This window comes from Herbaspirillum sp. GW822-FHT03A08, assembly GCF_058801885.1.
Map to the genome: position 1 here is coordinate 398,527 of NZ_JBXANR010000002.1, position 112,750 is coordinate 511,276.

Consider the following 112,750-nt stretch of genomic DNA (forward strand, 5'->3'; position numbering starts at 1 on the left):
CCGGGACAACGGTATAGGTTTCGATTTTCCGATGCAGGAAAGCAAAGCCGGTACAGGAATGAAAAGCATGCAACTGAGAACTAGCCGTCTTGGCGGCACGTTCGAAGTGCGACGCATTGACGGCGAGACAGTGTTGAACATCACGCTTCTGCACCGATATGCCTGATTCGAGAGATATGCCTGCCGTAGCGACGGTTGCCAAATGGTTTCGCTGGTATTTAAACCGTGCCGTAACCGGTTATTGACAGTGGTGCGTTTCGCTAGCTTGCAACTGCAGACCGTAGATTCGTTTTGATATTATTCGATGTCCCCAACCGGCCAGAAGTCGACATTCAATGATCATTTTGTAGACTTACTTTTCAGATTGCCTCATTTTTGCATCTAACGATGATCTCGTTCCGTGGCAAAAAATATAGGCGCTACTTAGGCCTTCTTTTCAGCCTGGAGGATATTGCGAATGGCCGTTGGACCGACTCATATTATCGCGATGAAAAAAATACTTCTAATTCTTCCTCTGGTGATGTTGACAGCTTGCGTGAGCACAGATCCTACATCGTCGTCCGCATTAAGCACTGAGGGGGAGAGAAAACTCAACGCTTTGTTCAAAGAAGGATTCAACTACATTCAAAATCAGGGTGGGCCATACTTAAAAAGTGAAGATATTCAAAGAAAAACAGAGCTTCTCTTTTGGTGGGTAGATCGTCCTTATTGCCCACATTGCCTACCGAAGCCTCCAATGACAGCGGATCAAGAAATTGCGTATGTGAAAACCATTCAAGCTAAAGCTGAAAGCGGCGACTCGGTTAGCCAGTATCTACTAGCTGTTCGTTATTTAGAAGGTAAAGGTATTGGCCAAAATACAAAGCAGGGTATTTTTTGGATTGAAAAGGCCGCTTTGAATGGAAATAGCGACGCTGCGTATAGCCTTGCCCAAATGTATGACGGGGGACTACACGTAGATGTTGACAAACAAAATGCAGTGAAATTTTATAGAATTAGCGCAAGAAAAATTAGAGTAGCCGCGTACAGGCTCGGAGAAATGTATGAGTACGGGCTTGGTGTTTCTAAAAACTATACTCAAGCAATGAAATGGTACAAAGAATCGGGCGAACTCAATGGACCTATTTTAAAAAATCGATTTCAACGAGCAGAATTCAGCGTTGGTCGATTATATGCTCAGGGAAAAGGTGTTCCGAAAAGCTATGCCGAAGCCGCGGAGTGGTTCCTAATGGCGTCAGATTATGGCAAGGGATATGGTGGAATGGTTGGTGAAGCGCAATGCGCTCTAGCTATAATGTATTCAACGGGGTTAGGCGTAAAACTAGACAACGAACAAGCAGAATTCTGGCTTCAGCGACCGAACACCCAATCATATTGTCATTCACTGATGACGAGCCACACCTAGTTGTTCCCTAATTGCGCACGTGAAGGACCACCATGCCGCCGTACCACAAAGCCGTCAAGTAGCGAGCAAGTCGTGAGGAGGGATGGCCTGCAGGGATCAATATTTAAGACATGCGATTTGATTTTGTTTGATGCCTGCAATCGGCCAGAAGCCGCCATCTGACGTAGCACCCACCGCCAGCGCACACTAACTCTCCATTCATCTGAAGGAGAGTTAAATGAAAACGCCACGTATGCCGATGACTCCTTGGAATAAGGGAAAGCTTGTCGGACAAAAGTCACCCTTGAAACTGAGCGAAATTTGGTCGATCCGGATCAGGCTCCAGCTTTTTCAACGAAATCGAGAGTTAGCTTTGTTTAATTTGGCGATCGATAGCAAGCTGCGGGCATGTGATCTAGTAAAAATCCGAATTCAAGACCTTTGTCACGGTGATCATGTAGCGAACAGGGCAGCAGTATTGCAGCAAAAAACGAAGCGACCAGTTCAATTTGAAATAACTTCGGCGACTCGAGAAAGCATCGCTAAATGGATGGCCGTCGCGGCACTCAGAGCTGGTGATTTCTTATTTCCAAGCCGGCGACATGACTCTCTTCACATATCCACCAGGCAGTACGCTCGGATCGTTAAGAAATGGATAGCTGATATCGGCCTTGATCCGTCTGCGTACGGAACACACAGCATGCGCCGTACAAAACCAACCCTCATTTACCGACGGACTAAGAATTTACGAGCCGTCCAATTGCTCCTAGGTCACACAAAACTAGAAAGCACTGTTCGGTATCTTGGAATAGAGGTGGACGATGCTCTCGAGCTTGCAGAGCAAACAGACGTCTGAGGATCTACCGTGACCACCGGCCATCGCTCGATGGCCGCTGCTGGCCGATTGCGGACCGCGACCCTATGTTTGTCGTGCAACTTTCTCAGGAACAGCCCCGTATTCGCATTAAGAACTAGAAATTCCGCTTCGCAACTCGCACTTGAGCCGCATGTATAAGCGGCTCGCTTTCTAGGCGACCTCAGATTCTGACGGCAATTTCTCAAACGAGCGGCCGAGGCACTCTAAAAGATTTCCCGGGCCGGCCAAATGAAGTGCGCCGACAGCGATCAGTGTTTTGTTAGGGGTCGTCAGGATTCCGTCGATCTGATCGGCCCAGCCTTGGTTTCTTCCCACGACAAGCGCCTCTCGCACACGCGGGTTAGAAAACCCCGGTGACAGCATTGCGCAACGCAACACCTCATCAACGTCGCCAGAGCGCCAACTCAGGTACAGGGCATCGAAATACCGCTGGTGTGCAGACAAGTCTGCCAATGCCTCGCGAAGCATGGCGATGACGTCATCCCTTGAGATCGTTCGGAAGCGTCTAGCCAGGTCTTCGGCGGTCTCCAAAGGGGCGATCCGCTTGCCGGACTTCGCCGCGCACATCTGCAGGAATCCGTCCACGCCAGGCACGCTCTGAATATGAAGCTGCGTCGCCATGATCGCGGCGGCCCACAAATTTAACTCCTGCAGCGGGGCGGCCGGCCCGGTCTCTGGCCAAAATTTGACCAACTGATCCCAGAGGTCGCGCGGAACTTCGCTTTGCAGAGCTCCAAGTCCTGGGGACTTAAAATGCTGCTGTATCGAGCCTGGCTTTCCCTCAATAACAAGCGCCTCAGCCCAGTGTTCCGCCTCCATCACCCACGCCGGCATAATGGGATGGGCAACCGGGAAGGCATGCATGACGCCTAGAATCCGAACATTCGTTCCGGTGATGCTGTAATACATGACGCGCCTCTGTTCTTTTTTGATGGTCTGCCTTGGGACTGACGCCGGTGCAAGACCACTCGACATCAGCGAAATGAATTGCGTGTATTGTAATCCGCACAGCAAGCAATTGCGGCTCGGAAGGCAAAAGGCCGCCTTGATGGCGGCCCTTATCGGAACTCACTTCGTTGGAGTTACCTTTTTGCCCCGCGCCGCTTCCTGACGTAGTGCTCGGTCATCGTCACGCTGGCGTGTCCAAGCTGCTGTTGCGCAGCTCGGATATCCTTGCGTCATGAATATCTATATCGACGAATCAGGATTGTTTGTTCCCAGCCCGGCACCGGATTCCTGGAACGTCGTTGGCGCATATGTAGCCTCGGAGCGTTCCCGAAAGGGAATGGAACTCGCGCTCACAAATCTCAAGACGGCAATTGGGGTCTCCGCGCATTCTGAAATTAAATTAAAAAATCTGGACGGCGATCTGAGTTTGTATCTTCAATTTCTCAAAACGCTTGCGCGGCTTGATGGAGTTTTATACGTAGCAATTGCCGATGCGTATCTCGATACAACTGAGATAGTAGAAGGACATCAGGTCGAGTTCGTGAAAGTCATGCGGAAGGATGCTGCCAGAATGAAGGGAGAAGGTACGCGCCAGATGATAAGCATTCTTGCCGATCAACTAGCAGCGCTCCGGCCGCAATTGTATGCACAGCTTTTCCATCAGACGGGGTTGGTCGAGCTTGTCGCGCGCAGCGCCATTCTTTTCTTTGCGCAACGCTACCCCGCAACATTACAGGCGTTCCGCTGGCGCATTGATCGAAAGGATACAAGCCTGACGGAATACGAGGACGCGTTTAGAAAGATTGTTCCGCCGTTGCTTCAGACCAGAATGATGCGTCGGCCATTGATTTCGATTCGCGGACTCGACTACAGCTATATGGATCGGTTTCTCATTCCAACGCCGCAATATTTACGTGACGACTATGGGATCGACATTGAACAATCTGAAGGTTGGGACATCACGAAAGTATTTCGCACCGATCTAAAATTCGCGGATTCGGCAACGCTCATGGGATTGCAGATTGCCGACCTGCTGGCCTCGGGTGTCCGGCGATGCCTTCGCGGAGGCTTTGGCCCGCTCAATGAAACAGCCGCAACATTGCTGGGCCGTCTTATGGTGCAAGCAGAGAAAGGGGACACGCCGCTCACCGTAGGCACTTTCTCACCGGAACCGACGTTAAGTACAGTGACAAGGGAGACAATATTGATTATGCAGCGAAACGTTCAGCGAATGATTTTGCGTTAAGTCTATCAACGATAAAGGACCTCTCCTGGCCGAAATCAGTCAAAACTCGCTACTCGTACGCGGCGCGTGCCAATGATTCAACTGTTGGAAAATCGCGCAGCGCAACGTTGAAGCTATAGTCCATGTCGATGGCATGTAGGTCGACTGTTACTACCTTTTGAAGCTCAACCGCAAAAGATAGCGAGCATGCACCCAGTCCCTCAGCGGTAATAGTTTCAGCCTCAGGGCTTATACGGATGACCGTACTTTCTCCTGCATACCTGTATTCACATTCGAAAATCGCACCTATAAAGTTGCCTCGGTTAGCGTTCGTCGTGCCAGCCATTGATACGATGGCGCCGATTGTCGTAGCGACATCGAACTTCTGGCCTTCCCCGATGAAAATCAACAGTTTTTTCATGTTTCTCAGCTGTTTGTATGTCTGCTCCTGCGGGCTTTTTCTAAAGTCGGCTTTTGGCCGATTGCGGACTTTTCGAGTCCTTATCTTTTTTGCGGTGAAGTGACGGAATCCGGATTTAATTTTTTGAAGCGGATTGTATAGAAATACTCCGCCGTTCCTGTGGGTATTCCCAAAAGTGCGTTCATATGTACTTGGGATATTTGCTCACGGATTAAATTTCCATCTTCGTCTTTGTATATCTGATACATCCCGCTGGAATCGTTTTTTCCCCATTCTGAACTACCCGAATTTTGACTGCGTCCTCCGCCAATCAGACGATTGTTCATGCAAACAAATTTAGACTTGTCCGTCAGGTCAGTATGATATTCGCCAGCAAGGCCGTCGTCGTAGAACACACTCAATAAATAGACTCGCTCACTTATTTGCGTAATTTTCCCATAGCGCGGACGTTCTTGAAAACGAGTACCTTCCTTCGTCCGATAGCCCCGAATCATTTTTGTCCACTCGGTCGCGTATCCAGAAATTGGGAGTACAGAGTCAAGTCCATGGGTTCTACCATATATTTTTTCGTTCTGGTCGCCTTTTAGAAGCGAGGCAATGAACTCATACTCACCACTTAAATCCGGGCACGGAGAATTCGAATTAGCTAGAGGGTCAACTCCGGAGGCCGGAGAGCCAGGATAAATCTCCCGGTCGTGCACACAACCTGTCAATCCAACCGCCACCAATATTAGAAACAATAAATTCTTCATTTTGTATTTATGCGCTAAATGAATACTAAGGAAGGAACGGGCAATGTGGAATCAAATTAGGGTCGTCAACATCAGCTTCTGGCCGATAGGAGACGATCACGTTCCAGCAGGTAGCGTGAATTGGAATTCATAAGTGTGCTTTCCGTCGACGACACTGATTTGCATGCTGCCGCTGAGGCCCATCAACTCCTCAGTTCCAGAGTCTGGCACCACGGTGATATTCAGGTACGGTGTTCCACGTGTCATGGTTGCATTATGTTGAAACGTGAAACTGCCGCTTCGACCGAGCAGCGAACCGCTAACGCGCTCGATCGCAACGTAACCGGCAGACCCTTTGAAATCGGTGCCTGCGCTCAGCATCTCGCCCTTGCTCGTTGCATCGAGGTCGCCATGAAACTGCTTATCGATGGACATTCGCGCAAGCTTCGCCTCTTCGGATGTGTTGTATTGGAGAAGAGGATTCAATTTCACATTGAACATCCCCACTGCCTGTCTGGTCATCATTTCACCTCTGTTGTTCGAAATCGGTTCGAGTTTTGTGCGTTTCCCCCTGCCGTCCGCTGTCCGCTGTCCGCAATACATTTTAAATTGGTTGAGAACTTTCGTGGCCTGTTGCGAACGTCGGCATACGGTTTCATGCTTACAAAGTAAGATGAAATTTCTTCTGAAAACTTCCCCTGTGACTTTTTCTGATCTCAACATGCAGGACGCCTGGCGTGTTTGCCGAATTATGTTGAGAGACCTGTGCCCCTTTTATTTCACGCCGCCAAAGGGGTATGGGATAAATTTATATCCGGTGCGTACGCGCAGAAGATGGCCGAGTCCAGGAAATGGTTGATGAGCGGCGGCGACAATGACACGATCCGCAGCGGCTTCGGAAAAGATCTTCGCTCTGGCCTTGGCGGCCATTGGAGAGTCGGTGTCGAAGACAATCGTGACCTGCGGTTGCGCGAATTGAATAGCACCCACATGCATCACATCCCCCCACACCAGCATGCGTTGTCCCTCTGACTCAACTTTGTAGACGGTATGGCCAAGCGTATGTCCAGCGGCTGAAACGGCTTGGATGCCCGGCATCAGCTCAACGTTGCCGTCGAAGGGCTTGATGCGCCCTGTCTCCTTGTAGGGTCTGAGCGCAGATTCAGCGAATGGGAAAAATGGCCGGTGTCCTTCTGGCGCCGTCTTCGCTTGTTCGGCATCCGTCCAATAAGCAAACTCACGGCGATCGAGGCGTATGACGGCATTCGGAAATGCTTCACCAGATGGTGTCAACAATCCTCCGACATGATCCGGATGAAGATGGGTAAGGTATACCTCATCGATTTGTTCGGGGCGGTAACCCGAGGCCGTCAGATTCTTTAGCAGTTGTCCTAGGTTCGGTCCAAATATGCCGCTGGGGCCGGTGCCGCTATCGATCAGGACAAGCTTGTCGCCGGTGTTGATCAAAAAACCGTTCACTGAAGCGGGAACCACCGGCCCTTGAAACGATGCGTCCAGCGCCTTTTCCACTTTCTTTGGGGTTGTATTCGTCAGCAGCTTGCCCGGTTCAAGATCAATTGTCCCATCGTGAAGGGCAGTGACCTCGAATCGGCCCAGCATCATTCGATAGAAGCCAGGTGCTTGAAATTTCTGCATGGGTGCCGCGGCCCAGCAAGCTCCAGCGAGCAGAGCCGTGGCCACCAGTGAAGCACTACGCAGTGCAATTCTTGTCGTCATATTCATTTTTGGTCTCTTAGGTAATAGGAAGATCGATCACGCATGCGCCGGTCTGGATGTTCCTGGCATGGCGATCTTGAAAAATAGTTTAAATGGAATAATTTTCTCCATTGGCGAATATAAGGAAGCACATTGGATAGTTAATTGATCCAATTGTTGAGTCGTCATAAAATCGCTGAAAGAGCACGCGCCGCCCGGTCGCGAGCCGGATGACATCAAGTGGGTCCGGGACACAACTCACGGCATCGCAAAGAAACCATGTTTGAAGACAACCTCAACAGCATTGCGACCTTTCTGACGGTGGTCGAGGCCGGCAGCTTCGCCGCTGCAGCGACCCGCATCAACGTCACTCGTTCCGCCGTAGCCAAATCGATCGCAAAGCTGGAGGCTCGCCTCGGTGTCCGCTTGTTTCATCGCACCACCCGACAGCAGACGCTTACCGACGAGGGCGGCCGATACTACGAACACTGTAGTCGGCTGATGACGAATTTGCGAGATATGGAATCGGTTTTGCAGGATGGGCGGCAAGGACTGGAGGGGCGTATTCGCGTCAGCGCGCCCATTCTTTTCGGTCGTCGCTGCGTCGCACCCGTACTGCGATCGCTGATTCGCGAGCATCCCCGGCTTGAACTGGAAGCGGAATTTTCAGACACGATTGTGGATGTGTTGGCGGATGGATTCGACTTGGCAATCCGAATCGGGTCCATTGCGGATTCAACAAGTCTGGTTGCGCGCAAGATCGGAAGACAACATATGGCAATCTTTGCCTCGCCGGACTATTTGGCGACAAATGGCTGGCCGTCCAGTGTGGCTGACTTGAAGCAGCACACGGGTATTCTTTACGGTCGTACAGTCCAGGCGCGCACCTGGCGTGTTCGTGATGTGGACGGTTCCAGCCGGGAGGTGCTTCTGAATAGCCGGGAACGTTACGACGATCTCCAGGCCGTTGCCGATTCTGCAATCCACAGCGGCGGATTAGCCTGGTTGCCGCGCTGGCTGGGCGCTCCCTACGTGGCTTCCGGAGAATTGGCACTTGTCATGGATATGGACCGCGTGCTGTCGGTCGATATTTACGCAGTATGGCCTCAGAATAGATATCTGCCACTCAGGACCCGGACATTGATTGATGCCCTGGCGGCTCAGGTTCCCGTCCTCATGGGAGAGTAAGTTAATAACCGGCGCGAGTTTTATGCCGTGCAGGCGCCTCGTATCGCCGGTGAAATCTGCTGTTCCAGTCGACGCCTGATACATATCCAAGGCAGCCAGCCGGACATGATGCCTGCACCGGCTCGCACCCGACGCTCCTGTCATCCCACGATCGGCCGGCGTTTTCGCCGTCCCGACGCGATCACGTGCTCCCGTGTCTAACGGACAAGTGCGACTTCGGTTAATGCCATTTCACCGTCTTGATGGCCGACATCCTTCCTTGGCGTGACTCTTTTTGTCGGCCTCAAACGTCCTGACTACGAATGCATGGCAGACGTGTTCCATCGCCTCTCTCCCGTGTTTTTCCGGTGAATGCCGGTTCTCGTCATGTCGCGCCTGCGGCGATGACGTGTCCATCAATATAAGGAAAGGAAGTAATCGTGCAACTTAAAGACAAGTACGCAATTGTTTATGGTGCAGCAGGAGCCGTCGGAAGCTCCGTCGCCCGCGCTTTTGCGCAAGCGGGAGCCACGGTGTTCCTGACGGGCCGGACTCTTGCCAAGGTGCAAGCGGTCGCAACTGAAATCGGCGGTGCAGCCGAAGCGGCCGAAGTCGATGCGCTCGATGAGCACGCAATCGAAAGACATTTGAAATCGGTGATCGACAAGGTCGGAAGGGTCGACATTTCCTTCAATGCCGTCGGCATTCGCAACACGACGTTGCAGGGCACCGCCTTAAGCAATCTTGATGTCGAGCAGTTTTCGTTGCCGATCGTTACTTATACCAAGTCTTATTTTTTGACGTCCCGGCTTGCCGCCCGACAAATGACCCAGCAAAAATCAGGTGTCATCATGACTGTGACATCGACTCCTTCGCGAATAGGCATCCCGTTGATGGGTGGCGTGGGGCCGGCGATGAGCGCAGTCGAGTCCTTGACGCGCGGCCTGTCTGCGGAACTTGCACCTTACGGCATTCGTGTGGTCGGCCTTCGCCCTCACGGAATGCCGGAGTCGGACACGATCAAGGAAGTCTTTGGGCTTCATGCCAAGGCATGGGGGATGACCTGGGAACAATTTCAAGGTGTGATCGCCGGAAGAACTCACACCCAGCGCCTGTCGTCGCTTTCGGAAATGGCCCACATGGCAGTCTTTGCCGCCTCCGATCAGGCGAGCGGGCTGACGGGGACGACTCTCAACTTAAGCTTGGGCAGCCTCGACGATTAATCCTGATGCATTGCCTTCTGTCTGTCTATCTGTCAGGCAGGCAGAAATCGACACTTGAAAACGCCGCGCATCGTTTCTGATGCGCGGTACCTCCGCAGCGTAAAGCCCGATATCACAAGGATCTTCATGAGACTCACCAATCGTACTATCCTCATCACAGGCGGTTCCGCAGGTATCGGCCTTGCGTTCGCCCTGAAGTTCGTCGAACTCGGCAATACCGTTATTGTGACCGGCCGACGTCAAGCTGCGCTTGACCGTATTAACGCGCAATATCCAGAACTCCATACCATTCGCAGCGACGTCGCCAATCCCGTGGAGATCGCTTCCCTTGCGGCGAGGATGAAGGCGGATTTTCCCAAACTCGATGTGCTGGTCAACAATGCAGGGATCAGTCGCTACAGAAACCTCACTACGTCTGCGGCAGGCCTGGACGAGCTGATGGAAGAGGTGAACATCAACGTAGGCGGCGTAGTTCGCATGACCTCCGCGTTTATGGACATCCTCGCAACCAATAAAGGCAGCCTGATCAATGTATCTTCAGGTCTCGCCTTCGTACCGCTACCGTGCCTGCCCATTTACTGCGCGACCAAGGCGGCGATTCACTCCTACACTCAGTCGCTGCGATTCCAGCTGGAAGATGCTGACCTGGAAATCATCGAAATCATGCCGCCTGCGGTCAAGACCGACATGACGAAAGATGTGTCCGACGACGACGGCATCACGTTGATCACAACTGACAAATTGATAGCGCTTTCCATTGACGCTCTCAGAAAAGGGCGGCTCGAAATTCATCCTGGCCAATCCCGGCAACTTGCCTTCATGCGTCGCTTCGCTCCCGATTTCATTAATCGTCAACTCTGGAAGGCCGCCAGAAAATTTGTACCTGTCATTTAGGCATGTCTGACATCGCGCCGGGGAGAACCCGGTCCTCGGAATCACTGTCCGTATCCGGAAAAGAATTTATCATGCAAAAACGCAAGCTCTCGTTGAAAGAAACGAGGAAGCATCGCAGTTACTCTACCGGTTTCGTGGTAAGCCAGTCACCCGAAGCGGCTTTCGCTGCCATCAACAATGTGCGCGAATGGTGGTCCGAAGGCATAGAAGGCAGCTCCGATAAAATCGGCGCGCATTTCAGACATCGTCTCCTGGATGTGCACCGATGTGACATTGAGATCACTGATCTCGTCCCCGGAGAAAAAGTCGTATGGACCGTCGTCGACAACTACTTTAGTTTTACGCAAGACAAGACCGAGTGGAAAGGCACCTACATTGTTTTCGACATTATCAGGATAGGTGGAAAGACGGAAGTCCGTTTCACTCACGTGGGCCTTGTTCCCGAGTATGAATGCTTTGGAATTTGCACAAATGCATGGGATGGCCTGATCAACGGCAGTTTGCGTGATCTGATTCAGCGGGGAAAAGGGCAGCCTGATTCCAGCACAGATCATGAACCCTTGCCTGCTTACTGAAGGAGGCATTAATGAAATTGGTCAGACTGCGAGCGCCCGGAGGATTGAAAAATCTCAGCTTGCTCGAGGAGGATCCTCCTCAGCCCAAATCAGGTGAAGTGCTGGTCAGAATACACGCCTCTTCGCTGAACTACCGCGATCTCTTCATCGTGCGCGGGGAAGCGCCATGCGATGACGGTCGTGTTCCTTTGTCAGACGGTGCGGGAGAAGTTGTCGCGATAGGCGACGACGTCGATGAATTGAAAGTCGGAGACGCCGTTGTCAGTACATTTTATCCCTATTGGCAGGGAGGAGCCATGACGCCCGCAACCCGGCGGGATATCCCGGGCGAAAGTTTTGACGGGTTTGCTCGCGAGTACGTATGCATGCCGGCGAGCGCTTTCACGAAGGCGCCTGACGGGTATACGCATGTCGAGGCGGCCACGCTGACTTGCACCGGAGTAACTGCCTGGAGAGGCCTGGTGGTATCCGGTCAGGTGAAACCCGGCGATACGGTATTGATCCTCGGTACAGGGAGCGTATCGTTATTCGCGCTGCAGTTTGCGAAAGCCGCGGGAGCGCGGGTCATCGCGACTTCTTCTTCCGATGAAAAGCTGGAGAAGCTCAAGCTTCTCGGAGCGGATGCTGTCATTAACTACAAGACCGATCCGGATTGGGGTAGAACGGCCAAAGCTCTCACGGGCGGACATGGCGTCGACCATGTCATCGAGGTCGGCGGACCCGACACGCTGGCGCAATCGATCGCGGCGTGCAGGACAGGCGGCCACATTGCTGTAATTGGCGTATTGACTGGTTTTGCGGGGCAGGTATCCGTCCCCGCCTTGTTCTCAAATCAGATTCGGCTGAGCGGGATCTCGATTGGCAGCAGGGCAGACCAGGAAGATATGATCCGAGCCATCAACGTCAATCGTTTGAGACCCGTTGTCGACCGCTGTTTCCCGCTGCAAGAAATCGCCGCTGCTTTTGAGCACTATCAATCCCAAGTACACTTCGGAAAAGTCTGCCTCGAACTCTGAGATTCCCACGATCGCCAGACCGCTATTTCAGATGATGAGGTTTGGTCTTGCAGATTGACTCTTTTTTCAAGGTTCATTCGTCTTAGCTATACCTAGACAATGGAGTGCAAATCATGAATCTCAACAGCAAGAATGTCGTCGTCACCGGAGGAAGCCGTGGTCTTGGACTCGGACTGGTCGAAGCTCTGGTCGCACAGGGCGCCAAGGTGACGGTCGTCGCCCGTGGCGTCGAAGCGCTCGCGTCCGTCCAGGCTCGTCTGGGCGTCGCTACGATTGCGGCCGATGTGACTGACGAAACCGCTGCCCATCGCATCCTCGGTGAGATTCGCCCGGATATTCTCATTCTTAACGCGGGTGCGAAGCCCCGGATGGAGCGACTGGATCTGGTAAGCTGGGAGGATTTCACGGCGACCTGGGATACCGACGTCAAGGCCGGGCTTTATTGGTTGCAAGCGGCCCTCAACCTGCCGCTCAAGTCGGGAAGCCGTGTCCTCACAGTTTCAAGCGGCGCTGCCGTGAACGGTTCGCCGTTATCGGGAGGCTATGCCGGCGCTAAACGCATGCTCTGGACCATGGCCAAGTACGCCAACGGCGTCGCGGAAAAAAAGAATCTGGGAATCAGCTTCCAGACGATTGTGCCGCAACAAATGGTTCTCGGCACCGGGGTCGGAGATGCGGGAGCCAATGCCTACGCGCATGTCGCAGGCGTCACGCCGGAAGAATTCGTCGTTCGTTTCGGCGCTCCGATGCCGCCTCGCCAGTTCGGTGAAATGGTCGTTTCCCTGCTGGACGATCCGAAATTTACCGATGCCATCGCGTTCGGAGTCAAAGGCGCGGGGATCTCGGTACTGGAAGGAGTTGGGGCGTGAGCGCCAAGCTGCCTTCCGGGAACGGCGACCGCAAAGCGGAGATCCTTGCCGTTGCCGGCGAGCTGCGGCCCGAGTTGCACCGCTACTGCGCGCGTCTCATGGGATCGGTTATCGATGGAGAGGACGTTGTGCAGGACTCGCTTATCCGGGCCTTGGAGGCATTGCCGGATCTGGATGAGGCAACACCGCTGCGGCCGTGGCTATTCCGAATCGCACATAACCGCGCTCTCGACCTGCTGCGCAGCCGGGCGGTGCGAAAGGCTGAGCCAATGGTTGCGGCCTCGGATGTCGTCGATTTGGCCAACCCTGATCCCGTGGAGACGTTGATGCGCCAGGAAGCTGTTAAAACCGCGGTATCCCGCTTTGCGGAATTACCCCTCGTTCAACGCAGCGTAGTTATTCTGAAGGATGTGCTCGACGAATCTCTGGTAGAGATCGCAGTCCTGCTCGATCTTACCGTCGATGCCGTGAAAGGTCACCTTGCGAGGGGACGAGCGCGTCTTCGCGAAATAAACGCCCAGACCAGCCAGCGCCCAGAGCCGGGGCCGACATCGGAGGCGGTGGCGCGCTATGTGACTCTCTTCAATCAGCGAGACTGGGATGGCTTGCGGGCGCTCCTGGCCGACGACGTCAAACTCAATCAATCCACGTATCCGCTGCGCGTCGGCGCGGCAGACGTCGGCTTGTTCTTTACCATCTATGCCAAGATTGACGGTGTGTGGCTTGTGCCCGCCTGGCTTGAGGGGCGGGAGGTCATTGCGGTCTTCGAAGATCGCAATAATCCGAAGCCGAGCTACGTCATGTGGCTGGAATGGAAGAACGGAAGAATCAGTTTCATCCGTGACTATCGCTATTCCCGCTACGTCGCCGCCGATGCGGAACTGGTGCTGGCGACACCTATAAAGCCAGCTAGCGACAACGCTACGCATTGAGCATTTTCGGCGCGGCAGATTCCGGATTTCGTCTGAAATTGAACTGAGCGCCGCCGAACTGCTGAGTCGGCAAGCGATGCATCTGATCGCGCATTTCTTCGTTCTGAAAAAAGCGCCCGACCGTGTCTGGCCGGGCGCTCTGTTTTTGATCAGCCGGGAGGCATCTTGTCGAATGCAAGTAAAGCGGGGTCGAGGTAATCCCACGTCTGAGCGCGCATACGGTAAGTGACGGCCTGTGGCTTATAACGACTCGGATCGTCCAGGCTCGCCGCATGAACTGTGAAGATTTGCGGCATGGCTGCAAAACGCATATAGACCGGTGAACCGCAGCGTGGGCAGAACGCGCGCGTCTTCACATTCCCGCTGTCGGCGACCATGTCCCATTGCGTCGCTTCGCCGGTAAGCTTTACTCCGTCGGCGGCGAAGGTCAGATAGGAACCATGGCCGGTGCCGCTCTTGCGCTGGCAGTCGCGGCACTGGCAGTGATTCATGAAGAACGGCTCGCCTGGAATTTCGTAGCGAATCGCGCCGCAGGCGCATCCGCCGGTGTAGGTATCGCTCATGCATTTCTCCTGTCTTGAGGCGCAGTTTGTCGATGCTTCTCAGTGCAGCCCGTCGGTAAAGTTGCCCAGATTGGGCACGACCTTGCGCCAACCCTCGCGCATGTTGTTGAAGGCAGTGTCATTTGCTGGCGTGACAAAGCCGGAATGCACCAGCCGCAATCGCGTGCCTTCCGGCACTCTGGTCAGGGTGAATGCGACGACCGTATCCAGTCGCGAACCATATCCCTTGTTGCTCTCATGGCCGCCTTTCCAGGCATAGACGAAGCGCTCGTTCGGCACGACTTCCAGCACTTCACAATGAATGGTGCCGTCCCATTCCCCGGCCGGCTTGGTTTGGTAGGTGAAGCGTGTGCCCTGAACAGGGGAGAAGCCGTGCGGCTCCATGAGCCAGCGAGCCATCAATGCTCCCGAGGTAAGCGTCTTCCAGATTGTCTCGGGGGCGTGAGGGAAGACTTCATCCACCACGATTTCTTGCGTGGGCGATTTCAAATTGATGTCATTCATGGATCAATTTCTTTCAAGAGGGTTCGGAGATCGGCAAAGCGCTTGCTCCAGAACACGCCGTAATGGCTCATCCAATCGGCAAGCGGCGCCAGGCCTTTCGGCTCGGCGCGATAGAACACGTTGCGGCCTTGCGCACGGTCAGTGACCAGACCTGCTCGTTTGAGGGACCCCAGATGCTGTGAAATGGCAGACTGGGTGACACCGCTGCCCTCGGTCAGTTCAGCCACGCTGATTTCCTGAGCCTGCACAATCCGTTCAAAAACGGCACGCCGCGTGGGATCGGCGAGTGTGCGCATAACAGTATCAAGAGAAGTGGTGTGCATAATGAGATATATTAGTGATTGCTAATATATAAGTCAATGCTAATTTATTGAGAAGGCCGCAAAAAATTTATTTAATCAGGGATATGGACGGTGTGTTGACGCTGGCGGCATAGCCCGGGGCTAAGCGATGGCGGCAATCACAACGCCACCCGGATGATGAAGTTCGACGTGATTTTTCAGCATATGCGTTCGTTAGTACCGCAGGTCATTCAATGTGAGCGTCCGCTTCTGGCCGTTAGCCGCCGTTGGTGAATCAATTTATTAGCTACTTTGCTGCGATAATATTGACTGGAGTTCCCACTGGCAAGCCTCGCGTTTGACGAATCAATTGGGATGAAATATGCCAATAGACATCGATGTCACACAATTCCAAATTTTCGATATCGTCTTGTCCACTCAGAAAAAGCGGCTTTTTATAGCCGATACATTCACTGGAGGCTGGTGGTTTTCCGCCTTTCCTCAGCCATTGTTGGAAGAAGCTGATGGCCAATGCTGCCTCTCCAAACTGAAGTAGTTCCTCATCGTGGAACGTCAAAATATTTGACGGTATCTCAAGAGCTTCTCCGGTTCCCGGTTCAAACATAACAACACCAGGCAGTCCTTCAACAAGTCGTGCCGTGTCTTCGGCAAAAACTCTGCCCAGCCAGTCACAGCCGAAACACGCAATACGTCCCGAGAAAATTGGGAATGCCAGAGTCACTCGCTGAGCCCAGACATCCAAGTCGGAGGCTTGTATGACTCGATATACTCCGCCACCAAAAGAGCCTCCACCTAACGAATGCAGAACTTGGGAAAGGGCCTTTTCATCTGATGCGGGCAATTTGCTCATCCCCGTTGAGATGCCCAATTGGTCTTGAGGGAAAGCCTGTATAAATTTTTCAAACATGTCGTATTTTTGGTTGGATTGGAAATGTCTGTTTCTGGCGGCGGATTGCGGGCATTCGGCTATGTTCCGTGACGTGAATAGTCTAAAGCTACAGCCGCCACCCAAAGAATGATGATGAAAATCCATACTGGCCAATAGAAATATGGCTGACCTCGCCGCCAGCGATAAATCAGTGCCCATGACAATGCAATGAAGTTCGATAAAACCGATAGTAAAAAAACTGGGACTGCCAATAAGAACCACACGAAGGGCGCACCGCCAGACGCACCTGGAACATCAGCCAGTTCGGGCTCAACCCAGGACAGAGATGCGGCAATTAAATAACATAAGACGGCGACTACGTTTGTGATGGCCAACGCCTTAGTACGCGTTTTATATGAACCAGCAATTTTTGTGTCTGACGACATCACAATTAACCCCTTTTTCTTTGCGTCGCGGAAGTCCGCAAATGGCCGATTGCCGACATCGTTCAGCCGTTATTCAACGCCTGTGGTAATCGAGGGTCGTTCATCCAAACGGAGTCAGAAACAGCAAAGGCTTCTTTCGCACGGCCGGAATGCAGTGCATCCTCGCGCGATAGCATGCGCCCTAACAGTTCCTCGTTTGCCCAGCGTGATACTAGCGCGTCGACAACTCTACATCCTGGGCCGCCATCAATTACTTTCCATTCAAGAGCCACACATTCCTTGGCTTTCTTGTCAGCGCCATCACCCCAGCCTCGCATGCTTATCGCCATGGCAACGCCGCTCTCAGGATGCGCCACGGTGAAGGTACAGGCATACACCGCAAATGCTCCATCGCCGTCATAAACAAATCCGCGAAAGGTTTTTGTTTCGTGCCCACATGAGTTGCAATGACCGATTACGGCTTCACTTCCTTGCTCTATTCGAAATATTTTATTCATCCTGATTCATTTCATATGCTCAGTGGCTGCTCCTGGCCGATTGCGGACCTCTCTAAGTAGCTTTGCGGAAGAAATACCACGCCACGAGCAGTAGAAGAATTGCCACTACTGAACACTGAATCATGAATACAGCATCGGGGCCAAGCAGCGGCTTATCCAAGGAAACGCTGGCAGGGTCTCTATACTCTAAAAAGCTAGATGTGCCCGGTCCGAAGGTGAGTGCCACGAAGGCATAGATGATATTAAGGACCACGGTCGAGAGAATGACAAACAACCATGGTCGATTGAGGCTGTTCCAAGTGACGCACGAGAAGCCTATTGCAAGCACGGATGGCAAGGCGATGAACAGAAAGAACATGAATCCCCTTTTTTTATTTAGGTATTTGGCTGCTTCTGGCCGCGAAACGACGCTTGAACGGAGGGACGCATCCGCCGAACTCATTGTCTGTAGACCACGTTGTCGTCCACGCTGTAGAGAACACAGGTTTGCCTGGCCCGCTCTTCGCATCGTTTCAGCGCTTCGTCGTTAACATCCTTTTGGGAACCGGCATTCCAGCCCCAGTGCAGGCGTGTCGGTGCCACCGCAAACGCTTTGGGCGACGAAGCCGCCAGATAACGCCGGTACTGTTCAACGCCCTCAGCAGCATCGAGAGGGACTTTTTTCACGTCCTCAACTTCGGCAAAACCGCTTGCAGAAAATTGCCGCGCACGGATCCTCCCTGGCAGCGCCCCCTGGTCCGGGCTGGAAATATATCGGGTATCGGTGATTACTCCACGCTGCATCGCATCTGTCGGTACTGGCTCGCAATTGGTAATCTTCTGACGCTGCAATCCATCGCAGAAAAAAACACTATTGCCCAGCGTGGCAGCAAGATCTGGATGAAAGAAACTTGCCGCGCCCTTGTTTTTTTTAATCGCAATCCAGCGTTTGACCAGCTCGGGATCTGCTTTACCATCCGAATAGCGGATGATCCAGTCATACAAGCCGCCCCTGATTACTGAAGCACCATTCAGATTGCCCTGGGCATCGTAGTGTCCATGAAAACCGACATGCGTCTGATCCAAAGGATAGTCATCGGTAAATACCCTGTTTTTACCGCCAAGAAACATACGTGAGCAAGAGGAAACGCAATATCCCGAAACGGCCGTAGTAACACCTCGTTCGCGGAAGAACGCTCCAATTTCGTAACCGGTGCCTGCATCGCCTCCATGCGAATTGCGCAGTACAACCAGATCGATGCGAGGATTTTCGACGAAGGCATCTTTGATCATTGCCCATTCAGAGCCGTTGACTGGTCCCGATAAAATGATGGTGTTGCCAAACTTCGCCAATTCCATTGCGGATGCTGTCGCGCCGGAAACCACCATGATGCAGATTGCAGCTGCTTTGAACGCAATGTGCAATGACGAAATGAGGGTCTTTTGAGGCGTCATCTTTTTCACGGCTATTCCCTTGTCTTCCATTTTTTAGGGATACAACTTGGCTCTATCGCTATCGGATGAATATCTTCTTGAGGAGCACCGGTTTGTTCGTCCGTGACGCGAACGTCACATGTGTTGCCATCACCCAGAAGTTCTGCTCGATATACCTTGCCAGCTACTGGCGTAACCTCAAGTTCGACCATGCATCTGTTTGTCTTAAAGCAGAATGTACGCGGTCCGCCTTCACATTCACCTACCGGCACCGATCCGGCCGCTGTACCAGCACTTACTCGGAGGTAGCGCGTCTCGCCAGCACGCAATTGCACGCGTTTTTCTCCGTCATAGAGCTTACTAAATGCACCTAGCATTGTCTGGTCTTGCTGACACTGTGCATCGCTGTAGTACATCCACGAAGATGATGAAAAATGTGGAAGATTGTTAACGATATGAAGAGTCGCTTGTGGCTCCCCCTTGGCAGGTTCTTGATATGCGCATCCGCCTAATACAGCTAGCGACATCAAAACAGCCATGCCCCCGATTATTCTTTTCATGTTTGAAGCTTCCCCTGAAAACATGCATGTATTTGCGCGGCCAGTTTGGGGGAAATGGTTGCACAGAACCCTGACGAATTCCTGACCGACGAGCAAATCTGGAGTCAGTAACTCGTTAGCATGTGACGTCTGAATATAAGCCGTTTTGAGCGGCAGCTTCTGGCCGATTGCGGACGAAGTTGTTCTTCGTTTTATATCTCAGCCAAGTCACGCCATTTAATAAAGTCTGGTAATGGCTTGTTCAGCAGAAACGCTACGAACGCCTCTGCCACGACAGTATTAGTAAACCATTCGTTTGCAAACAGTGCTATTTGGCCTCCGCCAAAAACCAGCAATGTGCCATCAGGATAGTTTTTATTTTCGGTTTCTTGAAATGCTCGATACTGCCGGCCTGTTAGCGCATCTCGCCGTTCCAGCATGCATGTAATTCCTCCACCAGCAATCTGTAGGTAGCTCCCTGTTTCGTCGGTTAACGAAGCGAATGACGATGGCCCATAACTTCGGAGTTTTAAAATTCCAGTTCGGACTTGAGATTCAGAAGGGCTATCTACAGGCTGCTTTTTTTCTATTTCTAAGCGCATATGTTCACGGAAATACCGTTTCTAATAGTAACGTTTGGGATTACATATTTTTCAAGTTGCTCTTGCGACTATCGATGTCGGCTCCTGGCCGGAAGCAGGCATAAATTATTGATGTTTCAATAGTAGTTCTCGCACGATTTTGTATTCTTCAATTCGCGCATAGTCCCGTTCTGTCGGCTGCTGTATACGACTCAAATCCATATTTTCAGTGTTATCAGCTAATTTAACTCGACGTGCTATGGGATTGGAGGCAGCACGTTCAGCGGCTTGTATTCGAGATTCTCCAGGGCGTTTCGTTAGCGCATCTATTGCTGAAATAATTTCGGAAGAAAAACCTTCAGACACTAGAGTTTGCAAAGAAACGTGTGTGTCTTCGACCACATCATGGAGTATCGCTGCGATTCGTTCTTGTTGAGAGCTGACACGCAACATCACTCGAACCGGATGCAGAATATAAGGTTCTCCTGCTTTATCGACTTGCCCCGCGTGGGCGCTTGCCGCAATCTCTATTGCACGTTCTAGCGTTGGCATAGATCCTCGTACCTGTTAGTAAATTTTTATGTCCGCCAATCTATTATTGGCTCTGAAAGACGTTTTAACGCCTTGTACTTCTAGTAGGGGCCAGATCGCTCGAACTTCCGCTTCTGGCCGTTAGTAAGCGTTCGATTTTTCTCAGATATAGGGAAACATCAAGCAAGCAATCAATCGCAAGCAACCCCACTAGCAACAATCTGCCAGGATGCAGGCGCTTCTTTCTTGATATCGAAATTCCAGGCGCAAACGCCGCCATCGGTAAATAGCACTCTTATCAGTCCATCGACTTCTACAACACTGGCATCCCATGCTTGCATTCGAACAAGCTGAATAGAGTTTCTGGAAATTTCTTTCTTCAGCTCACTTCCATCGATGTCATAACCTTCCGTGAGAATCGTCGGGGCAGTATGAGCAATTACATAGTTATAAGACTGCAATGTATCTCCGCACAACATCTCATCTATAAGACGCCACGCAAAGTCGGGGTCATTTTTTGAGGTTATTTTGACGACCGTATTTTTTAGTTTTCGAAGCTCGGACGGTTTGCACGCGTTCGGAAAAATAACACTAGGTTGTTGGAAACTACGGACATCAGGAGGAAGTTTTCCTGCAATGGCTATCGCGCAGAGAAAACTTAGAAACACTGGAATTAAGTTTTTTATTTTCATTTTTCAACCATGTCTCAATTTGCAATTTTCGTGCTAAGAAGTTTGCTTCTGGCCGATTGCGGACGTCCAAGGAATAATATTTTGTACGTTCAAAAGCGTGCCAGCTCACAAAGGACGCTACCAAGATTTTTTCTCGGTTACGACATTCTCCATGAAGACCGGCTCAGAACGCATGTATGCCGTCCAGACATCCTCACCCATCAATTCACTAAGCTGGTCTATAACTTTAACCGAGCGCTCCATAACTTGTCGCACCTGCATTACAAGTTCGCTCCTAGGAACTCGGATGCAAACGTGTGTCTCGTCATAATCGGGGTCTCGCTGCCGAAGATAGATATCGTCTTCATAGGCGTCAACTTCCATTTCCCAGCATTGGTCAACGTCGTAATAAATTTCCCCGGATTCGACTGACAATAGCGCGTTCAGGAATCCTGACACCTCTGAGTAATTGTCATACCAAGGAAAAGAAATATGAACGTCGTCTTCGCTATTCCATAGCCAAAGCCGCACCCAGAAGTGATGACGAATTGACCTAAATGAAAGTCGATGATGAACTGCAAATCTAACAACCTGTTTATAGTAAGCAGCCAATTCGCCCTCACGCCCAATAAGCTCGCTCGTACAAACCATTGAGGACTGTCGCCTTGGAATTGAGGGCAGGTCAAGACTCTGTGTGAATTTTGAGCGGTCTGCGTCTATGTGCCTGTCCGGACCGAAATCGAGTTCGTCCTTTAGAAGAAAACACAATTCCGCATTCAGCATCGATACTGATTGCGCTTCAGAGAACCAAGGTTTCATATTTTGCGTTCAAGTCTGGTAGCAAGCATTCTGTCGGAGTGTCCGTTTCTGGCCGGTTAGAGACGCTCGACTTAAAAACTCATGATCGTAACGGCTTCTATAAATCAATCTGATGGGATAACGAATTCATTATTACCAATCACTATTGGTCCCGCACACCTCAAGACAAAGCCGCTTCCGATGTCACGAATCTCAAATCCAACATTACCATCTACAAAATCAAAAAGCTGACATTTAAGATCGCATTTCGACCATCGGGTCGGCCCCGATATAAATAGGCACTGAAGGAAACATATTCCAATATATTCTCGTGCGTTTTCTGGGCGCTCAAAGACAATAATCAAACGATCGTCAGTATCGACATAACTGCCAAAAAAAGCATTAGCTCCTTGCCACTGTACCAAACGAGCATTCAGCTTATCTAAATCTCTTTGTTTAATCTTCATTGTAATTTTTCTCGCTTTCTTTCAAGGAGGAATTCCGATTTATTGCATGCTCCTCGCTATCCTCGTAACAACCGTTCTTGGCCGTACTGAGACTACTATTTCGGTGGAGGTTCTTTTCCAACGGCGATTCTGTCGAAAACAAGCGCAGGGTCTTTCTGGCCCAAGTATTCAAACGTAACGCTTAGCCGTCCGCGCCCAAGCACTCGAGCTATAGATGTTTCCAATGGTACTCGCCGGCGAGGATCCTGCCATTGCTGCGCGAGTACGCCAACTGGGTTCGGGCCGTTACCTGAGCATGAGACAATCCACGAAGCGTCTCCTCCTGCAATACCTGGCAAATAATGAGACTTCAAATCCCTCAACAGGCTGCCGATATCCGATTCCGAGTCAACTTCGACTTTAGCAGCATGAGACTCCAAATCATCACCGGCGTGAACACTATCGCGATTTACGTGAACAATAACGAGCATCTGGTTCCTATATCAATCGGTCTGCTCCTGGCCGATAGACGACGTTGACGCGAGACGATTTTCATATTTCTATAAGATGAAACTCAGCCTGGCCAGGAAGAGTATTCACCATCGCAGCCCCCGTATTCAATAGAGATTGGGCCTCTGGTCCTATGTAGTAGCCACCATGGGGAAGCAATTTCCAGTTACTTTGAATCCATTTTGAGATTTTCTTGTAGTACGGTCGAGTCTGCGTAGCGAGCCCGGGAACATCATTTGACCAATAAATATGTCCGGCGACCAAATACGGATTTAGAAAATAGCCACGCATAAATCTCATGATTGGGTCTTTAGCGTCCGTAAGTCGGACCGCAGGATTGCCATATGGGTGCAATTCTGTTTTTGGAACGAGAGAAAGAAAACAAAAAGGTCCCGTTGTCACATCCTGATTGATGTCTTTATCGATAGTGGGAGCGATAGCAATTAGCCCAATACTTTCCCCGAACCCCTGAAGAGCTCGATGGTCTTCGTTTCCACAAAAAAAACCGATAGAACTACCCATCACCGTACCTCTCCGTATTAATGAACATCACTGGAATTCGAACTTTAGACGTCTTCTTCTGGCCGTTAGCGGACCTCTGCTTCCGACCCAAGCAGATACTAAGCCGTTTGAAAATGCATCCGGACTAGGTCAGTTTCTCCCGCACCGAGTTGCTCCCACAATAGAAAAGCCTTTTCTTGAGAAAGCGACTTAATCTCTCTAGTCGGGCACAACTCTTTTTGAAAATCTGCGTCGGCCCACTCGGACCAGCGTGCAGTTCCCAAACGTGTAATTTCAAGCACGTACATTGGCCCGTCGTCAAAGCCATATCGTAGCGACGCAGCACCGTGCTCATCGTAGTCATCTTCAGTCATGTCCGGCAGGTTTTCTTCATATAGCTCTTTCACTGCGACCATAATTTCATCGCGTGTCGGCGCTCCTAATGAATTGCCATATCTGTATTGCAGATGGCACCATGCATTGCTCATAAAGTCCTTCTACTTTTACAGTGATAGTAAAATCATTTCGCTGCAACCTGGCGCCTACTTCTGGCCGGTTGCAGTCATCCGATATTAAGGCGGAATTGATACCTCCGTCGCTTACTGTTCAGGAATATAAAAGCGTCACTATCAAAAAATAGGTGACCAAGACGATCCCTGGGACGTGGAGCCATGAAAATTTGTACCTGAATAGCGCTCTGCGCTTTTGAACGGCCGGTATTGGCGATTTTGGCAGTTCAATTGTTCGAGGCCACTGAAATGCGCTGGTGCTATCGACCGGTGGCCAGGACTCAAAACGATGAACGTCAGCATCAAAATACACTCGATCAAAGCGTGCTAGTTCCAGAACTGCTTGTTGAACGGCGAGATCACCTGTACGTGCCGCGTCATCTCCATCGACATAGAAGTGTCCTCCCGTTTCTTTGGCCAATATGGCCATCGAGACTATTTGCATGGCGCCAGCTGCATCGCTCCGTCCGGCGGAAGTCCTGGAGCTGGCTTCATAGCTATAAATTCCCACCCCTTTGGGAGGCCACTGCCTGCTACGAGGCTCTTTTTTTTGCCTCTTGTGCACGCTATATCCAAATACGATCAACAGAGGAAGTTCCGGAGCTAGGCGAAGAAAATCCGGGGGAGTCTTTGTGACACGTAAGTACAGGCAACCGCTAGCACAAGACTCGATCAAGGTAAGTTCCGGGTGCAATTGCACATCAAAGCCGAGATCGGTGTAAGCGCGAACGAATCGAGCATCCAGCTCTGCTATTTCTTTGCCGAAAAAAACTGAGATGCTAATACTCATTTTCGAGATTGAATATAGTCATACATTCTTCTTTTTTGAGGGCAGGGAAAAGAAATCGAAGTGTTGCTTGAAGATGAACGGCCGTAACTGGCCGATCACTGACTTCAAATAGCAATAAACTGTAGTTCGCAACACTCTTCGTCAATTGTCAAAAATGGCGTATTTTCGATAGTTGACAATCACTGGTGTGAATTACGATTTGTTGTTGTCCAAGGTACATAGTCAGTCAGAAATTAAGTTACTGACTATCAACTACCGCGATGCAGTCGATCTCAATGTCAAAATGACCAGGCCACGCCGGAACATTAATGAATATTCGCGCCGGCGGATCGACTGGAAAGAAACGCCTGTAGACGTCGTTGACCGCTACGAACTTCTCCACCGACGTGCAGTAGACATTGCATTTGAGGACGTTCGGCAGCGACGAACCTGCTGCCTCCAGACAAAGCTTCATTTGCTGTAGGACCAGCTCAGTCTGGCGCTCAATTGGTGCGTTGACCACCTCACCGGTTGTCGGATCAAAGGGCGGGAAGCCGGAGACGTAGACCATATCGTTGTGCCGCGTCACTGCTGAGGTCGGTGCCTTCCATTGTTCTAACCAACTGGACAAGGGTTCCACGCGAATGATTTCACGAGCCATGAATATATTCCTTAATGTTGGATAAGTGGGTCGGCCAGAAGTGGATGTAACTACTCCATTATGCATAGAGAAGACATTTAACGGACGCCTTCAACTACGGCATAACGGTGTAACTCTTTACTGCGAGTTTGTGCCGAGACTGAAGCCGGTTGTGCATGGCATAAACCCGGTTTTTCACTGAAGCAGGCGTGCACAGATGAAGTCAACGAATACCCGCAACTTGGGCGACAGATGGCGGCTCGATGGCCATAAAACTGAGAATACGCCCCCATGCTTCACGTAACGATCCAGCACCGTACAAATCCTTCCCGTCGCCAATGCGTCACGTACCAGAAAATCTGGCAAATAGGCCAGGCCAAGCCCCTGATCCGCGGCGCAAATCAACGCTTCGATGTTATTGCACGTCATGGCAGCTGGCGAGTCGATAGTGTATTCCGGCTGCTGCGGGTCCAGTACCCATTCTTGAAGCTTGCCGGTACTGGGAAAGCGGTAACACAGGCGCGCGTAATTGCGCAGATCGACGGGAGTAAGCGGCTCGCCGTGTTGCGCAATGTATGCGGCCGAGCCGACCACCAGGAAATGGAATGGGCCAAGCGGCCGAGCCGTCAGGCGTGAATCAGACAATGGGCCGCTGCGAATCGCGACATCCACGCCTTCCTCGATTACGTCAACCAAACGGTCGTTGAAGTCCAGCTCCAACTCCACTTCTGGATAACGCTGTACAAACGCCGGCAGTACCGGCAATAGCATACGATAGCCGATCACCGGCATGCTGACGCGAAGCTTGCCACGCGGCCGGTCCAAAGTCCGTGTAATTTCCAGCTCAGCATCCTGCACATCGTTGAGAATGCGACGGCAACGCTCATAGAACAAGGCGCCTTCTGCCGTGAGGCTGATGTGGCGCGTACTGCGTTGAAGCAGGCGCACGCCGAGGCGCTGCTCTAATCGCGCCACCGCTTTTCCCACTGCGGAAGCCGATAGGCCGAGTTGACGGCCCGCTTCCACAAAACTCAGCGTTTCCGCCGCGCGCGAAAACACATCCAAGCCATTTAATTGATCCATTAAGGAATTCTATTCCGTATTGACCGGATTTTCAGCTTGTTTATCGATGATTGAAGCGATTTTATCATCTATGACTCACCATCCTTTAAGGAGTCATGATGATTACAACGCAACGCAATCGCCTCCCAACGCTGCTGGCGGTATGTCTGGCGGCGCTGGCCATGCCGCTTAGTTTCACTGGTCCGGCCGTCGCGCTGTCTGCCATCAGCCGCGAATTAGGCAGCGATACGGTGGCCCTCAACTGGGTCGTGAATGCTTTCATGCTCACCTTCGGCAGCGGGTTGATGGCGGCGGGCACGCTGGCAGATCGCTATGGGCGCAAGCGATTGTTCCTATCCGGGGTATCGCTGTTTGCATTGTCATCGCTGGCCATGGCGGCCGCACCGACGCTGACTGTACTGGACTGGTTGCGGGCTTCACAAGGCTTGGGTGCTGCGTTCGCGCTAGCATCCGGCTTGGCGGCGTTGGCGCAGGTATTCGAAGGTGAGGCGCGGCTACGCGTATTCAGTATGATCGGTACAGCGTTCGGTATTGGCCTGGCATTTGGTCCGCTGCTGAGCGGACTATTGATACGCCAGTTTGGCTGGCGCTCCTTCTTCATGGCCGCCACGCTGCTCATGCTGGTGGCGTTAGGGACCGGCGCAAAATACATGCAAGAGTCGCGAGATCCTGCGGCCGCACGATTGGACTGGCGCGGCGCGTTAGTCTTTACCGCCGCGCTGAGCAGTCTGACCTGGGCCATGCTGCGCGTACCTGAGCTGGGCTGGCACCACCCTGTGGTGCTGACGTTACTGGCGGCAGCGGTACTGTTGCTGGTTGCTTTTGTCGTCATCGAATTGCGCAGCAGACGGCCAATGTTGGACCTTTCTTTATTTCGCTATCCACGTTTTATCGGCGTACAGTTTCTTGCAGCGGCACCCGCGTATGGCTTTGTCGTGCTGCTAGTGCTGCTTCCGGTACGCTTGATCGGCATCGAAGGTCATAGCGAGCTCGACACGGGACGCCTGATGCTGGGATTGTCCGCGCCCATCGTGGTAGTCCCGACGTTGGCCGCATGGCTGGCGCGTTGGTGGTCCGCTGGCGCCTTGTCTGGATTGGGACTGTTGATTGTCGCGGCGGGACTGTGCTGGTTGGCACAACTGCCGCTGGGCGTCTCAGGCGCTGCATTGCTGTGGCCCTTGCTGACAGTCGGTATCGGTATTGGCCTGCCCTGGGGGTTGATGGATGGATTGGCTGTCAGTGTGGTGCCCAAGGAACGCGCCGGCATGGCAGCAGGCATCTTCAACACCACGCGAGTGGCCGGGGAAGGTATCGCATTGGCATTGGTCGGTGTGGTGCTGTCGATGCTGATTCAATCCGGTCTGAGACCTGAGCATGCAGAATCATCGTCAGCAGCCAGTCGCCTCGCATTAGGGCAACTGACTGCTGTAACCGCCCAACTTGAAATAGCGCCACAGCAATTGGCGAATATTTACGTATCTGCCTTCCAAAGCCTGATGCTGATGTTGTCCGGTGTCACTGTATTAACGGCGTTGATGGTCTTTGCGTTCTTACGTTCGCCTAGCCAACAGGCTGCTCAATCAAAACACCGCGCAGCATAACCGTAGTCCGGGGGAGCGTTGGAAGGGCCGCCGGCACAAGGGTAACTCCTCTAAATGAAAATCCACCGCACAATAGGACGACATTTGACGGCGAAGACGGTAGTGACTTGCGCTTTGGTATTATTTATTTGACGTCAGCAGTCGGCCAGAAGCGGACGGAGTGTTTGCAGGAAACAGGGGGGAAAATAGTGAGAATTGTTGGGAAACTCTCTTTGCGTGACCGTATATTCCAAATAGTGTCGGCACGCGTGTGGAAAGGACGAGATTTATGGAACTTGGAATTTGAAACACAGCAGGAAGAATATGATGGAGAGTCATGGAGCCCTGTTCTCTACCATCAAGGACTTAGTATTAACGCAGAGAGTGTAGAAGAACTCAGTGGAACCACTATTCAGTGGAAAACAAAGAATGATGGGGATTACTCCCATCCTGAAATAGCGATGATGTACGTTTTCGGCCATCATGATGTGCGTAATTGTGTACTCAGCTTTGGCCCAATTTCAGACGGACGTATCGAAGTAACGTGGTTAGGAGAATGTGATGTCTTTTGGGATGACGAGTATAAAGACAACGTTCCTTTTTCGCTCGTCTGCCATGCAGCCGCTGACTTGTAATTGTTTCCTCTCAAAGGCCGTTTCCGGCCAGAAGCGGATGTTGTAACCTAAAAATAATTTGGAGAGAAACGCGATGCGGTACACCGGTCATCTTCAAGGAAACGAAGCCGTTCTTGCTATTTGCATCCTTCTCACAGTTTTCATTATTTTATTTTGGTTTGTTCCAACGTTGCCCAGGGCTGCAGAAAAAGAAAAATCTCCAAAACTCTCGCTTAGAGCATCTATCGCATTTGGGCCCGCTTGGTTTAGGCTCGTCGGTCCCTTCTATCGAATCTCGACCTATGACGATTTCTTCCTATGTGTATTTTTCGGTACGCAAAAAATCTACTATACCGATGTGAAGAACCTTCATTTCCAAGCAAGCAACATCCTCTCGATGACAGTACACGGTGTGACGATAAAAATTGTTAGTACAAACAATAAGATGAAATTGCTGTACGCAAAGTTGCAAACTAACGCTCTTGCCTGACCGTCCGTAATCGGACAGTCGCTGCCATCCCTCAGTTTGATGCTCTAAGCATCATTTATCGAGCTACAATTTAACCAGGCTGTTGCAAGAGCATTTTGGTGAGGGCATAGTCGGCGGCAGGAGTCTTCACCTTATTGGGCAACGGATTCAACCGATGAATTCGGGATAGAGGCAGCGGGAAACCGCTGGTGCTCGGAACCGGTCGAAAGACTAGCTAACGAGAGGTTGCGGCTAACCCGGCCCTTTTTCTCCACCAACGACCCGTCAGCCATATTCCTAACGTGCCGCTCTACCTCGGAGTTAGTGGTTGAAGAACCGGCGTCTCGGAGCAGATAACAAGTTGCCGAGCGCCGCGGGTCATTGCTACATAGAGATGCTGGGCATTCATTTTTTCAGGCCACAAGATTACGGCCAAATCGGCTTCAAGCCCTTTTACCAATAAGGTGCTGCCCACTGAACGCCTTGAGAGCGGTCGGCCTGCATGCCGGTATTTTTCACGCTCTGAGAGAACTGCTTCATGCAACGTGTGTGCGCCCGCGGCCGCTAGAGTCATGGCACGCCGCAAAAAGCGGTACATCTCAGGTCGATATATTTGTGCTCTATGTTGGCGTGAAAGTGTGTCAAGCAAGTGAATCGCGTCAGCCCATGTCCTCGACCTAAAGAGTCCCACTGCGGCCTCTTCGGCTGCTGTCGGGTCGGAATTACTTCGGTTCCTCAGAATGGTTCTAATCCGCCGGCATAGTTGAGCCGCACTGACTTGTGTCATGAGTTTGCCCGCAAAATTAATAAAACGGTCAATAGCATCCTCACTGGCAATATCGAAGCCACGAGAGAGCTCGACTAGGTCGGGAAGGTCGACACGCTCAATCACGCTGGAGCCGAAGACCCGGCGAGAGATTGTTGTTCGCGACACCGCAATCTCGGAATCGCAGATAATGATTACTGTACCATCTCGATTGGCGGGCCTTTTTGAGGCTGCAGTGATGCGCTGTTCTAGGTGTGTGCGGGAATGCCCTTCAAGTCTTATCCATTGGACGTTTCCACGTGCTTCTCGAAGGTCAATGTCTTGGCCAGACTCAAGCTTCTCCCTAACTTCCAGTAGCCAGCTCCCCAGCTCATGCATCCCGAGTCGTTCCCAGCGTCGAGGGACGGCCAGTCTTCCAATTTCCGGGAAGAGCGGCAATACATCCCATTCCCAGTCCACCAGATTGTTGCCCCCTAGGTCGAAGATTGCTTGCATCTGGTCACCCAGAACACAGGTGGGAATTACTTCTGAGAGGGCGGCAATCATGTCGTGCTGCTGGAGATTGCAGTCTTGATATTCGTCTACCAATAGACGTGCATAGGTGGCGGCCAGCACATCCTTCAGATGCCCCGATTGGGTCAGCGTAACGGCCGCATTTCGGATGGCGATATAGTCATTGTCCCGGTCCTGTAATTCAAAGATTTGCGGATTATGACCACTTCTAAGCGGGAATTTCTGTATCAGTCTTATCGCGAATCCATCAAGCGTCATGACGCGATAGGAGCTCGATGGCACTTTTTGGGCGATGAGTCTGGCCCGAAGTGATGCGACGCCGGCGTTAGTGTGTGTCAGAATCAGGATTGGCTTAGGGCCCTTATGTTCGAAGACGGTGTCCGTTATTAGCTGTGTCTTTCCACACCCCGCTGGCGCAGTGACTGAACCCCTGGCTGCCGCAAAGAGGTCAAGCTCCGGCGGCATTGATGTAGCCTTTCAATTGATTGACGACGTCGCGGAACTCTTGCTTGGCTTGGTCGAAATTTGGGAAAACGGCTTCTCTAGCTACCTTCTGATAGGTGCCTAGGGTTTTGAACCAGCTGTTGGTATCGTTTTTCGATGCTAGAGCCAATAGAGCACGGACTTCATCTGAATATGGGGTTCCTGCTGCTCGGGAAGCCTCGATATCTCCTAGCGAGTGCTCGTTGTTCGACATCGATTGGATATGCTGGGCAACTAGGCTATTTTGTAATCGTTCCTTAGCGATGGAAAGCATCTGGTCAATGGCGGCATCACTGAGGGTCGCAAACAGTTCGTCTTCAAGAGCATGTCCTGCTTGCCAGGTTACGTACTGGCCACCTCGTCTTAAGAACGTATTTATATTGCCTTGGTTGGCCTGTTTGTCAGCGTCTACAACGACAATGGCGTGATATCCCAGCTTTAGCAGCGCCGTCCCTCGTATGAAACAGTTGTCAGGACTGCCTCCACCGACATTAATGAACGCGCCACCAGCCGCATAGACAGACACCTCGTCTCGGTTTTCGACGCCATATATGTCCATGCCGCGAACGAATCCAACTTCGCTTGCACCCTCGCACACAAGTACAAACTTGCTCAAGAACGCGTCTGGAGCGGCTCGGAGTGTTCCTTGAAGATCGTTTGACGTCCCGGCACTATGAACAGTGTGCTGGCCTTGTGCCGACCGGACGATGCATATCTGGTCACCATCCAGCTCTCGGAGCGCCACGGGAGAATGCGTCGTGATAAATGCTTGTACCGGTGGCTCTTCCTTTTCTTTGGCGCCAAGGGAATCAAGGAATCGAATCAACCGATGCGGTTCAAGGCCGTACTCCACCTCGTCGACCAATGCAATCGAGGCCTTCTTTGCCGCTGCACGCTGCAGGCCGGCGACCAGCAGCCTGGACGAACCTGTACCCAGTGAGCGAAGTGGCACTCCGTTCTCGTTGTGCAGCGCTATAGCTCCGTCCCCAATAGAAACCGTGTGAGCATCGAGAAGCGCTTTTACCTTAGCTCCCACAGGAACACCGAGCGGCGTGGCGGTCTCGCTCACCACGCGAAGCGTCTCCGCGAGAGGGGCTGCCGCCTCCTGGCCGAAGCTATTTCGTGCTTGTCGGGCGGCCTTAGCTAGCTCTTCGCCTAGGTTGGGCTTATCTTCGGTCAGCCGGTTGAGGACAGAATTGCGAGACCATGAGAGATTCGAGTGTGCATAGGTCCCAATTCGTGCGGGTGCCAATGACGCACGGTCCTTCCACTTGAGATTGCGACTATGCCCTTGTTCTTCTGCTCGCCCGGAATGTAAGGACCATTCTGGCTCAAGGTCGCTTTCAACCCGAAGCCGCAAGGTCAATACAGTTTCGAGGTTGTTACCCGGTTCATCCTCAATACTGCCTGTTTGAAGGTTGAACCCTTGAAGGTGGTCTCCGTAAACCTCGATGTTCATGAGGTCATCACTGAGCTCGCCCAGAGTGATGGAAATCTCAATAGGAACGGCGACATTGAGATTGTGGAAATCGGTGTCGCCAAATGGAGCGTTGCGCCGGGCGCCGAGGCAAAGGTCAATAGCATCAAGGATGCTGGATTTGCCGCTGTCACCCGGGCCGATTAGGCAGTTGATTCCCGGCGATGGGAACCAGTCGAGTGCCTGGATAGAACGGAAATTGCTAATCTTCAGCCTGCGAATGCGCGCCATAGAACGGCCCCCGAAATATTCTTGTTCTGCTTATTGTAGCGCTGTCACCGGATGAGAATCCTCTCATGCTATTCTTACCACGGGTCTACGGATAGATTTGTTGCCGTGTTTCGCGGTAGATGGAATTCATTTCGGGGAGGATTGCCCTGAACGACTTGCAGCACATGTCGATATGGCCATGCCAGAGAGTATCCGTAGGGCCCATCTACCTATTCAAAAAATAAGAAGGCAGTCGGGGTGAATCGAAAATTCTTGTTGCTGAAGGCAGCTACGTCCGTGCAAGGAATCGCACCAGCATTGGGTTACACCCCGCGGGGGCTATCCTATGTCCTTTACAAAATTCCGGATGAAGTTAAGTATCTGGAGTTCCAAATTCCCAAGCGTTCAGGGGGAATGCGGACCATTAGTGCGCCGCATCAGGAGTTGAGGCGGCTACAAAAGAATCTCGCAAGCCTGCTAGAAAGCTGTAACGACGACCTAGACGCATTGGCAGGTGTGGTGAACACTCTGTCCCATGGTTTCAGGAAAAAACATTCAATTTTGACGAACGCCGCGCGTCATCGACGAAGCCGGTATGTGTTCAACATCGACCTGAAAGACTTCTTCGGTACTATCAACTTCGGCCGAGTAAGCGGCTTTTTTCAGAAAAACCGGGGTTTCGCGTTAGACCCGACCGCTGCTCGAATCATCGCTCAGATTGCGTGTCAGCGACAAAAACTGCCGGATGGGACGACACGGACGGTGCTGCCCCAGGGGAGCCCTTGCTCCCCCATTATTTCCAATCTGATTGCGCACATCCTCGATGTTCGCATGGTGAAGCTGGCGGCGCGTTTCGGTTGCCACTACTCGCGCTACGCTGATGACCTAACGTTTTCGTCGAACCACAAGAGCTTTCCAAGCGAAATTGCCCAGAGAGTCGGCGATACAACTCAATGGGTCGCTTCGAAAGCCCTAATCAAGGAGATTCGGAGATGCGGTTTCGAGCTGAATGAGCAAAAGACGCGCATGCAGTACCGCGAGTTCAGGCAGGATGTGACGGGAATCATTGTTAATTCAAAACTCAACGTCCGTACCGAATACGCGAAAGAAGCCCGTGCAATGGTGCATTCCCTTGTTACCAAAGGAATGTTTCATGTAACAAAAAAGACGCGCGACGATAAAGGGCAGTGGGTGACGCGTGTAGAGCCAGGCAATGTGTCCAAGCTGAGAGGGATGTTGAGCTTTATCGATACGGTAAGGTACTTCGAGAAAGTCCGCGTGGAGCAATTGGAAGACCTCGATGCGAAGACGAGGCTAGCCAGGCACGAAGCACCACCGATGGATTCTCATCTGCGCACATATCGGAAATTCCTCAATTTCACGCTTTTCTATCGACCCGTACGTCCGCTAATCATCTGCGAAGGGAAGACGGATAACGTTTATCTGCTATGCGCACTTCAGGCGTTGGCCGCAACTTTTCCAAAGCTGGTGACTGTAAATGAGAAGGGAATAATCAAGCCGCGTATTGGCTTTTTTAACTATTCGAAGACAACTCATCGCGTACTGGCTCTCAACGGAGGGGCGGATGACCTTCGGCCATTTGTCACGGATTATGGGAAGGAGTTCTCGTCCTTTAGGCACGCTGGGACGCGTCATCCGGTCATAGTTCTTGTTGATAATGATGGTGCATCGAAGAAGATATTCTCCGCAATTAAGACTATTACCAGTTCAAAAACTGATATCGACGGCAAAGAACCCTTTTACTACCTACACGACAATCTCTACGTTGTGGCGCTGCCTGAAGTGAAAGCCGGCAACACGGAAATTGAAGATTTTTTTGAAACGAGGGTACTTGAAACGAAGTTAGGTAAAAAGGTCTTTAGCCGCAAAGATACGTTTGAAGAAAATCAGTACGGGAAACATGTCTTTGCTGAGCGAGTGGTGAAGAAGAATCGGCAGACCATAAACTTCTCTGCATTTGGCCGGGTTCTTGAAAGAATCACTGCGGCTCTCGACCACTACGACGGGCTGGCGGCCGCTGCCTCTAAAAAGGCACCGGCTTCAACTGCGGTTTCAGCCGTAGCAACGACGGCTCGAGGAAAAAAGGCGCTACCACCAACTCCGCCTCCTACGGCTAAGAAAGTGACGACACTTTTGTAAGTCGCGCTCACGACCGCATCACGATATACGGATGCCTCTTCTCATAGCTCTCAAACAGTGTTTCCGCGATAGGGAGCATTTCCTCGAGCGTAACTACTCTAAATTACGCTCGGCTAACTAGATTGTTTTGCAGTGGCACGTGTGCCAATGAAGCCCAGCCCGAGGGGTTCACTCCAATCTACAGTCAAACTATCAGATGCAAGGGAAAATTAGTAACTATCATCCTAAATAGAGGCTAAAACTATCCTACTTAATAGTTACTTAGGGTGCGCCTTGAATGCATATTGTAATTTTAAGCCTTAATACATTGAAAATAGTTATAAGGTGTTTTTTTACGGCTAAAAAAGCCGTATATTTAGTCACAACATGGTAGTCACCGCCAGTTCAATTGCTTATTCCACTGTTACGGATTTCGCGAGGTTCCGAGGCTTGTCGACGTCGGTACCACGTGCCAACGCCGTGTGATATGCCAGCAATTGCAGCGGCACCACGTGCAGGATTGGCGACAGCAAGCCGTAATGCTCAGGCAGACGGATGACATGCAAGCCTTCGCTGGAGACGATGCTGGAGCCTGCGTCGGCGAAGACGTATAACTGGCCGCCACGGGCGCGGACTTCCTGCATGTTCGACTTCAGTTTTTCAATCAGTGCATCGTTCGGTGCAATCGTGACGACCGGCATTTCTTCCGTGACCAAGGCCAGCGGGCCGTGCTTGAGTTCGCCGGCGGCGTAGGCTTCGGCGTGGATGTAGGTGATCTCTTTGAGCTTCAGTGCACCTTCGAGTGCGATCGGGTAGTGCAGGCCGCGGCCGAGGAAGAGGGCGTTTTCTTTGCGTGCAAACGCTTCGGCCCAGGCGACGATGCTTGGCTCCAGTGCGAGCACGCTTTGCAGCGCCGCAGGCAGGTGGCGCATGGCCTTGAGATGTTTCGCTTCTTGTTCGTCGCTGAGCAGGCCACGGGTTTGCGCCAATGCCAGCGTCAGGAGGAACAATGCCGCCAGCTGCGTGGTGAATGCTTTGGTGGAGGCGACGCCGACTTCAACGCCGGCACGGGTGATGTAGGCCAGTTGCGATTCGCGCACCATGGCGCTGGTAGCGACGTTGCAGATGGTGAGGGTATTGGTCATGCCTTGCGCGCGCGCGTGTTTGAGTGCGGCAAGCGTGTCGGCGGTTTCGCCGCTTTGAGAGATGGTGACGACCAGTGTTTTCGGATTGGCGACGCTGTCGCGGTAGCGGTATTCGCTGGCGATTTCGACGTTGACCGGGATCTTGGCGATCGACTCGATCCAGTACTTGGCAGTCAGGCCGGAATAGTAGCTGGTGCCGCAGGCGAGGATGAGCACCGAGTCGATGTGCTTGAAAACCTTGTGGGCGCCGTCGCCGAACAGTTCCGGCATGATGCCGTCGACGCCTTCGAGCGTGTCGGCGATGGCGCGCGGTTGTTCGAAGATTTCCTTTTGCATGAAGTGCTGATACGGGCCGAGCTCCACCGCGCTGGTGAAGGCGTGCACGGTTTTGACTTCGCGATCGGCCGGTTTGCCGTTGACGTCGACGATCCAGTAGCGCTGCAGTTGCAGGTCGACGACGTCGCCTTCTTCCAGATAGACGATCTGATCCGTGGTGCCGGCCAGCGCCATGGCGTCGGAGGCGACGAAGTTCTGGCCTTCGCCGACGCCGAGGATCAGCGGCGAGCCATGGCGCGCAGCGACGACGCGGTGCGGTTCGTCGACGCAGAAGACGGCGATGGCGTAAGCACCGGTCAGCCGGCGTACCGCTTGTTGCACGGTGTCGAACAGATCGCCGGTATACATATGGTCGACCAGGTGGGCGATGACTTCGGTGTCAGTCTGGCTTTCAAAGACGTAGCCCGCGCCTTGCAATTCTTTGCGCAGTTCTTCGTAGTTCTCGATGATGCCGTTGTGGACCAGCGCGATGCGGTCGCGCGAAAAGTGCGGGTGGGCGTTGTGAGTCGCGGGAGCACCGTGCGTGGCCCAGCGGGTGTGGGCGATGCCGGTGAAGCCTGCGAGGTGCGTCTCTGCAACTTGCTTTTGCAATTCGGCAACACGCGAAGTGCTGCGCGAGCGCTGCAGTTTGCCGTCCATGTGCACGGCTACGCCGCAGGAATCATAGCCGCGGTATTCCAGGCGTTTCAATCCCTCCAGCAAAATTGGAGTGACATCCTTTTGCGCCACGGCGCCGACGATTCCGCACATATGCTGCCTTTCGTATTTGAGTGAATGGACTCATGTTAGGGCAGGCGATGTGAAATAAGATTTCTAAATTTGTTTATATTTGTACTATTATTCCAATAGATATGTATGTTGAAATAATATTTCAAATATTGAATATAAATGGAAAAAATAGAGATCGATGATCTGGATAAACGGATCCTGAACGCCTTGCAGGACGATGCTTCGCAAACCAATCATCAGTTGGCCGAGCGCGTGCACGCTTCGGCGCCGACTTGTCTGCGCCGGGTCAAGCGCCTGGTGGACGCGGGTGTAATTGCACGGCAGGTCGCTTTGCTGGCGCCGGAGAAGCTCGGCCCGTCATTGACGGCCATCGTCGAGATCACGCTGGATCAGCAGGGTGACGAACGGCAGGTGGAGTTTGAGTCGTTGGTCGCGGGCGAGGCCGCGGTGCTGCAGTGCTACCGCGTCTCGCCGGGGCCGGATTTCGTATTGATGGTGCAGGTGGCGGACATGCCGGACTATCACGCGCTGGCGCACCGCCTGTTTGCCACGCACAAGAATGTGCGCAACGTGCGCAGCTATTTCTCCATTCATCGCAGCAAGTTCGAAACGCGGATCGCCGTCTGAGGCGGGTGCCAGGCTTTTCGCGCTTTATTTCTTGATTTTGACCGGACGGGTCCAGCCGGGCAGCGACATCTGCTTGGCGCGTGACAGCGTCAACTGGTCTGCCGGCGCATCCTTTGTCAGCGTCGTGCCGGCGCCGATGGTGGCGCCTCTGCCGATGCGTACCGGTGCAATCAACTGGCTGTCGCTGCCGACAAAGACGTCGTCCTCGATAATGGTCTCGAACTTGTTGACGCCATCGTAGTTGCAGGTGATGACGCCCGCGCCGACATTGACGCCGGAGCCGATAGTTGCATCGCCGATATAGGCAAGATGATTGGCTTTGCTGCGCGCGGCGATCTTGCTCTTTTTAACTTCCACAAAGTTGCCGATATGCACTTCTTCGCCCAGTTCTGTGCCGGGGCGCAGGCGCGCGTAGGGGCCGACTTGCGCGGCCGCGCCGACAATGGCGTCGTCGATGTGCGAAAACGCTTTGATCTGTGCGCCTTTGCCGATGCGCGCATTCCTGATGATGCAATTGGCGCCGATGGTGGCGCCGTCTTCGATTTCAACCTCGCCTTCGAAGATGCAGTTGACGTCGATGCTGACGTCGCGGCCGCAGGCCAGCGTGCCGCGTACGTCCAGGCGCGCGGGATCGAGCAGCGTGACGCCTTGCTCCAGCAGGGCGTTGGCGATGCGGCGTTGATAGGCGCGTTCCAGTTCCGCCAGCTGCACTTTACTGTTGACGCCGAGTGTCTCGGCGATGTCCGCCGGCTGGGCCGACACGACTTCGACGCCGTCGGCGACTGCCGCAGCGACGACGTCGGTCAGGTAATACTCGCCCTGAGCGTTGTCGTTGGACAGTGCTGCCAGCCAGTCGCGCAGCCTGGCGGTCGGGGCGGCAATGATGCCGGTATTGACCTCTTGAATCGCACGTTCGGCATCGTTAGCATCTTTTTGCTCGACGATGCGCGTGATCTTATCGTGTTCGCGCACGATGCGTCCGTAGCCGGTGGGATCTGCGACGGTGACGGTCAACACGGCCAGCTTGTCGCTGCCGGCCGCAGCCAGCAAGCGTTGCAGCGTCGCCGGGGTAGTCAGCGGCACGTCGCCGTACAGCACCAGTGTGGGCGCGTTATCGTCGATGAAAGGCAGCGCCTGCGCGACGGCATGGCCGGTGCCGAGCTGCGGTTCTTGCAGGGCGAATGACAACGCGGGGTCGGTAAAGCTGGACGGGACGGCGTCGCCGCCATGGCCGTAGACCACGCACAATTTCGCGGGCGCCAGTGTTCTGGCGGTGTCAACGACGTGGCTCAGCAAGGATTTGCCGGCGAGGGGGTGGAGGACTTTTGGCAGTGCGGATTGCATGCGCTTGCCCATGCCGGCAGCGAGGATAACGACGTTCATACGTTCTGGATTGGCGACGGAAGATAAGCCGAAAGTGTAGCACGCGCCTGCCCCGGCGGCGGGTGAGAAAGCTTGCTCAAATACAAAGTTGAGGGTTAATTCTGCGCTTTCTCGGTGCTTTGAGTAGCCGATCTGCCATTAAGATGCTATCTGGTCCATGATGTCCTTCGTGTGTTCGCGGCAGGACGGCAGCACGCTGGAAAGTCCGATGGCATCAAATCGGGACAAAGACAATTGTTGAAGGTATGCATGAAAATTCTGCTTTTGAATGACGAGTTCTATACCACTGGCGCCAGTACGGCCATGTTGCGATTGGCCGAACGCCTGGTACAGAACCATGAAGTGTTCGTCATGCCGCGCATCGATGGGGATGGCGACATCAAAAAGAAATTTGAGGCATTGGGCATTCCGATTGTCAAAAATATCGGAGCGGTTGATTTGCTCATCGCCAATACCTTGATGGCTGGCGCGCATGTCGCCGAGGCGGCGCCAAAGTGTCCGGTGATCTGGTGGATTCACGAGGCGGAAGTGGGGCGCGACATGATCCTGCGTTTCCCGCAGCTGGCGCAAGGATTCAAGCATGCTTCGCACATCGTGTTTCAGACCGAATATCAGCGCAAGGTGTACGGCAGCTTCCTGTTTGACAGCCCCGCCACCGTACACGTGATGCCGTTCTGGAACGACGCCATCTACAAATATGCAGATCTTCAGCCGATGCCTAAGGCCAAGAAGCGCATTGTTTGCATCGGCACCATTGAACCTCGCAAGCGCATGGAAGATACTGTCATGGCGGTCGATGCCATGCCGGCGGAATTGCGCAATCAGATCGAGGTGGTGTTCATCGGCAAATACCTGCAAATGAGCGAAGGCGCCAAAAAGCTTGCGGACGCTTTTCCTGATCGCTATCGCATGCTGGGTGAATTGCCGAACGAGGATGCCTTGTCCTACCTGGCATCGGCTGATGCTTTCGTATTGGCCAGCACCAGCGAATCGCAGCCCTTGACGATCTGGGAGGCATTTGAGCTGGAAGTGCCGGTTTTCCTCTCCGATCTGGAGACATATTCCCATATCGGCCTGCGCCACGCGCGCAATGTCATGATGCACCCGACCGGCAACGTCGAAATGCTGTCGACCAATCTGCAATTGCTGCTGACCAGTGATGGCTTGCGCAAGAGCGTGACGAAAGCCGGAAAAAGTCTATTGCTGAAAAATCTCACCAATGACTGGAAAGATGAATTTGAACGCATCACCTATCGTACGTACTCAGAATCGGAAATCAAGAAGCATGGTTATTGAGCCACGCTGCTGATGAATCGCCACGTTTGATCTCTTCGCACTATCTGGACTGGACACTACAATGACTTTCAACCAACGCGCCACAACCTTGCTGCAGTTGCCGGTTTCTCCGATCACATGGGACAGCATTCTGAAAGAATGCGACCGGCTTGAGGGGGATTTTTTGCATATACCTTCCGGCTACAAGTGGGCGCTGGACTACAAACGTTTTCAGGTGGAGCGCGAGCGTGGCAACAACGGCATGGCGTTGCTTTATCTGAAATCCGCCATCGCGACGATGCCCTATAACAACGACATCCTGGGCGACTACCAAAGCCTGGTGAAAAAGGTCTCCGGCATCAAAAATCTCGTCATAATTATTACGAGCAAGCGAAGCGAGAACAAGGCGCTGAGATTAGCGGCGCAGTTTGACCAGGCCAATATCGAATACATGATCGTCAGCGGTGCCGATACGCAGTCGATCGAGCACGTCCGGGCGCTGCAGGTTGATGTGTCGGACCGCTATGAATCGACACCGCAAAAAGTCGCTGCGGCGTTCACCTGGGTGTATGAAAACATCGGCACCAATGTCGGTGTCATGAAGGTGGACGACGAGATGATCCTGCAGGACGGCGCAAAACTGCGCCAGGTCCTCAATCAGCTTTGTGCTGAGAACGTCTATGCCGGCGTACCGGCGGCAAGCCTGGATCACGACCGTTGCCAGCACTGGGGACTGTGCACAAGCCAGGATCTGAACCAGCGCGTGTACGGACGTCCGGTGTTGCGCCCATGGGCATCCGGCGGCGCCTACTACCTTGGTCCGAAGCCGCTTGAAAAAGTCGTGTTGTCGCTCCTGAGGTTCCCTGGCTTGTTCGAAGGGGAATACTACGAAGACAAGCTCATCGGCGACGTTCTGGTGTTTGAAGGCGAAAGCCTGACTGAGCGCAAGAACTACGCTGAATTCGGACTCTTCCTGCCTGGCGCGCTCGCTGCACAATCAGCCCCGGTTAAACAGGCGAATACGGCTACTGCCGCCGCTGCAGCTCCGACGCTGACGATTCCGGCAGCGATGCCCGCAGCGGCTCCCGCAAAAACCACCGCACCGGCCGCTGCCGCCGCCCCGAAAGCAGCGGCACCCGCACAGAAACATGCCAATCCGCTGAAGCTCTCGGAGTGGAACAGCCGATAAAGACGGTCGCCTGGCGCATACCGGAAACGGAGGCGCGCAAGTCGATTTGATACGCAACAGCACGGCTTTTTGAATAGGTATTTAGGTATGAATACTTTTAACGTATGTATCGGGCATTTGCCATTTCCTGAGAAGCACGCACATTTCATCGATCTGGCCATTTCGCCGAATGTGGTGGTGGGCGGAGCAAAACGAAAGGCGATCGTCCCGGACGACATCTATGGCGAAAACGGTCATTCTCTGTCCGAATATGCGCAGTTGATCTGGCTCTATAAAAAGATCGACGCACTCGCGCCGAATGCGCAGTATGTCAACATCTCGCACTATCGCAGATTTGTCTCTCCTGAACCGGTTGACGGCAACAAGGCGTCCAACGGTTCCTGGATTACCACGATCCAGGAAGACGAACTGGACGCCTATGCAGCGTGTTTTGACCGCACTCAGAACATCACCTGCTTCAACACGCCGGTCAAGTTTTCCGATGGCGTGTTGACACAATATGCGGCCCAGCATGTGCTTGAAGACATGCTCAATTTTGTAAAGTATCTGGTTGAGATCGAAATGTTCTCGGCCGTCGATGCAGCCAAGTTTTTGCGCTACGACACCATCATTCCCGCCTGCAGCGTTGGCATCTATCAGATAGAGATTTTCAAGAAGCTCTATTCATATCTTGAGCGCGCTGCGGAATTTTTACACTCGCCGTACTTCATCGCCCGCGAAGGCTACCAGCGCCGTTCAATGGGATTTTTGCTGGAACGCTTGCAAAGTTTCATGATTCTGGAACTGCTTGGGCAGATGGGAAAATTCGGACAGAATATGATGATTTCCGAATCGCAGGCGGTGACGTCGACGGTAGGTCGGGTTAACTAACTCATGCATTGAAGAAGCCGTGAAGAATTTGGTACAGATTCTTCATAACGACGGATTCCATCAGGCGCAACAGCCGTCGCCGATGGGGGAGATGAAAAGAGGAATGGAAAATGGAAAATAAGGTCGCGTTGATTACCGGTGTTACCGGCCAGGATGGCGCCTATCTGGCAGAGCTGCTGTTGAGCAAGGGATATATTGTCCACGGTCTCAAACGCCGCGCATCGCAATTCAATACCGCACGGGTCGATCATCTGTACAACGATCCGCATGAAGATGGCGTTCGCTTCTTCCTGCATCATGGCGACCTGAGCGATTCTTCGAATCTGACGCGCATCATTCAGCAAACACAACCTGACGAAATTTATAACCTGGCGGCGATGAGCCACGTCGCAGTGAGTTTCGAATCGCCCGAATATGCGGCCGATATCGACGGCGTCGGTGCATTGCGCTTGCTGGAATCGATTCGCTTGCTGGGCATGACTAAGAAGACGCGTTTCTATCAGGCATCCACGTCAGAAATGTACGGCCTGGTTCAGGAAGTCCCGCAAAAGGAAACCACACCATTTTATCCGCGCAGTCCGTATGCCGTCGCCAAGTTGTACGCGTACTGGATCACCGTCAATTATCGCGAGGCATATGGCCTCTATGCGTGCAACGGCATTCTGTTCAATCACGAATCGCCATTGCGCGGCGAGAATTTCGTTACCCGCAAAATTACGCGCGCACTCACACGCATCAAGCTGGGCTTGCAGGATCATCTGTATCTGGGCAACCTGAATGCGCTGCGCGACTGGGGCCATGCGAAGGATTACGTAGAAATGCAATGGCTCATGCTGCAGCAGGAAAAGCCGGAAGATTTCGTCATTGCCACCGGCGTCCAGCATAGCGTGCGCGACTTCGTCAATATCGCTGCGCAGGAGCTGGGCATCACCATGCGCTGGGAGGGGACGGGCGTCGACGAAAAGGGTTACGACGACAAAGGCAACTGCATCGTCTCGGTTGACCCGCGGTACTTCCGTCCGACCGAAGTTGAAACCTTGCTGGGCGACTCCACCAAGGCCAAGACGGTACTGGGCTGGGAACCGAAAATCACCTTCCGCGAGCTGGTCACGGAGATGGTGCGCGAGGACCTGAAGACCACCGAGCGGGATGAATTGACGAAGCGTCACGGTTACTACACCAACGTGTATCACGAATAAGCGTGCTTGCACGAATGGCTGAATGTGCAGCGGTAAACACTGCTGCTTGAACAAATGGACGATTTGAGGACGAAGTGCTCGGTCAAAAGACTGCCTTAATCACCGGAATCGCTGGGCAGGACGGCAGTTATCTGGCCGAACTGCTGTGCGGCAAAGGTTACCGCGTTCTGGGAACCACTCACCGGGACGCCGGGACGGCGAGTTTCGGCGGCGCCACTGTCGATGTAGTCAGACTTGATCTTGCCGACACACAGGCCGTCGCGGATCTGGTTGCAGCAACGCGCCCGGACGAAATCTACAACGTGGCGGCCAGAGCCTCCAGTTCTCAATTGTTTGATGAACCGATCGAGACCGCAGAAATCAACGGCGTAGCGACGGTCCGGTTTCTGGAGGCGATCAAACAGTTCTGCCCGGAGACACGCTTTTGCCAGGCGGCCAGCAGTGAAGTGTTTGCGGGGGCGAGAACAACGCCTCAGGATGAGGCCACTGAGATAGCGCCGATCAATAGTTATGGCGCTGCCAAAGCTTATGGGTTGCACATGGTGCGCATGTATCGAAGCCGTTATGCGCTGCATGCCTCCACGGCGATCTTGTTCAATCACGAGAGCCCGCGTCGCGGGGAGCAATATGTGACGCGCAAGATCAGCAAGGCGGTCGCCATGATTGCCGCCGGCAAGGCGCAGGTGCTTGAGCTGGGAAATCTGGACAGCCGGCGCGACTGGGGATATGCCGGCGATGTGGCCGACGCAATGTGGCGGATGTTGCAGCATCATGCCGGCGACGATTATGTTGTGGCTACCGGACAGAGCCATAGTGTTCGTGATTTTTGCCAGATTGCGTTTGAGCATGTCGGCTTGAATTATCTCGATCATGTCAAAGTGAACGAGGCATTCAACGGCAGAGTCGATACGGTGGAACTCAGAGGCAATCCGCAGCGCGCCAGGCAACAGTTGGGATGGCGTCCCGGGATCGAATTTTCCGAGATGGTAAAAATGATGGTTGATGCGGATCGTGAGCGTCTCAATGACACCAAGCGAGACTAAGTAAAACTGAAGACAGGAAGAATTTCTATGTATAGCGAACTGAAAGCATGCCGGATCTGCGGCAACACGCATCTTGAGCAAGTGTTGGATCTGGGCGAACAGACCTTGACCGGCGTTTTCCCGAAGAGCCGGGATCAGGTCATCACGCGCGGTCCTTTGCGTCTGGTCAAATGCACCGGCAAGGACGACTGCTGCGGTTTGCTACAGCTTGCGCACTCCTATGACCTGGGCGAAATGTACGGCGACAATTACGGTTATCGTTCCGGACTCAATGCCAGCATGGTCAAGCATCTCAATGCCAAGGTCGAACGAATTCTCGGACTGGTGGATGCAAGCGGCGAGCCAATTATTCTCGATATCGGCAGCAACGACGGCACCACCTTGCGTGCGTACGGCGACAAGATCGGCACGCGCGTCGGGATCGATCCTACTGCGGAAAAATTCAGCCAGTACTATCCGGAAGGCGTAAAGATCATTCCTGATTTCTTTACCGCGAAAGTATTTCGCGCGGCCTTTCCGAATCGCAAAGCGCGTGTCGTCACATCGTTTTCAATGTTCTACGATCTCGAGCGTCCGCTGGATTTCGTGACGGAAGTCGCCGAGATTCTCGACGATCAGGGCATCTGGGTCTTTGAACAGAGTTACATGCCTTTGATGCTGGAGCGCAATTCCTATGACACCGCGTGCCATGAACATCTTGAGTACTACGCACTGAAACAGATTCATTGGATGACGGAAAAAGCAGGATTGAAAATCGTCGATGTCGAATTCAATGACGTCAATGGCGGCAGCTTCTCGATCACCGCCGCGAAGAAAGCTTCGTCCTATCCGGAATACGACAAGCTGAAGGCCTTGCTGGAGCAGGAAAGAGCATCGGGTCTGGATACGCTGACGCCGTACCAGGAATTCGCCGTTCGCGTAAAAGACAGCAAAGATGAATTGCGCCGCTTCGTGACCGATGCGGTCGCTGCGGGCAAGCGCGTTGTGTGTCTTGGTGCATCGACGAAAGGCAACGTCTTGCTGCAATACTGCGGCTTTACGACCGATGAAATTTCTGCCGTCGGCGAAGTGAATCCTGAAAAATACGGCAGCTTCACTCCCGGAACATTACTGCCGATCGTTCCTGAGACCGACTTTCACGCTGACGAGCCGGACTATCTGATCGTGCTGCCGTGGCACTTCAAGGAATTTTTCCTGAAGAACAATAAACTGAAAAAAGGGAAGCTGGTTTTTCCGCTGCCGAATCTGGAAGTCGTCGGCTAAGGGACTTGAACCATCGCTGCATCACGTTCATGCATGAACGTGATGCAACTATGGTGATATCTCCGTCAACGCAGTCTGCTCATGCCGGTGCTGAAGAAATTCAGCACCGGCATGTTCATTTCAGGGCAGGAGCTGGAAGTCAGATGAACCATTCATATTTATGAACGTGTCTGTTTTCGACAAACAGGTACATGAGCTGATTGAGGCTGGCGATGGTGGTGATCGCATAGTTGCTCATGTTGTACTGATCGTAAAGCGATCGTATCGTCTCTTGCGGAACGCCGGCAAACAGCATGGTTGCCTTCATCTGCATGGCAATAGGAATGTACTGGTGAAGGTTGAGCGGCGCTTCGCTGCCATCCATGCGCACCCAGATTTCGCTTCCGGATTTGGCGGCGGATTCGGCAATGATGGCCGGTACGGCAGCATTAAATTCCGTTTCATTCAATAGCTTGACCGATTCCTGCGCATTCGCCCGGGCATTGCGTTGCCTGGATTGTTGCGCAGCTGCCGTCAGCGAGACGGAATAGCATTGGTCGAACTGACTATTGAGCACCACCAGCAGATCGCCATCGTCGGCGCCGATATCAATGTAGATGTTGCCGCTGACTTCCATCGCATTGAAAAATCGAAGCAACTCCTCTTGATACGGAATGCGGCTTTTTCTGGAAATGGCAAACAGGTCGGGATCGTTGATATGTTTTTTGCGATAACTCAGTACGCGCGGCACCAGCTTCTCTTCTTCCGTCGCCTTCAGGCGCTCCTTGAGATAGCTGTCGGGGATCGAGTAGAGGCAGATAAAGGCGTCGTCGAGGCTGCACAATATCTCGTAGCTGTTCTTGGTCTGGTTGAAGTATGCACCAAGCGGGAAAATGATCGGCTGTCCCAGGTACCAGCCGTGCTTGTCGCTGCCGGACTTGAATGGCGAGGTCGTGATTGGTTCAGGCGTGAAGAAACGCGGCGCATAGGGCGCGTGTTTCGAGAAAATGCAGGCGCCGCCGTAATATATTTTCTTGCCGCCGGTTTTTGCGGATGAATGGAAAAAGGTGATGTATTCGTCGGGGCCGTATTCGATGGGAACGCTGCCCCCTCTGATTTCACCGTAACCCCACTCCAGTCCGGGGCCCTGATAGGTGTTGGCGAAGCTCCAATTGCCCGGATCGCCTGCAATGGAAAGCTCCAGCACAATCCATGGCGCGTGCGAATAGAGGATACCGATGGTGTCGTTGTTGATAAAGAACGGGACCCAGTTCTTTTCGTAACCGATCATGGAGTTGTCCGGCTTTTTCCCTGTTCCAAGCGGATTCTGCGGCAGCTTCAGGTGATGGATCAGACTGAATCCATCGTTCCATGCAATTTCGGCCATGGCAATGGTGGTGCCGATGATTTCGCCCTGGTCGCTTCGGTCCACGTAGACATACATCAGGAACAGGCGGTTGCCCACAACCAGCAGGCGGGGATCCTCACCTGCGGGAATCAGTTGAAACGGCGCGCCGACAGGCGACAGATCCTGATCTACCCGCACCATCCAGATTTCGCCTGCACCCCAGACGGGGGGATTTTTGTTGCGGCGAAATGCAACCCACTGTTCACCGTTAGGCAACGTCGCTACCGACGGGCAGAATTCGAGGTAAGCCTGTTCGTCAAACCGGTTCCAGATCTTAGGTTTGGTAATCTTGTTTATCGTCATGGGGCACCTCGTTTCAATTCATCCAGTCCCGGCGGCGAGACTAAATCTGATCATGCAGCAGGGAGTTTAAGAACCTATCGCCAGGCTCGCGGCGCAAGGGTATGTGCAAAGCCTAAGCTGAGGAAAGCGGATCATCAGATCCGGACCGGCTTGTATCGATTCCTGATCCGGCAGTCATGACGCGCATGGCTGCCGCATCGCGAGTCGTCCGGGGGCTACGGCTCAGGGTGTGCGGAACAGAACGTTCTGCGGCAGCAAAGGCAGATTGGGCAGGTTTTGCAGCTCGTCGATTTTCTTTCGATCGATTGCCTGCGGATCGACCCACCAGTCTTCAAACGGAATCGGATCCGGCGAGACTACCGCATACATGACGCACAAGTCCTTTGCCACCAGCTCGTAACCATAGCTGTGCAGAATTTCTCTGCTCTCGTCGCGAGCGCGATAGTCTCTCGAGTAGGCGTCTGTTTCAAAGGTGATTACTGAAAAGCGATGCGTGTCGAGAGGCAATCGTTTCAGCACTTGCAGCGTATTGAAGCTGGGATCGATGTCCAGCTGCAAATAGTCGATGCGCTTCTGATCGGCGCCGAACCAGCGGGGAATCGCTTCTGCGTAATCGAGCGTCAGGGCGTCGGCAATGACGAAGTCGCCGTTAGGCCGCTCCGTCATCCAGGACTGCAGGCAGGCCGGATCGTATTCCAGGGAAATGCCTTGCCAGTCAAAGACGGTATTGAGCAAAAAAGTATTGCTGTGAAAGCTGGCAACGTTGGCGCCCACTTCCAGGTAGCGCCCATTCATGCGGCCATCCAGCATCGAGAGTGCGAACAGGTCTTGCCATGCCTGAGAGTGATTCTGAGTCATGCGCTTGGCATTCTCAAATGGGAATCTCAGGAGCTCGGCCATGCCAGGCTGCCATTTCCAGGTGTTCATCAGAACGTCTTTATTCATTGCGTACCCATCTGTTTGGTTCAGTGTTGCAACGCGAAACGCGCCGGAAGATTGTCATGCAGATTCGTTTTTTATACCTGGACGTCTTTTAAGGCCTTGCACATTTTCTGGCGCTCATTGTAGCCGGATGCCCAATCATAATCGGCATCGGCATGGGGTTAAACGCCAAATAACAATATGAAATCCGGGTTTTGAAGCATTTTGGCGGCGGCTCATTGCAGCTTGCGAAAGTTTGATGCGCCGCAGCCTCATGCTCAGGTCAATTTGCTGTAAACCTCGTTATACAGCGCCGCTTTTTCCTTGAGGTCGTAGTCTGCTTGGACTTCCATCTGTCCCGCCTTGGCGAGGGCGTGGCGTTTTTCCGGCGATTCGATCAACAAGGTGATCGCCTCCAGCCAGGCGTCGCTGGAGTTCGGCATCAGCAGCCCGGTGCGATCATGCGTCACGACCTCGTTATACACGGACACATCGCTGAATATCGACGCAATGCCTGCGGCCGAATAGTCCAGCCATTTGATGTAGCTCTTGCACTGGTTGTATTCGTCGGATGCCAGCGGAATCAGTGCGATGTCCCAGTTCCAGTCCTTCAGTTGCGCCGCGTAGTTGACGTATTCATGGACAAACGACAGGAAGGTCGTCTGTGGATGATGTTGCCATTCCTTCGGGCATTCCCAGCCGACAAAATAGATGTGCAGCCGGGCGCCGTAGCGCTCGACCAGCGTGTGCAAGGCGGCATTCACCAGTGCAAAATTGGACGGCTGGATGGACGAGCCGAGCAGTCCGATGGTGATCTTGCCATCGGTGCGTTGCGGGACCGGGCGGTAGAAAATGTCGTAGTCGATGTAGTTCGGCAGGACATGCACGTTGGGATTGAGCCGGCGGTATTTTTCGGCCAGGAACTGCGTTGAGACAACCACAGCCTTGGCGCGCTGGACGGAGTATTCAATGCCTGCTTTCCAGCTTGCGCCGGCGGCGGCTTCCGGATGGTCGTGAGGGATTTCGTTGAGCAAGTCGTCGGATTCGTAGATGACCGGTTTGCCCAGATCGAAAATCGCCTTGAGCGATGCCATCGGCATCAGCCCGGGCGTGAAGCGATGCAGGATGATCAGATCGGCGCCGTCGATAGGATCGGTCTGCAATTGGCCGTTCTGGATACCCCAGACCAGCTCCCATTCATCTTGCAAATGCGCAAACGGACGGATCAGGCGAATCTGCGGACAAGGGCTCCAGGTCGATTCCACCGAATAGACCAGTGCACGTTTCCTGCGTGCCGGTGGCGCATTGACGGCTGCCTTTGCCGATGGCGATAGTGCCGCAGAGGCGTCCCGGTTGAAGCGCTGCTGCGTGGCGGCAATGAAATCGTCCAGCTGCGGCCAGAACTGTTCCTGTGATTCGTCAGCAGGCGCTTGTGCCGGTCTGACCGGGGTGGTCAGCACAGATGCTTGCATCAAGGGGGGAGCCAGTTCTTTGCGCTGGGTATAGATGATATCTTCCGCGCCCCACTGCATGTCTTCCCGGGTCTGTCCCGTTGCCGCGGCAACCAGATAACGGATGACATTGGTTGCGCTCAGAGGATTGCCCGTGATTGTCTGCGGATAGAGCACGATGGGATTGCGCCCGTTCTGGACGTGGCCGTTGATGATGTCTTGCGTCAGTCTTGGTGTCCGCAGCGTACCGGGACTGGTATCGGTGACATAGGCTTCTTCGCCGGCGAGATTGAGCGCGTGACACAGGTAGTGCAGCGTGTTCTCCGCATTGGCATCCGAAGAAAAAGGCGGGCTGTAGAGGTAGTAAGGAGAATGCAGCCGGGCGAACAAATCTTGTCTCATGGGTACTCTGTTATCCGTGGGTATCTGCAAAGGAGCAGGGACTTGCCCCATTCTTTGGGCGGGCAAAGCAGCCGTTGTGGCGGCGGGTGTGCAGTTCGGATGAGTATATCAGTGTATTTTTTGCCTCAAATTTGAAGATGGCGGCCAAAAACAGGACAAATCGGCCCATTGCATCACTCAGTGGGCAGATCTGACGTTTAAAAAGCCAAATTGGAGCGGATAAACCATGTAGTCCAAAGGATATGGCCGGGTTAAAACGGGTAACATGCTTGCTATAAAACGCTTGTCAAACGGAAGGTTCGAGACAAATCGGTCCGCGTCAGATGCTGCCGGACTGCAACTTCAGTGTTAGGGAGCAGAGAGTGAAAGTTGTGATTCTTGCAGGTGGTCTGGGCACGCGTCTGGGTGAAGAAACCGATGTGCGTCCAAAACCGATGGTGGAGATCGGCGGCAAGCCTATCCTGTGGCACATCATGAAGAGCTACTCGCACTTCGGCTTCAATGAGTTCGTGATCCTGCTGGGTTACAAGGGCTTTCTGATCAAGGAATATTTCGCCAACTACTTCCTGCACCAGGGCGATGTCACCATCGATCTGGTCGACAACAAGGTCGAAGTGCACCGCAATAAATCCGAGCCGTGGAAGATCACGCTGCTCGAAACCGGCCTCCACACCCAGACCGGCGGCCGCTTGCTGGCGGCGCGCGACTATCTCGGTGAACAGGATTTCATGCTGACCTACGGCGACGGCGTGGCCGATGTCGATATCAAGGCACTAGTGGCGCATCACGATCAGCACAAGGCGCTGGTCACCATGACTACCGTACAGCCAGAAGCGCGCTTCGGCATGGTCAATACCGACGAAAAAGGCTACATCAACGACTTCCGCGAAAAGCCTCCGGGCGATCTCGGCTGGATCAACGGCGGTTTCATGGTGTGCCGCGCCGGTGTGTTCGATTATCTGCAGGACGGCGAAGCCACCATTTTCGAACGCGCGCCGCTGGAAAACATTGCGCGCGACGGCATGCTGCTGAACTGGCAGCATCACGGTTTCTGGAAGTGCATGGATACCTTGCGCGACAAGATCCAGCTCAACCAGCTATGGGATAGCGGTGCCGCGCAGTGGAAGAAGTGGGGCTGAGTCTGCCGACATGAAGACGCTGCCTACCGACCTGCCCGGCGTGCTGCTGATTGAAACCGATCGCCGCCGCGATGAGCGCGGCGGGTTTGCCCGCTGGTTCTGCGACACTGATCTGAGCGACGCGTTGCAAGGCGCGACCATCCGTCAGATCAATCATTCCCATACGGTGCAACGCGGCAGCGTGCGCGGCATGCATTTTCAGCATGCCCCGTACGCGGAGAAAAAAATCATCCGCTGCCTCACGGGGAAAATTTTCGACGTCGTCGTCGATCTGCGCCGCGGCTCGCCGACCTTTCTCGCCTGGCGCGGTTTCGAGCTGGAACAGGGGGATGACCGCGCCTTGCTGATTCCCGAGGGATGCGCGCATGGATTCCAGGCACTGACCGACGAAGTGCAGATGCTGTATCTGCATACCGCACCTTACACACCGGCAGCCGAGGGCGCTCTGCGTTTCGACGATCCTCGCGTCGCCATTGCGTGGCCTTTGCCGCCACAGAATTTATCCGAACGCGACCTGCAGCATCCTTTGCTGGGCGCCGATTTTTCCGGGATCAGCTTATGAAATGCCGTCACTGCCAGACCGACCTGCACGATACGTTTATCGATCTGGGTTTCTCGCCGCCGTCGAACGCCTATTTGCGTCAGGAAGACCTGATGCGCCCGGAAACCTATTATCCGCTGCGTGTGATGGTGTGCCGTTCCTGCTGGCTGGTGCAGACGCAGGATTATGCGCATTACGACCAATTGTTCGAATCCGACTACGCGTATTTTTCGTCTACCTCGACCACCTGGCTGAAGCACGCCGCCGACTACGTCGAGATGATCGCGGCGCGTCTGGCGCTCGACAAAAAATCGCTGGTGGTCGAGCTCGCCGCCAACGACGGCTATCTGCTGCAATACGTGCAGCAGCGCGGCATTCCTTGTCTGGGTGTGGAGCCAACCACCAGCACGGCCGACGCGGCACGCGCCAAGGGCATTCCGATTGTCGAAGAATTTTTCGGCGTAAAGCTGGCGCAAGACATTGCGGCGCGCGACGGCAAAGCCGACCTGATTGCCGCCAATAATGTGCTGGCGCACGTGCCGGACATCAATGATTTCCTGGGCGGCATGGCCGTGCTGTTGAAGGATGAGGGCACCATCACCATCGAATTCCCGCATCTGTTGAACCTGATCGAACAGAGCCAGTTCGATACGATTTACCACGAGCATTTTTCTTATCTGGCGCTCGGCAGCGTGGACCGAATGATGCGTACGCTGGGTTTGCGCGTCTATGACGTGGATCAGATTCCGACCCACGGCGGCAGCCTGCGCGTATATGCCTGCCATGAAAAATCATCGCATCAGCCTACCGCCGCATTGCGCCGCGTGCAGCAACAAGAATTGGATTTCGGTCTGGAAACGATCGCGACTTATCAGGGTTTCCAGGCGCGCGCTGAAACGATCAAGCTGGATTTGCTGCAATTCCTTCTTGAGCAGAAACGTCTGGGCAAGAAGGTCATGGCCTATGGCGCTGCCGCCAAGGGCAATACCCTGTTGAACTATTCCGGCGTGCATGCCGATCTGTTGCCGCTGGTCGCGGATGCCGCGGCGTCCAAACAGAACAAGTACATGCCGGGCAGCCATGTGCCTATTGCCTCGCCGGCAGCATTGCTTGCGGCGAAGCCGGACTATGTGCTGATCCTGCCGTGGAATCTGAAAGCGGAAGTGGAAGCGCAGCTCGCCGAGATCCGTAACTGGGGCGGACGTTTTGCGATCGCCGTGCCGCACATGCAGGTGTGGTAAATCTGACGTCCCCCTGAGCGCTCGCCCGGGCGCATGAATGCACTAATACGTATCGATCACTCCATGAACATTTACCTGTACCAGATAGCGCGTAACGTCGAAACCGGCTTCATGGCATTGCCTCGCGGCGACAGCGAAGAATGGGGCGACTATGCCGCCATTCGCGCCTACTTGATGAGCGAAGCAGTCGACGAAGAAGCCCTGTACGGTTTTGTCTCTGCCGACTTCGTGCAAAAGACAGGTCTGGGCGCAGAGCAGATCGCAGGTTTCGTCGATCAGAATCCGGACCGTGACGCCTATCTTTTTTTCCCGTTCACCCGCGATGCAGCCTGCTTCCTGAACGTGTTTGAAGAGGGCGAGTTCCGTCATCCGGGCCTGCAGCAACTGGCTCAGGACTATCTGGAAGCAGTGGGTTTGTCGCTGGACTTACGTGAATTCGTCACCGATTTTCGTGCTGTGGCGCATACCGGTTACATCGTCGCAAAGCCGGTGTTCTGGAAGACATGGTTCGATCTGGCGGAGAAAGTGTTTGAGCTTGCGTCGTCCGACGATGCGCTGTCGACCCGGCTCAATGCGCCATCTGCCGGCACACCGCCGGCAACGATGAAAGCGCTGCTGACGGAGCGTATCGCTTCGCTGGTGCTGGCGCTGGATCAGCAATTGCGCATCGCCGTATTCGACCATACGAAATTGCCGTTGTCCGATCTGGGCCTGCTTGCCTATCAGGACAAATTGTCTGAGCTGGACGTCATGAAGCGCGACTATCTCGCTACCGGCGACATCGGGCATATCGACAAGTTTCTGGCGCTGCGCAACAGCGTCATGCAATTCGCCAAGCTTGAAAAAGCATTGATGCAGAATCAGGCAGCGTCGTCAGCAGTTGCCGGTGGACGCGATACGGAACTGGTCTACGGATGCATCACTCACGTTGAGTTGCCGATCCGTTTCCCCGATTTCGTCACGCCGATCTACCTTGGTGAATCGCAGGCGGCAGGGCGTCTCAATCTGCGCGATCTGGCGCCGAAATGGGTGCCTTATCATCCGATCGTCGGCGGCATGGTAGGTAACTTTGCCTTGCGTAATCACATTCTCAAAAACTATCCAAATGTCAAACGCATCGGCGTCTGCATGTATCGGAAATTCATCTCGCGCGATCGCATCAGCGGCGTGCCTGCGGAAGACAACTGGATGATGGACGTGGTGTCGGACAAGGACCTTGCCCGGCAGAGCTTCGACAGCATGCTTGATCCCGGCGCAAGCGATCTGCTGGTCGGCAAGACTTGTGGTTTTCTCTCGGATGGCCAGAGTGCCGGCTACCTGAAGCACTATGCCAGCGCGCATCACGTGGAAGACATGCTGCGTTTTGCTGCGGAAGCGGTCGAACTGGGCGTCTTGCACAGCAAGGAAGTGGAACTCTTTTTTGACGAGCGCGTGTTCTTCATGGGAGGTGTCGAACTGGGCGTGTTCCCGGCCGACTTCTGGCTCAAGAGCATTGCCGATATCGAGGCGGTGGCATGGGCTTGCGTGCAGCGCTATCAGGTCAAGCGCGAGGGATATCAGTCGCGTGCCTGGGCGTTCTGCGCCGAGCGTCTTGGCAGCTATTTGCTGGTGCGCTATCTGCGATCGATTTGCGGTGGCGACAATTTCGAGCAGTTCACGGGGCAACTGAACCTGATCACGCGAGGCGATCAGACCTTGTACGTGCCGAGCAACTGATGTTCTCTATCCTGCCGGGCGATTCTTCCGGCAGGAATCCTTTTTCTCTCTTCTTTGTTAAACCAGCTTGCGTCCGTCAGCCAGGCTGTATTCACGCACGATTTCATCGAGGCAGGCGGCGACGTCGGTTTGCCATTGCGGCATGGTCACACCGAAGGTCGACGCCAGTCTGGCGCCGGACAAGCGAGAGTTTTTCGGGCGATGCGGCGGCACCGGGTAGGTGCTGGACGGCACCGGTGTAATGACGCCGGCGCCACCGACCTTTACAGGCACCTGCAAAGCTTGCAAGCGGTCGACGATGAACGATGCATAGCCATGCCACGAGGTTTCACCCGCAGCCGTGAGGTTGTAGATGCCGCTGGTGCGGCGCAGATGATCGAGGTCGATCTGCTTGCCGGACGTGGTCTGCTGATTGACCAGCAAGCGCCGCGTGACCTCGCTGATAGTCTTTGACCATGTCGGCGCGCCGAACTGGTCGCCGACGATGGTGAATTTTTCCTGTTCCTGTGCAAGGCGAATCACAGTTTTGAGGAAGTTGCCGCCGCCGACGCTGTAGACCCAACTGGTGCGCAGGATCCAGTACGCTTCGCAGTGATGCGCAATCGCTTCTTCGCCGGCGCATTTGCTCTGGCCGTAGACATTGATAGGATGCGTCGGCGCCGTCTCGTCGTAAGGCTTATCCAGGGTGCCGTCGAAAACATAGTCAGTCGAGTAATGCACCATCGGCGCACCAAGCCGCTGCGCCTCTTCCGCGATCACGCCGGGCGCCTCGCCGTTGATGCGCATGGCCAGCTCCGGCTCGCTCTCGGCCTTGACCACTGCGGTGTAGGCGGCCGGATTGACGATCAGGCCGGGACGCGTGGCGCGGATGGCATCGCGAATCTGATCGAGATCGGACAGATCCATTTGCTGGCGCGAGAACGAAACAATCTCGCCCAGGCCTTTCAGGCTCTGCGCCAACTCATTGCCGATCTGGCCGCTCTGGCCGGTGAGCAGAATTTTCATGCGAATACCTCGGCGTCTGCCAGTAGTGTGCCGTTGACGTCCTTGGCGGACAGGACGGGCTGGGATTGAATATCCCAGTCAATGCCAATGGCCGGATCGTTCCAGAGGATGCTGCGTTCGTATTCCGGCATCCAGTAGTCGGTAGTTTTGTAGAGAAATTCGGCGTACTCGCTACGGACCACAAAGCCGTGCGCGAAGCCGGGAGGGACCCACAGCTGGCGCTTATTTTCTGCGGAGAGAATGACGCCGACCCAGCGGCCAAACGTCGGCGACGATTTGCGGATGTCCACGGCAATGTCCAGTACCTCGCCCGAACTCACGCGCACCAGCTTTCCCTGCGGATGCTGAATCTGATAATGCAGGCCACGCAGTACATTGCGAGCGGATCTGGAGTGATTGTCCTGTACGAAAATGTCGGCGACGCCGCTCAACTCCTGAAACCGGCGCGCATTGAAACTTTCGAAAAAGAAGCCGCGCTCATCGCCGAATACTTTCGGCTCGACGATCAGAACATCGGGAAGCACCGTGGGAATGATCTGCATGAGGATAAGTAAGCCGGGTTAATAGCTCAGGTCGGTCAGGAGGCGCATCAGATACTGGCCGTAAGCATTCTTCTTTAACGGCGCAGCGAGCCTCTCTACCTGAGCAGCATCGATGTACCCGCGGCGATAGGCGATTTCTTCGGGGCAGGCGATCTTGAGCCCCTGGCGCTTTTCAATCGTTGCGATGAACTGGCCGGCTTCGAGCAAGGACTCGTGCGTACCGGTGTCGAGCCAGGCAATTCCGCGCCCCATCAGTTCCACCTGCAGCTGGTCACGCTGCAGATAGGTGTTGTTGACGTCGGTGATTTCCAATTCGCCACGTGCCGATGGCTTGATGCTGTCGGCAATATCGCACACCTGGTTGTCGTAGAAATACAAACCGGTCACCGCGTAATTCGATTTCGGTTGCAATGGCTTTTCCACGATGCTGACAGCGCGCCGGTTCTGATCGAACTCGACCACGCCATATCGTTCGGGGTCATTGACGTGGTAGGCAAAGATGGTGGCGCCATCCGGTGTCGCCGATGCCGCACGCAGTTGGGTTTCAAACTCGCGGCCGTAAAAAATATTGTCGCCGAGGATCAATGCCGAAGGGGCATTGTCGATGAAGCTGCGGCCGATGATGAAGGCTTGCGCCAGGCCATCCGGCGATGGTTGCATCGCATAACTGAGATTGAGTCCCCATTGCGATCCGTCGCCGAGCAACTCCGTAAAACGCGGCGTATCCTGCGGCGTCGAGATGATCAGGATGTCCCGGATGCCGGCCAGCATCAGGCTGGTCAGCGGGTAGTACACCATGGGTTTGTCGTAGATCGGCATGAGCTGCTTCGACATCACCGTGGTTGCAGGATACAGGCGCGTACCGGATCCGCCTGCCAGGATGATGCCCTTGCGTTCCGGCGTCATGCGATTGTTGGTGTTCATTCTTCCTCCTCGGCGCCGTAGTGCAGTTCCAGCCATTTCAGATAGCCGCCGGTACGGATGTTGGTGACCCAATGCGGATGATCGAGATACCAGCGCACCGTTTTGGCGATGCCGGTCTCAAAGGTTTCGACAGGCCTCCAGCCCAGTTCGCGCTCCAGTTTGCGGGCGTCGATGGCGTAGCGGCGATCATGGCCGGGGCGGTCCTGTACGAAAGTGATCTGATCACGATAGCTGCCGCTTGCTTTTGGCCTTTGCTGATCGAGGATATCGCACAAGGTATGGACGACGTCGAGGTTGGCTTTTTCATTCCAGCCGCCGATGTTGTAGGTTTCGCCGATCTTGCCGCGCGCCAGCACCTGGCGGATCGCCGTGCAGTGATCGCTGACGAACAGCCAGTCGCGGATTTGCTGACCGTCGCCGTAGATCGGCAGCGGCTTGCCGTCGAGTGCGTTGAGGATGACCAGCGGGATCAGCTTTTCGGGAAAATGATACGGACCGTAATTGTTGGAGCAGTTGGTGGTCAGCGTCGGCAGACCGTAGGTGTGATGATAAGCGCGGACCAGATGATCCGAGGCCGCTTTGGAAGCGGAATACGGACTGTTGGGTGCGTAAGGCGTGGTTTCGCTGAACGGAGGATCGTTCGGTCCGAGGGTGCCGTAGACTTCATCGGTCGACACGTGCAGGAAGCGGAAGGCGGACTTGCTCTCGCCATCCAGCGCAGACCAGTAAGCCCGCGCGGCTTCCAGCAGACTGAAGGTGCCGTTGACGTTGGTATGGATGAATTCGCCGGGACTGTGAATTGAACGGTCGACGTGGCTTTCTGCTGCAAAATGGATGATCGCGCGCGGCTGATGCTGTTCGAATAGTCGGGCGATTTTCTCGCGATCGGCAATGTCGGCCTGCACGAAGTGATAGCGTTCGTCGCCATCGAGGCTGGTCAGGTTGTATGGATTGCCGGCATACGTCAGTTTGTCGATATTGAGGACGTGTTCATCCTGCCCCGCCAGGAAGTCGAGGATGAAATTGCTGCCGATGAAACCGGCGCCGCCCGTCACAAATATCATGGCTTGATCCGTCTCTTATTCGTCTTGTCCATGCCTGCAAATATCACACGCGAAAACCGTTGGGATTACTCATTTGCCAGCGCCAGCTATCTGCGCACATGGTTTCCAGCGAACGTGTCGCTTCCCAGTTCAGCAAGGATTTCGCCAGCGTCACGTCGGCATAATAGGTCGACAGATCGCCGGGACGGCGCGGTTCGATGGTATAGGGAATGTTCTTGCCGCTGGCTTTCTCGAAGGCCTTGACGACATCCAGCACGCTATGACCCTGGCCGCTGCCAAGGTTGAGAGCGAAACATTGCGGTTGCTGAAGGTATTGCAGCGCCTTGACGTGGCCGATCGCCAGATCTTGCACGTGGATGTAGTCGCGTACGCCGGTGCCGTCGGGCGTATCGTAGTCGCCGCCCCAGATGCTGAGTTTTTCACGCTTGCCGATGGCCACTTGCGTGACGAAGGGCATCAGATTGTTGGGTGTGCCTTGAGGATCTTCGCCGATCAGCCCGCTTTCATGGGCGCCGACCGGATTGAAGTAACGCAGCAGCGCAATGCGCGTATCAGGCTGGGCGACATGCAGGTCGCGCAGGATGTCTTCAACCATGAGCTTGCATCGACCATACGGGCTGGTGGATGACAGCGGATGGTCTTCCCGGTAAGGCAAAAACTGCGGGATGCCGTAGACCGTTGCTGATGAACTGAAGACCATGGTTTTCACGCCGGTGGCTTGCATCGCCTCCAGCAAACGCACGGTACCGACAACATTATTGTCGTAGTACTCCAGCGGTTTGGCGACAGACTCGCCGACCGCTTTCAGTCCGGCAAAATGGATGACGGCGTCGCATTGGTATTGACGCAGCGCTTGCTCCAGCGCTGCGCGGTCGCGGATGTCGCCTTCCACTAGTGTTAGCGTCTTGCCAGTGATTTTTTCGACGCGCCGGGAGGCTTCCGGGAAACTGTTGCAGAAGTTGTCGAAAACCACAACGCGGTGTCCGGCGTTAAGCAACTCTACGCAAGTATGTGAACCGATATAACCTGCGCCGCCTGTGACGAGAATATTCATCTTGATTCCGACCTGATTGGTATAGCCCGGAATTATGTCAGATTCTGGTAGAACTCAATCTGGCTTTCGCTCAGGTCGCGCATGTCTTCGTTGTTGATATAGCCGCCGTACCACTGAGCCGTCAATTCCAGCGCGGTGTAGAGCTCCATTTTCGGAATCCAGTCGAGTCGCTGGCGTGCCTTGGAAATATCCAGGCGCAGGAAAGCGGCTTCATGCGGTGCATTGGCCTGGCTTTCCAGGCGCACTTCAACCGGAGCCACATCATTCTTTTGCAGTGAATGATTGAAGGTTGCGCATAACTGGCTGACGGTTTGCAGGTCGGTATCGGCCGGGCCGAAATTCCAGCCTTCGGCAAATTGCTGGCCGGATTCGAACAGGCGCTGGGCAACGCTCAGATAACCAGACAGTGGTTCCAGCACGAACTGCCACGGACGGATCGCGTGCGGGTTGCGGATGCTGACCGGTTCTTCTTTTTCCAGCGCACGAATGAAATCGGGGATCAGGCGGTCATTGGCGAAATCACCGCCGCCGATGACGTTGCCGGCACGCACGCTGGCGATCGCGGCCTGCGATTCTTTGCCGTGCTGGAAATACGAGCGGCGATACGCCGAGGTCACCAGTTCTGCCGCACCCTTGCTGCTGCTGTAGGGATCATGGCCACCCATCGGGTCGTCTTCGCGATAACCCCACAGCCATTCGCGGTTTTCATAGCATTTGTCGCTGGTCACTACCACGACCGAGCGCACGCTCGGGGTCTGGCGCACGGCTTCGAGCACATGCGCGGTGCCCATGACATTGATGGCGAAAGTATCGATCGGCGAGTTATAGGAGTCGCGTACCAGCGGTTGCGCCGCCAGGTGAAAGACGACGTCGGGCTGAACGGCCGCCATGGTCTCGCTCAGGTGTTTCAGGTCGCGCACGTCGCCAGTGGTGGTTTGTACGCAATTCTGGATGCGAGCCAGATGGAACAGGCTCGGATTAGTCGGCGCCGGCAGCGAATAGCCATAGACCTTGGCGCCCCAGCGGTGCAGCCATAATGTCAGCCAGCTACCTTTGAAGCCGGTGTGACCGGTAATGAAGACGCGCTTGTCGCGCCAGAATTGTGCTGCCATCAAACTTCCTCATGCACGAAATAAGCAGTGTCGGGCATGTGCAGAGGTGTGGATGCTATCCATCACGGTGGAGAAAGCGATGCTCATCATGCTTTCTTTTCTGAGGTTGGTACCCCAGCCCCCTGCGGCTGTCGCGACTTTCTTGATTTGAGTGGTATCGTCGTCCGGGTACGCGTTTCAGGAAACTTACGCGAATTACGTATCCGACGAGCAAATTAAATCATGATGCTCAGTCGCTTCAAGCGATGATCAGGAGGGTATTTGGCATCTAATCCGTGCGACTATCTGCTTTGTAAATTTTATTTACAGGTGTCGCCCAAAAAAAAGCACGCGGGCTTAGCCCGCGTGGATTTGCAAGCTGCACTTGATCGGCGTCAGTCGGCCGGATGCAGCGAGATGACATTCTGCGCAGTAGGGTTGCTCGTAGCGCAAGGGTCTTCGTCGAAAGCGATATCGCCATCCGCATCGGCGACGCCGGTGGCTTTCAGATTGGCAAAATCAAACAGATTCCTGTCCATCAGATGCGATGGCGCCACGGTCGACAGCGAGGCAAAGATATTGTCTACGCGGCCCGGGAATTTCTTTTCCCACTCACGCATCAAGCCCTTGATCTGCTTGCGTTGCAGGTTTTCCTGGCTGCCGCACAGGTCGCAAGGAATGATGGGGAATTCTTTGACTTCCGCGTAGCGCGTGAGGTCGGCCTCTTTCACATACGCCAGCGGACGGATGACGATTTGCTTGCCGTCATCGGATTGCAGTTTGGGCGGCATGCCCTTGAGTTTGCCGCCGAAGAACATGTTCAGGAAGAAGGTTTCCAAAATGTCGTCGCGATGATGCCCCAGGGCAATTTTTGTCGCGCCGAGTTCTGTTGCAACGCGGTAGAGAATGCCGCGACGCAGGCGTGAGCACAACGCGCAGGTGGTCTTGCCTTCCGGCACCACACGCTTGACGATGCTGTAAGTGTCCTGGTTCTCGATGTGATACGCCACGCCCAGTTTTTCCAGATAGGCCGGCAATATGTCGGCAGGGAAATTCGGCTGCTTCTGATCCAGATTGACGGCGATGATGTCGAAGTGGATCGGTGCACGTTCGCGCAGGGTCAGCAGGATGTCGAGCAGAGCGTAACTATCCTTGCCGCCGGACAGGCAGACCATGATCTTGTCGCCGTCTTCGATCATGTTGTAGTCGCCAATGGCCTGGCCGGTCAGGCGGCACAGGCGCTTGTGCAGCTTGTTGTTCTCATAGGCGATTTTTTCAGCCTGTTTGACAGAGGGCGCAGCGGCGTCGGTTGCGGAGGCCGTTGCCTCCGGGGCGACCGAAGTGTCTTCGGCGAGTTTTGCGTGGTCGAGCAGATCGTTCATCTTGGGTCCTGCAAATAAGGTAATCAGTTTGCTTCTTTAATGCGGAAAACTTCCACACCGACGGAATCGCAGTCCGGATAAACATCAGGTTTCTCTGTGGAAACACGAACGGCGCGCACTTTAGGATGCGCGAGCATCGCCTTGATGACGTCGTCGCACAAGGTTTCCTGCAAATGGATGTGGCCCTGCGCCATGCGCTTGGCGATAGTGCTGCGGATGAAGTCGTAGTCGACGACTTCGTTTAATTGATCGTGTTCTGGGGTCGACATCGCCAGCGGGATGAACAGATCGACGTTGACCAGGATGCGTTGCTCACCCTTCTTTTCGAATTCGTGCACGCCGATGTTGATCAGCACTTCATAGTTGCGCAGAAATAAGCGGCGGCAATCGTTTAAGGCTGGATGATAGAGAGAGAACATAATTTCCGAAAAGAAAGGTAAAGACCGGTTTGCCGGTCCGTGCAAAATAAATGGGCAGCGTGTCGGGCTATTTAGCCAGGAACATCACATCGCGCTGCAGCGGTATCAGATGCTGGCCGCCATCCACCAGAATTGTCGTGCCGGTAATGGCCGGTGAGGCAGCGACGAAGCAGACCGTGGCGGCAACATCTTCCGGCGTGCTGCTCTTGCCCAGAGGCGTGACGCGATGGGCTTTTTCAAACTCTGCCGCACTCTGGTCGCCCGACACCATGGTGATGCCCGGTGCGACGCCGACCACGCGAACGCGTGGCGCCAGCGCCTGCGCCAGCAAGGTGGTCGCGCTTTGCAGCGCCGCCTTGGATAAGGTGTAGGACAGGAAATCGGGATTGGGATTGTACAGCTTCTGGTCCAGCAGGTTCACCACCACTGCTTGCCGGTCGGCGGGCGTGGCCTCATACAGGGCTTGCGCCAGCAGCACCGGTGCCGCGACGTTGGCGCGCATGTGCAGGTCGAGCGTCGCCATGGTAAAGCTGTCGGCCTGGTCGTTGCGGAACAGGGACGCGTTGTTCACCACGCAGGCCACCGGACCCAGTTGCGCTGCCTGAGCGATCAGCGAGCGCACCCCGGCTTCATTCGCCAGTTCGCATTGCAGCGCAACGGCGCGACGGCCAAGGGCAGTGATTTCATCGACCACCGCCAGCGCTTCATCGCGCGACTGGCCGTAATGCACGGCGATATCCCAGCCGTCGCGCGCCAGCGCGAGCGCGATCACGCGGCCGATGCGCTTGGCGGCGCCGGTGACGAGTGCGACTTGCTGGCGTGAGGGAGTCATGGCATTCATATCATCAGAAACAGAGGGGAGCCGGGTTATCCGGTCCGCCAATCCGTTGGCAAATCGTTCAGTAAATTCAGGCGAAGGCGGTCGGACCGGCCCGTATCAGGCAGATGGCAACATGGGCAATTGAGCAAGGCCGCTGCGTATTTCAAATACAATACTGCCCATGCACCTGCAATTACCCGAACCATCCGCCGACGCGCTTGCCGCTTCCCGCTCCCTCCAGCATCTGATCGCCGGCGAAATCCGGCGCAGCGATGGCTGGATTTCGTTTGCCCGCTACATGGAGCTGGTGTTGTACGCGCCCGGACTGGGTTATTACAGCGGCGGTGCGACGAAATTGGGTAAAGAGGGGGATTTTACAACCGCGCCGGAAATTTCGCCGCTTTTCGGCGCAACTTTGGCGCATTTGGCGACAGAGTTGTTCGAGCAGACCGATGCCGCCATCATGGAGTTCGGCGCCGGCACCGGCAAACTGGCGTTTGACATCCTGAGCGAATTGCGCGATGCGGGCCGCCTGCCGACCAATTATTTCATTGTTGAGATTTCGACACAGTTGCGTGCGCGACAACAAGAGACGCTGCGCGATTTCCCGCAAGTGCATTGGCTCGACCGCCTGCCGGCATCATTTTCCGGCGTGGTGATCGGCAATGAAGTGCTCGACGCCATGCCGGTGCAACTGGTGGTGCATGGCGAACATGGCTGGCTGGAGCGCGGCGTGGCGCTGGATGCCGCCGGCGCTTTTATTTATGCCGACCGTCCTTGCGGCGAGATACTGGTGGCGCAGATCCCGGACGCCGACGAACTGGGCAAGGGATACCTGACGGAAGTGCATCCCATCGCCGTCGGTTTCATGCAATCGCTGGGCGCAATGTTGCAAAACGGAAAGGGCGCCGCGTTGCTGTTCGACTATGGATTCCCGGCGCACGAATATTATCTTCACGAGCGCGGCCAGGGCACGCTGATGTGCCACTACCGCCATCATTCTCATCCCGATCCATTCTATTTGCCGGGTTTGCAGGACGTGACCGCGCACGTTGACTTCACCGCGATGGCAAAGGCGGCCATCGATGGCGGTCTGGATGTGCTTGGCTACACTAGCCAGGCGGCATTTTTGCTCGGCGCCGGCATCGGCGATTTGTTGTTGCGCACTTCGCCGGAACAAAGCCGCGCGTATCTGCCGCAATCCAACGCCGTGCAAAAACTGATTTCTCCGGCCGAGATGGGCGAGTTGTTCAAGGTACTCGCGGTCGGAAAAAATATTGACTGGCCGGAGCGTCTGCATGCCCACGACCGGACGCATCGTCTGTAAACAGAACAAGCACAACAACAAAAGAGTCCGCACATGATTCGCTGGGTCGTCGTTATTTTTCTCGCCGTGATTATCTTTTCCAGTCTGCTGCCCTGGCTGGAAAAACTCGGCATCGGCCGCCTTCCCGGCGATCTGCGTTTCAGGTTGTTCGGCCGCGTGTTTTCATTGCCGTTCGCATCGACCATCCTGATCTCGCTGGTGGTGTTTTTGCTGGCGCGCTTCCTCTAGGACACCGACATGCGCATCCTGCTGGTCGAAGACGATCTGATGGTGGGGGAAGCGGTGCGCAAGGGTTTGCGCCAGGATGGTTTTGCCGTCGATTGGGTGCAGGACGGCAGGGCCGCTGAACTGGCGCTGGAGCAAGAGGAATATGCGCTGGTCCTGCTCGATCTCGGGCTGCCGCAAAAGAACGGTCTGGCGGTGCTGCAAACCTTGCGCGCCGACGGGAACCGCATTCCGGTCCTGATCACCACCGCGCGCGACGCCGTGGCCGATCGCGTCGCCGGGCTGGATGCCGGCGCCGACGACTACCTGATCAAACCTTACGACCTCGAAGAACTTTCTGCGCGCATGCGTGCCTTACTGCGCAGGCAGTCGGGCCGCGCCGACAGCCTGATCCAGGTGCGCGAAGTGACGCTGAATCCGGCCACACGTGAAGTGTTTTTGCAGGGCCAGCCGGTGAATCTGTCGGCACGTGAATTCACTTTGTTGCGCGCTTTTCTGGATCGTCCGGGCGTTGTCTTGTCGCGCGCACAACTGGAAGAAAAATTGTACGGCTGGGAAGATAGCATCGACAGCAATGCCGTCGAAGTACACATCCACGCTTTGCGCAAGAAGCTTGGCAGCGACTTTATCAAGAACGTGCGCGGCATCGGTTATCTGATTCCTAAATAAATTCAATGAATTCGATTCGACGACAACTTTTGCTATGGCTCGCGGTCGGTTTGAGTGGCGGCATCCTGCTGGCCGGCATCGTGCTGTACTTTCAGGCCCGCGATGAGGCCAACGACATCTTTGACTACCAGATGCGCCAGATCGCCGCATCGCTGCCGCGCCAGGCTTTCGCGCCGATTGCGCCGGGACAGGATCTGCCCGGTCTCGATGACGAAATCATGATGCAGATCTGGGACAGCACCGGCACCGTTATCTATCACTCGCACTCGCGCAGCGTCATGCCGCAGCAGGCGGAACTTGGCTTTATCGATGTGCCGGGGCCGGGCGGCATGTGGCGCGTCTACAGTGCGCAAATCGGCAGCACCGTGGTACAGGTATCGCAACCGCAGAGCGCGCGCAAGGAAGTCGCTGCACAGATGGCCGTGAAGACGGTGATGCCTTTGTTGTTGCTGTTTCCTTTCCTCGGTGCGTTGATCTGGGTAGCGGTCGGACATGGACTGGCGTCGGTGCGCCGCGCCGCGGCCGATGTGCAGTTGCGCGACATGAACACGCTGGCGCCGATAGCCGATCAAAGCCTGCCGCAGGAAATCCGTCCGCTCACGCAGGCATTCAACGATTTGCTCGACCGCCTGCAGCAAGCCATGCAGGCGCAGCGCGCTTTCGTTGCCGATGCTGCGCATGAGTTGCGCACGCCGTTGACGGCTTTGCGTTTGCAGGCGCAGCTGGCGGAACGCGCCGACAACGACGAAGAGCGTCGCGCGGCCTTCGCCGATCTGAGAAACGGGCTGGAACGCGCCACGCATCTGGTGCATCAACTGCTCACGCTGGCGCGGCAGGAGCCGGGTGTGCAGGAACATGCGCCGGTCGATCTGGCGGCATTGCTGCGCAGCGTGGTGCTGGATTTATCGCCATTGGCGGAACACAAGAACGTCGATCTGGGCATCACCGGGGAAGCCGCCGGCAGCGTCTCCGGCAACGCCGATGCCTTGCGCATCCTGTTCAGCAATCTGCTGTCGAACGCCGTGCAATATAGCCCGCCGGGCGGCACCGTCGATGTCGGCATGGAGGCGCAGGACAGCAAGCTGACCGTCACAATTCAGGACAGCGGACCGGGGATTCCGGAGAAGGACCTGGCGCGTGTCTTCGATCGTTTCTATCGCGCCGACAACGTGCAATCGGCCGTACTCGGCAGCGGCCTCGGACTCGCCATCGTCAAGCAAATTGCCGATCTGCACGGCGCCACGGTATCGCTGCACAACACCGCCAGGGGGTTACAAGCACAAGTCAGCTTGCACCTCGAATCGGCACGCTGACATCGTCCTCTTGTAACAGTTTGTTTCCTTAAGTCTGTCTTAATTTTCGCGATCTACGATGCATTCCATCGGGTGAGAGGTCACCCATTCTGCAAGGAGTGCTTCCATGAATCGCCGTACCGTCTTTGTTCGCAATACGCTTGCCGTCATGCTGGCCGCTATCGTCGGCGGCAGTTATGTGTACTTCCGCGGCGCCGACCTTCCTGCCGCACAAGCTGCCAATCTGCCGGTGCAAGCGGCAGCGCCGCTGGCGGCGGCAACGTCTTCGCTGGCGACGCCGACTGACTTCTCCGGCATCGTCGAGCGTGCCGGTCCGGCCGTGGTGAATATCAGCGTCACCGGCAAGGCGAAACCAAGTGCGGATCAGGCCGCCGACGTGGATCCCAACGATCCGTTCTACGAATTCTTCAAGCGCTTCGGGCCGCAGTTCCAGCAGCAACCGCGTGGTCCGCAAATCATGCGCGGTCTGGGTTCAGGCTTCATCATCAATTCCGACGGCTTGATCCTGACCAATGCACACGTGGTCGACGGCGCACAGGAAGTGACAGTCAAGCTGACCGACCGCCGCGAGTTCAAGGCCAAGGTGCTGGGCGTGGACAAGCAGAGCGACATTGCTGTGATCCGCATCGCGGCCAAGGATTTACCGACGGTGCAGATCGGCAATCCGGCGCTGATGAAAGTCGGCGAGCCGGTGCTGGCGATCGGTTCGCCCTATGGTTTCGACAACACCGCAACAGCCGGCATCGTCAGTGCCAAGTCGCGCAGCCTGCCGGACGATAATTATGTGCCGTTCATCCAGACCGACGTTGCGGTCAACCCCGGCAACTCGGGCGGACCTTTGTTCAATCTGAAGGGACAAGTGGTCGGCATCAACTCGCAAATCTACAGCCAGACCGGCGGCTACCAGGGTTTGTCGTTCTCGATCCCTATCGATGTGGCGATGAAAGTGGAACAGCAGTTGGTCCAGCACGGCAAGGTAACGCGCGGTCGTCTCGGCGTGTCGGTGCAGGAAGTCAATCAGGCGCTGGCCGAGTCGTTCGGGATGAAGAAATCTGAAGGTGCGCTGGTGAGCTCGGTAGAGAAGGGCAGTCCTGCCGAGAAGGCCGGCGTGCAACCGGGCGACGTGATTCTGCGCTTCAACAATCAGCCTATCGATCATTCGGTCGACTTGCCGACACTGGTCGCTGATACGGCGCCAGGTTCGACGCAAAAGATGGATGTCATGCGTAACGGCTCGATCAAATCGCTGAGCATCGTCGTGGGCGAGATGAAGGTGGCGAAAGACGCCAGCGGTAAAAACGGCGCCGAGCAGCAGGGGCGTCTGGGTCTGGCAGTGCGTCCGTTGGACAAGGACGAGCAACAGCAGATCGGGGTGCATGGCGGACTGTTGGTGGAAGATGTCAACGGCCCGGCGGCCATTGCCGGCATCCAGAGCGGCGACGTGATCCTGTCGCTCAACGGAAATGCGGTGACCAGCGTCGAACAGTTACGCAGCCTGGTGAGCAAGGCCGGCAAGAGCGTTGCCTTGCTGGTGGAGCGCGGCGACGACAAGATCTTCGTGCCGGTGTACCTGAATTAAGCGGTGTTTCTCGTGGTGTTGTAGGTAGGTGTAGTAAGCAGGTGCAGTAAGCAGGTGTAGTAAATAAGTGAAGTGGGCAGGACGGCCGGACAGATGTTTTGTCCGGCCTTTTTTTATGCCGCGTTCTTTTGCATCAATCCCAGCGATGCTTGTCGCCGCTGGCGATGGCGTCTTTGTCGCTGGCGAACATGGCTTCCAGTTCTTCGCGCGCCTGCACCGCCATCGATACCAGTTGCTGCTGGTCCTTGTAGTGCGGGTACAGTTTGTTGAGCGTCTCGATATTGTGAGCACGGAACTTCATCGCCGCGCGATGCGCGCGGTAGGCACCGAAGTCGAGCTGGCGCAGTACCTGCCTACCCATCTGCAAGGCGCTTTCGAAGGTTTCGCGTTCCAGCACGGTGACGCCGCGGTCCATCAGGTCATACAGATGCGTGACGTTGCGTGCGCGTGCGGCGATCTTCAGATGCGGGAAGGCGCGCTGCACCGCTTCCACCAGTTTCAGACTGGCGGGCGCATCGTCAATGGCGATCAGCAGCAGCCGCGCCTTGTCGGCGCCGGCAGTGCGCAGCAGATCAATGCGCGTGGCATCGCCGTAGAACACCTTGAAGCCGAATTTGCGCAGCGATTCGATCTGGTCCGGATCGTGATCGAGAATCGTCAGGCCGATGCCGTTGGCATGCAACAGGCGGCCGACGATCTGGCCGAAGCGGCCGAAGCCGGCGATGATCACCGGATTATCCTGCGGCTCGATTTCGTCTTCGGCACGTTTTCCTTTGGCTAGCAGGCGCGGCAACAGTACGCGGTCATGCAGCAAGAGCAGCAAAGGCGTGATCACCATCGACAGCGCCACGACCACCACCAGGATCGATGAGATGCGCGGCGTCAGCACTTGCGCGGTGGCGGCAGCGCCGAACACCACGAAGGCGAATTCACCGCCCTGCGACAACAGGAAGGAAAAAAACACCTGCTGGTCGCGCGGAATGCGGAAGGCCTTGGCCAGTCCGAACAGCACTGCGATCTTGATGACGAGGAAGCCGGCGACGAGGCCGAGGATCAGCCAAGGCTGTTCAAGAAAAATACCGAAGTCGACTGACATGCCGACGGCGATGAAGAACAAGCCGAGCAGCAGGCCCTTGAACGGTTCCAGATCGCTTTCCAGCGCGTGGCGATATTCGGAATCGGCCAGCAGCACGCCGGCGAGGAAGGTACCGAGCGCCATCGACATGCCGACCGATTGCATCAGCAGACAAGTCGCGATCACCAGCAGCAGTGCGAAAGCGGTGAAAATTTCGCGCATGTCTGTCTTGGCGATGATGCGCAGAATGGGACGTATCAGGAAACGGCCGCCGAAAATCAGCAGTGCGATCACGGCAACCACCTGTCCGGTGTGCAGCCAGCCTTGTCCGCTCCCTTGCGCCACAGCCACGCCGAGTAGCGGTACCGCCGCCATCATCGGGATCGCGGCGATATCCTGGAACAGCAGAATCGCAAAGCCGGCCGAGCCCGCAGGCGTGGCGGTCAGCTTGCGTTCACCCAGCGTCGCCAGTGCGATCGCGGTGGATGACAGCGACATACCGAGCGCCCCGATCAGCGCCACGCGCCAGTCGATGCCGCCAGCCAGCGCCGCGCCGAACAACGCCAGGCTGACCAGTGCGACTTGCGCCCCGCCCCAGCCGAAGATGCGCTGGCGCAGCGACCACAAGCGTTTCGGATCAAGCTCCAGTCCGATCAGAAACAGCAGCAGCACCACGCCGAACTCGGAGAAATGCAGGATGTCTTCGACCTGGCTGATCAGCCCCAGTCCCCAGGGGCCGATGGCGATGCCGGCGAGCAGGTAGCCGAGTACGGCGCCCAGCCCCAGCTTCTTGGCGATCGGTACGGCGATGACCGCCGCCAGCAGGTAGATCAGCGGATTGAGCAGATGTTGTTCCATGGTGTCGTCGTATCGTTGATCTTGATTGGTAGTCTTGTTGGGCTTGTTTTACGGCTCGGCGGCAGGCCAGTTTGGATAGCTGTCGAGCTGTGCGCGGTAATTGGCGGCATGCATGATCAGCGCCTCCTTGCTCAGATGATGTGCGCCGTGGAGGATGTTCGGTGCCTGCCAGCGCATGCCGCACAGGCGCGCGGTCTGCTGGTAAGGCGGCAGGAAATCGCTGAACGGATGTCCATGGCGACCGCCGGTCTGGTATGCGTCGGCGTCGCCGCCGGTGGTCGCGACCAGCCAGAAGTCTTTTCCATGCAAGGCATCGCCGCCGGGGCCGAAAGCCCATCCGCGTTGCAACACCAGATCGATCCATTCTTTTTGCAGCGCCGGCATGTTGTACCAGTGAATCGGATGGTGCAGCACGACCAGATCCGCCTCATGCAGCTGGGCCTTTTCATATTCCACATCGATATGAAAGTCGGGATAGCACTCATACAAATCATGGACGCGCACTTGCGGCAGGCTGCGGGCCGCTTCGATCATGGTGCGGTTGGCCCAGGAGTGATCACCGCCCGGATGTGCGTAGAGGATAAGAATGCGTGAAGTGGTCATGTAGGAGCATGCCTGAAGATGAAAGAAGTCAGGAGAGATTGGAACATATATTGCTAATGTGCTGTCTGGATTAAAGAGGAGTAATCGTGCAGTAATAAAAATCCGCTGCGCGTGAGACCTGCGTTACGCTCCACCAAGCAGGCATCGCCAAGATGCCCAAATTCAAATCAATGCGCTTATACTTTGCCAATCCTGTTCGCGGGCGTTGCACTTGGTTAGCGCCATTGATTTCAACTCTACATAGCCGCCATGTCCGATATTAGCGATTCCGAAGCCAATCAGTCGAGTTCTCCTCCACCGCCGCGTCAGGGCGCGGCACAGCCTGGCGCACAATCAACGCCGCAGCCTGCGACGCAACAGGCGGGCACGCAGCCGGGGGCGCAGACAGGTGCACAAACGGGGCAACAGCCTCCACAGTCGCCGCCGAATTACCCCTCATTCTCTCCTCCGCCTCTGGAAACGCCCTGGGCCCAAACCTGGAAACTGCTGGCCGCACGTTTCAAGGCGATGTCGGACAAAGCCGGTCGCCGCATCATGCAGCGCACGCTCAAGATCGGTATCTCGGCGCGCATCTTCCACCCGGAAACCGGCGCCAAGGGGTTGCGCGGCAAGACTTTGCAATATCTTGAAGAGTCCATCGCACAGTGGGTGATGTCGCGTGATGTGCTGGTGTTCATGATCCCGACCGTCAATACCAACGGCCTGGTCCATCCCAGCAACATCCGCCTGCGCGATTACGCCAAGCATCTGGACGGTCTGGTGTTGCAAGGCGGCGCCGACGTCTCGCCGCAAAGCTATGCGCAGGCAGCGACCCGCCCCGAATGGAACGGCGACCGCGTGCGCGACATGTACGAGCTTGAGCTGCTGCATGAATTCATCGAAGCCGGCAAGCCGGTGCTGGGCATCTGCCGGGGTTGCCAACTGATCAATGTCGCGTTCGGCGGCACGCTGTATCAGGATATTGCGACCGATGTGCCGACCGCGATTGCGCACGTCAACGATTTGTACGACAGCAACTACCATGAGCTGAGTTTCCCGGCGGGTTCGACGCTGGCCTCGCTGGTGAATACGCAAAGCGCTGTGGTCAACTCCATCCACCATCAGGCCGTCAAAGACCTAGGACGCGATTTATCGGTGGAAGCGGTATCGGGTAACGACAACATCGTCGAGGCGATCCGCTACCGCAAGGCGCCCTTCGTGATGGGTTTGCAGTGGCATCCGGAGTTTCACCGCGCCGGCGGCCCCGAATTGCTGGATTGCATGCCTATTCTCGACAGTTTTCTGCGGACGGCGCGCGAAACCCGCTTCTGAACTTGGCAGAATTGAATGTTTTGAACAGGTTGAGAAACTTATATAGATAGAAGCTATCAAAAAGAGCCTGCGTTGCTGAGTTTTTGCAGGTGTCGTGAGTGAAATCGCAGTCCCCACAGCACGCAGCGTCTTCAACGTAGTCGTACCGGCGTTATTTTTCCGTAACGCCATGCTCTGGATAATGCAGATCACTTGGCCCTTAAGCCGGCCGCATGTCCCGTTTTACCCGCTGAGCATTTAATAAAAGGAGAATTCCCCCATGACAAAATCCGCCTACAAAACAGTGAGAAACGATATGAAAACTCTGGTCAAAGATGCGCAAGAACTGTTCCGTGAAGCTGCCTCGGCCACCGGCGACAAAGCCGACGAACTGCGCAGCAAAGGTTTGACCATGCTGGAGGCCGCTGTTGAAGCTGCCCAGAACGCTCAGGCCGTGGCTATCGAAAAAGGCAAGGAAGTCGCCGCCCGCACCGACGATTACGTCCACGAAAATCCATGGCGCGCCGTGGCGATTTCGGCCGGCGTCGGCTTGCTGGTGGGTCTGGTCATCGGCCGCAGCAAATAAGCGCAGTACGCACCGGAACCGACATGGAGCATAAACAAGAGCAGGCTCAACCGGCCAATCCTGGATTGACGGCCGGATTGCTGGGCATCGCCAGGAATCTTCTTGGTCTGATTATCAACCGTATCGAGCTGGCTTCTCTGGAGCTGTCCGAGATCGGCGGCAATCTGATCAGGTTCCTGACGCTGTTCACGCTCGCAGCGATCGCTTTCTGGTTCGCGGTGGCGTTCTGGACGGTGCTGGTGGTCTACCTTGCCTGGGATTCCTGGGGATGGAAGGTGCTCATTGCGTTTGGCATCTTTTTCACCGTGGTGACCGCCGCCATCATCTGGTACGCCTGCACCATTTTGCGTCAGGGGAAATTATCCCTGCCTGCAACCATGGCCGAACTGCGCAAAGACCGCGACGCGTTGCTATAAAAGGGAAATCATGGCGAACACCGATTGGAAACCCGATGTCCCCCTGGAAGAGCGCAAGCGCAGGCTGCTTGCTGAAGGCGCTTTGTTCCGTATCGGCATCATGGACGGACGCAGCACAGTGCGCGCCAACCTGAATGCCGAATCGCTGGCCAAAGGAGCGCTTAACCGTATCGTCGGTGCAGTATCCTCAACTTTCAGCGGCGCGTTTTCCGGCAAGGGCGGTAGTAATTTGCAATCCTTGTCGCCGCTGCTGATCGGCGGCATTTCTCTGATCTCGAAACGTTATCTGCGCAAGCCGCTTTTATACGGCACTGTCATCAGCGCCGGTGCAGCATTTGCGTATTACCTCACGCGCAGGCAAGACCAGGCGCGTGGCGCAGAAACGACATCCGGCGATCACGATGTCTCTACGCCGGACGGCGAATAAATAATTTATCAGTGTATGACCCAGCGGCGAATGTGATTGTTTGTCGTCAATAAAAGTAAAGAAGAAAGTAGGAAACGAACATGCGTAAATTGACTATTGGTGCATTGGCATTAGCCTTGACTGCGGCCGGCTGCGCCGACATGTCCGCGACTCAGCGCGGCACGGCAACCGGTGCTGGCGTGGGTGCCGGTATCGGCGGTATTCTTGGTGCGGCAACGGGCGGCGGTGGTGGCGGGCGCACCGCAGCAGGTGCGGCAATCGGCGCCGGACTCGGCGCAGTGATCGGCAACGTCTGGTCGACGCGTATGGAAAATCAGAAGCGCGCCATGGAACAGGCTACACAAGGCACCGGCGTGCAGGTCACGCAGACCCAGGACAATCGCCTGAAGCTGGAAATTCCTAGCGATATTTCGTTCAACACCGGGCGCGCCGACATTCAGCCGAACTTCCGCGCCGTCCTGGATAAGTTTGCCGCCACCTTGAACGAAAACCCGGCAACAAATGTGACCATCATCGGCCACACCGACAGTACCGGCAGCGATGCCATCAACAATCCGTTATCGATGGAACGTGCTGCACGCACACGTGACTATCTCACTGCGCGCGGCGTGTCGCCGGGGCGTTTCAACATCGATGGCCGTGGTTCGCACGAGCCGCTGGTGGCGAATACCACGGAGGCCAATCGTGCCAGAAATCGCCGTGTTGAAATTTTCGTCGCAGAGCCGCAACAACGTTGATCTGAATTGATTGCGGATTGAGTCTTTAGGACGATTTTTGCAATCAGCGACAGCAATAAAAAAAGCCCCGCAGTGCGGGGCTTTTTGCTAACTCTTGATTCAAATTCAACCTCGGCGCGATGTGATCGCGCAAGATGAGCTGGGATAGCGTTATTTCTTTGGTTCTGCGGCCGGTGCCGCTGGTGCTGCAGCAGCATCTGCGGCCGGAGCAGTGCCGACAGCCGGCGTTGCCGGTTCCTTGAACTGTGCGCCGGACTGATTGGCCATGTACACCACGGTGCGGGCAATTTCGACATCATCCAGATCAGGGTTGCCACCCTTGGCCGGCATGGCGTTGAGCCCGTTGAGCGCGTGTGACAGCAGTTTTTCGTAACCTTCGCTGATGCGCGCTTTCCAGGCTGCGGGATCGCCAACCTTCGGCGCGCCTGCAACGCCGGCTGCATGGCAAGCGGCACAAGTGGATTTGAAGACTTCTTCGCCGCTCAGCAACTGCTTGGGAGCGCTGGCATCGCGGAACGTGAAGCCGTCGTCGGCGACCGGCTTGATGCGGGCGGCGACCATTTCAGGCGTCTGACTGGCCGAACCGGCGCCGGTCTTTTGAGCATTTGTGACGTATTGCACCAGGAGTACGATGCAGATGATGGGGACCAGAAAACCGGCCAATACAGCGGCAATCAGTTGTTTTGGCGTTTTGATTGCGGATTCGTGCTCTTGATGTGCGTCGCTCATGTTTCGTTCCCTCAGTGCAATATTCTTCGAAAGCGTTATCCTGATTTTGTGCTGCAAATCAGTGTCTATTACTGTTTAGAGAAGCGTTGTCTCGCCCAACCTTTGATTATAGACACAATGTAATTCGTTGGGAACGGAAAATAGTTGCTATGCGTGGACGCGCCAAGGGAAAAACTGTATCCTTCACCCCTCTTCGACGTTCGCGTCCGACGCGGCTGTAGCTCAGTGGATAGAGTATTGGCCTCCGAAGCCAAGGGTCGTGGGTTCGATCCCCGCCAGCCGCGCCAACCTGATGTGTTGCGATTCAAATAATAATAGTCTCATCTGTATTTACTTGTCGTTTTTCCTGTTGAATGATCGCGTTTTTGTCAGTCGGGTGTCAGATTATTCGGCGATCTTCGTAGTCGCCCGCATTACCTTGCAGGTAATCGCGATTTGCCCAATTTTGCCCCATTATGCAGCTGTGTGTTAAAGCTCACATCTGACATGCAACTTGACGATATAACGCCTTGATCGTGCGTTAAAAGTTTGACGAATCCAGACGCAAGCAATTATAATCGCCGGGCTTCTAAACCGCCGTCTGCTCATAATGAGTGCGGCTTGCACGATATTGGATATATATGCTGCGCATCATCCTTCTGCAGCTTGTGGCCATGGTCGTCGCTGCATGTACAGCTGGTTTGTTGGGCGGCGTATCTGCGTTATGGTCGGCATTGCTGGGGGGGATCTGCTGCTTTGTCCCCAACGGCCTGTTCGCCCTGCGTCTCTATACAAGTGCTCGCAAGCCTGGTGGGGCTAACCCGATGACGTTTTTGTTCGGGGAATTTATCAAGATTGCTACGACTCTTGCGCTCATGGGCGCAGTTGTTTGGTTGTATCGCGATGTGAATTGGCTCGCATTTGTGCTGAGCTTCATCGTGGTGCTTAAAAGTTACTTAATTTTACTGTTTAGACATCGACCATGACTGCTGCTGCGCACGCACCTACTGCTTCAGAATACATCGTCCACCATCTCGGACATCTCTCTTCGCAACACCAAAGCAAGATCGTCGATTTCTCGATCATCAATATGGACACCATTTTCTGGTCGGTGGTCTGTGGCGTGGTCGGTTGCCTGCTGATGTATCTGGCCGCACGCAAGGCGACTTCGGGCGTGCCCGGCCGCTTCCAGGCTTTCGTCGAAATGGTCGTCGAAATGGTCGAAGACCAATCCAAGGCAATCGTGCACGGTGACCGTACTTTCATCGCGCCACTCGCATTGACGGTGTTCGTGTGGGTCGCTCTGATGAACTCGCTGGACTTTCTGCCTGTCGACTTGGTGTCGGGCATCATGCGCCTGGCAGGTATGGAAGAAATCCATCATCGCATCGTCCCTACCGCCGACCTGAATGGTACGCTGGGCATCGCTCTGGGCGTGCTGGCGCTGATGCTGTATTACAGTGTCAAGATCAAGGGCGCAGGCGGCTTCGTCCATGAATTGTTTGCTGCGCCGTTCGGCATCTGGCTGGCGCCTTTCAATCTGCTTCTGAATATTATTGAATTTGCTGCAAAGACCGTGTCGCTGGGCATGCGGTTGTTCGGCAACATGTATGCGGGTGAGCTGTTGTTCTTGCTGATCGCATTGCTGGGTTCGGCTGCTACGGCGTTCGGCTTTGTCGGCCACGTCATCGCAGGTTCGATCTGGGCAATTTTCCACATCCTGATCGTGTTGCTGCAAGCATTCATTTTCATGATGTTGACACTGGTTTACCTCGGCCAGGCGCATGAGGCGCACTAACAAGGCTGCTGTACGGTTTTAGCTTTTTGGTTTGTTTTTGATTTTTGTATTAACTTTTAACTTTCTAAGGAATTGTCATGACTGATGTCTCTTTCGTTGCTTTGGCTTGCGGTTTGATCATTGGCCTGGGTGCTATCGGTGCTTGTATCGGTATCGCTATCATGGGCGGTAAGTACCTCGAAGCATCTGCACGTCAGCCAGAACTGATGAACACACTGCAAACCAAGATGTTCCTGCTGGCCGGTCTGATCGACGCTGCGTTCCTGATCGGTGTTGGTATCGCCATGTTGTTCGCATTTGCAAATCCGTTCATCGCGAAGTAATTCGGGCGGCATAGCCGATTCTCATTTTTGCCGGATTGATTGATTCGGCACACGATATTCTGAGAAGGAAATTACCGTGAACTTAAATGCAACATTGTTTGCGCAGTTCGTGGTCTTCTTCATCCTCGCCGGCTTTACGATGAAATTCGTTTGGCCGCCGTTGATCAAGGCGCTCGACGAGCGCGCGAAGAAGATTGCGGACGGCTTGGCTGCTGCTGACCGCGGCAAGGCTGACCTGGCTGCCGCTGAAAAGCGCGTTCAGGCAGAGCTGGCAACAGCACGCGACGAAGGCCAAAAACGTATTGGTGACGCTGAAAAGCGTGCTCAGCTGATTATTGAAGAAGCAAAGAAGACCGCTTCCGAAGAAGCAGCGCGCATCATCGCCAACGCTAAGGCGGATGCAGAGCAGCAAGTGACCAAAGCGCGTGAAGGCTTGCGCGGCGAAGTTGCGACCCTCGCGGTCAAAGGCGCCGAGCAGATCCTGAAGCGTGAAGTCAATGCAGCGGCGCATGCCGAATTGCTGAACCAACTGAAAACAGAGCTGTAATATGGCCGAACTCGCAACGATTGCTCGCCCTTATGCAGAAGCCCTGTTCCGCGTGGCCAAAGCCGGCAGTCTGTCGGCTTGGGCTGATCTCGTTTCCGAGATGGCACAAGCTGCAGCGCATCCGGACGTGAAAGCAATTGCGCAAAATCCGGCTCTGTCGGATGCTCAGGTTGCTTCCACGTTTGCGTCCGTTCTGAAAACACCATTGAGCGTCGAAGCGCAAAACTTCGTCGGCGCACTGGTGGCGAACGGCCGTCTGACGCTGTTGCCCGAAATCGCCACACAATTCCATACGCTGAAAAACGCACAGGAAGGCGCCGCTGATGCAGAAATCACCAGCGCGTTTGAATTGTCCGATGCGCAGCTGAAGGATGTGGTTGCCACGCTGGAAAAGAAATTCGGTCGCAAGCTGACGCCAACCGTCAAGGTGGATAACGCTTTGATCGGCGGGGTGCGTGTAGTGGTCGGTGACGAAGTATTCGATACCTCGGTGCGCGCGAAGCTGCAACAGTTACATGTTGCTTTGGCTGCGTAATTGCCAGGGCCTTGGCGTAACAGCCTAAGCGATAGAAAAATTTTTAGGAGTTAGTATGCAACTCAACGCATCTGAAATCAGCGAGCTGATCAAGAGCCGGATTCAAGGCCTTGGCGATACCGCTGAGATTCGCAATCAAGGCACGGTTATTTCCGTGTCCGACGGTATCTGCCGTATCCATGGTCTGTCTGACGTGATGCAAGGTGAGATGCTGGAATTCCCAGGCAACACTTTCGGTCTGGCGCTGAACCTCGAGCGCGATTCCGTTGGCGCCGTTATTCTGGGCGAGTACGAACACATTTCCGAAGGCGACACTGTCAAGTGTACCGGCCGTATTCTGGAAGTGCCTATCGGTCCTGAACTGCGCGGCCGTGTGGTCAATGCGCTGGGTCAGCCAATCGACGGCAAGGGTCCTGTCAACGCCAAGCTGACAGCCCCGATCGAAAAAATCGCTCCAGGCGTTATTGCACGTCAATCGGTTTCCGAGCCAATGCAGACCGGCCTGAAGTCGATCGACTCGATGGTGCCTATCGGCCGCGGTCAACGCGAACTGATCATCGGTGACCGTCAAACCGGTAAGACTGCTGTTGCGATTGATGCGATCATCAATCAAAAGGGCCAGAACGTGACATGTATCTATGTCGCGATCGGTCAAAAAGCATCGTCGATCAAGAACATCGTACGCGCGCTGGAACAGCACGGCGCGATGGAGTACACCATCATTGTCGCCGCATCGGCTTCCGAGTCGGCAGCGATGCAATACGTGTCGGCCTACTCCGGCTGCGCCATGGGCGAGTACTTCCGCGATCGCGGTCAAGACGCGCTGATCGTGTATGACGATCTGTCCAAGCAAGCAGTTGCTTACCGTCAGGTTTCCCTGCTGCTGCGCCGTCCACCAGGCCGTGAAGCATACCCAGGCGACGTGTTCTACCTCCACAGCCGTCTGCTCGAGCGTGCAGCACGCGTCAACCCAGACTACGTTGAGAAATTCACCAACGGTGAAGTCAAGGGCAAGACCGGTTCGCTGACAGCTCTGCCGATCATTGAAACACAGGCTGGCGACGTGTCCGCATTCGTTCCGACCAACGTGATTTCGATTACCGACGGTCAGATCTTCCTGGAAACATCGTTGTTTAACGCTGGTGTCCGTCCTGCGATCAACGCCGGTATTTCGGTGTCGCGCGTTGGTGGCGCTGCTCAAACCAAGGTCATCAAGAGCCTGTCCGGCGGTATCCGTACCGACCTGGCACAGTACCGTGAACTGGCTGCGTTTGCGCAGTTCGCTTCCGACCTGGATGAAGCAACCCGCAAGCAACTGGACCGCGGTGCACGCGTGACCGAACTGTTGAAGCAGGCACAATACTCGCCGCTGTCGATTTCCCTGATGGCCGTGACACTGTTCGCCGTCAACAAGGGTTTCCTGGACGACGTCGATGTCAAGAAGGTGCTGGCATTCGAAGCAGGTGTTCACAGCTTTATGAAAACCAGTCACGCTGCCCTGCTGCAAAAGATCGAAGACACCAAGCAACTCGATAAAGATGCTGAAGCAGCATTGGCCGCTGCGATTGCCGATTTCAAAAAATCCGGCGCGTACTAATCTCAACTGAAGCTATAAGGAGTCAATCTCATGGCTACAGGTAAAGAGATACGTGGCAAGATCAAAAGCGTAGAAAATACGAAGAAGATCACCAAGGCGATGGAAATGGTCGCTGCATCCAAAATGCGCAAGGCGCAGGACCGGATGCATGCGGCACGTCCCTACAGTGACAAGATTCGTAATATCGCTTCCAATCTGTCGCGGGCCAATCCGGAGTATACGCATCCGTTCATGGTCAAGCAGGATAGCGCCAAGAAGGTGGGTTTCATCATCGTCACGACCGATAAAGGTCTGTGCGGCGGTATGAATACCAACTCCTTGCGTCTGACCACTGCAAAGATCCGTGAACTGGAAGCGCAAGGCAATGCAGTCGAAACCGTTGCGATCGGCAACAAGGGTTTGGGCTTCCTGAACCGCATCGGCGCCAAAGTGGTGTCGCATGTGGTGCAGATCGGCGATACGCCGCATCTGGAAAAGCTGATCGGCCCCGTCAAGGTGCTGCTCGATGCTTACCAGGAAGGCAAGCTGGATGCGGTTTATTTGGTTTATACCAAATTCATCAACACGATGCGCCAGGAACCGACGTTGCAGCAATTGTTGCCGCTCTCGAGCGACAAGTTGCAGGCAGACGAAGGTACGCATTCGTGGGACTACATCTACGAACCTGACGTGCAAAGCGTGGTGGACGAGTTGCTGGTGCGTTATGTCGAAGCACTGATCTACCAGGCGGTGGCTGAAAATATGGCGTCCGAACAATCGGCCCGTATGGTGGCGATGAAGGCAGCAAGCGATAACGCCGGTAACGTGATCGGCGAGTTGAAGTTGGTCTACAACAAAACTCGTCAGGCAGCGATTACCAAGGAACTGTCCGAAATCGTCGCCGGTGCGGCAGCGGTCTAACGACGTAATGCAGAGATGCGTAACAGTATTTAATTTTATATATTGAAGGAACGAAAATGGCTGATGGCAAAATCGTTCAGTGTATCGGCGCTGTTGTGGACGTTGAATTTCCACGCGACGCGATGCCTAAGATTTACGACGCCTTGAAGATGGACGGCTCGGAACTGACGCTGGAAGTTCAGCAGCAGCTCGGCGACGGTGTCGTTCGTACCATTGCACTGGGTACTTCGGATGGTCTGCGTCGCGGCATGACAATCAAGAACACCGGCAAGGGCATCACCGTGCCGGTCGGTAAGGCCACACTGGGCCGTATCATGGACGTGCTGGGTAACCCGATCGACGAATGCGGTCCGGTGAGCCACGCACAAACAGCAACGATTCACCGCAAGGCTCCTGCATACGACGAGCTGTCGCCATCGCAAGAACTGCTGGAAACCGGCATCAAGGTTATTGACCTGGTTTGCCCGTTTGCCAAGGGTGGTAAAGTTGGTCTGTTCGGCGGCGCGGGTGTGGGCAAGACCGTGAACATGATGGAACTGATCAACAACATCGCCAAGGCACACAGCGGCTTGTCCGTGTTTGCCGGTGTTGGTGAGCGTACTCGTGAAGGTAACGACTTCTATCACGAAATGGCTGACGCCAAGGTTGTGGATCTGGAAAATCCGGAAAACTCCAAGGTTGCCATGGTCTACGGTCAGATGAACGAACCGCCGGGTAACCGTCTGCGCGTGGCGTTGACCGGTCTGACGATCGCTGAAGGCTTCCGTGATGAAGGCAAGGACGTTCTGTTCTTCGTCGACAACATCTACCGTTACACACTGGCCGGTACTGAAGTTTCCGCGCTGCTGGGCCGTATGCCTTCCGCAGTGGGTTACCAACCTACTCTGGCTGAAGAAATGGGCCGTCTGCAAGAGCGTATTACGTCGACCAAGACTGGTTCGATCACATCGATCCAGGCCGTCTACGTTCCAGCGGATGACTTGACCGACCCGTCGCCTGCTACCACGTTTGCTCACTTGGACTCGACCGTCGTTCTGTCGCGTGACATCGCTTCGCTGGGTATCTACCCTGCGGTCGATCCACTCGATTCGACATCGCGCCAACTGGATCCGCAAGTCGTTGGTCAAGAGCACTACGAAACAGCCCGCGCTGTTCAAGGTATTCTGCAACGCTACAAAGAATTGCGCGACATTATCGCGATTCTGGGTATGGACGAACTGGCTCCGGAAGACAAGCTGCTGGTGGCGCGTGCTCGTAAGATGCAACGTTTCCTGTCGCAACCTTTCCACGTTGCTGAAGTGTTTACCGGTTCCCCAGGTAAGTACGTTTCGCTGAAAGACACGATCAAGGGCTTCAAGATGATCGCTAGCGGCGAACTCGATCACCTGCCGGAACAAGCGTTCTACATGGTTGGCACGATCGAAGAAGCAATCGAAAAGGCCAAGAAGATCAACTAAGATCTCTTGATTCTCGTGATGTCGTCCTTGCCTGAAGTTGGGGCAGGGCGGCTGAGCGAATAGGAAACGACATGGCACATACTATTCACGTTGACGTAGTCTCCGCCGAAGAGGAAATCTTCTCCGGCGAAGCGGAATTCGTCGCGTTGCCGGGTGAAGCGGGTGAGTTGGGGATCTATCCCCGTCACACTCCCTTGATCACGCGCATCAAGCCAGGTGCAGTACGCATCAAGATTCCTGGCCAGGCGCAAGACGAATTTGTTTTCGTCGCCGGCGGTTTGCTGGAAGTGCAACCTGATACCGTGACCGTTCTGGCCGATACCGCAATCCGCGGTTCGGATCTGGACGAAGCCAAGGCAAGCGCTGCGAAGAAACTCGCAGAAGAAGCATTGGCAAACCGCGATTCCAAGATCGATTACGCAGCAGCACAAGCCGAACTGGCGACGGCAGTGGCGCAATTGGCTGCGATTCAACGTCTGCGTCAGAAGCGTTAATACGCTAAGCACTGCAAGCATTTCGCGATCAGTCATCAGCATCAATAAAAAAGGCAGCTTCGGCTGCCTTTTTTATTTTCAACGTCATTGCCCCAGGGCCTTTGCTGCACGCATTCATTTCTGCAGACTCCTGATCCTGCATGCAGGAAATTGCATGCACGCCGGCTCGCTTGAACGATCCTCGCCAGTGATACAGCAGCCTCACTGCTGATGAGGTAAAGTGGAACGTCGTGCTCCATGAAGAAAGCCCTCCCCCATGAATGCAAACACCGCATCCAAAGCCATCATCGCCGTCGTCGGACTCTCGAATCGTCCTGATCGGCCCAGCTACGACGTCAGCGCGTACATGCAGCACCATGGCTACCGTATCGTCGCCGTCAATCCCATGTACGCGGGCACGCAGATATTGGGCGAATATTGTTATGCAAATTTACAGGACGCAGCGGCAGCACTTGCCGGCACAGGCCTGAAGATCGATATCGTCGATTGCTTCCGCAAATCTGCCGCTATTCCGCCGGTGGTCGATGAAGCAATCGCCATCGGCGCCACCTGCGTCTGGATGCAGCAGGGGATCGTCAACGACGCTGCTGCCATCAAGGCGCAGGCGGCAGGACTTGTTGTCGTCATGGACCGCTGCATCAAGGTTGATCACGCAATGGGAATTACGCACGGCGTGTTGTAGTCCAAAGGCTTGCACAGGTTGATTGTTTGAACCACCCACGACAAAGGAGACAAGCGTGAGCATCCGCGAGCAATTTCGAGCGACAAAAAAAATCGACATCAAGGACGAGAATGCCGGAATCAAGTCCCTGTCCAGCGGAGATAAAGCCGCCGATAAATTGCAGGTGCAGGAAATCGCCGCGCAGATCGGTGAATTGCAGGGCATGTTGTATGCCGCGCATGACAGAAAAGTACTGGTGGTCTTGCAAGGCATGGATACCAGTGGCAAAGACGGCACTGTCAATGGCGTCTTCGGGAACATCAATCCGGAGGGCATCCGCGTTGTCAGCTACAAAGCCCCGAGCACGCCGGAACTGCAGCACGATTATCTCTGGCGCATCCATCAAGAGGTGCCAAAACAAGGCGAGCTGGCTGTCTTCAATCGCAGCCACTACGAAGACGTGCTGATCACGCGTGTCCACGACTGGATCGATGCGGCGGAATGCAAGCGCCGCTACGCGCACATCAACGACTTTGAACGCATGCTTAGCGAGACTGGCACCGTCATCATCAAGTGCTTTCTGCATATCTCCAAGGAAGAACAACGCGTACGTTTGCAGGAGCGTGTCGACGATCCGACCAAGCATTGGAAATTCGAGATCGGGGATCTGGAAGAACGCAAGAGCTGGGATGACTATCAGAAGGTCTACAGCCAGGCGATTCAAGCCACCGATACCGACAACGCGCCCTGGTATGTCGTGCCGGCGAATTCCAAGACGCATCGCAACCTGGTGATCGCAAACATCGTGCTGGAAACGCTGCAAGACATGAAGCTGGCCTATCCGGCGGCCAAGAAAGAACTCATAGGTCTCAAGGTCAAATAAGCATGCGACGCTGGTTGCCGGAAATTCTCGCTCTGCCGTTGTTGCCCTGGCTGCTGGCGCAAGGCAAGCGCACGCGGCGCGTTACGCCGCGCATGCCGGAAGCGGCGGGCGAGCGTCACGGGATCTGTGTACCAATGCAACTAGCATCGCCGGAGGCCGCATCGTATTCCCTGCTCGCCATCGGTGAGTCCCCAGTCGCCGGCGTCGGCGTCGACACGCAAGAGCAGGCGATCACCGCGCAAGTGACGCGCAAGCTGGCGAGGCGTTGGCAGTGTCCTGTAAGCTGGACGGCATTCGGCAAAAACGGTGCGACAGTGGCAGACGCCATCCGCGATGTGGCGCCGCAATTGCCGGACAAAAAGGTGAATGTGGTGCTGATCGCTTTCGGCGTGAACGACAGCACTGCCTTTCGCAGCAGCTCCCGCTACCGGGAGGATCTCGCGACCTTGGTGCAACTGGTACAGCAGCGTCTGCAGCCTGACTTGCTGGTGATCGCCGGCGTGCCGCCGCTGCATCTGTTTCCGGCGCTGCCGCAGCCTTTGCGCCATGTACTTGGATTGAAGGCCGCTACGCTCAGTGCAGCAGCAAAGTCGCTGGCATCAGCGACGCCGCAGACGATTTTCGTACCGGTGGAAAGCAATGCGCGCGATCGTTCGCTGATGGCTGTTGACGGGTATCATCCGTCGGCTTCCGGTGTGCTCTTATGGGCAGAACAACTTGCCTCGGCCATCAACGACATCATGGACAAGCGCGTACAAGGCCATTGATGCCGGGCGGACTCGCCGAACGCCACATGTGCAGGGTTCGGCCAGCCGGCTTACTGCATCATGCTCAGTGCAGCCACTTGTTGACGATGCGGTCATAGTCGCCGGTCGCCTTCAGCATGTGCATCCATGCGTCCACAAATTCCTTGAAGGCGACATCCGCGCGCGGCAGCATGAAAGCCTTTTCGGCAAACTGCAGCGGCTTGTCCGGATTGATCGGGCAAAGCTCGGGATGCAATTTGGCCTGCCACAACACTTCGCTTGAATCGGTCACCATCACGTCGGCCTTGCCGTCAACGATTTGCTGAAAAATCGTCACGTTATCCGGATGCAAAACCAGTTGCGCCTGCTTGAAATTGGCGCGTGCAAAACGTTCGTTAGTGCCGCCCGGATTGAAAATAGCGCGCGTTGTCGGCTTGTCGAGCATCTCCAGCGTCTGGAACTTTGCCGCATCTGCACAGCGCACGACAGGCGCTTTGCCGTCGACCATGTGCGCCACCGCAAATGACGCTTTCTTCAGACGGTCCAGCGTGACCGACACGCCACCCATGGCGACATCGCACTTGGACAGAAAATCGTTCATCAGCGTCGGCCAGGACGTTTTGATGAACTGCACCTCAACCCCGAGCGCCTTGCCCAGCGATTGCGCCAGGTCGACGTCGATGCCTTCAAAGCTGTTGTCTGTTTTGAAATAGGTAAAAGGCTTGTAATCGCCGGTCATGCACACCCGCAGCTTGCCGTTCTTGAGCACCTCGTCGAGACGGCTGCTCTCTGCGGCTTGCGCCGCCTGCATGGATAAGCCGGCGCATAGCAAGCCGAACGCAATCAACCACTTCTTCATGTCATCCTCCTGATTATTTTATTGAGCGACGACGATATCACGCAGGTTTCCCGCCATCAATCCGTCAGGCCAAAATGATTGCATGGCCGGCCGGGGCAAGGTCTCTGATTTGCCGTTTGGGTGCGATAATAGCGGATTGCCGACTTGCTCCACACGATCGCTCATGTCCCAATTTGCTCCGCTGAAAAACGATACCTTCCTGCGCGCCTTGCTGCGCCAGCCGACTGATTACACGCCGCTATGGCTGATGCGCCAGGCCGGCCGCTATTTGCCGGAATACCGCGCCACACGTGCACGCGCCGGTTCGTTTCTGGGCCTTGCGAAAAATCCCGACTACGCCACCGAAGTCACGCTGCAACCGCTGGACCGCTATCCGCTGGATGCCGCCATTCTGTTTTCCGATATCCTGACCGTACCGGATGCGATGGGGCTGGGCTTGTTCTTTGCCGACGGCGAAGGACCAAAATTCGAGCGCCCGCTGCGCGACGAAAAGGCCGTCATGGCCTTGCAGGCGCCGGAGTTGGGCAGCCTGCAATACGTATTTGACGCCGTGACGCAGATTCGTACTGAGCTCAATGGCCGTGTGCCGCTGATCGGTTTTTCCGGCAGCCCTTGGACGCTGGCCTGCTACATGGTGGAAGGCGGCGGTTCGGATGATTTCCGCACCGTCAAGACCATGCTGTACGACCGTCCGGATCTGATGCACCACATCCTCAAGACCAACGCCGCTGCGGTTGCGGCCTATCTGAATGCGCAGATCGACGCCGGCGCGCAGGCTGTGATGATTTTCGACACCTGGGGCGGCGCGCTTGCCGATGGCATTTATCAGGAGTTTTCCCTGCAATACATGGCCGACGTCATGCGCCAGCTCAAACGCGAGAAAGATGGCGTCACCATTCCTGCGATCGTGTTTACCAAAGGCGGTGGCCTCTGGCTGGAGCAGATCGCGGCGATCGGCACAGATGCCGTCGGCCTCGACTGGACCGTCAATCTGGCCGACGCGCGTCGCCGGGTGGGTGACAAGGTCGCCCTGCAAGGCAATCTCGACCCGAACGTCCTGTTTGCCGGCCACGCGCAGATCCAGGCGGAAGTGCGAAAGCTGCTGACTTCGTTCGGCAAACCCTCGGCCGGTAATGGCCACGTCTTCAACCTCGGTCACGGAATCTCGCAATTCACGCCGCCGGAAGCCGTTACCGTGCTGGTAAATGCCGTCCACAGCATCAGCCGGGAGCTGCGCTAATCCGCTGAGAATTCCTATCGGAAGACGAGCACATACTCAGCCGCATGGAAAAGAGGCGAATTTTGATAATTTGCCATCACTTATGCACAAAGCCGGGGCTTTTCTTAGTAGGAATCATTCATATCCATATTTATAATTCCTTCGATTTGTGAATCGCCCAAGTCATTGATTTTAAATGTGTTTGTTTCTTGCATGGGATTTGTGCAAACTATCAAGACCCGCATGAAACGGGGGCCGCAGGGCTGTCAAGAGGGACTTGTCCACAAAGTTATCCACAGGATTTGTGGATAGTTGAAAAAGCACTTATGAAACCGTGAGTTACGTGTACTTTTCAAGTTTTACTTGAGAAATATTCTGAAATTCCTACTGCTTTGTCGGGAATTTTCCGACAAATTTTGCTTGACAGAAACTGGTGCGGGCGATCTCGCCGCGATGCCGTTTTAGTGCGAAATATCTGGACTTATGCACAAAATCGTTTTTGTGCGCGGCAATAATAAAAAATTAAAAATTATTTTCATGGCTCCAAAAGGTTTTTGTAAGCTATTGATTTTTAAGGATTTAAATTTTGCTTTTGATTTAGGCAATTTATTGAAACCCGCAGCCAGTCTGGGAAAAACCTTGTCAAGACCGAGTTGTGCACAAAGTTATCCACAGCTTGTGTGGATAGTTGAAAAAGTAGTTATGAAACCGTTAGTTAGGTCACCTTTTCAGGAATTACATTAAGTTCGTGGAACAACGCATCCTTCAGATCGCCCTCGATACTCCTCTTGACAGAGTTTTCGATTATCGCTGGCAGCGTGTCGCTGATGAGGCCGAGCCGCAAGTCGGGCAACTGGCGATCGTGCCCTTCGGCCGGCGTGAAGTGGCGGGGCTGATCATCGGCCTGGCGGATCGCACCGATGTGCCGCAGGACAAGCTCAAGGATGTCATCGCGGTACGTAGCCAGCTGTCGCCGTTGTCGGCGCAATGGCGGGCGCTGTGCGGATTTGCCGCCGACTACTACCAGCGTCCGCTGGGTGAGGTCGCGCTGCCCGGCCTGCCGAAGAATCTGCGCACCCTCACCACGACGGCGCTGGATCGCGCCCTGAAGAAGCTGGGCAAGCTGACCGCCGGCCATGACGGCAGTCCCGTCAATACGCCGCAATTGAAGCCGGAACAGCAAGAGGCGGTCGATGCCATCGCCACGGCGCAAGGTTTTGCGCCCTTGCTGCTGTACGGCGTGACCGGCAGCGGCAAGACCGAGGTCTACCTGCAGGCGGCAGCACGCATCCTGGCGCAGAGCGAAGCGGCCGGCGAAGTCGCGCAGATTCTCGTGCTGGTGCCGGAAATCAACCTGACGCCCCAGCTGGAATCGAATATCCGCGCGCGCTTTCCCGGCGTGCACGTGGTGAGTCTGCACAGCGGCCTGGCCGAGGGCGAGCGCACGCTCAACTGGCTGGCGGCGCATCAGGGGCAGGCGCGCATCGTGCTCGGCACGCGGCTGGCGATTCTGTCTTCGTTGCCGCATCTCAAACTGATCGTTATCGACGAAGAGCACGATCCGTCCTACAAGCAGCAGGAAGGCTTGCGCTATTCAGCGCGCGACCTTGCGGTGTGGCGGGCGCATCAACTGGGGATTCCGGTGGTGCTGGGTTCGGCTACGCCCTCGCTGGAGACCTGGCAGCACACGCAGGCCGGGCGCTACCGCAAGCTGCAACTGCGCGAACGCGCGGTGCGCGACGCCGTGTTGCCCAAGGTGAAAATGATCGACATGGAGCGTGATCGTCCCAACGACGGTCTGACCTCGACGCTGGTCGCGGCGCTGAAGCTGCGTCTGGAGCGCGGTGAGCAATCCCTGCTGTTTCTCAATCGTCGCGGCTATGCACCGGTGCTTAACTGCGACGCTTGCGGCTGGATCAGCAATTGCATGCGCTGCACCTCGTTCATGGTGCTGCACAAGCCGGAGCGGCGTCTGCGCTGCCATCATTGCAGCCTGGAGCTGTACATTCCCAAAGCCTGCCCGACCTGCGGCAACGTCGACCTGCAACCTTTGGGGCGCGGCACGCAGCGCGTCGAAGAAGGCTTGCAGGCGATGTTCCCCGAAGCGCGCGTCTTGCGCATCGATGCCGATTCGACCCGCCTCAAGGGTGCAGCGCAGAACGCTTTCGACAGCGTGCATCGCGGTGAGGTGGACATCCTGATCGGCACGCAGATGGTCGCCAAGGGGCATGACTTCAAACGCCTGACTCTGGTCGGGGTGATGAACCCGGACACGGCGCTGTTTTCGCATGACTATCGGGCCAGTGAGCGTCTGTTCGCACAGCTCATGCAAGTCGCGGGGCGTGCCGGGCGGGCGGGGCAAAAGGAAGGCGGCTCGCCCAGCGAAGTGCTGATCCAGAGCCGCTATCCGCATCATCCGCTGTATGGCGCGGTGGCAGCGCACGACTATGACGGCTTTGCCACTCAGTTGCTGGAAGAGCGCCAGCAGGCAGCGTTGCCGCCGTTCATCTATCAGGCGCTGTTGCGCGCTGAAGCGCCTGAAATCGATACCGCCCTGACGTTCCTTAAAGATGCAGCCGGCTGCCTGGAGCATCCCGGCATCACCATCAATGATCCGATTCCGATGACCATGACGCGCGTGGCGAATGTGGAGCGCGCCCAATTGCTGATCGAATGCGCCTCGCGGCCCGCGTTGCAAGCCTTCCTGCGTGACTGGCTGGATGTCTTGCGGCAGATGAAGACGCGCGCCAAATGGTCGCTGGAAGTCGATCCGGTCGACATCTGAGTCGCTTTCTTGCCTGCGCTCATCGCTGCCGTTCATCGCATAAAACCTTCCATATTTTCCCCAATCCCGCAGTTCGTCGCATGGCAATAGGAAACTTCGCCTGCACTGCCTAGCATGGCGCCATTCCTTTCTCTCCTCAGGAGTTGCCATGTTGTATCAAATTCTCGTTCACACTCCCCTCTGGGTCTGGGCCATGCTGGCCTTTCTGGCTTATCGCGGCTGGTCGGCAGGCTTCGATCGCGAAACGGCGATCATCAAGGTGGCGCTGGTACCGTTGCTGATGCTTGCTTTATCGGGGCACGGCCTGTACGAGTTGGCGCATGCCGATGCGCTGGCATTGGGCGCCGCCCTGATGGCTGCCGTCGCCAGCGGCATTGCCAGCTGGAGCGTTGCCGGCAATGCCGGTACGGTGGCTTATCCGGAGCGCGGTACGGTTTTCATGCGTGGAAGCTGGTTTCCGCTGGTCATGATGATGGGCGTCTTTGCCGTCAAATACGCAATGGGTGTGTTGAAAGCCATGCATTCGCCCTTGGTGCAGAGCGCCTCGATCACCGTCGCGGTCAGCGTACTGTACGGTTTGTTTATCGGTGTTTCAGGCGGCCGCATGTTGCGAATCTTGCATCTTTATCGGCAGGCGCAGCTGCCGGCGGCGCAGTTGAGCGTCTGATCGCCGGTGCCCACCTTCAGTGATCCGTTAATACGCCTTCAATCTGAGCACGGCAAGCCGGTATAATCCGGGGTTTATATATTCATCAATGTGCGGAGTGCGTTGCCGGTTTCCGGGCAGCCGCGCCGCCGACCCCATCTGTTCCCATGCTTGCTCAACAAAAACAACGCATCACCGAATTATTCCAGGCCGCGCTGGCACCGCTGATCGCCGGCACCGACCTGACGCCGACCGTCACGCTGGAGCGTCCGCGCGATCCGTCGCACGGCGACATCGCCTGCAACCTGGCCATGCAGCTGGCCAAGCCGCTCAAGAAAAGTCCACGTGAACTGGCGCAGGCGCTGGTCGACGGCGTGTTGTCCCAGCCCGGCCGTGAAGAGTTGATTTCGTCGGCTGACATCGCCGGCCCCGGTTTCATCAACCTGCGCGTGGCGGACGCTGCCAAGCAGGCCGTGGTCAAGACCATCCTGGCCGAAGGCGCCCAATACGGCAAGAGCAACGCCGGCGCCGGCAAGAAGGTGCTGGTCGAATTCGTCTCCGCCAATCCGACCGGTCCGCTGCACGTCGGCCACGGCCGCCAAGGCGCGCTCGGCGACGCCATGTCGGCGCTGCTGCAGTCGCAGGGCTACGACGTCTTGCGCGAGTTCTACTACAACGACGCCGGCGTGCAGATCGCCACGCTGGCCACGTCCGTGCAGGCGCGCGCCAAGGGCTTCAAGCCGGGCGACGCCGAATGGCCGGAATCGGCGTACAACGGCGACTACATTGCCGACATCGCAGACGACTTCAAAGCCAGGAAAACCGTCTCCGCCAGCGATGGCGAACCGGCCACCGCCAGTGGCGACGTCGAGGATATCGAATCGATCCGCCGTTTTGCCGTAGCCTATTTGCGCCGCGAGCAGGATCTGGATCTGCAGGCCTTCGGCGTCAAGTTCGACAATTACTATCTGGAATCGTCGCTTTACACCGAAGGAAAGGTTGCCGCCGCTGTCGAAGCGCTGGTCAACGCCGGCAAGACCTACGAGCTGGACGGCGCGCTGTGGCTCAAGACCACCGACTACGGCGACGACAAAGACCGCGTCATGAAAAAGACCGACGGCACCTACACCTACTTCGTGCCCGACGTCGCGTATCACATCACCAAATGGCAGCGCGGCTACGGCAAGGTCATCAACGTCCAGGGCAGCGACCACCACGGCACCATCGCGCGCGTGCGCGCGGGTCTGCAGGCAGCCAATGTCGGCATCCCGCAAGGCTACCCCGATTACGTGCTGCACAAGATGGTCACCGTGATGAAGAACGGCGAAGAGGTGAAGATCTCCAAGCGCGCCGGTTCTTACGTTACCTTGCGCGACCTGATCGAGTGGTCGAATGGTGCGGAAGCGGAAGCCGGCGACCTGACCCGCGGTAGAGACGCCGTGCGTTTCTTCCTGATCTCGCGCAAAGCCGATAGCGAATTCGTGTTCGACGTCGACGTCGCGCTGACCCGCAACGACGAAAATCCGGTCTACTACGTCCAGTACGCACATGCGCGTATTTGCTCGGTGCTGGGCCAATGGGCCGGCGACGACACCACGCTGGATCAGGTCACCGACCTGTCGCCGCTGACCGCCCCGCGCGAAGTCAGCCTGCTGGCCAAGCTGGCCGAATATCCGGAAGCGCTGGCGCATGCCCTGCAAGAGCTGGGACCGCATCAGGTAGCTTTCTATCTGCGCGATCTGGCAGGCGAGTTGCATAGCTACTACAATGCAGAACGCGTGCTGGTCGACGATGTCCCAACCAAGATGGCGCGTCTGGCATTGATGAGCGCCACGCGCCAGGTGTTGCGCAATGGACTGGCGCTGATCGGCGTATCCGCTCCGTCAAGAATGTAACTCTGCAGATGAATACAAAAGTGAAACAACACCAACCGAATCTTCGCAAGCAAGCCGGCGGCACCTTCCTCGGCCTTATTCTCGGTCTCATCGTCGGCCTCGGCATTGCCGTCGTGGTGGCGCTGATGATCACCAAGTCGCCGATCCCCTTCGTCAACAAGGTGACCAAGCAGGAACGCACCGAACTGTCGCCAGGCCAGGCCGCCGATCCGAACAAGCCGCTGTACGGCAACAAGGATGTCACCAAGGAAGCGCCGCCGGCGCCTAAGGATCCGGATCAGAAGCCTGCTGCCGACGCCAAGAAACCGGATACGCCACCCGTGCCGCCGAAGACCGCCGACGTGCCGAAAGACAAGGACAAGCTGGCCGCCATCACCAAGGATCAGCCTGCCAAGCCGGAGAGCGCCGTCGACGACAAATGGACTTACTTCCTGCAGACCGGCGCCTTCCGCGAACAGGCCGACGCCGAGAACGCGCGCGCCAAGTTGGCGCTGCTGGGATTTGAAGCCAAGGTCAGCGAACGTCCATCCGATAACGGCACCTTGTACCGCGTGCGTATCGGCCCGATCGGACAATCGGAAACAGTGAACCGGATGCGCAGCAAGCTGTCTGACAGCGGCATCGATGCAGCCATCGTGCGCATTCCAAAATAATTTTTAATTGATCGTTTATTTGCGCTTTACCACTGCCGTGTTTTGTTTGTTTCAGCAGTGGCTGCGCACCTTGAGAAGGGGTTAAGTTTATGCGTTTGTTCCGCCATGCTCTCGCTGCTATCAGCCTGGGTTTGCTGGCCGTTTCGGTCAGCGCGTCTCCTGCCAATCCGCAAAACGGCACCGATTATCGTACGCTGGAGCAAGCCCAGCCGACCGATTCCGGCAAGAAAATCGAAGTCACCGAATTCTTCTGGTACAGCTGCCCGCATTGCGCAGCCTTCGATCCATCGCTGTCCGCCTGGGTGAAAAAGCAAGGCGACAAGATCGTCTTCAAGCAAGTGCCGGTTGCCTTCCGCGAGTCCTTCATTCCCCAGCAAAAGTTGTACTACACGCTGGAAGCCATGGGCAAGACTGCAGAAATGAATCCGAAGATTTTCCAGGCCATCCACGTTGATCGTCAACGCGTCGACACCGACAAGACCATCCTGGAATTCATCGAGAAGCAAGGCATCGACAAGCAGAAGTTCCTCGACCTGTACAACTCCTTCGGCGTGCAGACCAAGGTTCGCCGCGCCGCGCAATTGCAGGAAGCCTACAAGATCGACGGCGTGCCGACGATTGCCATCGACGGCCGTTTCCTGACCTCGCCTTCGATTGCAGGCGCTTCCATGGCCAATCAGCCGGAATCGATGCAGCAAGCGGCTTCCCTGCAAGTCATGGATCATCTGGTGGCCAAGCTGGTCGCAGAAAAAGCCAGCGAGAAGCCGGCCGAAGCAGCCAAGCCAGCTAAGAAGAAATAAGCTTCGCCGTACCGAACACGGTCCGTCGCTCGCGAGAGGACGGGCCGTTTTTATTGGCTGTCACGGTCTTCGCATTGTCTTTACGTCGTATTTGCGCTGTCTTTATTGTTCCGTCCGCATCATTTCAGTGTTGCGTTCCGGTGAACTATCGAACTGAGGGGATTTCATGCAGCGTGTCTTTATCACGGGCGCATCGAGCGGCATCGGCGCCGCGCTGGCAAAAGCGTATGCGCAGCAAGGCGCTGTCCTTGGTCTGGTTGCGCGTCGCAAGGAAACACTGGAGCAAATCCGCGCCGGCCTGGCCAACCCCGATCGCCATCAGCTTTACGCGCTGGACGTCACCGATCACGCCGCCTTGCACCAAGCCGCGCAGGACTTCATCAACGCAACCGGCGGCGCTGATGTGGTGATCGCCAACGCCGGTATTTCGCAAGGCACGCTGACCGAATATGTCAAAGACATCCCGGTATTCGAGCGCATCATTGCCACCAACGTGACGGCCACGGTCGCCACCTTCCATCCCTTCATCGCTGCTATGAAAGCTTCGCCGCAGCCGCAGCAATGCCGCCTGGTCGGCATCGGCAGCGTCGCCGGCATTCGCGGCCTGCCTGGTGCGGAGGCGTATAGTGCATCGAAGGCGGCGGTGATCAGCTACTGCGAATCGCTGCGCGTGGAATTGCGCGCCAGTGGCATCAAGGTCGTGACGATTGCGCCGGGCTACATCGATACGCCGATGACGCAGGTCAATCACTACCGCATGCCATTCCTGATGCCGGTCGAAAAATTCGCGGCGCGGGCATTGGCGACTATCGCAGCAGGCGACAGCTACCGCGTGATTCCGTGGCAAATGGGTGCGGTCGCCAAAATGCTACGCCTGCTGCCTAACAGCCTCTACGACTTCGCGTTTTCCAAAGCGCCGCACAAAAAACGCCATCTTTGAACAAGTTTGATCGAGCAATCACGCCATGAAAATCATCTACGCCGGAACTCCCGAATTCGCCGCCACCGCGCTTGAAGCACTGTACGCAGCAGGCCACGAGATCACGCTGGTCCTGACTCAGCCCGATCGCCCGGCCGGACGCGGGATGCAACTGCACGCTTCGCCGGTCAAAGAATGCGCCATCGCGCACGGCACACCAGTGGCGCAGCCGGTGTCGCTGCGCCTGGACGGCAAATATCCCGACGTCGCGCGCGAAGCCCACGAACTGTTGCGCAGTACGCCGCACGACATCATGATCGTTGCCGCCTACGGCCTGATCCTGCCGCGCAGCGTGCTGGATATTCCCCGGCTGGGCTGCCTTAATATTCATGGCTCCCTGCTGCCGCGCTGGCGCGGCGCTGCCCCGATTCATCGCGCCATCGAAGCTGGCGACAGCGAAACCGGCATCACCATCATGCAAATGGAAGAAGGCCTCGATACCGGGCCGATGCTGTTGATGGAAGCCTTGCCGATCAGGGCAACCGATACCACCGGCAGCCTGCACGACAAGCTCGCGGCATTGGGCGCAAGGATGATCGTTGACGCTGTACAAAAGCTGGAGCACGGCACGTTGCCGGCAACGCCGCAGCCCGAAGACGGCGCCAACTACGCCGCCAAGATCAGCAAGGAAGAAGCCGCGCTCGACTTCACGCAACCGGCGGAGGTGCTGGCGCGCAAAATTCGCGCGTTCAATCCCTTCCCCGGCGCTTCCGCTCAGTTCGGCGATGTCACGGTCAAGCTATGGCAGGCGCAGGTCATCGACGAAACGACTCCCGCCGCACCGGGCAGCATCCTCGCCGCGAACGCGCACGACGGCGTCAAAGTCGCCTGCGGCGCCGGCGTGCTGCACATCACGGAGCTGCAAAAGCCGGGCGGAAAACGTTTGCCTGCGGCGGAGTTCCTGAAAGGATTTCCATTGGCGGATGGCGCGTTTCGATAAAACCGCGCTGCAGCAGGCGACAAGCACGAGGAACACATGGATCAACTGGCGGCAATGCGCATCTTCAGGCGCGTGGTCGAAAGCGGCGGTTTCTCTGCCGCGGCCGACGCACTGGATATTTCTCATACGGTGGTGTCGCGCCAGGTACGACAGCTGGAAGACCTGCTCGGTGCGCAATTGCTCAACCGGACCACGCGGCGCTTTTCATTGACCGAAGTCGGGCAGCTGTATTACCAGCGCTGCATCGACATCATCGATCAGGTGGAAGACGCCACGCGCGTCGTTTCGCATCATCAGGCGCGTCCGGCCGGCGTGTTGCGCATCAATGCACCGATGGTGTTCGGTACGCTGGAAGTGCCCAACTGGCTGCCACAATTCATGCAAGCCTATCCCGAACTGAAGGTCGACCTGGTATGCAACGACCGCTTCGTCGATCTCATCAGTGAAGAGTTCGACGTCGGCCTGCGCATCACGCGCAGCTTGCCCGATTCAACACTGGTCGCCAAACGCCTGGCGACCAGCGAAATGGCCTTGGTGGCCTCTCCCGCCTATCTGAAGAAACACGGCATGCCGCGTGAGCCGAAGGACCTGCTGAACCACAACTACCTGGCGTATTCGCTGGCGCTGCAGACCACGGAGCTGGTGTTCGTCGGACCGGATGGAATGGAGCAGACGGTCAGTCTGGGCGGCAACGTGCAGGCCAACACCGGCCTGATCGTCTGCGCAGCAGCGCGCGCCGGCATGGGCATCACGGCGTCGGCCACCTTCGTCGTCCATGAGGATATCAAGCGCGGCGACCTGGTGGAGGTGCTGCCGGAATACCGCCTGCAATCGCGCGACCTCTACGTGCTGTATCCACAGAATCACCATCTCTCGCCCAAGGTGCGGGCCTTCGTGGATTTTCTCAGCGCTTACTATGCGACGCCGCGCTGGGAATATTGACGGTACTGACTAGCTGATTTGTAGTTCCAGAATGGCGTTAGTGGTCAACACGTCGCCGAACGTATCTGCAATCGTGGTCAACGCAGAACGATGCAGGACGTCGTGTGCAATCAATTTTCCATCCGGTGCTTCGATATCTCGTGTTGCCGACGCATCGGCAGCGACGATGACCTCATACCCGGCAGGCACGGCATCGCGCGCTGCACCTGCGACACAGGCATGTGTCATCAGACCGGCAATGATCAGGGTTTTGATGCCGGCGTCTTTCAGACGAACGTCAATGTCAGTGGTCGGAAACACGCTGACTGAACTCTTTTGCAGGAGGGTATGGTGCGCTTCCGGTTGAATTGCAGGATGGATGGCGACGGTATGCCCATCCGCTGCAAAAACCGGCGAACCGGCTGGGGTCACATGCTGAACATGGAAGACCGGCATCTTGTATTGATCGGCAAAGGCAATCAGACGTCGGGCGTTGGCCAGCGCCGTCATGCCATCCGGAATGGGCATCTTGCCGGTGAAGTACTCGTTTTGAAAATCAATGATCAGCAGCGCGGTGCTGCCGGCTTGCAGCGACACCGGCGCAACGGCGCCGGCGATCGTACGGATGGTGGGATGCGACATGGGTTCTTCTCCTGTGGTGATAAGCGACAGGGCGAAGAATAGGTGAGCGGTGACAGGTGCAACAGTAGCGCAGGCTCACAAGATATGTGCGTAATCAGCACATATCGGGAGCACGTCAGTTTCGTTCTGAATGCCAGGATGCCTTATGCCGACATCAGTTTGCCTAACTGCTGCCAGAACAAGTCTGCACCGCGATGCACGTTGTCGTTCCAGTGATCGGCCGCGTCATCGTCCGCCGAATCCGTAATGAACTTGAATGCACGCCACGGCACCCCATATCGATAACAGGTGTGGGCAATGGCGAATAGTTCCATATCAACAACATCCACGCCTTGTTCGGCCAGCCATGGGTCGCTGGCGGTGACGAAGCTGTCCCCGGTGCCGCAAATGGCGTTGCCGTGCCCCGAGGCGTACCGGCTCGGTTCCTCCGACAAGGGTGTGACGCCGCGAGCGGCTAGCGGGATCGCCAACATGTCGCGCTGAATGACGCTGGCGATGTCCAGCAGGCCGTCTATCGCCGGATTGATCTTGCCGGCGGTGCCGAAGTTGACGATCAGTTGCGGCTGGCGTTGCAGAATGGCGGCTGTGGCCGTCGCGGCGGCGTTGATCTTGCCGACACCGGTATAGATGACCTCAACGCTCGCAGGAGCTTCGGCGGCATTCAATTCGGAGGCGAGGGCGGTCAGGATCAGGATTTTCTGGGTCATGGACTATGGTAGTGAGGCGGGATCAGGTCAAACGTGCCGGCAGACAGAGGCAAGTCAGCAGAGGGCCGGGCGGGCGTTTCACGTATAATTTCAAGACTTTACCGATTTGATGAACCCGGCATGCTGCGTGACCGGGTTTTTGCATTGGGTTATTGCATTATTTCATACTGAAGAACCGAGCCATGAAGCCAAACGATCTGTGCCAAACCGAACTGTTGTTGCGCGACCTGATGTCGCAGCGCATCCTCATTCTGGATGGCGCAATGGGCACCATGATTCAGCAATACAAGCTGACGGAAGAAGACTATCGCGGCGAGCGCTTCAAGGACTTCAGCGTGCCCGGCAAGGAATTGTTCGTCAAGGGCAATAACGAACTGCTGAGCCTGACCCAGCCGCACATCATCCAGGAAATCCACGAGAAATACCTGGCCGCCGGCGCCGATCTGATCGAGACGAATACTTTCGGCGCTACCGGCGTGGCGCAGGACGACTATCACATGGCGCATCTCGTCTACGAGATGAACGTGCAATCGGCCAAGCTGGCGCGCGCCGCCTGCGACAAGTATTCGACGCCCGACAAGCCGCGCTTCGTCGCCGGCGCGCTGGGACCGACGCCGAAGACTGCCTCCATTTCGCCGGACGTCAACGATCCTGCCGCGCGCAACGTGACCTTTGATCAACTGGTGGCTTCGTATCTGGAACAGACGCGCGCGCTGGTTGAAGGCGGCGCCGACGTGTTGCTGGTCGAAACCATTTTCGATACGCTCAACTGCAAAGCTGCACTGTTTGCAATCGACATGTTCTTCGAAGAGTCGGGCAAGCGTTTGCCGATCATGATTTCCGGCACCGTCACCGATGCATCGGGCCGCATTCTGTCCGGCCAGACCGTGCCTGCATTCTGGCACTCCATCCGTCATGCGCGTCCGCTGACCGTCGGTCTGAACTGCGCCCTGGGCGCGGCGCTGATGCGTCCTTACGCCGAAGAGTTGTCCAAGATCGCAGACACCTTCGTTTGCATTTATCCGAACGCGGGTTTGCCCAATCCGATGAGCGATACCGGTTTCGACGAGACGCCGGACGTCACCTCGTCGCTGCTGAAAGATTTTGCCGAAAGTGGTTTCGTCAACGTCGCCGGCGGCTGCTGCGGCACCACGCCGGCACACATCAAGGCGATCGCCGACACCGTCGCCACCATCGCGCCGCGCAAGGTCCCGGCAGGCAAGCATGAGATGCTGCTGTCGGGCCTGGAACCCTTCATCATCAACGACGACTCGCTGTACGTGAACGTCGGCGAGCGCACCAACGTCACCGGCTCCAAGGCCTTTGCGCGCTTGATCCTCAACGAGCAATACGACGAAGCGCTGGCCGTTGCACGCCAGCAGGTTGAAAACGGCGCCCAGATTATCGACATCAACATGGACGAAGCGATGCTCGACTCGCAGGCTGCCATGACGCGTTTCCTTAACCTGATCGCATCCGAGCCGGACATCGCGCGCGTGCCGATCATGATCGACTCGTCCAAATGGTCGGTCATCGAAGCCGGTCTCAAGTGCGTGCAAGGCAAGGCCATCGTCAACTCGATTTCGATGAAGGAAGGCGAGGAGAAATTCCTGCACGAAGCCAAGCTGTGCCGTCGCTACGGCGCGGCCGTGATCGTCATGGCCTTCGATGAAGTCGGCCAGGCGGATACCTTCGAGCGCAAGATTGAAATCTGCGAGCGCGCCTATCGCCTGCTGGTCGACAAGGTCGGCTTCCCGCCGGAAGACATCGTGTTTGACCCGAACATCTTTGCGGTCGCCACCGGTATCGAAGAACACAACAACTACGCCGTCGACTTCATCGAAGCGACGCGCTGGATTCATCAGAACCTGCCCTACGCCAAGATCAGCGGCGGCGTCTCCAACGTCAGCTTCAGCTTCCGCGGCAACGACCCGGCGCGTGAAGCGATTCACACCGTGTTCCTGTACCACGCCATCAAGGCCGGCATGACCATGGGCATCGTCAACGCCGGCATGATCGGCGTCTACGATGATCTGCCTGCCGAGTTGCGCGACGCCGTTGAAGACGTGGTGCTGAACCGCCGCCCGGATGCCACCGAACGCATGATCGAAATCGCTGCGACTCTGAAGGCCGGTGACAAGAAAGAAGAAGCTACGCTGGAGTGGCGCAGCGATACGGTTGAAAAGCGTCTCGCCCACGCGCTGGTGCACGGCATCACGCAATGGATCGTCGAAGACACCGAAGAAGCGCGCCAGAATCTCTTGAAGAGCGGCGGTCGTCCGATCCACGTGATCGAAGGCCCGCTGATGGACGGCATGAACGTGGTCGGCGATCTGTTCGGCCAGGGCAAGATGTTCCTGCCGCAGGTGGTGAAATCGGCGCGCGTGATGAAGCAGGCCGTGGCGCATCTGATTCCTTTCATCGAAGAAGAGAAGCGTCTGATCGAGAAGGAAACCGGCGTCGTCGCCAAGCCCAAGGGCAAGATCGTCATCGCCACCGTCAAGGGCGACGTCCACGATATCGGCAAGAACATTGTCTCGGTGGTCCTGCAATGTAATAACTTCGAAGTCGTCAACATGGGTGTGATGGTGCCGTGCTCGCAGATTCTGGCCAAGGCCAAGGAAGAGAACGCCGACATCATCGGCCTGTCCGGCCTGATTACGCCATCGCTCGAAGAGATGGCCTACGTCGCCAAGGAAATGCAACGCGACAGCTACTTCAGCGGCGTCAAGATGCCTTTGCTGATTGGCGGCGCCACCACTTCGCGCGCACATACTGCGGTCAAGATCGCGCCGAATTACTCCGGTCCCGTGGTCTATGTTCCCGATGCTTCGCGCGCCGTCTCGGTGGCGCAATCGCTGCTGACGCCCGAGAGCAAGGATCAGTACATTACCGACATCGAGACTGACTACGAACGCATCCGTGAGCAGCACGCCAACAAGAAGGCCGTGCCGCTGGTGCCGATCGCTGCGGCGCGCGACAACAAGATGCAGCTGGAATTCGCACCGGTCAAACCGAAGTTCATCGGCCGCCGCGTGTTCAAGAATGTGGATCTGGCGACGCTGGCCAAGTACATCGACTGGGGCCCGTTCTTCCAGACCTGGGATCTGGCCGGTCCGTATCCGGCGATTCTGAAAGACGAAGTCGTCGGTGAAGCCGCCACCAAGGTATTCGAAGAAGCGCAGGCGCTGTTGAAGAAAGTCATCGACGGCCGCTGGCTCACCGCCAACGGCATCGTCTCGTTGTTGCCGGCCAATACCGTCAATGACGACGACATCGAGATCTACACCGATGACACGCGTACAAAGGTGGCGCTGACTTATTACGGCGTGCGCCAGCAGACCGAGAAGCCGGTGATTGACGGCGTGGCGCGTCCGAATCAGTGCCTGGCCGACTTCATCGCGCCGAAGGAATCCGGCATCGCCGATTACATCGGCATGTTCGCGGTGACTTCCGGTCTCGGTATCGAGAAGTATGAGAAGCGTTTTGAAGATGCGCACGACGATTATTCATCGATCATGCTGAAGGCCCTGGCCGACCGTCTGGCCGAAGCCTTCGCCGAATATCTGCACGAGCGCGTGCGTACCGATCTGTGGGGCTACGTGTCGCAGGAGTCGCTGACTGCCGAAGAGCTGATCAAGGAAAAATACGTCGGCATCCGTCCTGCCGCCGGCTATCCGGCCTGCCCGGAACATACGGTCAAGGCCGAAGCGTTCAAGGTCATGCAGTGCGATGAAATCGGCATGACCGTCACCGAGTCGTACGCCATGTTCCCGGGAGCGTCGGTATCGGGCTTCTACTTCGCCCATCCGGAATCGAAGTACTTCGTGGTCGGTAAGATCGGCGACGATCAGGTGACCGACATGGCCGAACGCCGCGGCGTCGCCAAGGAAGACGTGGAGCGCTGGCTGGCGCCGAACTTGTCCTGATAGCTGTTTTTACGTACTCTTTTATTTAACTTTCTATTTCGTTTCTTCATTTTTTCTCCTTGCGCCATGATCGATTCCGCCGACAACGTCACCCACATGTTGCCCGTCACCGGGCCGATGCGCCTGAACTTTCATACCGATCAGCCGGATGCGGCACGGGTTTTCGTCGCCGATCTGAATCAGGACTTGCTGGGCGACTGGATCGTCACGCTGAGCTGGACCGGCAAGCCGCAAGTCCGTGGCGGCGGCCGCGTCACGGTGGTCAACGATCAGGAAGCCGGCTTCAAAATGATCCAGAAGATCGCGCAGAAAAAAGAGAAAAGCGGTTACCGGCTGGTGTAAGCGGTCGACGATTGCGCGTAGAAAATACGCGGCAATTCATCCTCAACGCATCTTCAGTCCCTCTCAAAACGCGCAGGCATGTTCCTGCGCGTTTTTGCTTTGCAGTCCCTTGCCTGCAACCTTGTTCGTCTCGTGTTAGGCTGTCCTCCGCCGTGTCGTGACGAAAGCATTGTCGTATTGATCAATATCGCATTGATCATCCCGCGCTGATCAATGCATCGTCTCCACGGCAGGAGACCAGACATATCAATAAACGAGACGGAGAACCCGCGCGTGACTTCCACCCCTGCAGCATCCACCAACAATCATCCACCGTCGGAAACCGACTCTTCCTACGCCGTCGTGCGCCTGCTCATCACGCTGGTGCTGATGGTCATCGGCGCCAGCGGCATGTATGTCGTCGCAGTCGTGTTGCCGGCCGTGCAGGCGGAGTTCGGCGTTGCGCGTGGCGTGGCGTCAATGCCTTATACCTTGTCGATGATCGGCTTCGGCATCGGCGGCATGCTCATGGGCAAGATGGCGGATCGTTTCGGCGTGATGATTCCCTTGCTGGTGGGGGCGGTCTGTCTGGGTCTCGGCTTCATCCTTGCCGCCATGGCGCCGAACATTATCGTGTTCACGCTGGCGCATGGTCTGCTGATCGGTTTGTGCGGCAGCTCGGCGACGTTTTCGCCATTGATCGCCGACACCTCGCTGTGGTTCGTGCGCCGTCGCGGCATTGCCGTGGCAGTCTGCGCCAGCGGCAACTATCTGGGCGGCGCCATCTGGCCGCCGATCGTGCAGCACTTTGTCGAGGCCGTCGGCTGGCGTCAGACATATATCGGCCTGGGTATCGTCTGCTTCATCGTCATGGGCGGCCTGGCCTTGCTGATGCGCCGTCGTCCGCCGATTGCGACAGTGGCGGCTGCACGCGGCGGCGTTGATCTGTCGTCCGAGCGGCCTTTCGGTTTGCCGATGGGCAAAGCCCAGTTGCTGCTATGTGTGGCTGGCGTGGCCTGTTGCGTGGCCATGGCGATGCCGCAGGTGCATATCGTGGCGTATTGCGGCGACCTCGGCTATGGCGCTGCGCGCGGGGCGCAGATGCTGTCGCTGATGCTGGCGTGCGGCGTGGTCAGCCGTCTGATTTCGGGGCTGATCTGCGACCGCATCGGCGGCTTGCGCACGCTGCTGCTGGGTTCGGCTTTGCAGGGGATCGCCTTGCTGTTGTTCCTGCCTTTCGACGGACTGGCCTCGCTGTATGTCATCTCAGCATTGTTCGGTTTGTTCCAGGGCGGTATCGTGCCGTCCTACGCGATCATCGTGCGCGAATACTTTCCGGCACGCGAAGCCGGCGGCCGCGTCGGTGCCGTGATCATGTGCACCATGCTGGGCATGGCGCTGGGCGGCTGGATGTCCGGCCAGATTTTCGATCTGACCGGCTCTTATCACGCCGCCTTCCTCAATGGCATCCTCTGGAACCTGCTTAACCTCAGCATCGGCGTCTTCTTGCTGCGACGGACATTGCGCAAGCACGATGGCGGCAGCAGTAGCGGCAGCCTTCAAGGCGCAAGCGCGTAGGGTCATAAACACTAGCGGTTGCACGGACATATTGGTTTGATTTAGCGGCGCGCCTGCATTACGCTATCGGCATTGCAGGCAGCCGCCTGCGAGCGTTTGTCTTTTTCGCTGGCCGTCGCGCCGGAAAGCTCCACCATGCTGATCATTTTTCTCAAGGCCGTCTTGCTGATCCCGGTGACCTTGCTGCCGATTCTCAATCCTTTCGGCATCGCCCCGGTCTTCGCCAATCTGCTCGGCGACGTGCCGCGCCAGGTCGAGAACCGTGTCGCGCGCCAGGTGGCGATCAATTGCTGGTTTTTGCTGGTCGGCGCGATTTTCATCGGGTCGCACGTGCTGACCTTCTTCGGTATCTCGCTGCCCATCGTGCGCATCGGCGGCGGGATTCTGGTCGCGGTGTCGGGCTGGCGCTTGCTGAGTGACAACGAACATGAATCGTCGATCAAGACGCAGGTCGCCAAAACCTATGACGACGAATCGAATGAAGAACTGAAGGCGCGCAGTTTCTATCCCATCAGCTTCCCGCTGACGGTCGGTCCCGGGACAATTGCCGCTTCGATCACGCTGGGAGCGAACACGCCGGCGCGGCTGGTGGACTGGGTCATGTCGATCGGCAGCGCAGCGCTGGGATCGGCCTTGACGGTGCTGGTGGTGTATCTGTGCTATCGCTCGGCCAACAAGATCGTGAGTCTGCTGGGACGGCTGGGCACCATGGTGGTGCTGCGTCTGTCCGCGTTCATCCTGTTATGCATCGGGATACAGATTTTCTGGTCGGGCTTCACCGGCTTGCTGGTCGAAACAGGTTTGCTGCCGCCCTGAATAAATCACAAACTTCAGTGCAGCAAACCGCGTTCGCCGAGCAGATCTTGCACCAGCTCCAGCCTTAGCACGGGATTGTCGAGCGCCAGCAGGTTTTGCTTTTGTTCCACGCTCATCGGCAGCATTTCGCTCCAGCGATTGGCGACCCAGCCGCAATCATCCAGCCGATAAGGCGCGGCGACCGGGATCTCACTTTCCGGGATCGCATGGTTCTTCAGCGACGCCAGCAAATTCATCAACGCCGTCACGGTGTTTTGCAATTCTTCCGGTACGGGAACGCTCTGGTCTTTCTCCAGCGGCTCGACCTGTGCCATCCACAAACCATGTTTGAGTTGCTCCTTGGAGGTCACCCGAAAACGCGTGGTGCCGCTGCAGGAAATACGCAGCAAGCCCTGCACCGGCGCCGACCATTCATTGATATGCGCCAGCGTGCCGACGGAGACGAAGGTCTCCACCTGTCCCGGCCGGCGCACTTCATTGCCTGAGGTCAGCGCCACCACGCCGAACGAGGTGCCGTTGGCGATGCACTTGTTGATCATGTCCAGATAGCGCACTTCAAAGATCTGCAAGGGCAGGCGGCCATCCGGAAAGAGGGCGGAACCCAGCGGGAAAAGCGGAATGGTGTTCATGAACTGGATCTGCCGGATGATGTTCAAAGGTCACCTGTGTTCGCTTAAGTACGCAAAACGTAGCGGTTTTCGCTGATGCACTCATAACGCTGCACGATGTAGCCGTTATCGTCGACGCTTTCCAGATACACATCGAATTGCCACAGCCGCGCCATATGGCGCAGGACTTCGTTGGTACTGTCGCCCAGCGATCGGCCGTCGCTGCGGAAGTGCCGCAAGGTCAGGCTGCGGTTACCGCGCGTATTGACCGACCACACCTGGATGTTGGGTTCGCGGTGGTTGATATCGTACTGGCGCGACAAGGCCTGCCGCACGTATTGATAGCCGCTTTGATTGTGAATCGCCGAGACTTCCAGTTCGCTGCGGCTCTCGTCGTCGAGTACCGCGAACATGCGCATGTCGCGCATCAGTTTGGGCGACAGATATTGCGCGACGAAACTCTCATCCTTGAAATTGCGCATCACGTAATGCAGCGTGTCCAGCCAGTTGCTGCCGGCCATGCCGGGAAACCATTCGCGGTCTTCGTCGGTCGGATTTTCGCAGATGCGGCGAATGTCGCTCATCATCGAAAAGCCCAGCGCGTAAGGATTGATGCCGTTGTAATACGGCTTGGTGATCGGTGGCTGAAACACCACGTTGCTGTGCGAATGCAGGAATTCCATCATGAAGCCGTCGGTCAGCTTGCCCTGGTCGTACATGGTGTTGAGCAGGGTGTAATGCCAGAACGTCGCCCAGCCTTCGTTCATGACCTGGGTCTGCCGCTGTGGATAAAAATACTGGCCGACCTTGCGCACGATGCGGATGACTTCGCGTTCCCACGACTCCAGCAGCGGAGCATTTTTCTCGGCGAAGTACAGCAGATTTTCCTGCGGCTCCGGTGGAAAGCGTTCTTCGACCTGCGTGGCAGCGGTTTCCTTCTTCGCCGGCAAGGTCCGCCACAGTTCATTGACTTGCGATTGCGCATAGGCTTCGCGCTCGCGCTGCTGTGCACGTTCTTGCGCCAGCGACATCCGCTGAGGGCGTTTGTAGCGGTCGACGCCGTAGTTCATCAGTGCGTGGCAGGAGTCCAGCAATTCTTCGACGCGGTCAAAGCCGTAACGCTCTTCGCATTCAGCGATATAGCCTTTGGCGTAGACCAGATAGTCGATGATCGCGCTGGCATCGGTCCACAGCTGGAACAGGTAGTTGCCCTTGAAAAAAGAGTTGTGCCCGTACGCCGCATGTGCCACCACCAGCGCCTGCATCGTCATCGTGTTCTCTTCCATCAGATAGGCGATGCAAGGATTGGAGTTGATCACGATTTCGTAGGCCAGACCCATCTGGCCGCGCTTGTAATCCCGTTCGGTCGACAAGAAGTGCTTGCCGAACGACCAATGGCGGTAATTCACCGGCATGCCCGAAGACGCGTAGGCATCCATCATCTGTTCGGCGGAAATGATCTCCAGCTGGATCGGATAGATATCCAGTTTGTAGCTCGCCGCCACCTTGGCGATTTCTTCGTTGTAGCGCTCGATCAGCTCGAAGCTCCAGTCCGAAGGACAAGGCAGGGGATCATGTTTGGTAGGCGGCGTGAGCGGCGTATTCAGTCGCGTATTCATGCATGGACCTGCTTTTCAAAAAGTTCGCGGAAGACGGGATAGATCTCCGCCGCGGATTGCACTTTCTTCATCGCAAAATGCGGATTCTCGGACAGCATCTGCGTGTACTCGGTCCACAGGTTCTGTTCCGGCTCAGCCACCTGGATATAGGCAAAGTAGCGGCACATCGGCAGGATTTCCTGTTCCAGAATGGCGCGGCATTTCGGCGAGTCGTCATTCCAGTTGTCGCCGTCGGAAGCCTGTGCGCCGTAAATGTTCCATTCACTGGACGGATAACGTTCCTTGATGATCTGCTGCATCAGCTCCAGTGCGCTCGATACGACAGTGCCGCCGCTTTCCTGCGAATGGAAGAAGGTGTCTTCATCGACTTCATCGGCACGCGTGTGATGGCGGATGAAGACCACTTCGATGTGTTCGTAATTGCGCGTCAGGAACAGGTACAGCAGGATGAAGAAACGCTTCGACAAATCCTTGCGCTGCTCATCCATCGAACCCGACACGTCCATCACGCAAAACATGACGGCGCGGCTCGACGGTTGCGGCTGGCGTACGCGATTGACGTAGCGCAGATCGAACGGATCAATGAACGGGATGCGCCAGATGCGGCCTTTGAGGTGATGGATTTCCTCTTCCAGCAGATGGATTTCGGCCCGCTTGTCGGCCGGATCCTTGTTCAGATCGTACAGCTGTTCTTCCAGCTCGCGCAGCCTGGCCACCAGCGGGCCGCCCAGCGCAATGCGCCGGCCCAGCGAGCTGCGCAGCGAACGCACGATGTCGATATTGTTGGGCGAACCGTCGACCGAATAACCGGCGCGCATGTTCTTCCAGTTGGGGATCGACATCAGGTTGGTCTGAATCAGGCGCGGCAATTCCAGGTCTTCGAAGAAGTACTGCATGAACTCTTCACGCGACAACTCGAAGGTAAACTCATCCTGGCCTTCGCCTTCATTGCTGGCGGTACTGCCGCCGTCCCCGGAACCGCCGCTGCGGCGCGGGATGCGATCGCCCTGCAGATAGTCCTGATTGCCTGGATGCACGATTTCACGCTTGCCGCCGCGGCCATGATGGAAGGCCGGTTCGGAAATATCCTTGCGTGGAATGGTGATGCTCTTGGAGCTTTCGATGTCCTTGATACTGCGATCGCGCACCGCTTCGGTAACGGAACGCCGGATATCGCTGCGAAAGCGGCGTAGAAACCGCTCCCGGTTGGCGATGCTTTTATTCTTGCCAGCTAGCCTACGGTCGATGATCTGATGCAACAAGTCCGTTCTCCTGCTAGTGGTACAACGGGCGGGCTGCCGTTAGGTGACGCTATCTGTCATAGGCAACCCGCTTCCCCAGGTTCAAGAGGATTTGCGCACGCGCAAATACCATTCGCACAGCAAACGCACCTGCTTCGGCGTGTAACCCTTGCTGACCATGCGATTGACGAAGTCTTCGTGCTTTTGCATTTCTTCGGTCGAACCCTTGGCGTTGAAGGAGATCACCGGCAGCAAGTCCTCAGTGTTGGAGAACATTTTCTTCTCGATCACCACGCGCAGTTTTTCGTAACTGGTCCACAGCGGATTCTTGCCGCCGTTGTTCACGCGCGCACGCAGGACGAAGTTGACGATCTCGTTGCGGAAGTCTTTCGGATTGCTGATGCCGGCCGGCTTCTCGATCTTTTCCAGTTCTGCGTTCAAGGAGGCGCGGTCGAAACTTTCGCCGGTGTCGTGATCGCGGAATTCCTGATCCTGGATCCAGAAGTCTGCGTACGTGACATAGCGATCGAATACGTTCTGGCCATATTCCGAATACGACTCCAGATACGCGGTCTGGATTTCCTTGCCGATGAATTCCGCATAGCGCGAGGCTAGCGTATCCTTGACGAAGGACAGATACTTTTGCTCCTGCTCGGGCGGGAACTGCTCGCGCTCGATCTGTTGCTCCAGCACGTACATCAGGTGCACCGGATTGGCGGCGACTTCAGTGGTGTCGAAGTTGAACACGCGCGACAGAATCTTGAACGCGAAGCGTGTCGAGATGCCGGTCATGCCTTCGTCGACGCCGGCGTAGTCGCGGTATTCCTGATATGACTTAGCCTTGGGGTCGGTGTCTTTCAGGTTCTCGCCGTCATACACCTGCATCTTGGAAATCAGGCTGGAGTTTTCCGGCTCGCCCAGGCGCGTCAGGATCGAGAACTGCGCCATCATCTTCAGCGTGCCCGGTGCGCAGATGGCCTTGGCCAGCGAGGAAGTGCGGATCAGTTTTTCGTAGATGCGGATTTCTTCCGACACGCGCAGGCAATACGGCACCTTGACGATATAAATACGGTCGAGCAGCGCTTCGTTGTTCTTGTTGTTGCGGAAGGCCTTCCACTCCGATTCGTTGGAGTGAGCCAGAATGACGCCATCGAAGGGAATCGCGCCGAAGCCCTCGGTACCCTTGAAGTTGCCTTCCTGGGTCGCGGTCAGCAGCGGATGCAAGACCTTGATCGGCGCCTTGAACATTTCGACGAATTCCAGCAAGCCCTGATTCGACAGGCACAGGCCGCCTGAGTAACTGTAGGCGTCGGCATCGTCCTGCGAGTATTGTTCGAGCTTGCGGATATCGACTTTGCCCACCAGCGTGGAAATATCCTGATTGTTTTCGTCGCCCGGTTCGGTCTTGGAAATCGCGATCTGGCGCAGGATCGATGGGTAGCGCTTGACTACGCGGAACTGGCGGATATCGCCGTTGAATTCATGCAGGCGCTTGACTGCCCACGGGCTCAGGATGGATTTGAGATAGCGGCGCGGAATGCCGAACTGCTCTTCCAGAATTTGGCCGTCTTCTTCGTAATCGAACAAGCCCAGCGGCGATTCATTGACCGGCGAACCTTTGATCGAATAGAAGGGGATGTGCTCCATGAGCTGTTTGAGGCGCTCGGCGATGGATGATTTGCCACCGCCGACCGGACCCAGCAGATACAGGATCTGCTTCTTTTCTTCCAGGCCTTGTGCGGCATGGCGGAAGTAAGCGACAACTTGCTCGATGACTTCTTCCGCGCCGTAAAATTCTTTGAAGGCCGGGTAGACCTTGATGACCTTGTTGGCGAACAAGCGAGACAAACGAGGATCTTCGCGAGTGTCGACCTTCTCAGGTTCGCCAATCGCCATCAGCATGCGTTCTGCGGCCGATGCATACACAGCTGGGTCGTTCTTGCAAAGACTCAGGTATTCTTCGAGCGAAAATTCTTCTTCTCTGGTTTTGTCAAAGCGACTCGCAAAGCTGCTGTAGATATCCATACCACCTCCGTAACTTCAATGAGACAACAAATTGCAAATTGAATACGTGCGTTATGTTCTTAGATTTATCGACCGCGTTTCCTGAGTACTGCTGCTGATCACTTTCCCTATCGTGTGCGCGCTTGAATTTTTCAACTTTGCACACCTGAGAACTTCGACCAGAAAATTAAATTTTCGTTTTTATTCTATTCCTTTTTTATAGAAGCAATGTGCCGCATTTGGTTTCAGCCTACTGCGAAATCATTTTCCTATATTCAAAAACACCCGGCGTTTTGCCAGCCATCTTTTCGATATGCCGAAGCGCTTGATTTTCGGAAGATTTTTTGCGCTTATCCCTATTCCTTAAATGGTTGAGCGAGAACGCCGGTTGACCTTGGCGGAAGATTTGTCCGGCGGATGCGCAAACGAATCAGCGCAGGGCTTGCGGGGTCGCGCGCGATGATTTTTATGTACGCAGTTTTCATGCATTATGGCGATGCAAGTTTGATGCCGGGTGGCAGCAGCGACGGCGGTGCAGTTCGGAAAGCGTTTTCAGCGCGTTTAAAAAGTTGCTGTTTTGCATGTTTTGCATTGTTGCTTTCTTGCCATGTGACCTGTGCGCCACGCGTCGGCCATAAGTTACGGCCTATGTCTTTTGTCTTTCTGATAGCTGAAAAACGAATTTCTCCGGGGTGCAGACGCTTTTTGATGCCGGGGAGGCGGGAGGACGCTTTCAGAGACTGTCTTCGGGAAAGACGGAAAGTGGATAAGTCATTGACAAACAAGTGAAAAATGCAGTCTAATTCAGGGTTCACCATCCGTTGAATTGCGTTCGTGCTGTGGCCTAGCGGTTTCGGCTCTCAAATGTCTCTCAGATATGTATAAAGAGACACGCGCAGAAAAACAGAAATTCCGCGGAGATTCCGAAGTATTTTTGCCGATTATTGATTAAGTAAGCGAGTCCAACATGAAACGTACCTACCAACCTTCCGTCGTGCGTCGTAAGCGTACCCACGGTTTCCGCGCACGCATGGCAACCCGTGGTGGCCGCGCTGTGATCAACGCACGCCGCGCCAAGGGCCGCAAGCGTCTGGCAGCGGTTTAATACCTGCTCCATACAACGCCAGAAAAGTGCGCTGCTGTTTGTGTGACAGGCGATTCTTCCTATCTCTACTCACGCGATCAGCGAATCGTTAAAACGGATGAGTTTTCATCCGTTTTTCGTTTGCGACCGGTGTATCGTACAGCGCATTTCGTACTGTATGCCCGCAACAACGACTTGCCGCTAGCCCGTCTGGGTGTCGTCGCCGCCAAACGCATGGCGCCGCGTGCGGTCACCCGGAACACGATCAAGCGCGTTACCCGCGAATTGTTCCGGCAAACGGCATTGGCATTGCCCCAGGTAGATTGCATCGTGCGTTTGTCGAAGCCGGTCAACAGCAAGAGCGGACCGGCGACCAACGCGAAATTGAAAGCGGAATTGCGCGAAGAGCTGTCACAGTTGTTCACCTTTTTGCTGAACGCGACAGCCTTTGCCAGGAAGCCGGGAAATAAGTGATGAAAACGCCTTTACTCCTGCTGTTACGCGCCTACAAGCTGGGAGTCAGCCCCTATCTCGGGCAGAATTGCCGTTTCTATCCCAGCTGTTCGGACTATGCAGCAGAAGCCATTCGCCGCCATGGCGCATGGAAAGGCAGCGTGCTTGCCGGCAAACGCCTGTGCAAGTGCCATCCCTGGCATCCAGGCGGACTCGATCCCGTGCCTGAATCCACCACCCCAGATTCTTCCTCTCCCACTGTAACCGCTGGCGGTTGCAGCCACTCCTGATTTATTGGTCAATACTCTTATGGATATCAAACGTACCGTCCTGTGGGTTGTCTTCTCGTTTTCCCTGTTGTTGCTCTGGGATAGCTGGCAACGCCATAACGGCAAGCCGTCGATGTTTTTTCCGACGGCAACCCAAGAGGCGACACCGGCAGCTGCCGGCGCTGACCCGTCCAAATCGCCGGTGCCGCAGGTTGCCGGCGCTGCCGGCACCACCGCCAGCGCAGCTGACGTCGCTGGCGGCCTGCCGGCTGCCAAGGGCGAGACCATCACCATCACGACTGACGTCGTCAAGGCTGACATCGACACCGTCGGCGGCGAACTCAAGCGTCTGGAACTGCTGAAGCACCGCGACACCGTCGACCCGACCAAGAACCTGGTCCTGTTCGACTCCAGCGCCGGTCACACCTATCTGGCTGAATCCGGCCTGATCGGCGGCCAGTTCCCGACCCACAAGTCGATCTTCACCGCCAAGCCGGGCGCACGTGCGCTGGACAACGGCAATGAAGTCCAACTGGTGCTGGAAGCGCAGGAAAACGGCGTCAAGCTGACCAAGACCTATACCTTCAAGCGCGGCGACTATGTCATCGATCTGAAGCACACCGTCACCAACGACAGCGCTGCCGCGATCACACCATCGCTGTACCTGCAACTGGTGCGCGACGGCAACAAGCCGGGCGGCGAATCGCACTTCTACAGCACCTTTACCGGTCCTGCGGTCTACACCGATGCCGAAAAATTCCAGAAGCTGACCTTCGAGAAGATCGAAGAAGGCAAGGAACAGCACGCCAACAAGTCCGACAACGGCTGGATCGCGCTGGTGCAACACTATTTCGTCTCGGCGTTCATTCCGCCTGAAAAAGCGCAGCGCGACATCTTCACCAAGAAGATCGGCACCAACCTGTACGCAGTCGGCAACATCCTGCCGCTGGGTTCGGTTGCACCGGGCGCCAGCGTCACCATGGATGCACGTCTGTACTCCGGTCCGCAAGAATCTTCCGTGCTGGAAAAGACCACGCCGGGCCTTGAACTGGTCAAGGATTATGGCTGGCTGACCATCATCGCCAAGCCGATCTTCTGGCTGATGATTCACATCCATGCCTACGTCGGCAACTGGGGCTGGACCATCATCCTGCTGACCATGTTGAT

Annotated in this window: 115 protein-coding genes and 1 tRNA gene (2 of these 116 running past the window's edge); 66 read left to right on the forward strand and 50 right to left on the reverse strand. The window is 55.6% G+C overall.

The features are described from left to right. From AC1RN6_RS06790 to AC1RN6_RS06800, 3 genes are all read left to right on the forward strand, one after another. Positions 1 to 166 carry the 3' portion of a sensor histidine kinase gene (locus tag AC1RN6_RS06790; protein WP_402274793.1) on the forward strand. Its footprint begins 1,751 nt before the window's first position, so the window shows 166 of its 1,917 coding nt (coding positions 1,752-1,917); its start codon lies off the left edge, out of view; it ends in the stop codon at positions 164 to 166. A gap of 291 nt (positions 167 to 457) precedes the next feature. Further along, a complete protein-coding gene (locus AC1RN6_RS06795) occupies positions 458 to 1,405 on the forward strand; it encodes a tetratricopeptide repeat protein (protein WP_493004063.1) in 948 nt (315 codons plus the stop codon). A 217-nt stretch (positions 1,406 to 1,622) separates the two neighbouring features. Beyond that, entirely contained in the window at positions 1,623 to 2,240 is a 618-nt protein-coding gene (locus AC1RN6_RS06800) for a tyrosine-type recombinase/integrase (RefSeq protein WP_493004064.1), read from the forward strand. 171 nt (positions 2,241 to 2,411) lie between these two features. Here AC1RN6_RS06800 and AC1RN6_RS06805 read toward each other — a convergent pair whose 3' ends face one another. Further along, positions 2,412 to 3,170 carry a TraB/GumN family protein gene (locus AC1RN6_RS06805; protein WP_493004065.1) on the reverse strand — a complete coding sequence of 253 codons (759 nt, stop codon included), beginning with the start codon at positions 3,168 to 3,170 and terminating at the stop codon, positions 2,412 to 2,414. 271 nt (positions 3,171 to 3,441) lie between these two features. On the opposite strand from AC1RN6_RS06805, the gene AC1RN6_RS06810 reads away from it, so the two are divergent. Next, positions 3,442 to 4,455: a DUF3800 domain-containing protein gene (locus tag AC1RN6_RS06810; protein ID WP_493004068.1), complete on the forward strand. Its 1,014-nt coding sequence runs from the start codon at positions 3,442 to 3,444 to the stop codon at positions 4,453 to 4,455. A gap of 49 nt (positions 4,456 to 4,504) precedes the next feature. Here the strand turns inward: AC1RN6_RS06810 and AC1RN6_RS06815 are convergent, their stop codons facing one another. From AC1RN6_RS06815 to AC1RN6_RS06830, 4 genes are all read right to left on the reverse strand, one after another. After that, positions 4,505 to 4,855, reverse strand: a complete 351-nt coding sequence (locus AC1RN6_RS06815) for a hypothetical protein (RefSeq protein WP_493004070.1) — start codon at positions 4,853 to 4,855, stop codon at positions 4,505 to 4,507. Positions 4,856 to 4,935: 80 nt separating this feature from the next. After that, complete coding sequence (locus AC1RN6_RS06820; protein WP_493004071.1) at positions 4,936 to 5,607, reverse strand: hypothetical protein; 672 nt, start codon at positions 5,605 to 5,607, stop codon at positions 4,936 to 4,938. A 96-nt stretch (positions 5,608 to 5,703) separates the two neighbouring features. After that, complete coding sequence (locus AC1RN6_RS06825; protein WP_493004073.1) at positions 5,704 to 6,309, reverse strand: DUF3224 domain-containing protein; 606 nt, start codon at positions 6,307 to 6,309, stop codon at positions 5,704 to 5,706. 51 nt (positions 6,310 to 6,360) lie between these two features. Beyond that, positions 6,361 to 7,329: an MBL fold metallo-hydrolase gene (locus AC1RN6_RS06830; RefSeq protein WP_493004074.1), complete on the reverse strand. Its 969-nt coding sequence runs from the start codon at positions 7,327 to 7,329 to the stop codon at positions 6,361 to 6,363. A gap of 252 nt (positions 7,330 to 7,581) precedes the next feature. On the opposite strand from AC1RN6_RS06830, the gene AC1RN6_RS06835 reads away from it, so the two are divergent. From AC1RN6_RS06835 to AC1RN6_RS06865, 7 genes are all read left to right on the forward strand, one after another. Then, positions 7,582 to 8,490 (forward strand): LysR family transcriptional regulator, encoded by a 909-nt coding sequence (locus AC1RN6_RS06835; RefSeq protein WP_493004076.1) that lies wholly within the window; start codon positions 7,582 to 7,584, stop codon positions 8,488 to 8,490. Positions 8,491 to 8,909: 419 nt separating this feature from the next. Next, on the forward strand, positions 8,910 to 9,692 hold the full coding sequence (locus AC1RN6_RS06840) for an SDR family NAD(P)-dependent oxidoreductase (RefSeq protein WP_493004079.1): 783 nt from the start codon (positions 8,910 to 8,912) through the stop codon (positions 9,690 to 9,692). 126 nt (positions 9,693 to 9,818) lie between these two features. Continuing rightward, entirely contained in the window at positions 9,819 to 10,586 is a 768-nt protein-coding gene (locus AC1RN6_RS06845; RefSeq protein WP_493004081.1) for an SDR family oxidoreductase, read from the forward strand. A gap of 71 nt (positions 10,587 to 10,657) precedes the next feature. Further along, complete coding sequence (locus AC1RN6_RS06850) at positions 10,658 to 11,161, forward strand: SRPBCC family protein (protein WP_493004082.1); 504 nt, start codon at positions 10,658 to 10,660, stop codon at positions 11,159 to 11,161. Between the two features lie 11 nt (positions 11,162 to 11,172). Then, positions 11,173 to 12,177: a zinc-dependent alcohol dehydrogenase family protein gene (locus AC1RN6_RS06855; RefSeq protein ID WP_493004083.1), complete on the forward strand. Its 1,005-nt coding sequence runs from the start codon at positions 11,173 to 11,175 to the stop codon at positions 12,175 to 12,177. A gap of 113 nt (positions 12,178 to 12,290) precedes the next feature. After that, positions 12,291 to 13,046 (forward strand): SDR family oxidoreductase, encoded by a 756-nt coding sequence (locus AC1RN6_RS06860; RefSeq protein ID WP_493004085.1) that lies wholly within the window; start codon positions 12,291 to 12,293, stop codon positions 13,044 to 13,046. Further along, complete coding sequence (locus tag AC1RN6_RS06865) at positions 13,043 to 13,978, forward strand: sigma-70 family RNA polymerase sigma factor (RefSeq protein WP_493004087.1); 936 nt, start codon at positions 13,043 to 13,045, stop codon at positions 13,976 to 13,978. The genes AC1RN6_RS06860 and AC1RN6_RS06865 overlap by 4 nt, the downstream gene beginning before the upstream one ends. 149 nt (positions 13,979 to 14,127) lie before the next feature. On the opposite strand, the gene AC1RN6_RS06870 is transcribed toward AC1RN6_RS06865, so the two are convergent. From AC1RN6_RS06870 to AC1RN6_RS06955, 18 genes are all read right to left on the reverse strand, one after another. Then, positions 14,128 to 14,541, reverse strand: a complete 414-nt coding sequence (locus AC1RN6_RS06870) for a GFA family protein (RefSeq protein WP_493004088.1) — start codon at positions 14,539 to 14,541, stop codon at positions 14,128 to 14,130. A gap of 39 nt (positions 14,542 to 14,580) precedes the next feature. After that, positions 14,581 to 15,045 carry an SRPBCC family protein gene (locus AC1RN6_RS06875; RefSeq protein WP_493004090.1) on the reverse strand — a complete coding sequence of 155 codons (465 nt, stop codon included), beginning with the start codon at positions 15,043 to 15,045 and terminating at the stop codon, positions 14,581 to 14,583. Further along, complete coding sequence (locus tag AC1RN6_RS06880; RefSeq protein ID WP_493004091.1) at positions 15,042 to 15,341, reverse strand: ArsR/SmtB family transcription factor; 300 nt, start codon at positions 15,339 to 15,341, stop codon at positions 15,042 to 15,044. The genes AC1RN6_RS06875 and AC1RN6_RS06880 overlap by 4 nt, the downstream gene beginning before the upstream one ends. A gap of 292 nt (positions 15,342 to 15,633) precedes the next feature. Further along, positions 15,634 to 16,434, reverse strand: coding sequence for a T6SS immunity protein Tdi1 domain-containing protein (locus AC1RN6_RS06885; protein ID WP_493004093.1), 801 nt, complete (start codon positions 16,432 to 16,434; stop codon positions 15,634 to 15,636). Between the two features lie 289 nt (positions 16,435 to 16,723). After that, the gene (locus AC1RN6_RS06890) at positions 16,724 to 17,158 is read right to left on the reverse strand and encodes a hypothetical protein (RefSeq protein WP_493004095.1); all 435 of its coding nucleotides are present in this window, start codon (positions 17,156 to 17,158) and stop codon (positions 16,724 to 16,726) included. Positions 17,159 to 17,210: 52 nt separating this feature from the next. After that, positions 17,211 to 17,516 (reverse strand): hypothetical protein, encoded by a 306-nt coding sequence (locus tag AC1RN6_RS06895; protein ID WP_493004096.1) that lies wholly within the window; start codon positions 17,514 to 17,516, stop codon positions 17,211 to 17,213. Positions 17,517 to 17,596: 80 nt separating this feature from the next. Next, on the reverse strand, positions 17,597 to 18,601 hold the full coding sequence (locus AC1RN6_RS06900) for a hypothetical protein (RefSeq protein WP_493004098.1): 1,005 nt from the start codon (positions 18,599 to 18,601) through the stop codon (positions 17,597 to 17,599). A gap of 2 nt (positions 18,602 to 18,603) precedes the next feature. Further along, positions 18,604 to 19,131, reverse strand: coding sequence for a hypothetical protein (locus tag AC1RN6_RS06905; RefSeq protein ID WP_493004100.1), 528 nt, complete (start codon positions 19,129 to 19,131; stop codon positions 18,604 to 18,606). A gap of 191 nt (positions 19,132 to 19,322) precedes the next feature. Then, positions 19,323 to 19,712 (reverse strand): hypothetical protein, encoded by a 390-nt coding sequence (locus AC1RN6_RS06910; protein ID WP_493004102.1) that lies wholly within the window; start codon positions 19,710 to 19,712, stop codon positions 19,323 to 19,325. Between the two features lie 105 nt (positions 19,713 to 19,817). Continuing rightward, positions 19,818 to 20,243 carry an HD domain-containing protein gene (locus AC1RN6_RS06915; RefSeq protein WP_493004103.1) on the reverse strand — a complete coding sequence of 142 codons (426 nt, stop codon included), beginning with the start codon at positions 20,241 to 20,243 and terminating at the stop codon, positions 19,818 to 19,820. Positions 20,244 to 20,413: 170 nt separating this feature from the next. Beyond that, positions 20,414 to 20,914 (reverse strand): hypothetical protein, encoded by a 501-nt coding sequence (locus AC1RN6_RS06920; RefSeq protein ID WP_493004104.1) that lies wholly within the window; start codon positions 20,912 to 20,914, stop codon positions 20,414 to 20,416. A gap of 117 nt (positions 20,915 to 21,031) precedes the next feature. Next, positions 21,032 to 21,712 (reverse strand): hypothetical protein, encoded by a 681-nt coding sequence (locus AC1RN6_RS06925; protein ID WP_493004106.1) that lies wholly within the window; start codon positions 21,710 to 21,712, stop codon positions 21,032 to 21,034. 104 nt (positions 21,713 to 21,816) lie between these two features. After that, positions 21,817 to 22,158 (reverse strand): hypothetical protein, encoded by a 342-nt coding sequence (locus tag AC1RN6_RS06930; protein ID WP_493004107.1) that lies wholly within the window; start codon positions 22,156 to 22,158, stop codon positions 21,817 to 21,819. 531 nt (positions 22,159 to 22,689) lie between these two features. Continuing rightward, the gene (locus AC1RN6_RS06935; RefSeq protein WP_493004109.1) at positions 22,690 to 23,169 is read right to left on the reverse strand and encodes a hypothetical protein; all 480 of its coding nucleotides are present in this window, start codon (positions 23,167 to 23,169) and stop codon (positions 22,690 to 22,692) included. 98 nt (positions 23,170 to 23,267) lie between these two features. Beyond that, entirely contained in the window at positions 23,268 to 23,636 is a 369-nt protein-coding gene (locus AC1RN6_RS06940; protein ID WP_007884304.1) for a hypothetical protein, read from the reverse strand. 118 nt (positions 23,637 to 23,754) lie between these two features. Further along, positions 23,755 to 24,447: a hypothetical protein gene (locus AC1RN6_RS06945; protein ID WP_493004111.1), complete on the reverse strand. Its 693-nt coding sequence runs from the start codon at positions 24,445 to 24,447 to the stop codon at positions 23,755 to 23,757. 238 nt (positions 24,448 to 24,685) lie between these two features. Further along, positions 24,686 to 25,087 carry a RidA family protein gene (locus AC1RN6_RS06950; RefSeq protein ID WP_493004113.1) on the reverse strand — a complete coding sequence of 134 codons (402 nt, stop codon included), beginning with the start codon at positions 25,085 to 25,087 and terminating at the stop codon, positions 24,686 to 24,688. A gap of 174 nt (positions 25,088 to 25,261) precedes the next feature. Then, on the reverse strand, positions 25,262 to 26,149 hold the full coding sequence (locus AC1RN6_RS06955; protein ID WP_493004114.1) for a LysR family transcriptional regulator: 888 nt from the start codon (positions 26,147 to 26,149) through the stop codon (positions 25,262 to 25,264). Between the two features lie 95 nt (positions 26,150 to 26,244). On the opposite strand from AC1RN6_RS06955, the gene AC1RN6_RS06960 reads away from it, so the two are divergent. Both AC1RN6_RS06960 and AC1RN6_RS06965 read left to right on the forward strand, forming a co-directional pair. Continuing rightward, entirely contained in the window at positions 26,245 to 27,750 is a 1,506-nt protein-coding gene (locus AC1RN6_RS06960; RefSeq protein ID WP_493004116.1) for an MFS transporter, read from the forward strand. A gap of 107 nt (positions 27,751 to 27,857) precedes the next feature. Then, entirely contained in the window at positions 27,858 to 28,364 is a 507-nt protein-coding gene (locus AC1RN6_RS06965) for a hypothetical protein (protein ID WP_493004118.1), read from the forward strand. 758 nt (positions 28,365 to 29,122) lie between these two features. On the opposite strand, the gene AC1RN6_RS06970 is transcribed toward AC1RN6_RS06965, so the two are convergent. Both AC1RN6_RS06970 and AC1RN6_RS06975 read right to left on the reverse strand, forming a co-directional pair. Beyond that, the gene (locus tag AC1RN6_RS06970) at positions 29,123 to 30,556 is read right to left on the reverse strand and encodes a UvrD-helicase domain-containing protein (protein ID WP_493004120.1); all 1,434 of its coding nucleotides are present in this window, start codon (positions 30,554 to 30,556) and stop codon (positions 29,123 to 29,125) included. Beyond that, positions 30,540 to 32,282 carry an ATP-dependent nuclease gene (locus AC1RN6_RS06975; RefSeq protein WP_493004122.1) on the reverse strand — a complete coding sequence of 581 codons (1,743 nt, stop codon included), beginning with the start codon at positions 32,280 to 32,282 and terminating at the stop codon, positions 30,540 to 30,542. Before AC1RN6_RS06975 ends, AC1RN6_RS06970 begins: the two co-directional genes overlap by 17 nt. A gap of 237 nt (positions 32,283 to 32,519) precedes the next feature. Between AC1RN6_RS06975 and AC1RN6_RS06980 the strand changes: the two genes are divergently transcribed. After that, entirely contained in the window at positions 32,520 to 34,421 is a 1,902-nt protein-coding gene (locus tag AC1RN6_RS06980) for a retron Ec67 family RNA-directed DNA polymerase/endonuclease (RefSeq protein ID WP_493004125.1), read from the forward strand. 392 nt (positions 34,422 to 34,813) lie between these two features. Here the strand turns inward: AC1RN6_RS06980 and glmS are convergent, their stop codons facing one another. Then, entirely contained in the window at positions 34,814 to 36,631 is a 1,818-nt protein-coding gene (glmS, locus tag AC1RN6_RS06985) for a glutamine--fructose-6-phosphate transaminase (isomerizing) (protein WP_493004127.1), read from the reverse strand. Between the two features lie 138 nt (positions 36,632 to 36,769). Between glmS and AC1RN6_RS06990 the strand changes: the two genes are divergently transcribed. After that, complete coding sequence (locus AC1RN6_RS06990) at positions 36,770 to 37,237, forward strand: Lrp/AsnC family transcriptional regulator (RefSeq protein WP_493004128.1); 468 nt, start codon at positions 36,770 to 36,772, stop codon at positions 37,235 to 37,237. A gap of 24 nt (positions 37,238 to 37,261) precedes the next feature. Here the strand turns inward: AC1RN6_RS06990 and glmU are convergent, their stop codons facing one another. Beyond that, the gene (gene glmU / locus AC1RN6_RS06995; RefSeq protein WP_493004129.1) at positions 37,262 to 38,620 is read right to left on the reverse strand and encodes a bifunctional UDP-N-acetylglucosamine diphosphorylase/glucosamine-1-phosphate N-acetyltransferase GlmU; all 1,359 of its coding nucleotides are present in this window, start codon (positions 38,618 to 38,620) and stop codon (positions 37,262 to 37,264) included. A 249-nt stretch (positions 38,621 to 38,869) separates the two neighbouring features. Between glmU and AC1RN6_RS07000 the strand changes: the two genes are divergently transcribed. The 6 genes from AC1RN6_RS07000 to AC1RN6_RS07025 all read left to right on the forward strand — a co-directional run bounded on the left by AC1RN6_RS07000 (position 38,870) and on the right by AC1RN6_RS07025 (position 45,459). Continuing rightward, positions 38,870 to 39,916: a glycosyltransferase family 4 protein gene (locus AC1RN6_RS07000; protein WP_493004130.1), complete on the forward strand. Its 1,047-nt coding sequence runs from the start codon at positions 38,870 to 38,872 to the stop codon at positions 39,914 to 39,916. An 88-nt stretch (positions 39,917 to 40,004) separates the two neighbouring features. After that, positions 40,005 to 41,084 (forward strand): hypothetical protein, encoded by a 1,080-nt coding sequence (locus AC1RN6_RS07005; RefSeq protein WP_493004132.1) that lies wholly within the window; start codon positions 40,005 to 40,007, stop codon positions 41,082 to 41,084. A gap of 87 nt (positions 41,085 to 41,171) precedes the next feature. Next, complete coding sequence (locus AC1RN6_RS07010) at positions 41,172 to 41,954, forward strand: DUF4422 domain-containing protein (RefSeq protein WP_493004133.1); 783 nt, start codon at positions 41,172 to 41,174, stop codon at positions 41,952 to 41,954. Positions 41,955 to 42,064: 110 nt separating this feature from the next. Continuing rightward, positions 42,065 to 43,153 carry a GDP-mannose 4,6-dehydratase gene (gmd, locus tag AC1RN6_RS07015; RefSeq protein ID WP_493004135.1) on the forward strand — a complete coding sequence of 363 codons (1,089 nt, stop codon included), beginning with the start codon at positions 42,065 to 42,067 and terminating at the stop codon, positions 43,151 to 43,153. Positions 43,154 to 43,227: 74 nt separating this feature from the next. After that, positions 43,228 to 44,196 carry a GDP-mannose 4,6-dehydratase gene (locus AC1RN6_RS07020; protein WP_493004137.1) on the forward strand — a complete coding sequence of 323 codons (969 nt, stop codon included), beginning with the start codon at positions 43,228 to 43,230 and terminating at the stop codon, positions 44,194 to 44,196. Positions 44,197 to 44,223: 27 nt separating this feature from the next. Further along, complete coding sequence (locus AC1RN6_RS07025; RefSeq protein ID WP_493004138.1) at positions 44,224 to 45,459, forward strand: class I SAM-dependent methyltransferase; 1,236 nt, start codon at positions 44,224 to 44,226, stop codon at positions 45,457 to 45,459. 139 nt (positions 45,460 to 45,598) lie between these two features. Here AC1RN6_RS07025 and AC1RN6_RS07030 read toward each other — a convergent pair whose 3' ends face one another. The 3 genes from AC1RN6_RS07030 to AC1RN6_RS07040 form a co-directional block, all read right to left on the reverse strand. After that, entirely contained in the window at positions 45,599 to 47,149 is a 1,551-nt protein-coding gene (locus AC1RN6_RS07030) for a hypothetical protein (protein WP_493004140.1), read from the reverse strand. Positions 47,150 to 47,371: 222 nt separating this feature from the next. After that, positions 47,372 to 48,007, reverse strand: coding sequence for a class I SAM-dependent methyltransferase (locus AC1RN6_RS07035; RefSeq protein ID WP_493004142.1), 636 nt, complete (start codon positions 48,005 to 48,007; stop codon positions 47,372 to 47,374). 341 nt (positions 48,008 to 48,348) lie between these two features. Next, entirely contained in the window at positions 48,349 to 49,923 is a 1,575-nt protein-coding gene (locus AC1RN6_RS07040; RefSeq protein WP_493004144.1) for a glycosyltransferase, read from the reverse strand. Positions 49,924 to 50,285: 362 nt separating this feature from the next. Between AC1RN6_RS07040 and rfbF the strand changes: the two genes are divergently transcribed. The 4 genes from rfbF (at position 50,286) to AC1RN6_RS07060 (ending at position 54,560) form a co-directional block, all read left to right on the forward strand. Next, entirely contained in the window at positions 50,286 to 51,062 is a 777-nt protein-coding gene (gene rfbF / locus AC1RN6_RS07045) for a glucose-1-phosphate cytidylyltransferase (protein ID WP_493004145.1), read from the forward strand. A 10-nt stretch (positions 51,063 to 51,072) separates the two neighbouring features. Then, positions 51,073 to 51,624, forward strand: coding sequence for a dTDP-4-dehydrorhamnose 3,5-epimerase family protein (locus AC1RN6_RS07050; RefSeq protein ID WP_493004147.1), 552 nt, complete (start codon positions 51,073 to 51,075; stop codon positions 51,622 to 51,624). Then, positions 51,621 to 52,844: a methyltransferase domain-containing protein gene (locus AC1RN6_RS07055; protein ID WP_493004149.1), complete on the forward strand. Its 1,224-nt coding sequence runs from the start codon at positions 51,621 to 51,623 to the stop codon at positions 52,842 to 52,844. The genes AC1RN6_RS07050 and AC1RN6_RS07055 overlap by 4 nt, the downstream gene beginning before the upstream one ends. Positions 52,845 to 52,907: 63 nt before the next feature. Further along, positions 52,908 to 54,560 (forward strand): hypothetical protein, encoded by a 1,653-nt coding sequence (locus AC1RN6_RS07060; RefSeq protein WP_493004151.1) that lies wholly within the window; start codon positions 52,908 to 52,910, stop codon positions 54,558 to 54,560. Between the two features lie 57 nt (positions 54,561 to 54,617). On the opposite strand, the gene rfbD is transcribed toward AC1RN6_RS07060, so the two are convergent. The 9 genes from rfbD to AC1RN6_RS07105 form a co-directional block, all read right to left on the reverse strand. Beyond that, positions 54,618 to 55,565, reverse strand: coding sequence for a dTDP-4-dehydrorhamnose reductase (rfbD, locus tag AC1RN6_RS07065; protein WP_493004152.1), 948 nt, complete (start codon positions 55,563 to 55,565; stop codon positions 54,618 to 54,620). Further along, positions 55,562 to 56,107, reverse strand: a complete 546-nt coding sequence (rfbC, locus tag AC1RN6_RS07070) for a dTDP-4-dehydrorhamnose 3,5-epimerase (RefSeq protein WP_493004154.1) — start codon at positions 56,105 to 56,107, stop codon at positions 55,562 to 55,564. Before rfbC ends, rfbD begins: the two co-directional genes overlap by 4 nt. Before the next feature lie 18 nt (positions 56,108 to 56,125). After that, entirely contained in the window at positions 56,126 to 57,031 is a 906-nt protein-coding gene (gene rfbA, locus AC1RN6_RS07075; protein WP_493004156.1) for a glucose-1-phosphate thymidylyltransferase RfbA, read from the reverse strand. Then, positions 57,028 to 58,095 carry a dTDP-glucose 4,6-dehydratase gene (gene rfbB, locus AC1RN6_RS07080; protein WP_493004158.1) on the reverse strand — a complete coding sequence of 356 codons (1,068 nt, stop codon included), beginning with the start codon at positions 58,093 to 58,095 and terminating at the stop codon, positions 57,028 to 57,030. Before rfbB ends, rfbA begins: the two co-directional genes overlap by 4 nt. 43 nt (positions 58,096 to 58,138) lie before the next feature. Next, on the reverse strand, positions 58,139 to 59,149 hold the full coding sequence (galE, locus tag AC1RN6_RS07085) for a UDP-glucose 4-epimerase GalE (RefSeq protein ID WP_493004160.1): 1,011 nt from the start codon (positions 59,147 to 59,149) through the stop codon (positions 58,139 to 58,141). A 32-nt stretch (positions 59,150 to 59,181) separates the two neighbouring features. After that, a complete protein-coding gene (gene rfbG / locus AC1RN6_RS07090; protein WP_493004161.1) occupies positions 59,182 to 60,261 on the reverse strand; it encodes a CDP-glucose 4,6-dehydratase in 1,080 nt (359 codons plus the stop codon). A 374-nt stretch (positions 60,262 to 60,635) separates the two neighbouring features. Further along, a complete protein-coding gene (ttcA, locus tag AC1RN6_RS07095; RefSeq protein WP_493004163.1) occupies positions 60,636 to 61,622 on the reverse strand; it encodes a tRNA 2-thiocytidine(32) synthetase TtcA in 987 nt (328 codons plus the stop codon). 23 nt (positions 61,623 to 61,645) lie between these two features. Beyond that, positions 61,646 to 62,041 carry a dihydroneopterin aldolase gene (locus tag AC1RN6_RS07100; protein WP_493004164.1) on the reverse strand — a complete coding sequence of 132 codons (396 nt, stop codon included), beginning with the start codon at positions 62,039 to 62,041 and terminating at the stop codon, positions 61,646 to 61,648. Between the two features lie 67 nt (positions 62,042 to 62,108). Further along, positions 62,109 to 62,882, reverse strand: a complete 774-nt coding sequence (locus AC1RN6_RS07105) for an SDR family oxidoreductase (protein ID WP_493004166.1) — start codon at positions 62,880 to 62,882, stop codon at positions 62,109 to 62,111. A 160-nt stretch (positions 62,883 to 63,042) separates the two neighbouring features. Between AC1RN6_RS07105 and AC1RN6_RS07110 the strand changes: the two genes are divergently transcribed. The 5 genes from AC1RN6_RS07110 (at position 63,043) to AC1RN6_RS07130 (ending at position 67,974) form a co-directional block, all read left to right on the forward strand. Continuing rightward, a complete protein-coding gene (locus tag AC1RN6_RS07110) occupies positions 63,043 to 64,188 on the forward strand; it encodes a class I SAM-dependent methyltransferase (RefSeq protein ID WP_493004167.1) in 1,146 nt (381 codons plus the stop codon). Between the two features lie 33 nt (positions 64,189 to 64,221). Then, positions 64,222 to 64,416, forward strand: a complete 195-nt coding sequence (locus AC1RN6_RS07115) for a DUF2905 domain-containing protein (RefSeq protein WP_493004169.1) — start codon at positions 64,222 to 64,224, stop codon at positions 64,414 to 64,416. A 9-nt stretch (positions 64,417 to 64,425) separates the two neighbouring features. Beyond that, positions 64,426 to 65,082 carry a response regulator gene (locus AC1RN6_RS07120; RefSeq protein ID WP_493004171.1) on the forward strand — a complete coding sequence of 219 codons (657 nt, stop codon included), beginning with the start codon at positions 64,426 to 64,428 and terminating at the stop codon, positions 65,080 to 65,082. 5 nt (positions 65,083 to 65,087) lie between these two features. Next, positions 65,088 to 66,395 carry a sensor histidine kinase gene (locus AC1RN6_RS07125; protein ID WP_493004173.1) on the forward strand — a complete coding sequence of 436 codons (1,308 nt, stop codon included), beginning with the start codon at positions 65,088 to 65,090 and terminating at the stop codon, positions 66,393 to 66,395. Between the two features lie 106 nt (positions 66,396 to 66,501). Further along, a complete protein-coding gene (locus AC1RN6_RS07130; protein WP_493004175.1) occupies positions 66,502 to 67,974 on the forward strand; it encodes a DegQ family serine endoprotease in 1,473 nt (490 codons plus the stop codon). A 133-nt stretch (positions 67,975 to 68,107) separates the two neighbouring features. Here the strand turns inward: AC1RN6_RS07130 and kefC are convergent, their stop codons facing one another. Beyond that, positions 68,108 to 69,907, reverse strand: a complete 1,800-nt coding sequence (gene kefC, locus AC1RN6_RS07135) for a glutathione-regulated potassium-efflux system protein KefC (protein ID WP_493004176.1) — start codon at positions 69,905 to 69,907, stop codon at positions 68,108 to 68,110. A 48-nt stretch (positions 69,908 to 69,955) separates the two neighbouring features. Next, positions 69,956 to 70,510: a glutathione-regulated potassium-efflux system oxidoreductase KefF gene (gene kefF / locus AC1RN6_RS07140; protein ID WP_493004178.1), complete on the reverse strand. Its 555-nt coding sequence runs from the start codon at positions 70,508 to 70,510 to the stop codon at positions 69,956 to 69,958. Between the two features lie 249 nt (positions 70,511 to 70,759). Here kefF and AC1RN6_RS07145 point away from each other — a divergent pair, with 249 nt between their 5' ends. From AC1RN6_RS07145 to AC1RN6_RS07165, 5 genes are all read left to right on the forward strand, one after another. Next, positions 70,760 to 71,821, forward strand: coding sequence for a gamma-glutamyl-gamma-aminobutyrate hydrolase family protein (locus tag AC1RN6_RS07145; protein WP_493004179.1), 1,062 nt, complete (start codon positions 70,760 to 70,762; stop codon positions 71,819 to 71,821). 259 nt (positions 71,822 to 72,080) lie between these two features. Then, entirely contained in the window at positions 72,081 to 72,386 is a 306-nt protein-coding gene (locus AC1RN6_RS07150) for an ElaB/YgaM/YqjD family protein (RefSeq protein WP_007883091.1), read from the forward strand. Between the two features lie 23 nt (positions 72,387 to 72,409). Beyond that, the gene (locus AC1RN6_RS07155) at positions 72,410 to 72,802 is read left to right on the forward strand and encodes a phage holin family protein (protein ID WP_493004182.1); all 393 of its coding nucleotides are present in this window, start codon (positions 72,410 to 72,412) and stop codon (positions 72,800 to 72,802) included. Between the two features lie 10 nt (positions 72,803 to 72,812). Further along, on the forward strand, positions 72,813 to 73,229 hold the full coding sequence (locus AC1RN6_RS07160) for a hypothetical protein (protein WP_493004185.1): 417 nt from the start codon (positions 72,813 to 72,815) through the stop codon (positions 73,227 to 73,229). 80 nt (positions 73,230 to 73,309) lie between these two features. Beyond that, a complete protein-coding gene (locus AC1RN6_RS07165) occupies positions 73,310 to 73,966 on the forward strand; it encodes a YiaD family glycine zipper/OmpA-like lipoprotein (RefSeq protein ID WP_493004186.1) in 657 nt (218 codons plus the stop codon). Positions 73,967 to 74,116: 150 nt separating this feature from the next. Here AC1RN6_RS07165 and AC1RN6_RS07170 read toward each other — a convergent pair whose 3' ends face one another. Continuing rightward, positions 74,117 to 74,695, reverse strand: coding sequence for a c-type cytochrome (locus AC1RN6_RS07170; RefSeq protein WP_493004188.1), 579 nt, complete (start codon positions 74,693 to 74,695; stop codon positions 74,117 to 74,119). A 211-nt stretch (positions 74,696 to 74,906) separates the two neighbouring features. Here AC1RN6_RS07170 and AC1RN6_RS07175 point away from each other — a divergent pair. The 13 genes from AC1RN6_RS07175 (at position 74,907) to AC1RN6_RS07235 (ending at position 84,636) form a co-directional block, all read left to right on the forward strand. Further along, positions 74,907 to 74,982 (forward strand) — tRNA-Arg (locus AC1RN6_RS07175). A 333-nt stretch (positions 74,983 to 75,315) separates the two neighbouring features. After that, complete coding sequence (locus AC1RN6_RS07180) at positions 75,316 to 75,660, forward strand: ATP synthase subunit I (RefSeq protein WP_050476287.1); 345 nt, start codon at positions 75,316 to 75,318, stop codon at positions 75,658 to 75,660. Continuing rightward, positions 75,657 to 76,472 (forward strand): F0F1 ATP synthase subunit A, encoded by an 816-nt coding sequence (gene atpB, locus AC1RN6_RS07185; RefSeq protein ID WP_493004189.1) that lies wholly within the window; start codon positions 75,657 to 75,659, stop codon positions 76,470 to 76,472. The genes AC1RN6_RS07180 and atpB overlap by 4 nt, the downstream gene beginning before the upstream one ends. Positions 76,473 to 76,549: 77 nt before the next feature. Beyond that, positions 76,550 to 76,795, forward strand: a complete 246-nt coding sequence (atpE, locus tag AC1RN6_RS07190) for a F0F1 ATP synthase subunit C (RefSeq protein ID WP_006461334.1) — start codon at positions 76,550 to 76,552, stop codon at positions 76,793 to 76,795. Between the two features lie 76 nt (positions 76,796 to 76,871). Continuing rightward, the gene (locus tag AC1RN6_RS07195) at positions 76,872 to 77,342 is read left to right on the forward strand and encodes a F0F1 ATP synthase subunit B (RefSeq protein WP_007883107.1); all 471 of its coding nucleotides are present in this window, start codon (positions 76,872 to 76,874) and stop codon (positions 77,340 to 77,342) included. A gap of 1 nt (position 77,343) precedes the next feature. Continuing rightward, a complete protein-coding gene (locus AC1RN6_RS07200) occupies positions 77,344 to 77,877 on the forward strand; it encodes a F0F1 ATP synthase subunit delta (protein ID WP_493004191.1) in 534 nt (177 codons plus the stop codon). 55 nt (positions 77,878 to 77,932) lie between these two features. Further along, complete coding sequence (gene atpA / locus AC1RN6_RS07205) at positions 77,933 to 79,474, forward strand: F0F1 ATP synthase subunit alpha (RefSeq protein ID WP_493004192.1); 1,542 nt, start codon at positions 77,933 to 77,935, stop codon at positions 79,472 to 79,474. Positions 79,475 to 79,504: 30 nt separating this feature from the next. Next, the gene (atpG, locus tag AC1RN6_RS07210) at positions 79,505 to 80,374 is read left to right on the forward strand and encodes a F0F1 ATP synthase subunit gamma (protein ID WP_493004194.1); all 870 of its coding nucleotides are present in this window, start codon (positions 79,505 to 79,507) and stop codon (positions 80,372 to 80,374) included. A gap of 56 nt (positions 80,375 to 80,430) precedes the next feature. Beyond that, the gene (gene atpD, locus AC1RN6_RS07215; RefSeq protein WP_493004195.1) at positions 80,431 to 81,831 is read left to right on the forward strand and encodes a F0F1 ATP synthase subunit beta; all 1,401 of its coding nucleotides are present in this window, start codon (positions 80,431 to 80,433) and stop codon (positions 81,829 to 81,831) included. A gap of 71 nt (positions 81,832 to 81,902) precedes the next feature. Continuing rightward, positions 81,903 to 82,325 (forward strand): F0F1 ATP synthase subunit epsilon, encoded by a 423-nt coding sequence (locus AC1RN6_RS07220; protein WP_007883114.1) that lies wholly within the window; start codon positions 81,903 to 81,905, stop codon positions 82,323 to 82,325. Between the two features lie 256 nt (positions 82,326 to 82,581). Beyond that, positions 82,582 to 83,007, forward strand: coding sequence for a CoA-binding protein (locus tag AC1RN6_RS07225; protein WP_493004197.1), 426 nt, complete (start codon positions 82,582 to 82,584; stop codon positions 83,005 to 83,007). Positions 83,008 to 83,062: 55 nt separating this feature from the next. Beyond that, positions 83,063 to 83,869 carry a PPK2 family polyphosphate kinase gene (locus AC1RN6_RS07230; protein WP_493004198.1) on the forward strand — a complete coding sequence of 269 codons (807 nt, stop codon included), beginning with the start codon at positions 83,063 to 83,065 and terminating at the stop codon, positions 83,867 to 83,869. Positions 83,870 to 83,871: 2 nt separating this feature from the next. Next, complete coding sequence (locus AC1RN6_RS07235; protein WP_493004199.1) at positions 83,872 to 84,636, forward strand: SGNH/GDSL hydrolase family protein; 765 nt, start codon at positions 83,872 to 83,874, stop codon at positions 84,634 to 84,636. Between the two features lie 64 nt (positions 84,637 to 84,700). Here the strand turns inward: AC1RN6_RS07235 and AC1RN6_RS07240 are convergent, their stop codons facing one another. Then, entirely contained in the window at positions 84,701 to 85,474 is a 774-nt protein-coding gene (locus AC1RN6_RS07240) for a transporter substrate-binding domain-containing protein (protein WP_493004200.1), read from the reverse strand. 163 nt (positions 85,475 to 85,637) lie between these two features. Between AC1RN6_RS07240 and hemE the strand changes: the two genes are divergently transcribed. From hemE to AC1RN6_RS07290, 10 genes are all read left to right on the forward strand, one after another. After that, positions 85,638 to 86,714, forward strand: a complete 1,077-nt coding sequence (gene hemE, locus AC1RN6_RS07245) for a uroporphyrinogen decarboxylase (RefSeq protein WP_493004202.1) — start codon at positions 85,638 to 85,640, stop codon at positions 86,712 to 86,714. Between the two features lie 462 nt (positions 86,715 to 87,176). Further along, positions 87,177 to 87,437: a hypothetical protein gene (locus AC1RN6_RS07250; RefSeq protein WP_493004203.1), complete on the forward strand. Its 261-nt coding sequence runs from the start codon at positions 87,177 to 87,179 to the stop codon at positions 87,435 to 87,437. Between the two features lie 4 nt (positions 87,438 to 87,441). After that, on the forward strand, positions 87,442 to 89,478 hold the full coding sequence (locus AC1RN6_RS07255; RefSeq protein ID WP_493004204.1) for a primosomal protein N': 2,037 nt from the start codon (positions 87,442 to 87,444) through the stop codon (positions 89,476 to 89,478). A 148-nt stretch (positions 89,479 to 89,626) separates the two neighbouring features. Then, entirely contained in the window at positions 89,627 to 90,145 is a 519-nt protein-coding gene (locus AC1RN6_RS07260; protein WP_493004206.1) for a DUF6622 family protein, read from the forward strand. Positions 90,146 to 90,291: 146 nt separating this feature from the next. Further along, positions 90,292 to 92,019, forward strand: coding sequence for an arginine--tRNA ligase (gene argS, locus AC1RN6_RS07265; RefSeq protein WP_493004207.1), 1,728 nt, complete (start codon positions 90,292 to 90,294; stop codon positions 92,017 to 92,019). An 8-nt stretch (positions 92,020 to 92,027) separates the two neighbouring features. Next, positions 92,028 to 92,672, forward strand: coding sequence for an SPOR domain-containing protein (locus tag AC1RN6_RS07270; protein ID WP_493004208.1), 645 nt, complete (start codon positions 92,028 to 92,030; stop codon positions 92,670 to 92,672). Between the two features lie 89 nt (positions 92,673 to 92,761). Further along, positions 92,762 to 93,472 carry a thiol:disulfide interchange protein DsbA/DsbL gene (locus tag AC1RN6_RS07275; protein ID WP_493004210.1) on the forward strand — a complete coding sequence of 237 codons (711 nt, stop codon included), beginning with the start codon at positions 92,762 to 92,764 and terminating at the stop codon, positions 93,470 to 93,472. A 166-nt stretch (positions 93,473 to 93,638) separates the two neighbouring features. Further along, a complete protein-coding gene (locus AC1RN6_RS07280) occupies positions 93,639 to 94,412 on the forward strand; it encodes an SDR family oxidoreductase (protein WP_493004212.1) in 774 nt (257 codons plus the stop codon). 25 nt (positions 94,413 to 94,437) lie between these two features. Beyond that, complete coding sequence (gene fmt, locus AC1RN6_RS07285; RefSeq protein ID WP_493004213.1) at positions 94,438 to 95,391, forward strand: methionyl-tRNA formyltransferase; 954 nt, start codon at positions 94,438 to 94,440, stop codon at positions 95,389 to 95,391. Positions 95,392 to 95,427: 36 nt separating this feature from the next. After that, positions 95,428 to 96,333 (forward strand): LysR family transcriptional regulator, encoded by a 906-nt coding sequence (locus tag AC1RN6_RS07290; RefSeq protein WP_493004215.1) that lies wholly within the window; start codon positions 95,428 to 95,430, stop codon positions 96,331 to 96,333. 9 nt (positions 96,334 to 96,342) lie between these two features. On the opposite strand, the gene AC1RN6_RS07295 is transcribed toward AC1RN6_RS07290, so the two are convergent. Both AC1RN6_RS07295 and AC1RN6_RS07300 read right to left on the reverse strand, forming a co-directional pair. Beyond that, positions 96,343 to 96,954, reverse strand: a complete 612-nt coding sequence (locus AC1RN6_RS07295; RefSeq protein WP_493004217.1) for a cysteine hydrolase family protein — start codon at positions 96,952 to 96,954, stop codon at positions 96,343 to 96,345. Between the two features lie 143 nt (positions 96,955 to 97,097). After that, positions 97,098 to 97,661: a phosphorylase family protein gene (locus AC1RN6_RS07300; protein WP_493004218.1), complete on the reverse strand. Its 564-nt coding sequence runs from the start codon at positions 97,659 to 97,661 to the stop codon at positions 97,098 to 97,100. Between the two features lie 182 nt (positions 97,662 to 97,843). Between AC1RN6_RS07300 and metH the strand changes: the two genes are divergently transcribed. From metH to AC1RN6_RS07320, 4 genes are all read left to right on the forward strand, one after another. Then, entirely contained in the window at positions 97,844 to 101,590 is a 3,747-nt protein-coding gene (metH, locus tag AC1RN6_RS07305) for a methionine synthase (RefSeq protein WP_493004219.1), read from the forward strand. Positions 101,591 to 101,656: 66 nt separating this feature from the next. Beyond that, positions 101,657 to 101,932, forward strand: a complete 276-nt coding sequence (locus AC1RN6_RS07310) for a hypothetical protein (protein ID WP_007883155.1) — start codon at positions 101,657 to 101,659, stop codon at positions 101,930 to 101,932. Between the two features lie 369 nt (positions 101,933 to 102,301). Continuing rightward, positions 102,302 to 103,489 (forward strand): MFS transporter, encoded by a 1,188-nt coding sequence (locus AC1RN6_RS07315; protein ID WP_493004738.1) that lies wholly within the window; start codon positions 102,302 to 102,304, stop codon positions 103,487 to 103,489. A 135-nt stretch (positions 103,490 to 103,624) separates the two neighbouring features. After that, the gene (locus AC1RN6_RS07320; protein WP_493004220.1) at positions 103,625 to 104,305 is read left to right on the forward strand and encodes a MarC family protein; all 681 of its coding nucleotides are present in this window, start codon (positions 103,625 to 103,627) and stop codon (positions 104,303 to 104,305) included. A gap of 14 nt (positions 104,306 to 104,319) precedes the next feature. Here the strand turns inward: AC1RN6_RS07320 and AC1RN6_RS07325 are convergent, their stop codons facing one another. The 5 genes from AC1RN6_RS07325 to AC1RN6_RS07345 form a co-directional block, all read right to left on the reverse strand. After that, positions 104,320 to 104,934 carry an LON peptidase substrate-binding domain-containing protein gene (locus AC1RN6_RS07325; protein ID WP_493004221.1) on the reverse strand — a complete coding sequence of 205 codons (615 nt, stop codon included), beginning with the start codon at positions 104,932 to 104,934 and terminating at the stop codon, positions 104,320 to 104,322. A gap of 44 nt (positions 104,935 to 104,978) precedes the next feature. Next, positions 104,979 to 106,532: a SpoVR family protein gene (locus tag AC1RN6_RS07330; RefSeq protein ID WP_493004222.1), complete on the reverse strand. Its 1,554-nt coding sequence runs from the start codon at positions 106,530 to 106,532 to the stop codon at positions 104,979 to 104,981. Continuing rightward, the gene (locus AC1RN6_RS07335) at positions 106,529 to 107,794 is read right to left on the reverse strand and encodes a YeaH/YhbH family protein (RefSeq protein ID WP_493004223.1); all 1,266 of its coding nucleotides are present in this window, start codon (positions 107,792 to 107,794) and stop codon (positions 106,529 to 106,531) included. Before AC1RN6_RS07335 ends, AC1RN6_RS07330 begins: the two co-directional genes overlap by 4 nt. An 81-nt stretch (positions 107,795 to 107,875) precedes the next feature. Beyond that, positions 107,876 to 109,798, reverse strand: coding sequence for a PrkA family serine protein kinase (locus tag AC1RN6_RS07340; protein ID WP_094562351.1), 1,923 nt, complete (start codon positions 109,796 to 109,798; stop codon positions 107,876 to 107,878). A gap of 467 nt (positions 109,799 to 110,265) precedes the next feature. Continuing rightward, entirely contained in the window at positions 110,266 to 110,595 is a 330-nt protein-coding gene (locus tag AC1RN6_RS07345) for a hypothetical protein (RefSeq protein ID WP_493004226.1), read from the reverse strand. Between the two features lie 149 nt (positions 110,596 to 110,744). Here AC1RN6_RS07345 and rpmH point away from each other — a divergent pair, with 149 nt between their 5' ends. The 4 genes in view from rpmH to yidC are tightly spaced (at most 42 nt apart) and all read left to right on the forward strand, a layout consistent with a single transcriptional unit that may run on beyond the window. Beyond that, positions 110,745 to 110,882: a 50S ribosomal protein L34 gene (gene rpmH / locus AC1RN6_RS07350; RefSeq protein WP_006461360.1), complete on the forward strand. Its 138-nt coding sequence runs from the start codon at positions 110,745 to 110,747 to the stop codon at positions 110,880 to 110,882. A gap of 42 nt (positions 110,883 to 110,924) precedes the next feature. After that, positions 110,925 to 111,335 (forward strand): ribonuclease P protein component, encoded by a 411-nt coding sequence (gene rnpA, locus AC1RN6_RS07355; protein WP_493004228.1) that lies wholly within the window; start codon positions 110,925 to 110,927, stop codon positions 111,333 to 111,335. Next, on the forward strand, positions 111,335 to 111,604 hold the full coding sequence (yidD, locus tag AC1RN6_RS07360) for a membrane protein insertion efficiency factor YidD (RefSeq protein ID WP_094562352.1): 270 nt from the start codon (positions 111,335 to 111,337) through the stop codon (positions 111,602 to 111,604). Before rnpA ends, yidD begins: the two co-directional genes overlap by 1 nt. Before the next feature lie 19 nt (positions 111,605 to 111,623). Next, positions 111,624 to 112,750, forward strand: partial view of a membrane protein insertase YidC gene (yidC, locus tag AC1RN6_RS07365; protein ID WP_493004230.1) — the 5' portion only. It continues 526 nt past the right edge of the window; only the first 1,127 of its 1,653 coding nucleotides appear in the window; the start codon lies at positions 111,624 to 111,626; the stop codon falls past the right edge of the window.

What these genes read in the sequence shown, in the direction of transcription:
- AC1RN6_RS07100 (WP_493004164.1), bottom strand. Translation starts at nt 62,041, where the DNA reads ATGTTCTCTCTCTATCATCCAGCCTTAAACGATTGCCGCCGCTTATTT.
- atpA (WP_493004192.1), top strand. Translation starts at nt 77,933, where the DNA reads ATGCAACTCAACGCATCTGAAATCAGCGAGCTGATCAAGAGCCGGATT.
- hemE (WP_493004202.1), top strand. Translation starts at nt 85,638, where the DNA reads ATGTCCCAATTTGCTCCGCTGAAAAACGATACCTTCCTGCGCGCCTTG.
- AC1RN6_RS07275 (WP_493004210.1), top strand. Translation starts at nt 92,762, where the DNA reads ATGCGTTTGTTCCGCCATGCTCTCGCTGCTATCAGCCTGGGTTTGCTG.
- rfbA (WP_493004156.1), bottom strand. Translation starts at nt 57,031, where the DNA reads ATGAACACCAACAATCGCATGACGCCGGAACGCAAGGGCATCATCCTG.
- AC1RN6_RS07155 (WP_493004182.1), top strand. Translation starts at nt 72,410, where the DNA reads ATGGAGCATAAACAAGAGCAGGCTCAACCGGCCAATCCTGGATTGACG.
- AC1RN6_RS06825 (WP_493004073.1), bottom strand. Translation starts at nt 6,309, where the DNA reads ATGTTGAGATCAGAAAAAGTCACAGGGGAAGTTTTCAGAAGAAATTTC.
- AC1RN6_RS07120 (WP_493004171.1), top strand. Translation starts at nt 64,426, where the DNA reads ATGCGCATCCTGCTGGTCGAAGACGATCTGATGGTGGGGGAAGCGGTG.
- AC1RN6_RS07290 (WP_493004215.1), top strand. Translation starts at nt 95,428, where the DNA reads ATGGATCAACTGGCGGCAATGCGCATCTTCAGGCGCGTGGTCGAAAGC.
- AC1RN6_RS06805 (WP_493004065.1), bottom strand. Translation starts at nt 3,170, where the DNA reads ATGTATTACAGCATCACCGGAACGAATGTTCGGATTCTAGGCGTCATG.
- AC1RN6_RS06875 (WP_493004090.1), bottom strand. Translation starts at nt 15,045, where the DNA reads ATGAATGACATCAATTTGAAATCGCCCACGCAAGAAATCGTGGTGGAT.
- kefC (WP_493004176.1), bottom strand. Translation starts at nt 69,907, where the DNA reads ATGGAACAACATCTGCTCAATCCGCTGATCTACCTGCTGGCGGCGGTC.
- AC1RN6_RS06895 (WP_493004096.1), bottom strand. Translation starts at nt 17,516, where the DNA reads ATGTTCTTTCTGTTCATCGCCTTGCCATCCGTGCTTGCAATAGGCTTC.
- AC1RN6_RS07035 (WP_493004142.1), bottom strand. Translation starts at nt 48,007, where the DNA reads ATGACTCAGAATCACTCTCAGGCATGGCAAGACCTGTTCGCACTCTCG.
- AC1RN6_RS07235 (WP_493004199.1), top strand. Translation starts at nt 83,872, where the DNA reads ATGCGACGCTGGTTGCCGGAAATTCTCGCTCTGCCGTTGTTGCCCTGG.
- metH (WP_493004219.1), top strand. Translation starts at nt 97,844, where the DNA reads ATGAAGCCAAACGATCTGTGCCAAACCGAACTGTTGTTGCGCGACCTG.
- AC1RN6_RS07340 (WP_094562351.1), bottom strand. Translation starts at nt 109,798, where the DNA reads ATGGATATCTACAGCAGCTTTGCGAGTCGCTTTGACAAAACCAGAGAA.
- AC1RN6_RS07270 (WP_493004208.1), top strand. Translation starts at nt 92,028, where the DNA reads ATGAATACAAAAGTGAAACAACACCAACCGAATCTTCGCAAGCAAGCC.
- AC1RN6_RS07160 (WP_493004185.1), top strand. Translation starts at nt 72,813, where the DNA reads ATGGCGAACACCGATTGGAAACCCGATGTCCCCCTGGAAGAGCGCAAG.
- AC1RN6_RS06850 (WP_493004082.1), top strand. Translation starts at nt 10,658, where the DNA reads ATGCAAAAACGCAAGCTCTCGTTGAAAGAAACGAGGAAGCATCGCAGT.
- AC1RN6_RS06810 (WP_493004068.1), top strand. Translation starts at nt 3,442, where the DNA reads ATGAATATCTATATCGACGAATCAGGATTGTTTGTTCCCAGCCCGGCA.
- AC1RN6_RS07310 (WP_007883155.1), top strand. Translation starts at nt 101,657, where the DNA reads ATGATCGATTCCGCCGACAACGTCACCCACATGTTGCCCGTCACCGGG.
- glmS (WP_493004127.1), bottom strand. Translation starts at nt 36,631, where the DNA reads ATGTGCGGAATCGTCGGCGCCGTGGCGCAAAAGGATGTCACTCCAATT.
- AC1RN6_RS06945 (WP_493004111.1), bottom strand. Translation starts at nt 24,447, where the DNA reads ATGAGTATTAGCATCTCAGTTTTTTTCGGCAAAGAAATAGCAGAGCTG.
- rfbG (WP_493004161.1), bottom strand. Translation starts at nt 60,261, where the DNA reads ATGGCAGCACAATTCTGGCGCGACAAGCGCGTCTTCATTACCGGTCAC.
- AC1RN6_RS07000 (WP_493004130.1), top strand. Translation starts at nt 38,870, where the DNA reads ATGAAAATTCTGCTTTTGAATGACGAGTTCTATACCACTGGCGCCAGT.
- argS (WP_493004207.1), top strand. Translation starts at nt 90,292, where the DNA reads ATGCTTGCTCAACAAAAACAACGCATCACCGAATTATTCCAGGCCGCG.
- AC1RN6_RS06910 (WP_493004102.1), bottom strand. Translation starts at nt 19,712, where the DNA reads ATGCGCTTAGAAATAGAAAAAAAGCAGCCTGTAGATAGCCCTTCTGAA.
- AC1RN6_RS07295 (WP_493004217.1), bottom strand. Translation starts at nt 96,954, where the DNA reads ATGTCGCATCCCACCATCCGTACGATCGCCGGCGCCGTTGCGCCGGTG.
- AC1RN6_RS07170 (WP_493004188.1), bottom strand. Translation starts at nt 74,695, where the DNA reads ATGAGCGACGCACATCAAGAGCACGAATCCGCAATCAAAACGCCAAAA.
- atpG (WP_493004194.1), top strand. Translation starts at nt 79,505, where the DNA reads ATGGCTACAGGTAAAGAGATACGTGGCAAGATCAAAAGCGTAGAAAAT.
- AC1RN6_RS06925 (WP_493004106.1), bottom strand. Translation starts at nt 21,712, where the DNA reads ATGAAACCTTGGTTCTCTGAAGCGCAATCAGTATCGATGCTGAATGCG.
- AC1RN6_RS07250 (WP_493004203.1), top strand. Translation starts at nt 87,177, where the DNA reads ATGCACAAAATCGTTTTTGTGCGCGGCAATAATAAAAAATTAAAAATT.
- AC1RN6_RS06935 (WP_493004109.1), bottom strand. Translation starts at nt 23,169, where the DNA reads ATGGGTAGTTCTATCGGTTTTTTTTGTGGAAACGAAGACCATCGAGCT.
- AC1RN6_RS06970 (WP_493004120.1), bottom strand. Translation starts at nt 30,556, where the DNA reads ATGCCGCCGGAGCTTGACCTCTTTGCGGCAGCCAGGGGTTCAGTCACT.
- AC1RN6_RS07105 (WP_493004166.1), bottom strand. Translation starts at nt 62,882, where the DNA reads ATGAATGCCATGACTCCCTCACGCCAGCAAGTCGCACTCGTCACCGGC.
- atpB (WP_493004189.1), top strand. Translation starts at nt 75,657, where the DNA reads ATGACTGCTGCTGCGCACGCACCTACTGCTTCAGAATACATCGTCCAC.
- rfbC (WP_493004154.1), bottom strand. Translation starts at nt 56,107, where the DNA reads ATGCAGATCATTCCCACGGTGCTTCCCGATGTTCTGATCGTCGAGCCG.
- AC1RN6_RS07130 (WP_493004175.1), top strand. Translation starts at nt 66,502, where the DNA reads ATGAATCGCCGTACCGTCTTTGTTCGCAATACGCTTGCCGTCATGCTG.
- AC1RN6_RS07325 (WP_493004221.1), bottom strand. Translation starts at nt 104,934, where the DNA reads ATGAACACCATTCCGCTTTTCCCGCTGGGTTCCGCCCTCTTTCCGGAT.
- AC1RN6_RS07025 (WP_493004138.1), top strand. Translation starts at nt 44,224, where the DNA reads ATGTATAGCGAACTGAAAGCATGCCGGATCTGCGGCAACACGCATCTT.
- AC1RN6_RS06955 (WP_493004114.1), bottom strand. Translation starts at nt 26,149, where the DNA reads ATGGATCAATTAAATGGCTTGGATGTGTTTTCGCGCGCGGCGGAAACG.
- AC1RN6_RS07030 (WP_493004140.1), bottom strand. Translation starts at nt 47,149, where the DNA reads ATGACGATAAACAAGATTACCAAACCTAAGATCTGGAACCGGTTTGAC.
- AC1RN6_RS07200 (WP_493004191.1), top strand. Translation starts at nt 77,344, where the DNA reads ATGGCCGAACTCGCAACGATTGCTCGCCCTTATGCAGAAGCCCTGTTC.
- AC1RN6_RS07055 (WP_493004149.1), top strand. Translation starts at nt 51,621, where the DNA reads ATGAAATGCCGTCACTGCCAGACCGACCTGCACGATACGTTTATCGAT.
- AC1RN6_RS07040 (WP_493004144.1), bottom strand. Translation starts at nt 49,923, where the DNA reads ATGAGACAAGATTTGTTCGCCCGGCTGCATTCTCCTTACTACCTCTAC.
- AC1RN6_RS06800 (WP_493004064.1), top strand. Translation starts at nt 1,623, where the DNA reads ATGAAAACGCCACGTATGCCGATGACTCCTTGGAATAAGGGAAAGCTT.
- kefF (WP_493004178.1), bottom strand. Translation starts at nt 70,510, where the DNA reads ATGACCACTTCACGCATTCTTATCCTCTACGCACATCCGGGCGGTGAT.
- AC1RN6_RS06930 (WP_493004107.1), bottom strand. Translation starts at nt 22,158, where the DNA reads ATGAAGATTAAACAAAGAGATTTAGATAAGCTGAATGCTCGTTTGGTA.
- AC1RN6_RS06885 (WP_493004093.1), bottom strand. Translation starts at nt 16,434, where the DNA reads ATGGGCACTGATTTATCGCTGGCGGCGAGGTCAGCCATATTTCTATTG.
- AC1RN6_RS06940 (WP_007884304.1), bottom strand. Translation starts at nt 23,636, where the DNA reads ATGAGCAATGCATGGTGCCATCTGCAATACAGATATGGCAATTCATTA.
- AC1RN6_RS06830 (WP_493004074.1), bottom strand. Translation starts at nt 7,329, where the DNA reads ATGAATATGACGACAAGAATTGCACTGCGTAGTGCTTCACTGGTGGCC.
- yidD (WP_094562352.1), top strand. Translation starts at nt 111,335, where the DNA reads ATGAAAACGCCTTTACTCCTGCTGTTACGCGCCTACAAGCTGGGAGTC.
- AC1RN6_RS07180 (WP_050476287.1), top strand. Translation starts at nt 75,316, where the DNA reads ATGCTGCGCATCATCCTTCTGCAGCTTGTGGCCATGGTCGTCGCTGCA.
- AC1RN6_RS06870 (WP_493004088.1), bottom strand. Translation starts at nt 14,541, where the DNA reads ATGAGCGATACCTACACCGGCGGATGCGCCTGCGGCGCGATTCGCTAC.
- AC1RN6_RS07315 (WP_493004738.1), top strand. Translation starts at nt 102,302, where the DNA reads ATGGTCATCGGCGCCAGCGGCATGTATGTCGTCGCAGTCGTGTTGCCG.
- AC1RN6_RS06890 (WP_493004095.1), bottom strand. Translation starts at nt 17,158, where the DNA reads ATGAATAAAATATTTCGAATAGAGCAAGGAAGTGAAGCCGTAATCGGT.
- AC1RN6_RS07330 (WP_493004222.1), bottom strand. Translation starts at nt 106,532, where the DNA reads ATGAATACGCGACTGAATACGCCGCTCACGCCGCCTACCAAACATGAT.
- AC1RN6_RS06815 (WP_493004070.1), bottom strand. Translation starts at nt 4,855, where the DNA reads ATGAAAAAACTGTTGATTTTCATCGGGGAAGGCCAGAAGTTCGATGTC.
- AC1RN6_RS06835 (WP_493004076.1), top strand. Translation starts at nt 7,582, where the DNA reads ATGTTTGAAGACAACCTCAACAGCATTGCGACCTTTCTGACGGTGGTC.
- AC1RN6_RS06860 (WP_493004085.1), top strand. Translation starts at nt 12,291, where the DNA reads ATGAATCTCAACAGCAAGAATGTCGTCGTCACCGGAGGAAGCCGTGGT.
- glmU (WP_493004129.1), bottom strand. Translation starts at nt 38,620, where the DNA reads ATGAACGTCGTTATCCTCGCTGCCGGCATGGGCAAGCGCATGCAATCC.
- AC1RN6_RS07165 (WP_493004186.1), top strand. Translation starts at nt 73,310, where the DNA reads ATGCGTAAATTGACTATTGGTGCATTGGCATTAGCCTTGACTGCGGCC.
- AC1RN6_RS07145 (WP_493004179.1), top strand. Translation starts at nt 70,760, where the DNA reads ATGTCCGATATTAGCGATTCCGAAGCCAATCAGTCGAGTTCTCCTCCA.
- AC1RN6_RS06990 (WP_493004128.1), top strand. Translation starts at nt 36,770, where the DNA reads ATGGAAAAAATAGAGATCGATGATCTGGATAAACGGATCCTGAACGCC.
- rpmH (WP_006461360.1), top strand. Translation starts at nt 110,745, where the DNA reads ATGAAACGTACCTACCAACCTTCCGTCGTGCGTCGTAAGCGTACCCAC.
- AC1RN6_RS06795 (WP_493004063.1), top strand. Translation starts at nt 458, where the DNA reads ATGGCCGTTGGACCGACTCATATTATCGCGATGAAAAAAATACTTCTA.
- AC1RN6_RS07110 (WP_493004167.1), top strand. Translation starts at nt 63,043, where the DNA reads ATGCACCTGCAATTACCCGAACCATCCGCCGACGCGCTTGCCGCTTCC.
- AC1RN6_RS07220 (WP_007883114.1), top strand. Translation starts at nt 81,903, where the DNA reads ATGGCACATACTATTCACGTTGACGTAGTCTCCGCCGAAGAGGAAATC.
- AC1RN6_RS06975 (WP_493004122.1), bottom strand. Translation starts at nt 32,282, where the DNA reads ATGGCGCGCATTCGCAGGCTGAAGATTAGCAATTTCCGTTCTATCCAG.
- AC1RN6_RS07240 (WP_493004200.1), bottom strand. Translation starts at nt 85,474, where the DNA reads ATGAAGAAGTGGTTGATTGCGTTCGGCTTGCTATGCGCCGGCTTATCC.
- AC1RN6_RS06845 (WP_493004081.1), top strand. Translation starts at nt 9,819, where the DNA reads ATGAGACTCACCAATCGTACTATCCTCATCACAGGCGGTTCCGCAGGT.
- atpE (WP_006461334.1), top strand. Translation starts at nt 76,550, where the DNA reads ATGACTGATGTCTCTTTCGTTGCTTTGGCTTGCGGTTTGATCATTGGC.
- AC1RN6_RS06915 (WP_493004103.1), bottom strand. Translation starts at nt 20,243, where the DNA reads ATGCCAACGCTAGAACGTGCAATAGAGATTGCGGCAAGCGCCCACGCG.
- AC1RN6_RS06820 (WP_493004071.1), bottom strand. Translation starts at nt 5,607, where the DNA reads ATGAAGAATTTATTGTTTCTAATATTGGTGGCGGTTGGATTGACAGGT.
- fmt (WP_493004213.1), top strand. Translation starts at nt 94,438, where the DNA reads ATGAAAATCATCTACGCCGGAACTCCCGAATTCGCCGCCACCGCGCTT.
- galE (WP_493004160.1), bottom strand. Translation starts at nt 59,149, where the DNA reads ATGAATATTCTCGTCACAGGCGGCGCAGGTTATATCGGTTCACATACT.
- AC1RN6_RS07125 (WP_493004173.1), top strand. Translation starts at nt 65,088, where the DNA reads ATGAATTCGATTCGACGACAACTTTTGCTATGGCTCGCGGTCGGTTTG.
- rfbD (WP_493004152.1), bottom strand. Translation starts at nt 55,565, where the DNA reads ATGAAAATTCTGCTCACCGGCCAGAGCGGCCAGATCGGCAATGAGTTG.
- AC1RN6_RS07225 (WP_493004197.1), top strand. Translation starts at nt 82,582, where the DNA reads ATGAATGCAAACACCGCATCCAAAGCCATCATCGCCGTCGTCGGACTC.
- rfbB (WP_493004158.1), bottom strand. Translation starts at nt 58,095, where the DNA reads ATGATATTTGTGACGGGCGGCGCCGGTTTCATCGGCAGCAATTTCATC.
- AC1RN6_RS07300 (WP_493004218.1), bottom strand. Translation starts at nt 97,661, where the DNA reads ATGACCCAGAAAATCCTGATCCTGACCGCCCTCGCCTCCGAATTGAAT.
- AC1RN6_RS06880 (WP_493004091.1), bottom strand. Translation starts at nt 15,341, where the DNA reads ATGCGCACACTCGCCGATCCCACGCGGCGTGCCGTTTTTGAACGGATT.
- AC1RN6_RS06855 (WP_493004083.1), top strand. Translation starts at nt 11,173, where the DNA reads ATGAAATTGGTCAGACTGCGAGCGCCCGGAGGATTGAAAAATCTCAGC.
- AC1RN6_RS07010 (WP_493004133.1), top strand. Translation starts at nt 41,172, where the DNA reads ATGAATACTTTTAACGTATGTATCGGGCATTTGCCATTTCCTGAGAAG.
- AC1RN6_RS06905 (WP_493004100.1), bottom strand. Translation starts at nt 19,131, where the DNA reads ATGAAAAGAATAATCGGGGGCATGGCTGTTTTGATGTCGCTAGCTGTA.
- atpD (WP_493004195.1), top strand. Translation starts at nt 80,431, where the DNA reads ATGGCTGATGGCAAAATCGTTCAGTGTATCGGCGCTGTTGTGGACGTT.
- AC1RN6_RS07260 (WP_493004206.1), top strand. Translation starts at nt 89,627, where the DNA reads ATGTTGTATCAAATTCTCGTTCACACTCCCCTCTGGGTCTGGGCCATG.
- AC1RN6_RS07060 (WP_493004151.1), top strand. Translation starts at nt 52,908, where the DNA reads ATGAACATTTACCTGTACCAGATAGCGCGTAACGTCGAAACCGGCTTC.
- ttcA (WP_493004163.1), bottom strand. Translation starts at nt 61,622, where the DNA reads ATGAACGATCTGCTCGACCACGCAAAACTCGCCGAAGACACTTCGGTC.
- AC1RN6_RS06960 (WP_493004116.1), top strand. Translation starts at nt 26,245, where the DNA reads ATGATGATTACAACGCAACGCAATCGCCTCCCAACGCTGCTGGCGGTA.
- AC1RN6_RS07280 (WP_493004212.1), top strand. Translation starts at nt 93,639, where the DNA reads ATGCAGCGTGTCTTTATCACGGGCGCATCGAGCGGCATCGGCGCCGCG.
- AC1RN6_RS07050 (WP_493004147.1), top strand. Translation starts at nt 51,073, where the DNA reads ATGAAGACGCTGCCTACCGACCTGCCCGGCGTGCTGCTGATTGAAACC.
- AC1RN6_RS06950 (WP_493004113.1), bottom strand. Translation starts at nt 25,087, where the DNA reads ATGGCTCGTGAAATCATTCGCGTGGAACCCTTGTCCAGTTGGTTAGAA.
- AC1RN6_RS06920 (WP_493004104.1), bottom strand. Translation starts at nt 20,914, where the DNA reads ATGAAAATAAAAAACTTAATTCCAGTGTTTCTAAGTTTTCTCTGCGCG.
- AC1RN6_RS07150 (WP_007883091.1), top strand. Translation starts at nt 72,081, where the DNA reads ATGACAAAATCCGCCTACAAAACAGTGAGAAACGATATGAAAACTCTG.
- AC1RN6_RS07320 (WP_493004220.1), top strand. Translation starts at nt 103,625, where the DNA reads ATGCTGATCATTTTTCTCAAGGCCGTCTTGCTGATCCCGGTGACCTTG.
- AC1RN6_RS07345 (WP_493004226.1), bottom strand. Translation starts at nt 110,595, where the DNA reads ATGGTGAACCCTGAATTAGACTGCATTTTTCACTTGTTTGTCAATGAC.
- AC1RN6_RS07115 (WP_493004169.1), top strand. Translation starts at nt 64,222, where the DNA reads ATGATTCGCTGGGTCGTCGTTATTTTTCTCGCCGTGATTATCTTTTCC.
- gmd (WP_493004135.1), top strand. Translation starts at nt 42,065, where the DNA reads ATGGAAAATAAGGTCGCGTTGATTACCGGTGTTACCGGCCAGGATGGC.